General features: G+C 42.0%; 114 protein-coding genes and 1 other RNA gene (1 of these 115 running past the window's edge). 47 read left to right on the top strand and 68 right to left on the bottom strand.

From position 1 onward, the window contains the following. The 4 genes from P2W71_RS23965 to P2W71_RS23950 all read right to left on the bottom strand — a co-directional run. A protein-coding gene (locus P2W71_RS23965) for an ABC transporter permease (RefSeq protein ID WP_276373945.1) crosses the window boundary here: on the bottom strand, window positions 1-1,209 show its start. It extends 1,485 nt beyond the left edge of the window; only the first 1,209 of its 2,694 coding nucleotides appear in the window; the start codon lies at window positions 1,207-1,209; its stop codon lies beyond the left edge, outside the window. Next, window positions 1,209-1,541: a PadR family transcriptional regulator gene (locus P2W71_RS23960; RefSeq protein WP_276373944.1), complete on the bottom strand. Its 333-nt coding sequence runs from the start codon at window positions 1,539-1,541 to the stop codon at window positions 1,209-1,211. Before P2W71_RS23960 ends, P2W71_RS23965 begins: the two co-directional genes overlap by 1 nt. An 87-nt stretch (window positions 1,542-1,628) precedes the next feature. Next, window positions 1,629-1,838, bottom strand: coding sequence for a GtrA family protein (locus P2W71_RS23955; protein ID WP_276373943.1), 210 nt, complete (start codon window positions 1,836-1,838; stop codon window positions 1,629-1,631). Window positions 1,839-3,180: 1,342 nt separating this feature from the next. Next, window positions 3,181-3,420 carry a hypothetical protein gene (locus P2W71_RS23950; RefSeq protein ID WP_276373942.1) on the bottom strand — a complete coding sequence of 80 codons (240 nt, stop codon included), beginning with the start codon at window positions 3,418-3,420 and terminating at the stop codon, window positions 3,181-3,183. A gap of 575 nt (window positions 3,421-3,995) precedes the next feature. Here P2W71_RS23950 and P2W71_RS23945 point away from each other — a divergent pair. After that, window positions 3,996-4,520: a transposase gene (locus P2W71_RS23945; protein ID WP_276373941.1), complete on the top strand. Its 525-nt coding sequence runs from the start codon at window positions 3,996-3,998 to the stop codon at window positions 4,518-4,520. A gap of 149 nt (window positions 4,521-4,669) precedes the next feature. On the opposite strand, the gene P2W71_RS23940 is transcribed toward P2W71_RS23945, so the two are convergent. Further along, the gene (locus P2W71_RS23940) at window positions 4,670-5,218 is read right to left on the bottom strand and encodes a hypothetical protein (RefSeq protein ID WP_276373940.1); all 549 of its coding nucleotides are present in this window, start codon (window positions 5,216-5,218) and stop codon (window positions 4,670-4,672) included. Window positions 5,219-5,742: 524 nt separating this feature from the next. Here P2W71_RS23940 and P2W71_RS23935 point away from each other — a divergent pair. The 4 genes from P2W71_RS23935 (at window position 5,743) to P2W71_RS23920 (ending at window position 7,960) form a co-directional block, all read left to right on the top strand. Then, a complete protein-coding gene (locus tag P2W71_RS23935; protein ID WP_276373939.1) occupies window positions 5,743-6,324 on the top strand; it encodes a cyclic nucleotide-binding domain-containing protein in 582 nt (193 codons plus the stop codon). Window positions 6,325-6,405: 81 nt separating this feature from the next. Next, a complete protein-coding gene (locus P2W71_RS23930; protein ID WP_276373938.1) occupies window positions 6,406-7,032 on the top strand; it encodes a hypothetical protein in 627 nt (208 codons plus the stop codon). 10 nt (window positions 7,033-7,042) lie between these two features. Further along, window positions 7,043-7,489: a DUF6326 family protein gene (locus P2W71_RS23925; protein ID WP_276373937.1), complete on the top strand. Its 447-nt coding sequence runs from the start codon at window positions 7,043-7,045 to the stop codon at window positions 7,487-7,489. Window positions 7,490-7,570: 81 nt separating this feature from the next. Beyond that, a complete protein-coding gene (locus P2W71_RS23920; RefSeq protein ID WP_276373936.1) occupies window positions 7,571-7,960 on the top strand; it encodes a hypothetical protein in 390 nt (129 codons plus the stop codon). A gap of 702 nt (window positions 7,961-8,662) precedes the next feature. Here the strand turns inward: P2W71_RS23920 and P2W71_RS23915 are convergent. Then, window positions 8,663-9,682: a helix-turn-helix domain-containing protein gene (locus tag P2W71_RS23915; protein ID WP_276373935.1), complete on the bottom strand. Its 1,020-nt coding sequence runs from the start codon at window positions 9,680-9,682 to the stop codon at window positions 8,663-8,665. Between the two features lie 117 nt (window positions 9,683-9,799). Here P2W71_RS23915 and P2W71_RS23910 point away from each other — a divergent pair, with 117 nt between their 5' ends. Further along, a complete protein-coding gene (locus tag P2W71_RS23910) occupies window positions 9,800-10,312 on the top strand; it encodes a hypothetical protein (protein WP_276373934.1) in 513 nt (170 codons plus the stop codon). Window positions 10,313-11,017: 705 nt separating this feature from the next. On the opposite strand, the gene P2W71_RS23905 is transcribed toward P2W71_RS23910, so the two are convergent. Then, on the bottom strand, window positions 11,018-11,404 hold the full coding sequence (locus P2W71_RS23905) for a helix-turn-helix domain-containing protein (RefSeq protein ID WP_276373933.1): 387 nt from the start codon (window positions 11,402-11,404) through the stop codon (window positions 11,018-11,020). A gap of 158 nt (window positions 11,405-11,562) precedes the next feature. Between P2W71_RS23905 and P2W71_RS23900 the strand changes: the two genes are divergently transcribed. Beyond that, window positions 11,563-12,141: an NAD(P)H-dependent oxidoreductase gene (locus P2W71_RS23900; protein ID WP_276373932.1), complete on the top strand. Its 579-nt coding sequence runs from the start codon at window positions 11,563-11,565 to the stop codon at window positions 12,139-12,141. A 289-nt stretch (window positions 12,142-12,430) separates the two neighbouring features. Here P2W71_RS23900 and P2W71_RS23895 read toward each other — a convergent pair whose 3' ends face one another. The 5 genes from P2W71_RS23895 to P2W71_RS23875 all read right to left on the bottom strand — a co-directional run bounded on the left by P2W71_RS23895 (window position 12,431) and on the right by P2W71_RS23875 (window position 16,180). Next, window positions 12,431-13,759: an NAD(P)/FAD-dependent oxidoreductase gene (locus tag P2W71_RS23895; RefSeq protein WP_276373931.1), complete on the bottom strand. Its 1,329-nt coding sequence runs from the start codon at window positions 13,757-13,759 to the stop codon at window positions 12,431-12,433. Between the two features lie 68 nt (window positions 13,760-13,827). After that, entirely contained in the window at window positions 13,828-14,295 is a 468-nt protein-coding gene (locus P2W71_RS23890) for a carboxymuconolactone decarboxylase family protein (protein WP_276373930.1), read from the bottom strand. Window positions 14,296-14,405: 110 nt separating this feature from the next. Continuing rightward, the gene (locus P2W71_RS23885) at window positions 14,406-15,275 is read right to left on the bottom strand and encodes a sigma-70 family RNA polymerase sigma factor (RefSeq protein WP_276373929.1); all 870 of its coding nucleotides are present in this window, start codon (window positions 15,273-15,275) and stop codon (window positions 14,406-14,408) included. Window positions 15,276-15,393: 118 nt separating this feature from the next. Then, complete coding sequence (locus tag P2W71_RS23880) at window positions 15,394-15,636, bottom strand: hypothetical protein (RefSeq protein ID WP_276373928.1); 243 nt, start codon at window positions 15,634-15,636, stop codon at window positions 15,394-15,396. A 34-nt stretch (window positions 15,637-15,670) separates the two neighbouring features. After that, the gene (locus tag P2W71_RS23875) at window positions 15,671-16,180 is read right to left on the bottom strand and encodes a hypothetical protein (RefSeq protein WP_276373927.1); all 510 of its coding nucleotides are present in this window, start codon (window positions 16,178-16,180) and stop codon (window positions 15,671-15,673) included. Between the two features lie 282 nt (window positions 16,181-16,462). Between P2W71_RS23875 and P2W71_RS23870 the strand changes: the two genes are divergently transcribed. The 6 genes from P2W71_RS23870 (at window position 16,463) to P2W71_RS23845 (ending at window position 21,829) form a co-directional block, all read left to right on the top strand. Next, entirely contained in the window at window positions 16,463-16,843 is a 381-nt protein-coding gene (locus tag P2W71_RS23870; RefSeq protein ID WP_276373926.1) for a hypothetical protein, read from the top strand. 214 nt (window positions 16,844-17,057) lie between these two features. Continuing rightward, window positions 17,058-17,858, top strand: coding sequence for a helix-turn-helix transcriptional regulator (locus tag P2W71_RS23865; protein WP_276373925.1), 801 nt, complete (start codon window positions 17,058-17,060; stop codon window positions 17,856-17,858). A gap of 67 nt (window positions 17,859-17,925) precedes the next feature. Further along, window positions 17,926-18,318 (top strand): DoxX family protein, encoded by a 393-nt coding sequence (locus tag P2W71_RS23860; protein ID WP_276373924.1) that lies wholly within the window; start codon window positions 17,926-17,928, stop codon window positions 18,316-18,318. A 318-nt stretch (window positions 18,319-18,636) separates the two neighbouring features. Further along, window positions 18,637-19,485 carry an AraC family transcriptional regulator gene (locus P2W71_RS23855; RefSeq protein ID WP_276373923.1) on the top strand — a complete coding sequence of 283 codons (849 nt, stop codon included), beginning with the start codon at window positions 18,637-18,639 and terminating at the stop codon, window positions 19,483-19,485. Window positions 19,486-19,640: 155 nt separating this feature from the next. After that, entirely contained in the window at window positions 19,641-20,810 is a 1,170-nt protein-coding gene (locus P2W71_RS23850) for a hypothetical protein (protein ID WP_276373922.1), read from the top strand. 176 nt (window positions 20,811-20,986) lie between these two features. Beyond that, window positions 20,987-21,829: a class I SAM-dependent methyltransferase gene (locus P2W71_RS23845; RefSeq protein WP_276373921.1), complete on the top strand. Its 843-nt coding sequence runs from the start codon at window positions 20,987-20,989 to the stop codon at window positions 21,827-21,829. Between the two features lie 199 nt (window positions 21,830-22,028). Here the strand turns inward: P2W71_RS23845 and P2W71_RS23840 are convergent, their stop codons facing one another. From P2W71_RS23840 to P2W71_RS23745, 20 genes are all read right to left on the bottom strand, one after another. Continuing rightward, a complete protein-coding gene (locus P2W71_RS23840) occupies window positions 22,029-23,120 on the bottom strand; it encodes an SOS response-associated peptidase (protein ID WP_276373920.1) in 1,092 nt (363 codons plus the stop codon). Between the two features lie 150 nt (window positions 23,121-23,270). Then, the gene (locus P2W71_RS23835) at window positions 23,271-23,552 is read right to left on the bottom strand and encodes a hypothetical protein (protein ID WP_276373919.1); all 282 of its coding nucleotides are present in this window, start codon (window positions 23,550-23,552) and stop codon (window positions 23,271-23,273) included. Between the two features lie 3 nt (window positions 23,553-23,555). Then, window positions 23,556-23,924, bottom strand: coding sequence for a hypothetical protein (locus P2W71_RS23830; protein ID WP_276373918.1), 369 nt, complete (start codon window positions 23,922-23,924; stop codon window positions 23,556-23,558). A gap of 417 nt (window positions 23,925-24,341) precedes the next feature. After that, window positions 24,342-24,815, bottom strand: coding sequence for a PA2169 family four-helix-bundle protein (locus tag P2W71_RS23825; protein WP_276373917.1), 474 nt, complete (start codon window positions 24,813-24,815; stop codon window positions 24,342-24,344). 493 nt (window positions 24,816-25,308) lie between these two features. After that, the gene (locus P2W71_RS23820; protein ID WP_276373916.1) at window positions 25,309-25,923 is read right to left on the bottom strand and encodes a DUF998 domain-containing protein; all 615 of its coding nucleotides are present in this window, start codon (window positions 25,921-25,923) and stop codon (window positions 25,309-25,311) included. A 42-nt stretch (window positions 25,924-25,965) separates the two neighbouring features. Next, window positions 25,966-26,475 carry an SRPBCC domain-containing protein gene (locus tag P2W71_RS23815; RefSeq protein ID WP_276373915.1) on the bottom strand — a complete coding sequence of 170 codons (510 nt, stop codon included), beginning with the start codon at window positions 26,473-26,475 and terminating at the stop codon, window positions 25,966-25,968. Further along, complete coding sequence (locus P2W71_RS23810; RefSeq protein WP_276373914.1) at window positions 26,472-26,792, bottom strand: metalloregulator ArsR/SmtB family transcription factor; 321 nt, start codon at window positions 26,790-26,792, stop codon at window positions 26,472-26,474. Before P2W71_RS23810 ends, P2W71_RS23815 begins: the two co-directional genes overlap by 4 nt. Before the next feature lie 193 nt (window positions 26,793-26,985). After that, window positions 26,986-27,243 (bottom strand): hypothetical protein, encoded by a 258-nt coding sequence (locus P2W71_RS23805; protein WP_276373913.1) that lies wholly within the window; start codon window positions 27,241-27,243, stop codon window positions 26,986-26,988. A 149-nt stretch (window positions 27,244-27,392) separates the two neighbouring features. Beyond that, complete coding sequence (locus P2W71_RS23800; protein ID WP_276373912.1) at window positions 27,393-27,839, bottom strand: cupin domain-containing protein; 447 nt, start codon at window positions 27,837-27,839, stop codon at window positions 27,393-27,395. 103 nt (window positions 27,840-27,942) lie between these two features. After that, entirely contained in the window at window positions 27,943-29,388 is a 1,446-nt protein-coding gene (locus tag P2W71_RS23795) for a TolC family protein (protein WP_276373911.1), read from the bottom strand. Between the two features lie 10 nt (window positions 29,389-29,398). Further along, on the bottom strand, window positions 29,399-30,697 hold the full coding sequence (locus tag P2W71_RS23790; RefSeq protein ID WP_276373910.1) for an HlyD family efflux transporter periplasmic adaptor subunit: 1,299 nt from the start codon (window positions 30,695-30,697) through the stop codon (window positions 29,399-29,401). Between the two features lie 4 nt (window positions 30,698-30,701). Next, window positions 30,702-32,885: an ABC transporter ATP-binding protein gene (locus P2W71_RS23785; protein WP_276373909.1), complete on the bottom strand. Its 2,184-nt coding sequence runs from the start codon at window positions 32,883-32,885 to the stop codon at window positions 30,702-30,704. After that, window positions 32,882-33,562: a TetR/AcrR family transcriptional regulator gene (locus tag P2W71_RS23780; protein WP_276373908.1), complete on the bottom strand. Its 681-nt coding sequence runs from the start codon at window positions 33,560-33,562 to the stop codon at window positions 32,882-32,884. Before P2W71_RS23780 ends, P2W71_RS23785 begins: the two co-directional genes overlap by 4 nt. Before the next feature lie 796 nt (window positions 33,563-34,358). Continuing rightward, entirely contained in the window at window positions 34,359-34,646 is a 288-nt protein-coding gene (locus tag P2W71_RS23775; protein WP_276373907.1) for a hypothetical protein, read from the bottom strand. Next, window positions 34,633-35,328 (bottom strand): hypothetical protein, encoded by a 696-nt coding sequence (locus P2W71_RS23770; protein ID WP_276373906.1) that lies wholly within the window; start codon window positions 35,326-35,328, stop codon window positions 34,633-34,635. The genes P2W71_RS23775 and P2W71_RS23770 overlap by 14 nt, the downstream gene beginning before the upstream one ends. Window positions 35,329-35,396: 68 nt before the next feature. Beyond that, window positions 35,397-35,618, bottom strand: coding sequence for a hypothetical protein (locus P2W71_RS23765; RefSeq protein ID WP_276373905.1), 222 nt, complete (start codon window positions 35,616-35,618; stop codon window positions 35,397-35,399). 26 nt (window positions 35,619-35,644) lie between these two features. Next, window positions 35,645-36,427 (bottom strand): prohibitin family protein, encoded by a 783-nt coding sequence (locus tag P2W71_RS23760; RefSeq protein ID WP_276373904.1) that lies wholly within the window; start codon window positions 36,425-36,427, stop codon window positions 35,645-35,647. A gap of 231 nt (window positions 36,428-36,658) precedes the next feature. Beyond that, complete coding sequence (locus P2W71_RS23755; protein WP_276373903.1) at window positions 36,659-37,504, bottom strand: hypothetical protein; 846 nt, start codon at window positions 37,502-37,504, stop codon at window positions 36,659-36,661. Between the two features lie 280 nt (window positions 37,505-37,784). Further along, complete coding sequence (locus P2W71_RS23750; protein ID WP_276373902.1) at window positions 37,785-37,994, bottom strand: hypothetical protein; 210 nt, start codon at window positions 37,992-37,994, stop codon at window positions 37,785-37,787. A gap of 404 nt (window positions 37,995-38,398) precedes the next feature. Next, window positions 38,399-39,079 carry a TetR/AcrR family transcriptional regulator gene (locus tag P2W71_RS23745; RefSeq protein WP_276373901.1) on the bottom strand — a complete coding sequence of 227 codons (681 nt, stop codon included), beginning with the start codon at window positions 39,077-39,079 and terminating at the stop codon, window positions 38,399-38,401. 894 nt (window positions 39,080-39,973) lie between these two features. Between P2W71_RS23745 and P2W71_RS23740 the strand changes: the two genes are divergently transcribed. Further along, a complete protein-coding gene (locus P2W71_RS23740; protein ID WP_276373900.1) occupies window positions 39,974-41,782 on the top strand; it encodes a carboxypeptidase-like regulatory domain-containing protein in 1,809 nt (602 codons plus the stop codon). 489 nt (window positions 41,783-42,271) lie between these two features. On the opposite strand, the gene P2W71_RS23735 is transcribed toward P2W71_RS23740, so the two are convergent. The 9 genes from P2W71_RS23735 to P2W71_RS23695 form a co-directional block, all read right to left on the bottom strand. Then, a complete protein-coding gene (locus P2W71_RS23735; RefSeq protein ID WP_276373899.1) occupies window positions 42,272-42,571 on the bottom strand; it encodes a hypothetical protein in 300 nt (99 codons plus the stop codon). A gap of 3 nt (window positions 42,572-42,574) precedes the next feature. Then, a complete protein-coding gene (locus P2W71_RS23730; protein ID WP_276373898.1) occupies window positions 42,575-43,921 on the bottom strand; it encodes an acyclic terpene utilization AtuA family protein in 1,347 nt (448 codons plus the stop codon). Between the two features lie 92 nt (window positions 43,922-44,013). Beyond that, the gene (locus P2W71_RS23725; protein WP_276373897.1) at window positions 44,014-45,309 is read right to left on the bottom strand and encodes a citrate:proton symporter; all 1,296 of its coding nucleotides are present in this window, start codon (window positions 45,307-45,309) and stop codon (window positions 44,014-44,016) included. A gap of 13 nt (window positions 45,310-45,322) precedes the next feature. Beyond that, entirely contained in the window at window positions 45,323-46,351 is a 1,029-nt protein-coding gene (locus tag P2W71_RS23720) for an alpha/beta hydrolase-fold protein (protein ID WP_276373896.1), read from the bottom strand. A gap of 7 nt (window positions 46,352-46,358) precedes the next feature. Next, window positions 46,359-47,270 carry an alpha/beta hydrolase family protein gene (locus P2W71_RS23715; RefSeq protein ID WP_276373895.1) on the bottom strand — a complete coding sequence of 304 codons (912 nt, stop codon included), beginning with the start codon at window positions 47,268-47,270 and terminating at the stop codon, window positions 46,359-46,361. A 255-nt stretch (window positions 47,271-47,525) separates the two neighbouring features. Next, window positions 47,526-48,893, bottom strand: a complete 1,368-nt coding sequence (gene mnmE / locus P2W71_RS23710) for a tRNA uridine-5-carboxymethylaminomethyl(34) synthesis GTPase MnmE (RefSeq protein WP_276373894.1) — start codon at window positions 48,891-48,893, stop codon at window positions 47,526-47,528. A 41-nt stretch (window positions 48,894-48,934) separates the two neighbouring features. Continuing rightward, window positions 48,935-50,818, bottom strand: coding sequence for an Nramp family divalent metal transporter (locus P2W71_RS23705; protein WP_276373893.1), 1,884 nt, complete (start codon window positions 50,816-50,818; stop codon window positions 48,935-48,937). 11 nt (window positions 50,819-50,829) lie between these two features. Next, complete coding sequence (locus P2W71_RS23700; RefSeq protein WP_276373892.1) at window positions 50,830-51,492, bottom strand: metal-dependent transcriptional regulator; 663 nt, start codon at window positions 51,490-51,492, stop codon at window positions 50,830-50,832. 76 nt (window positions 51,493-51,568) lie between these two features. Then, window positions 51,569-52,687, bottom strand: coding sequence for a hypothetical protein (locus P2W71_RS23695; RefSeq protein ID WP_276373891.1), 1,119 nt, complete (start codon window positions 52,685-52,687; stop codon window positions 51,569-51,571). A gap of 17 nt (window positions 52,688-52,704) precedes the next feature. Here P2W71_RS23695 and P2W71_RS23690 point away from each other — a divergent pair, with 17 nt between their 5' ends. Both P2W71_RS23690 and P2W71_RS23685 read left to right on the top strand, forming a co-directional pair. Next, entirely contained in the window at window positions 52,705-53,517 is an 813-nt protein-coding gene (locus P2W71_RS23690) for a 2,3,4,5-tetrahydropyridine-2,6-dicarboxylate N-succinyltransferase (protein ID WP_276373890.1), read from the top strand. 87 nt (window positions 53,518-53,604) lie between these two features. Beyond that, the gene (locus tag P2W71_RS23685) at window positions 53,605-54,420 is read left to right on the top strand and encodes a DUF3108 domain-containing protein (RefSeq protein ID WP_276373889.1); all 816 of its coding nucleotides are present in this window, start codon (window positions 53,605-53,607) and stop codon (window positions 54,418-54,420) included. 51 nt (window positions 54,421-54,471) lie between these two features. On the opposite strand, the gene P2W71_RS23680 is transcribed toward P2W71_RS23685, so the two are convergent. After that, window positions 54,472-56,817: a PAS domain-containing protein gene (locus P2W71_RS23680; protein WP_276373888.1), complete on the bottom strand. Its 2,346-nt coding sequence runs from the start codon at window positions 56,815-56,817 to the stop codon at window positions 54,472-54,474. A gap of 143 nt (window positions 56,818-56,960) precedes the next feature. On the opposite strand from P2W71_RS23680, the gene mscL reads away from it, so the two are divergent. Then, window positions 56,961-57,398, top strand: coding sequence for a large conductance mechanosensitive channel protein MscL (mscL, locus tag P2W71_RS23675; protein ID WP_276373887.1), 438 nt, complete (start codon window positions 56,961-56,963; stop codon window positions 57,396-57,398). Between the two features lie 37 nt (window positions 57,399-57,435). Here mscL and P2W71_RS23670 read toward each other — a convergent pair whose 3' ends face one another. The 4 genes from P2W71_RS23670 to P2W71_RS23655 form a co-directional block, all read right to left on the bottom strand. Next, complete coding sequence (locus P2W71_RS23670; RefSeq protein ID WP_276373886.1) at window positions 57,436-58,326, bottom strand: 3-hydroxybutyryl-CoA dehydrogenase; 891 nt, start codon at window positions 58,324-58,326, stop codon at window positions 57,436-57,438. Between the two features lie 137 nt (window positions 58,327-58,463). Continuing rightward, window positions 58,464-58,865 (bottom strand): ArsC/Spx/MgsR family protein, encoded by a 402-nt coding sequence (locus P2W71_RS23665; protein ID WP_276373885.1) that lies wholly within the window; start codon window positions 58,863-58,865, stop codon window positions 58,464-58,466. Window positions 58,866-58,991: 126 nt separating this feature from the next. Next, window positions 58,992-59,453 carry a hypothetical protein gene (locus P2W71_RS23660; RefSeq protein WP_276373884.1) on the bottom strand — a complete coding sequence of 154 codons (462 nt, stop codon included), beginning with the start codon at window positions 59,451-59,453 and terminating at the stop codon, window positions 58,992-58,994. Beyond that, window positions 59,431-60,663 carry a sterol desaturase family protein gene (locus P2W71_RS23655; protein ID WP_276373883.1) on the bottom strand — a complete coding sequence of 411 codons (1,233 nt, stop codon included), beginning with the start codon at window positions 60,661-60,663 and terminating at the stop codon, window positions 59,431-59,433. The genes P2W71_RS23660 and P2W71_RS23655 overlap by 23 nt, the downstream gene beginning before the upstream one ends. A gap of 38 nt (window positions 60,664-60,701) precedes the next feature. Between P2W71_RS23655 and P2W71_RS23650 the strand changes: the two genes are divergently transcribed. The 4 genes from P2W71_RS23650 (at window position 60,702) to P2W71_RS23635 (ending at window position 67,034) form a co-directional block, all read left to right on the top strand. Beyond that, window positions 60,702-61,142, top strand: coding sequence for a hypothetical protein (locus P2W71_RS23650; protein ID WP_276373882.1), 441 nt, complete (start codon window positions 60,702-60,704; stop codon window positions 61,140-61,142). A 244-nt stretch (window positions 61,143-61,386) separates the two neighbouring features. Further along, window positions 61,387-63,279: a DNA topoisomerase IV subunit B gene (locus P2W71_RS23645; RefSeq protein ID WP_276373881.1), complete on the top strand. Its 1,893-nt coding sequence runs from the start codon at window positions 61,387-61,389 to the stop codon at window positions 63,277-63,279. Between the two features lie 110 nt (window positions 63,280-63,389). Continuing rightward, window positions 63,390-66,302, top strand: coding sequence for a DNA gyrase/topoisomerase IV subunit A (locus P2W71_RS23640; RefSeq protein WP_276373880.1), 2,913 nt, complete (start codon window positions 63,390-63,392; stop codon window positions 66,300-66,302). 63 nt (window positions 66,303-66,365) lie between these two features. Further along, window positions 66,366-67,034 (top strand): OmpA family protein, encoded by a 669-nt coding sequence (locus tag P2W71_RS23635; RefSeq protein ID WP_276373879.1) that lies wholly within the window; start codon window positions 66,366-66,368, stop codon window positions 67,032-67,034. Between the two features lie 41 nt (window positions 67,035-67,075). Here the strand turns inward: P2W71_RS23635 and P2W71_RS23630 are convergent, their stop codons facing one another. The 4 genes from P2W71_RS23630 to P2W71_RS23615 form a co-directional block, all read right to left on the bottom strand. Further along, entirely contained in the window at window positions 67,076-68,224 is a 1,149-nt protein-coding gene (locus P2W71_RS23630) for a lactonase family protein (RefSeq protein WP_276373878.1), read from the bottom strand. Window positions 68,225-68,303: 79 nt separating this feature from the next. After that, the gene (locus P2W71_RS23625; RefSeq protein WP_276373877.1) at window positions 68,304-69,509 is read right to left on the bottom strand and encodes a family 1 glycosylhydrolase; all 1,206 of its coding nucleotides are present in this window, start codon (window positions 69,507-69,509) and stop codon (window positions 68,304-68,306) included. Further along, complete coding sequence (locus P2W71_RS23620; RefSeq protein WP_276373876.1) at window positions 69,509-70,288, bottom strand: M15 family metallopeptidase; 780 nt, start codon at window positions 70,286-70,288, stop codon at window positions 69,509-69,511. Before P2W71_RS23620 ends, P2W71_RS23625 begins: the two co-directional genes overlap by 1 nt. A gap of 142 nt (window positions 70,289-70,430) precedes the next feature. Further along, the gene (locus P2W71_RS23615; RefSeq protein WP_276373875.1) at window positions 70,431-70,940 is read right to left on the bottom strand and encodes a hypothetical protein; all 510 of its coding nucleotides are present in this window, start codon (window positions 70,938-70,940) and stop codon (window positions 70,431-70,433) included. Window positions 70,941-71,135: 195 nt separating this feature from the next. On the opposite strand from P2W71_RS23615, the gene P2W71_RS23610 reads away from it, so the two are divergent. Continuing rightward, the gene (locus P2W71_RS23610) at window positions 71,136-72,395 is read left to right on the top strand and encodes an MFS transporter (protein WP_276373874.1); all 1,260 of its coding nucleotides are present in this window, start codon (window positions 71,136-71,138) and stop codon (window positions 72,393-72,395) included. Window positions 72,396-72,404: 9 nt separating this feature from the next. Beyond that, window positions 72,405-74,456: an oligopeptide transporter, OPT family gene (locus P2W71_RS23605; protein ID WP_276373873.1), complete on the top strand. Its 2,052-nt coding sequence runs from the start codon at window positions 72,405-72,407 to the stop codon at window positions 74,454-74,456. Window positions 74,457-74,461: 5 nt separating this feature from the next. Here the strand turns inward: P2W71_RS23605 and P2W71_RS23600 are convergent, their stop codons facing one another. The 4 genes from P2W71_RS23600 to groES form a co-directional block, all read right to left on the bottom strand. Beyond that, window positions 74,462-74,962, bottom strand: a complete 501-nt coding sequence (locus tag P2W71_RS23600) for a hypothetical protein (RefSeq protein ID WP_276373872.1) — start codon at window positions 74,960-74,962, stop codon at window positions 74,462-74,464. A 1-nt stretch (window position 74,963) separates the two neighbouring features. Next, on the bottom strand, window positions 74,964-75,338 hold the full coding sequence (locus P2W71_RS23595) for a TerB family tellurite resistance protein (RefSeq protein WP_276373871.1): 375 nt from the start codon (window positions 75,336-75,338) through the stop codon (window positions 74,964-74,966). 99 nt (window positions 75,339-75,437) lie between these two features. After that, a complete protein-coding gene (groL, locus tag P2W71_RS23590) occupies window positions 75,438-77,078 on the bottom strand; it encodes a chaperonin GroEL (protein ID WP_276373870.1) in 1,641 nt (546 codons plus the stop codon). Window positions 77,079-77,104: 26 nt separating this feature from the next. Further along, window positions 77,105-77,383, bottom strand: coding sequence for a co-chaperone GroES (gene groES / locus P2W71_RS23585; protein WP_276373869.1), 279 nt, complete (start codon window positions 77,381-77,383; stop codon window positions 77,105-77,107). A 311-nt stretch (window positions 77,384-77,694) separates the two neighbouring features. Here groES and P2W71_RS23580 point away from each other — a divergent pair, with 311 nt between their 5' ends. Next, window positions 77,695-78,411, top strand: coding sequence for a hypothetical protein (locus tag P2W71_RS23580; RefSeq protein ID WP_276373868.1), 717 nt, complete (start codon window positions 77,695-77,697; stop codon window positions 78,409-78,411). 14 nt (window positions 78,412-78,425) lie between these two features. Here P2W71_RS23580 and secG read toward each other — a convergent pair whose 3' ends face one another. Genes secG through miaB form a run of 5 tightly spaced genes read right to left on the bottom strand, consistent with a single transcriptional unit; the run spans window position 78,426 to window position 83,037 of the window. Next, a complete protein-coding gene (gene secG / locus P2W71_RS23575; protein ID WP_276373867.1) occupies window positions 78,426-78,770 on the bottom strand; it encodes a preprotein translocase subunit SecG in 345 nt (114 codons plus the stop codon). A gap of 3 nt (window positions 78,771-78,773) precedes the next feature. Beyond that, window positions 78,774-79,709: a tetratricopeptide repeat protein gene (locus P2W71_RS23570; protein WP_276373866.1), complete on the bottom strand. Its 936-nt coding sequence runs from the start codon at window positions 79,707-79,709 to the stop codon at window positions 78,774-78,776. Window positions 79,710-79,745: 36 nt separating this feature from the next. Continuing rightward, window positions 79,746-80,315: an LptE family protein gene (locus P2W71_RS23565; RefSeq protein WP_276373865.1), complete on the bottom strand. Its 570-nt coding sequence runs from the start codon at window positions 80,313-80,315 to the stop codon at window positions 79,746-79,748. Then, window positions 80,305-81,558 carry a sigma 54-interacting transcriptional regulator gene (locus tag P2W71_RS23560; protein ID WP_276373864.1) on the bottom strand — a complete coding sequence of 418 codons (1,254 nt, stop codon included), beginning with the start codon at window positions 81,556-81,558 and terminating at the stop codon, window positions 80,305-80,307. The genes P2W71_RS23565 and P2W71_RS23560 overlap by 11 nt, the downstream gene beginning before the upstream one ends. Window positions 81,559-81,576: 18 nt before the next feature. Next, the gene (gene miaB, locus P2W71_RS23555; RefSeq protein ID WP_276373863.1) at window positions 81,577-83,037 is read right to left on the bottom strand and encodes a tRNA (N6-isopentenyl adenosine(37)-C2)-methylthiotransferase MiaB; all 1,461 of its coding nucleotides are present in this window, start codon (window positions 83,035-83,037) and stop codon (window positions 81,577-81,579) included. Between the two features lie 86 nt (window positions 83,038-83,123). On the opposite strand from miaB, the gene P2W71_RS23550 reads away from it, so the two are divergent. From P2W71_RS23550 to P2W71_RS23495, 12 genes are all read left to right on the top strand, one after another. After that, window positions 83,124-83,639 (top strand): gamma carbonic anhydrase family protein, encoded by a 516-nt coding sequence (locus tag P2W71_RS23550; protein WP_276373862.1) that lies wholly within the window; start codon window positions 83,124-83,126, stop codon window positions 83,637-83,639. A gap of 71 nt (window positions 83,640-83,710) precedes the next feature. Then, complete coding sequence (locus P2W71_RS23545) at window positions 83,711-84,271, top strand: hypothetical protein (protein ID WP_276373861.1); 561 nt, start codon at window positions 83,711-83,713, stop codon at window positions 84,269-84,271. Between the two features lie 86 nt (window positions 84,272-84,357). Further along, window positions 84,358-84,993: an OmpH family outer membrane protein gene (locus P2W71_RS23540; protein WP_276373860.1), complete on the top strand. Its 636-nt coding sequence runs from the start codon at window positions 84,358-84,360 to the stop codon at window positions 84,991-84,993. Between the two features lie 69 nt (window positions 84,994-85,062). After that, a complete protein-coding gene (locus P2W71_RS23535) occupies window positions 85,063-88,221 on the top strand; it encodes a cyclic nucleotide-binding domain-containing protein (RefSeq protein WP_276373859.1) in 3,159 nt (1,052 codons plus the stop codon). A 1-nt stretch (window position 88,222) separates the two neighbouring features. Then, complete coding sequence (locus P2W71_RS23530) at window positions 88,223-88,420, top strand: hypothetical protein (RefSeq protein WP_276373858.1); 198 nt, start codon at window positions 88,223-88,225, stop codon at window positions 88,418-88,420. 442 nt (window positions 88,421-88,862) lie between these two features. Further along, window positions 88,863-89,222, top strand: coding sequence for a hypothetical protein (locus P2W71_RS23525; RefSeq protein WP_276373857.1), 360 nt, complete (start codon window positions 88,863-88,865; stop codon window positions 89,220-89,222). A 17-nt stretch (window positions 89,223-89,239) separates the two neighbouring features. Beyond that, window positions 89,240-89,785 (top strand): YceI family protein, encoded by a 546-nt coding sequence (locus P2W71_RS23520; RefSeq protein ID WP_276373856.1) that lies wholly within the window; start codon window positions 89,240-89,242, stop codon window positions 89,783-89,785. Between the two features lie 25 nt (window positions 89,786-89,810). Beyond that, complete coding sequence (locus P2W71_RS23515) at window positions 89,811-90,353, top strand: YceI family protein (protein ID WP_276373855.1); 543 nt, start codon at window positions 89,811-89,813, stop codon at window positions 90,351-90,353. Window positions 90,354-90,454: 101 nt separating this feature from the next. Beyond that, window positions 90,455-91,336, top strand: a complete 882-nt coding sequence (locus P2W71_RS23510) for a DUF5777 family beta-barrel protein (protein ID WP_276373854.1) — start codon at window positions 90,455-90,457, stop codon at window positions 91,334-91,336. 74 nt (window positions 91,337-91,410) lie between these two features. Next, window positions 91,411-92,796, top strand: coding sequence for a sodium:solute symporter family protein (locus tag P2W71_RS23505; RefSeq protein ID WP_276373853.1), 1,386 nt, complete (start codon window positions 91,411-91,413; stop codon window positions 92,794-92,796). Continuing rightward, window positions 92,793-93,209 carry an OsmC family protein gene (locus P2W71_RS23500; RefSeq protein WP_276373852.1) on the top strand — a complete coding sequence of 139 codons (417 nt, stop codon included), beginning with the start codon at window positions 92,793-92,795 and terminating at the stop codon, window positions 93,207-93,209. The genes P2W71_RS23505 and P2W71_RS23500 overlap by 4 nt, the downstream gene beginning before the upstream one ends. Window positions 93,210-93,251: 42 nt before the next feature. After that, window positions 93,252-94,436 carry an aminotransferase class I/II-fold pyridoxal phosphate-dependent enzyme gene (locus tag P2W71_RS23495; RefSeq protein ID WP_276373851.1) on the top strand — a complete coding sequence of 395 codons (1,185 nt, stop codon included), beginning with the start codon at window positions 93,252-93,254 and terminating at the stop codon, window positions 94,434-94,436. A 55-nt stretch (window positions 94,437-94,491) separates the two neighbouring features. On the opposite strand, the gene P2W71_RS23490 is transcribed toward P2W71_RS23495, so the two are convergent. From P2W71_RS23490 to msrB, 3 genes are all read right to left on the bottom strand, one after another. Next, on the bottom strand, window positions 94,492-94,809 hold the full coding sequence (locus tag P2W71_RS23490) for a rhodanese-like domain-containing protein (RefSeq protein WP_276373850.1): 318 nt from the start codon (window positions 94,807-94,809) through the stop codon (window positions 94,492-94,494). Between the two features lie 67 nt (window positions 94,810-94,876). After that, complete coding sequence (locus tag P2W71_RS23485; RefSeq protein ID WP_276373849.1) at window positions 94,877-95,731, bottom strand: class II glutamine amidotransferase; 855 nt, start codon at window positions 95,729-95,731, stop codon at window positions 94,877-94,879. 82 nt (window positions 95,732-95,813) lie between these two features. Further along, on the bottom strand, window positions 95,814-96,305 hold the full coding sequence (gene msrB / locus P2W71_RS23480; RefSeq protein WP_276373848.1) for a peptide-methionine (R)-S-oxide reductase MsrB: 492 nt from the start codon (window positions 96,303-96,305) through the stop codon (window positions 95,814-95,816). Between the two features lie 204 nt (window positions 96,306-96,509). On the opposite strand from msrB, the gene P2W71_RS23475 reads away from it, so the two are divergent. After that, entirely contained in the window at window positions 96,510-97,013 is a 504-nt protein-coding gene (locus P2W71_RS23475) for a YfiR family protein (RefSeq protein ID WP_276373847.1), read from the top strand. Window positions 97,014-97,015: 2 nt separating this feature from the next. Continuing rightward, complete coding sequence (locus tag P2W71_RS23470) at window positions 97,016-98,986, top strand: GAF domain-containing protein (protein ID WP_276373846.1); 1,971 nt, start codon at window positions 97,016-97,018, stop codon at window positions 98,984-98,986. Here P2W71_RS23470 and P2W71_RS23465 read toward each other — a convergent pair. The 4 genes from P2W71_RS23465 to P2W71_RS23450 form a co-directional block, all read right to left on the bottom strand. Next, the gene (locus tag P2W71_RS23465) at window positions 98,983-99,690 is read right to left on the bottom strand and encodes an ATP-binding cassette domain-containing protein (protein ID WP_276373845.1); all 708 of its coding nucleotides are present in this window, start codon (window positions 99,688-99,690) and stop codon (window positions 98,983-98,985) included. The two genes, P2W71_RS23470 and P2W71_RS23465, sit on opposite strands and share 4 nt — an antisense overlap. A 135-nt stretch (window positions 99,691-99,825) precedes the next feature. Next, on the bottom strand, window positions 99,826-100,482 hold the full coding sequence (gene fsa / locus P2W71_RS23460; RefSeq protein ID WP_276373844.1) for a fructose-6-phosphate aldolase: 657 nt from the start codon (window positions 100,480-100,482) through the stop codon (window positions 99,826-99,828). Between the two features lie 87 nt (window positions 100,483-100,569). After that, an RNA gene (gene ffs, locus P2W71_RS23455) (signal recognition particle sRNA small type) lies at window positions 100,570-100,670 on the bottom strand. 63 nt (window positions 100,671-100,733) lie between these two features. Beyond that, window positions 100,734-100,976: a hypothetical protein gene (locus P2W71_RS23450; protein WP_276373843.1), complete on the bottom strand. Its 243-nt coding sequence runs from the start codon at window positions 100,974-100,976 to the stop codon at window positions 100,734-100,736. Window positions 100,977-100,994: 18 nt separating this feature from the next. Between P2W71_RS23450 and P2W71_RS23445 the strand changes: the two genes are divergently transcribed. The 8 genes from P2W71_RS23445 (at window position 100,995) to P2W71_RS23410 (ending at window position 112,420) form a co-directional block, all read left to right on the top strand. Beyond that, on the top strand, window positions 100,995-101,561 hold the full coding sequence (locus P2W71_RS23445) for a GNAT family N-acetyltransferase (protein WP_276373842.1): 567 nt from the start codon (window positions 100,995-100,997) through the stop codon (window positions 101,559-101,561). A 180-nt stretch (window positions 101,562-101,741) separates the two neighbouring features. Next, window positions 101,742-102,374: a sigma-70 family RNA polymerase sigma factor gene (locus P2W71_RS23440; protein ID WP_276373841.1), complete on the top strand. Its 633-nt coding sequence runs from the start codon at window positions 101,742-101,744 to the stop codon at window positions 102,372-102,374. Window positions 102,375-102,459: 85 nt separating this feature from the next. Further along, a complete protein-coding gene (locus P2W71_RS23435) occupies window positions 102,460-103,455 on the top strand; it encodes a FecR domain-containing protein (RefSeq protein ID WP_276373840.1) in 996 nt (331 codons plus the stop codon). Window positions 103,456-103,503: 48 nt separating this feature from the next. Next, complete coding sequence (locus P2W71_RS23430; RefSeq protein ID WP_276373839.1) at window positions 103,504-107,055, top strand: SusC/RagA family TonB-linked outer membrane protein; 3,552 nt, start codon at window positions 103,504-103,506, stop codon at window positions 107,053-107,055. Window positions 107,056-107,070: 15 nt separating this feature from the next. Beyond that, window positions 107,071-108,636, top strand: a complete 1,566-nt coding sequence (locus tag P2W71_RS23425) for a SusD/RagB family nutrient-binding outer membrane lipoprotein (RefSeq protein WP_276373838.1) — start codon at window positions 107,071-107,073, stop codon at window positions 108,634-108,636. A 139-nt stretch (window positions 108,637-108,775) separates the two neighbouring features. After that, a complete protein-coding gene (locus tag P2W71_RS23420) occupies window positions 108,776-109,702 on the top strand; it encodes an RraA family protein (RefSeq protein ID WP_276373837.1) in 927 nt (308 codons plus the stop codon). Between the two features lie 29 nt (window positions 109,703-109,731). Continuing rightward, window positions 109,732-111,201 (top strand): mandelate racemase/muconate lactonizing enzyme family protein, encoded by a 1,470-nt coding sequence (locus tag P2W71_RS23415; protein ID WP_276373836.1) that lies wholly within the window; start codon window positions 109,732-109,734, stop codon window positions 111,199-111,201. Between the two features lie 103 nt (window positions 111,202-111,304). Beyond that, window positions 111,305-112,420, top strand: a complete 1,116-nt coding sequence (locus P2W71_RS23410; protein ID WP_276373835.1) for a bile acid:sodium symporter family protein — start codon at window positions 111,305-111,307, stop codon at window positions 112,418-112,420. Between the two features lie 22 nt (window positions 112,421-112,442). On the opposite strand, the gene P2W71_RS23405 is transcribed toward P2W71_RS23410, so the two are convergent. Continuing rightward, window positions 112,443-113,330, bottom strand: coding sequence for an outer membrane beta-barrel protein (locus P2W71_RS23405; RefSeq protein WP_276373834.1), 888 nt, complete (start codon window positions 113,328-113,330; stop codon window positions 112,443-112,445). Window positions 113,331-113,561: 231 nt separating this feature from the next. Continuing rightward, on the bottom strand, window positions 113,562-114,269 hold the full coding sequence (locus P2W71_RS23400; RefSeq protein ID WP_276373833.1) for a YebC/PmpR family DNA-binding transcriptional regulator: 708 nt from the start codon (window positions 114,267-114,269) through the stop codon (window positions 113,562-113,564). 315 nt (window positions 114,270-114,584) lie between these two features. Between P2W71_RS23400 and P2W71_RS23395 the strand changes: the two genes are divergently transcribed. After that, the coding region (locus P2W71_RS23395) for an Ig-like domain-containing protein (protein WP_276373832.1) at window positions 114,585-115,343 on the top strand (759 nt) is incomplete at its 3' end.

Raw genomic sequence — 115,343 nt, 5'->3', positions numbered from 1 at the left:
TCGTGCTGTCGACAAGTTCATAAAATTTATACAAGCGATTAATAAGATAAAACCCGCTATTGTCCCAAACAGATAGACGTACGTGATACTGCTGTTGGCACCCATTTCCCCCATGCGATCCGAGTGCAGGTGGATATCCGTTACTGGCCGAAGCGTAAATACCAGTTTGTTTCCCTGCGATTCGAATTTTTCGAAACTGAAGTCGGCGCCAAGGGCAGACTTCAATTGTGGTCCGGCATAGGTGAGTACCATCTTTGGAAACTTTGCCACGAGATCCTCCGCCTTTGCATCTTTCGCCAGCTTAATATAAGTGGTGAAGTTGTTGCCGAGCCATCCCGTGTCGCGATGGTAATCCACACTTACCAATGCTAGAATAAAATCGAAATAGAAGTGATTGTTAGATTCTATATTCTCATAAACCCCTGTGATTTTCCAGACCTGTCCATCATTGCTGATGAGTGTTTGCCCAAGTGCCTGCTCACCCGGAAAATATTTGTCGGCCGCCTTCTTGCTGATCGCCATTGTATTGGGCTCCTTTAATGCAGTGCGCGGATCGCCTGCAAGAAACGGGATGTCAAATATTCTGAAGACGGAACTGTCGGCGTAGACGGTATAATTTTCTTTGAAACTTTCTTCGGTACGGCGGAAGATCATCGATGCGTTGTTCCAAAATCTGGCTGCTACTTCTACTTCAGGAAAATCCTTTCGCAATGTCTCGGCCATCGGTGCAGGTGTATTTGCCATCAACAGGTGATTATCGCCGAACTTCATTTCTGTGTCCACCCGATAGATCCGGTCGTGGTCGGTATAACGCTTGTCGTAACTTAATTCGTTTGTTATATAGAGAAGGATGATCAGGCATGAAGCCACGCCTATCGCAAGTCCCGCAATATTGATGAGTGTATAAAACTTCTGCTTCTTCAGATTTCTAAAAGCAATGGTGAAATAGTTCTGGAGCATATCGATGAGTTTACTGTTTTCTGATTGTATTGTTTGATGTTGAATTTCCTGGAACCCTTCGGTTCCACCGAAAGTCGCGATGACGATATGGTATGAGTCTATAAATTTCCGCTTGGATGAAGACATGTCATCTTCCACTGCCGAACAAATGTGATCTATCAGCTCCTCTTGCAAACCATCAAGGAGCAGGCCTCTTTGATAGAGGTCCTTGATGATGTAGTCAATATTTTCCTTTGACAACTCCGGCATTAATTCATCTTCACTTGTAAGACGGAACGCATTGTACTGATGAAATCCACAAATTCCGTGACACGATCTTTAGCCAAAATTTTCCCCGGCGATGTAAGCAGATAATACTTGCGTATTCTCTTACCGATGTTCACAATTTCTGTTTTAACCAACCCTTCAGCCTCGAGCTTGTGCAACGATGGATAAAGCGCACCCTCCGTAAGTAAAATTCTACCATCAGAAAGCTCTTTTACACGCTGTGTGATCTCATAACCGTACATTCTGCCATGGTCCTTCAGGACTTTTAGCACAATTGTCTGCAGGGTACCTTTCAATAGTTCGGAAGAATGCATATGTCACGAATACATAAGATAATTATGTATAAGACGCGCAGGCATGCTTTCGGGTTGCATAGAACTTCGGTCTTCTGCCATTTATTCCTAGGAAAATGTGAAAATAAGATTGATTGCAAAATTCCAGAACATTACAACACCAATGGCAATAAGCTTTGCCAGATAGAAATTCCAATTCAATTGTTCGTGTATTAATTTCAAAATAGTGTAACTGAGCAATAGACCAACCGATGATACGCCAATAAATTTCATGTATTGAGCGGTGGCTTTGTGGTTAGAAAGACAGCATCGTGCCATAGAAATTCTGTTATCCACTTGCGTGCGGTTGTTGGTCGGCCGCGCACGATCTTACGCACAAGACCAACAACGGCGGGTGTTGGATGTCCCTTCACCGTTGTGAATAGGCAGAACGTAACAACGTCGCCGTTGTTGGTATTGCGTGAGAGCGTAGTGCGCGAGCTCTACCAACAACCGCACTCACTTGGATAACAGGTTTTGGTTGTGATAAATTAAAATCTTAAGCTACGGCCAGTTTGTTTTTCCATTTGGCTTTTTTGAATTACGGCAGCATCGTGCCATAGAAATTCTGTTATCCACTTGCGTGCGGTTGTTGGTCGGCCGCGCACGATCTTACGCACAAGACCAACAACGGCGGGTGTTGGATGTCCCTTCACGGTCGTGAATAGGAAGAACGTAACAACGTCGCCGTTGTTGGTATTGCGTGAGGGCGTAGTGCGCGAGCTCTACCAACAACCGCACTCACTTGGATAACAGGTTTTGGTGGTGATAAATTAAAATCTTAAGCTACGGCCTGTTTGTTCTTTCATTTGGTTTTTTTCATTTCTGCATTATTGTGCCATAGAAAGTCTGTTATCCACTTGCGTGCGGTTGTTGGTCGGCCGCGCACGATCTTACGCACAAGACCAACAACGGCGGGTGTTGATGTACTTCACGGTCGTGAATAGGAAAAACGTAAAAACGTCGCCGTTGTTGGTATTGCGTGAGGGCCTAGTGCGTGAGCTCTACCAACAACCGCACTCACTTGGATAACAGGTTTTGGTTGTGATAAATTAAAATCTCAAGCTACGGCCTGTTTGTTTTTCCATTTGGCTTTTTTCATTTCCGCATTATTGTGCCATAGAAAGTCTGTTATCCACTTGCGTGCGGTTGTTGGTCCGCCGCGCACGATCTTACGCACAAGACCAACAACGGCGGGTGTTGTATGTCCTTCACGGTCGTGAATAGGAAGAACGTAAAAACGTCGCCGTTGTTGGTATTGCGTGAGGGCGTAGTGCGTGAGCTCTACCAACAACCGCACTCACTTGGATGACAGGTTTTGGTTGTGATAAATTAAAATCTCACAGTACGGGCCCGTCTATTCTTCCATTTGTTTTTTTTCATTTCTGCATTATTGTGCCATAGAAAGTCTGTTATCAGCGTGCGTGCGGTTGTTGGTCAACCGCGCACGATCTTACGCACAAGACCAACAACGGCGGGTGTTGTATGTCCTTCACGGTCGTGAATAGGAAGAACGTAAAAACGTCGCCGTTGTTGGTATTGCGGGAGGGCTTAGTGCGTGAGCTCTACCAACAACCGCACTCACTTGGATAACAGGTTTCGGTTGTGATAAATTAAGATCTCAAGCTACGGCCTGTTTGTTTTTCCATTTGGCTTTTTTCATTTCTGCATTATTGTGCCATAGAAAGTCTGTTATCAGCGTGCGTGCGGTTGTTGGTCCGCCGCGCACGGTCTTACGCACAAGACCAACAACGGCGGGGTGCATATTCTTCGGAATCGAGAACACAAAGAACGTAAAAACGTCGCCGTTGTTGGTATTGCGTGTGGCCAGTGCGTAAGCTCTACCAACAACCGCACTCACTTGGATAACAGGTTTTGGTTGTGATAAATTAAAATCTCACAGTACGGCCCGTTTGTTCTTCCATTTGGTTTTTTCATTTCTGCATTATTGTGCCATAGAAAGTTTGTTATCAGCGTGCGTGCGGTTGTTGGTCGGCCGCGCAAGATCTTACGCACAAGACCAACAACGGCGGGTGTTGGATGTCCTTCACGGTCGTGAATAGGCAGAACGTAAAAACGTCGCCGTTGTTGGTATTGCGTGAGAGCGTAGTGCGTGAGCTCTACCAACAACCGCACTCACTTGGATAACAGGTTTTGGTTGTGATAAATTAAAATCTTAAGCTACGGCCAGTTTGTTTTTCCATTTGGCTTTTTTCAGTTCAGCATTATTGTGCCATAGAAATTCTGTTATCAGCGTGCGTGCGGTTGTTGGTCGGCCGCGCACGGTCTACCCACAAGACCAACAACGGCGGATGTGGGATGTCCTTCACGGTCGTGAATAGGAAGAACATGATTTTTTGTTGCAAAACTTTTATTTCAGGAAACCTATATCTTAGTGACATTCAAAAATCACGTTGTGTAAATAATTGTTATTATATGAATCATATCATCCAGGCCAAACAATACGCCGATTTTATTACCGTAACCTGTCTCGAATGGATTCCTTTGATTGAAGACAAGAGATTCAAAGAAATTATCATGAGAAGCTTGTCTTTTTTAAGTGCGAAACGGAAAGTGACTGTTTACAGTTTTGTAATAATGCCGAATCATTTTCATTTGATCTGGCAGATGTTAGGCAATCACACACGCGAAAAAATTCAACGCGATTTTTTAAAATATACTGCCCAGCAAATTTTAAAAATATTGATTAAGGAAAAATCGCCGCTATTAGAGAGAATTTTAGTTCAGGCAAAGGACCGAAAATATCAGATATGGGAACGTAATTCTTTGAGTGTCCCTTTGTGGAGTAGCGCAGTGATATGGCAGAAGGTCGAATATATTCATCAAAATCCAGTGCGTGCTCAACTTTGTAAATATCAGGAGGAATATAAATATTCAAGTGCAAGGTTTTATTATAACGGAAATCGTGATTGGGATTTTTTGGTTCATATTGATGGGTGATGACGGAGGTGATGCTGATTTTAATGCACGTCAGTGAAATATCCGTTCGTGAATTATTTTATACCCGATTCTCAGAGTCCCGGAAGCCGGTGACTCTGATGGGGTGTAAGTAATCCTAACAATACACGACGCATCTCATAATTTATTTACTAGCAACCACCTTTGCGAGGTGCACGTTTATAAATTATTTTACCATCGTGTTCTACATAGTCGCCCGATACAATTGGATATGAGTACTTGGGCGCGTGCGATACGCTATGGCTTTTTATAATTATTTTGTCGTTGACTTTTAGATTATGTAATTGCTGAAATTCATTGTCGTCAGACTTTTCGGGCCCAAAACTAAGTATATAATCTTCACCATTGATCCTGACCATCACTCCGAAACCTAATCTTGAGCCTGGCGGAAGAGAAAGAGAAGTTACAACTCCCTCCATGTTGGTATAATTCCTAATGGACTTCCTTATTTTAGCTTCACTGGCGAAGACTTTTTTACCTGCAGGAGACGCTTCCCAGTTTTTGTACATTATACCATCAGGGGTGGCCTCCCATTTTTTCAATGCAGCTTTTCTTTCAGCAGCGGAGAGGGGCTTTTGGATTGACTTTTTAGAAGTTTCATTTTTAATTTCCCGATTAGCAAATACTAGTCCGCTTACTACAACCATCAGTAAGATCAGCACATAAATGATTTTTTTCATATGTCTTGAAGGTTTAATTATCAACTCCGACAAAACTACAAGTCATTGTGCTGGCTTTAGTAAATGAATTGTTAAAAAATGTAAATGAAATGTAAAAGAAATGTAAAAATTGCTTGGATAGCATAATGTTATACACTGAATCTTTGTAAAGGATCGAATTGACGTTGTTGATCAGAGGGGCAAAACTTTTACACCCAATAGCTATCGGGTTAGCGTTTTACATTTTGCGGTTTGAAAAATATCCAATGTAAAATGTTCAATTTAAAATGTAAATTATTTTCAACGTCATAGTAGGCACGAGTGAGCCACCCACAAAGCCAAAACACAACACTTGCGAGTCAATCCGTTGTTGAAACCGCGGAAGGCTTGCGCTAGATGGATATCTGGTATACCAGCGCCATGCTTGGCGCACATTGTATATGCGCCATCGCCATTTGTTAGTTAATTTTAAAAGGTAAATTGCAACGGTATATTTACTGGCGTTGGTGTCAAGTGTAACAAACGACAGTAACAACAATAAACCAATGGAAAATATACTATTTGACTTTATATCAAAATACATTTCCCTGACAGAAGATGAGAAGAACGCAATCGTTTCGTTGGACCTATTTCGCTCGGTAAAGAAAGGAACGATTCTACTCAAAGAAGGACAAAAATCAAAAGACAGCTACTTTGTTCTGAAAGGCTGTATTCGGACGTATTATGTTGTCGATAGTGAAGAAAAAACTACTGGATTCTACACGGAAATGGAAGTGTTGACACCCCCGTGTGTAATAAACAAAACGCCGTCTGAATATTATATAAGTTGTGTTGAAGACTGTATTCTTACAGTTTCAAATTCTGATATGGAAGTAGAGATAAACAGTAAATTTCCAAAGTTTGAATTGATGTGTAGAATATTAGCTGAAGAACTTTTAGCGAAACAACGAATAGACTTTGACGAGTTTAAAACTTCTTCCCCTGAACAACGATATCTGAATTTAGTGAAATCACGACCAGACCTTATTCAACGTGTTCCGCAACACCAGTTAGCAAGTTATCTTGGTATGAAACCCCAATCATTAAGCAGGTTAAGAGCAAGGATTATGGAGAAAAACAAAGGGTAGGGGTTCATTTCTTAACTTAAGTGAACGCGTTATGGCATCTCGCCAATCTACTTTTGCAATATCGTTGGACAATAAAAAAACATGCAAAAGAAAATTTTATGGATTGGACTTGCCTTGGTGTTGGCAAGCAGTTTACAGGTGAATGCACAAGATGCCAAACAAAACAGTACTTATAAAAGGTATTTTATTGGGAGTACATTCTTGATGTTAGGAAATCTTGTTCCTGACGACCCAAATCCACCTAAGTTTATACAATTAAATGTTGGATATTGGATAACACCTAAAAATGTTGTTTTCTTAGAATTAAAAAGATCTCGGTTTGCCTGGCCATTAGGTATCCCCTGGGGAAAATCATTTGATGCACCGGGAGAAAACTATCCAGGATATGTCCGCCAAAATGTAATCGGATTAGCATACAATCGTTTTTGGTGGAAAGGCTTATATACAGGTGTTCATACAATGCATGCTTTACAAAAATATATAGATGAGGATAATAAAAAGATTGCCAATGGATACACATTATTTATGACCTACCGTTTGGGCTACCAGTTAAAATTTTTTAAAAACCGTTTCTTTTTTGAACCATCTATTGGATTAACGCATTGGCCTATAAAAACTAACACACCAGAATCTTTTAAACTAAAGGAAAGTAAATGGCCTTCATACTTTGGGTATGAACCCGGGCTTCATTTTGGGTATAATTTTTAGCTGGTAGTTTATGAATACACAAAATGGACTGGAAGATATCAAAGTCAGTTTGAAACTGAAGCTTGCTGCACTGTGGGCGAGTTTGATGTTTCTCTATATCTATGCAGACTATTTCCACTTATATATGCCGGGTAAGGTAGAAGATATTCAGGCAGGTAGGGTGTTTGAATTTGGTATTACGCAAGGATTTCTTTTGGCAGCACTCGCCTCAATGACAATTCCGGCACTGATGATTTTTCTTTCTGTTGCGCTGCCGGCTAAAGTAAATCGCTGGGTAAATATCATTATTGCCGGGGTGTTTATTCCCTATACCTTGTTTAATCTGGCAGGAGAGGCTTGGATGCACATGGTGTTTGGTGCTGTTGTAGAAGTCATTCTTCTTTGTCTGATTATACGTTATGTATGGAAATGGCCTCGTATCGAACATGAAAGACCTGTGAACGAAAAATTCTATTAATGCCGAAGGACATTGAAGCCCTAATAAAAAAAACGAAAAAGATAATTGTTAAGAGACACTTCAAACATACAAACCAGCCATATGAGTTCAGCTAAATACCTAAAAGTCATTTCTATCGTCATTTTTTCTTGGCTAGGAGTTTCCTGTAGTGAAGATGATTCATCTCCCGCAAAAAGTCGTGATATTAAATTTGAAGTCACGGGAGATTTTACAGGCGCTTTGAGTGCAACTTATGTGAATGCAACCGGGGGAGGGGCCAATGAAACCATACCGGCATTGCCTTGGAACAAGACACTCACTTACACGTCTACGGTTCCCAGCACAGCGCTTTCGGTTGGCGCAACGGGCGGGGTAGCCGGGCAAACGGTTACGGTTAAAGTCTTTGCTGGAGGAACTTTAATTTCCGATACCCCAGGAGTTGCAGATGCATCGGGCATGCTAGTGGTAGCTTCACCGACTTATATATTCTGACATAAGATTAATACCGCTACATGTATACTTCGAGGAACGATGGCCACTGTTCTTCTGTCGCAATATAAAAAATCAGAAAACGGTGATGAAAGTTTTGCTTTCGTACAAGGCGCTAAAGGCGCTGATTTCGTCTTAGGCTGAGTCGAACTGCGCGCACTACCCACTCCAATCGAGTCGTCATTCCGCGCTTGGACGATGAGTACAAAGAACAAAGCTAACTTGAGCGGAATCCCGTTGATAGCGAGTTGGCTATGAAACACTTTTCATAGTCGGTGTGTTGGCCACGGGAAACTTTTCTTCGAAGTCCATCGCCATCCAGTGTGCGTTGCTGCCAACAATTTAGTAAGGGAAATTACGTATATCTTATAGAAGGTAGGCGTAGGTCGTTTATTTTTCTTATAGTCAGATGCTAATTTCAACTTTCTGCCTGACTTTGAAAAACTTATGATTGCCGGTACCCTGTCCTAGGCGCACGGATTAACGTAACACCTTACTCTAAAATCGGTTGTCATAAGCATAGAGCCCGTTAAAATGCAGCTATGCCCAAAGCTGTCAAACCAATGCCGTGTACATTACTCAAGGAACCTTTCGATGATCCGAAGTTCTTATACGAAGTTAAGTGGGATAGGTACCGGATAATTGCTTACAAAAATGAGGGGACAGTTCGGTTGGAATCCCGCGCCAGGATGGTCGAATGTTATTTCATTTTGCAATCTTCATCCTGCTTCCCTTATTCAGACGAAATTGTGCGGGAGTAGTCTTATGGATTTTTTTGAACGCAACATAAAAGGCAGACAAAGTACTAAAACCACTCTCAAAGGCGACAGCTTCAATCGTATAGCTTTTACTATCAGGAGAAAGCAGCAATTCCTCAGCCCTGCCGATTCGATAGTTGATCAGCACTTCGGAAAAGGTTTGGTTGAAATAATGATTGATCGCTTTTGAAACAAGATATGGTGGCGATTTCAGTCGCGTAGCGAGTAGTGACACATTGAGATTTGAATCAATGTATAGCTGTTCTGTTTCTAGAACTTCTTTAACACGTTTACCGAGTTCGTCAAGGGCGTTTGTATTCTCACGTTTGCTCGGAGATTCCGGTAGAAATAATCTGGCTCTTGTCAGCGCCCAGAAGGAAATGCCGTAAAAGAGAACTGCGGCAGTGATAACATTAGTTGCATACACAATTGGATGATAGTTGGTGACTTGCAGCACGAAAGAACACCACAATAAACTAACACTAAGCAGGAGAAGTATTGCCCACTTCCATTTCAGGTCATCCGTTTTAAAAACTTCGCGATTACTGAGGATGAACCAGAAACCAATTGCTAGATATAGTAACACGTGACCTGTGATGATATAGTACAGAAGGCTGAGGACATTCCAATCCAATACAAAATACAGGAAGGGTAGAAGAAACGCTGGAAGGAGGTGGAGATAATCCGACTTCGTGGCGCGTGCTTTTGTGTCAAACAAACTGCGCAGAAGAAAATATAGTACCGGGCCAATAGCAGCCATAGCTGTCAGTCCGATGATGCTGACTAGGTAACTCATCTCTGGCTTGATGATCATTTGTATAACAGACTTGCCAATCCGGAGTGCGAGCAAAACCAGTAGGAGGGCCAGCAATCGATTGGACAATTTATGGCTCAGCGTCATGAGCGCGATCGCGGAAAAAAGGCTATGTCCAACGGCCAGTATGCAAACAATCAAAATGTAATTCATGCCTAAGTATAATTGCGTTTAAATAGAACGATTTTTCGGGATTCTGCAGTACTGATTTGCAAATCAGGAGCTCTTTTTTTGTCGTTTTAAAAAACTTGATCAAAAAATTAAAACAATATGATTTCAAACACTAAAAAACGCAGAGGCTTTTTAAAAGCAGGCATTCTGCTAGCGGGATCGTACATGTCGTTCCCTGCGGTTGGTGGTTCTGCAAACCCGACTAATCTGCTGCAGCACAAAGAACCTCTGAACCCTGAGCTTGTGAAGGAGTTCGTTGCCAAAGCGCACAAGGACTTAGACAGCGTCAAAATGCTGTTGGAAAAGGAACCCAACTTGTTGAACGTTGCCTGGGATTGGGGGCTTGGTGACTTTGAAACTGCAATTGCCGGTGCAGGGCACATGGGCCGGGTAGATATCGCTGAATTTTTATTGTCGAAGGGAGCAAGGATGGACGTATTTGTGGCTGCTATGCTAGGTAAGCTGGACATCGTGAAGTCGACACTTGAAGCGTTTCCGCAGCTTAAATATTCCAAAGGCCCTCATGGAATAATGCTTCTTCATCATGCTCGCCAGGGGAAGGAAAATGCAAAACCTGTACTCGACTATCTTATGGAAATCGGAGCTACATAGGCAGTCAGTCGAGATGAGAGGTCGCTGTTCAATAAAGCCAGCAACTAGTTTAACGAAATAATGTGATGTGTCTGAACTAATTGCCCTTTATTGAACGGTCCGACCCGTTCTAGTCCCAGTCTTCCTCGACCAAACTACAGCGTGCTGTTTCAAAACTTGAGCCATGGCTTTATGGGTGGAGAGTCTTGGACCCATCATGTTTTCAGTTTTCAAACTAACGAGGTTATCAATATATTTTGCTCATAACGTTAGCCTTTATTCCTATGAGCAGCATATTTAAAAATCCGTGGTCAGGAAGCTGTCCACTTTGTAACATTCACTACGATCCATTCGCTCGATCCGCTAAAGCGTGACACGTGTTTTTATTCGACCGGTATATCGAGATATTTTTCTGGAAAGCATTCGCTTCAAAAAAAACAAAGGACTGGAATATATGCAGACTGTATGATGAGCCGACCACATGCACATGATCGTTGCCAGGCATGGCAAGCAAAATTGGAAGCTGTCATCCGAGACATTAAAAAAATATTAGTCTCGCTTTAGCGGATCGACAAAATTAGCAGAAGCCATTCGCAACAATGATCAGGAAAACAGAAAGGAATTATTTCTTTGGCTCTTTGAAAGCGCTGTAAGAAGTAACCCTAACAATACACGCAATCGATCCCGATCGCTACACCAATAGTAACTGGCTGGAGACAACAGGGATTAATTTAAAACCTCACCATCAGTTATTTTGATTGCAGTAGGTGCGTCGCAGTTATACGACTCAATATATTTAGCGGCCCACGTTCTGATATTATTTAACACAGGATGGAAGTCAGCCCCCTTTTCGGTTAGCGAGTACTCAACCGTCGGCGGAACGGTAGCATACGCCTTACGATTAATGATCCCATGTGTTTCCAATACCTTTAGCTCTTTGACGAGCATTCGGGTATTGATTCCTTCGATAGAACGTTCTAATTCCTTAAATCGCTTTTTTCCATCGGTCAGCGCATAAATAATAGTAAATGCCCATTTCCCGCCCACTATTTCAAGGGCTCTTTGAACCGGGCACTCATTCACATTAATTTTTTTTGTTTTTTTTTCTTCCATAGCCATTGATTATCAGCAACGCTTTACTTCGAGTCATTAGTTTACATTGGTGTAACTACTTTCAAAAGTAAAGTATCGCCTCCAACTTTACCAATAGTTGGGAGCGTAATTGATTTTTCCCGCCCCCACAAACAAAACCACTGAACAAGTAGAAGACCATGACAGAAAAAACTGCATTAATTATCAACGGTGCCGAAATTCATAGACCTGCCGCTTCCGGCCGGCTTAATACACTTCTGTTTGAAACACTTCAGCAGGAACTCAAGCTTTCACATACTGTACTAACCACCGTTTTACAAGACGGATACGATGTCGCCATAGAACAACAAAAGTTTCACAAGGCTGATCTCATTATTTTTCAGACGCCCATATTCTGGTTCTCGTTGCCTTCAAGTTTTAAACGGTATATCGATGTAGTTTATAAATATGGAATATTTTTCGGCCCTTCCTCACAATACGGCCGCGGAGGCTTGCTAACTGGTAAAACTTATTTTTTGTCTTCCACCTGGAACGCGAAATCAACGGATTTTGAATTGGCATCCGGCTTTTTAGGAGAGCGTACTCCGGATGATTTACTAGTGAGCTTCCATCTCACCCAGCAATATGTTGGGCTGCAACAGCTTGTCAGTTTTTCGGAATATGATGTGGTAGCAAAACCCGATCCTGACGGTGCTGTAAAACGTCTAAAACAGCATCTTCAAAAGCACATCGTAGGCAGGCAAGCCATGCACCGATAAGCTGGTAGATTCGAATGCAGCGTTTTTGGTTATATCAGCATCGAAATCTCAAGTGATCGGCTGGAAGTTCCTGTGCAAGTATTGTAAGACATCCGGAAGATTATCTTTACAGCAGTGAAGGCAACGATGCAAAACTATCGGGAAATTTAATGGAGGTGATGTTGATTTTAAGCAATGCAGTCGGAAGACTGAAAACATAGTATGCACGCGTGAGACCTACGGCTAGCCGACACACAACGCTTGCGCCAGTCGCTGCGTTGACTAACGGTGTATTTGCTACATTCTACAACTACGCTGCCTCATCTACATCAACCGATTCCGCGTGAGGGTCAGTGGGTTTGGGTAGTGATGTTCGAAAGATCATCCTCAGTGGCTGGTCGTGGGTGATGTAAGCAACTGCCCATGTATAAAGTGTTTTGATAATGTTGTTGTAGTTTACCAATGAGATTACGTGAATAAACAACCAACTCAACAGCCCAAGGATTCCACCAAAATGGATTTTATGTTTGAAGAGATCAACCAGTGCGTGCTCACGTCCGATTATCGCCATTTCTCCGCGATCGAAGTATTTAAATGAGACAGGTGCTTTGCCTTTTGCGAGCCGGACAAAATTCTTAGCAAGAGATTTCCCCTGCTGAACGGCGGGCGGTGCCAGCTGCGGATGGCCATGCGGATAATCTGTTTCATGCATCTGGATACTAATGTCGCCAATCGCGAAAACGTTATGATATTCTTTTACACGATGGTATGCGTCGGTAATCATTCTATTTCCTTTTTCAAGACTGGATTTTTTAATTCCGTGAAATGTAGTGGCGGTAACGCCTGCTGCCCAGATCAATGTTTTTGTAATAATAGCCTCCCCGTTGGACAAGGTTACCTCATCATTCTCATATCGGGTTACCATTGTGTTCAATAATACCTTTATTCCCAGGGAAGCAAGAATCTGCTTGGCTTCGTCGTGGGTTCGTTCGCTCATGGGTGCGAGTAAAGATGGAGCACCATCTATAATGTACAACCTGATCTGGTCGACGCTGATTTCCGGATATTCCTTATGAAGGATATGCTTCTTTAATTCTGCCAGCATACCAGCGATTTCCACGCCTGTAGGTCCTCCGCCTGCAATGACGATCGTTAGCAGCTTTTGTTTCTCAAGGGGATCTGCTTCAACAGAAGCTTTTTCAAAAATACGGATCAACGAATTGCGCATAACCAATGCATCGTCAACTCCCTTCAAGACAAGCGCATTTCTGCGGACGCTTTCGTTTCCAAAAAAATTCGCTTGTGTGCCTGCAGCGAACACCAGGAAATCGTAATGGAGACAGGTTCCGTCGCTGAGATGAACGAGGTTGGCATCGGTTTCCACTCGGGTTACAGCAGCCATGTGGAACGAAACGTTTCTCCCCTGAAACAACTTTCTAAACGGGTAGCTGATACTTGATGGCTCAAGAAATCCGGTAGCGACCTGGTAAACCAAGGGTGTGAAGTAGTTGTAATTATTTTTATCTACAAGCGTGATGTGGTAGCGTTCGGTTGCCGACATATGTTGAATAAAGTTCAAGCCAGCAAAACCACCACCGATCACCACGATATGCTCTTTATTTAACGTAAGATTTTTCATTGTTTTAAATGTAAAATTGAATTATAGGAGAAGCTCATTGGACGCTTCTCCTTACTTCCCCCTGCTAGTCAGTTATGATAGCTGCCAGGGATGTTACCAAACGTAATGGATATCCTATTCCACGCATTGATCTGTGTGATTGCCAATACAATGTTTGCAATTTCTGTTTTGGAATAGAACTGACTTGTCCGTTCATAGGCTTCTTCAATTGCATGCGCAGATTGCTTCGAGATATGCGTTAGCGTATCTGTCAGATTCAAGACAGCTTTTTCTTTGTCTGTAAAGCACGGCGACTCTTCCCATGCGGGTAATAGGTACAGGCGCTGAAATGTTTCTCCTGCCTTGATCGCATCCTTGTGGTGCATATCAAGACAGTATCCGCACTTATTTATTTGTGAAGCCCTTACCTTGATTAACATGATAAGCGCGTGCGGTAGACCTGATTCCTTTAGGTACTTCTCGGTGTTTTGCATTGCAGCGTATAACCCCTTCGGTATGTCCGGGAAGGAAATTCTTACTTTTTCCATAGTTTCCATAGTATTGTTGTTTTTCCCCTATGACAGTTTCAGGAGCATTAGCGTGACAACATTTTAATGAAAATGTCTTTGAAAATATGATTATTTAAAAGAAGGCGAATGAAGGTATGTTACTTCGTTAGTCCGCGAAGTTTAGCGGGATTAACAATGATGTAAACGTTTTCTATTGCGCCGTTCACGACATCAAAGAGGATGCAGCGGTAAATTATATTTCCGAGTCGAAATACAAGTGCGGGTGTGTGGTTCAACTCTTGCAACGTTATGACAGTGCCGGCATGAAAATATTTTCCGTATAACGCTTTAAGAAATTTGGATACATTTTCAGCGCCTACAATAATATTTGGTGCAGCCTTCATGTCGCCACCGTCAGAATAGGACTGTACATGTGCGGCAAGCAGCGCTTTTACATTTTCAACATCAGCGCGAAGAATTGCCTCAGTCAATTTTTTAATCGTCGCATCGGCGGTTACTTTATCAGCGGAGGCTTTAAGACCCCCCGATTCAAGCTTTTGTCGCGCGCGTTTATACAGCTGTCTTGAGTTTTCAACGGATATCTGAAGAACTTCTGCAATCTCGCTGTGTTCAAAATCGAATGACTCTTTTAAAACAAACACCGCGCGCTCTTTGGGATTTAGTTTTTCCAGGAGCACCAGTAATGAATAGTCAAGAATGCGATGTCTGTCGATGTCTCTATAAATACTTTCATCCGTATGGATTGGAACCGGTAGCCATTGACCGATGTATTGCTTTTTCGTTACCTGGATACTTTTCTTTGCATTAATGGATCTGTTGATCACCGATCGCATCAGATATTTATCGGGTTCTTGAATATGGGCGCTATCATTTAGAAAATACGTATTAAGAATTTCCTGGACCACATCTTCAGCGGCCAGGGAATCGCCAATGATGTTATAGGCAAATGGGACCAGTTTTGTCTTGTATTTTTCGTACTGTGCCTCAAGAGATACTGACATCTTCATTTGTTAGCGATCATATCCATGACATTTCCCGAAAGAGAAACGTGACAGAAACCTAAAGAAAGTTAATAAAAAGTTTGTATGACGCATTCCTAAAAACTATGGGCTCCAAAATAACTGGTCACAACCGATGTTTGTAACAGGGCTTCATTGGTTCATCAGTAACATTCATTTCGCCGTTAACGCGATCGCTTATTCGCGCGTAAATGTTGTAATTAGTGTTCGCCGAAGGGGCGTTTCCTGCGTTGCTAAATAACATGACATCCGTAAATCGGAGCCGCTGATCGTCACGGTTTGTTGAGAATATCGGTATGGCTATGGCAAAACATACCCAGGCACATAAATAATATATGATGCGTTTCATTACTTGAATTCTTTTAGTTTTTTTGGGAAAGTTGTTAGTAAAATATTTCGGCTATATCAAAGCGGCCTTCGGTGATAGACACGCTTCCACTACATTCATTGCTGTAGGTTGTAAATTCAAAGGTACCGGAAATGATATTAATTGGGCGATCGAATCGGGATAGCGTGACGTTTCCGCTGATGATACTATCAGAATCACATGAAATGCCGTTCGACCAGTTCAGGTAGCTCGTATAGTATTGGTCTGTCGCTAAATCGTAAGGCTTATTAATTTGCAAATTCGGCACATCATAAATTGAAATGACAAAACCGCTTTCTCCCGCTGATGCATATATATTCACGACAACAGTATCTCCAGGAAACGTTAAGTCAACATGGGTACCACTTTGACCTGCTCTTCCTTGAGGCAGCCACAATTTTCCGTTTACTTTACAACCAAACGTATTTTTACCTTCCATAGTGATAGGCGGCAATTCGTCTTCATCTCGGCAAGTGCTAAGCGCAACGGGCAAAATGAAAAGGACAACGATATATAAGTATTTCATTGTTACCTGGTTTTAAAAGTCCAGTTCCCCCATCCAACACAAGTCTTCTTGACGCATGCACCCGGTTCAAGACTTGAGCCATGGCTTTGTGGGTGAGAGTACCCTTGGACCCATCATGTTTTCAGTTTTCAAACTGACGAGGTTATCAATATATTTGCTCATAACCTTAGACTTTATTCCTATGAGCCGAAAATTTAAAATCCGTGATAAGCAAGCTGTTCATTTTGCAACACTCACTACGAACCGGTATGCAGAAAGTGGTGCAATTGACTAAAATAATTTATGAAAAAATATAAAAAACCAGAAAACGGTTATGAAAGTTTTGCTTTCGTACAAGGATATACACGGGGGTTCTTTGAGTATGTTTTAAGCAATGATCAAACTACCGATAGCGAATTTATTACAAAATCGTTTGTAACCCTTTTCGATACGTTTCAAGGCCTTGAAGAATACGAGGAAGCATTTTTCTTTGTTTTCTTCACGATGGCATTGGAGCAGGAGGAATTGAAGGTGAAGCATTTGGATAAATTGATACTATCCATGAAAGAATATGCCATTATAGCGAATGATGAGAACCTGGAAGACCTGATTGAATATCTAACAGAACAGCTTCAGGTAGTTTATGATAACTACATGAAAAATAAAGGCAAGAAGAAATCATGACCTCAAGGCTGATTAACGAACGTCAGTCTGAAGACGAACCATCGTGGACACGAGTGAGCCCGCGGGCAAGTCGACCCACAACGCTTGCGCCAGTCACTGCGTTGTAAAGGGCGGAAGGCTTGCGCAAGATGGGTGTCTAGAAGAATGTGCAACGTCATGGAAACTTTACGCATCAAGTTGGAAGCGGAAATCAAGGTAATAAACAACTAGCCCCATGCAGTATCGCCAATATGCTCCAATTGATTCACTTAAACATCTCGTGCGATATTATTGGAGTCTTGATAGTCGCCAATATTCAATTTCACAACTGAGTATTCATAGTTTTGCGGACCGCTACCCGCGATTGATCTTTCAGGACATCGATTGCTTTGAGACGATCATAAGTGAAACAGGCGAAAAAATGCCGCTTTGTTACTTGAAAGGTGTGCGTACGCGACCGACTGAGGCCTTTACGCACGGTGCCTTTTCACACTTCGGGGTTAGCTTTTATCCACACGCACTTTCTGCGTTTTTTGGAATTGACTCAGACGAACTAACCAATACTGTACCCAACATCAACCTGGTTTGCAGATGCGATCTGGGCGAGCGCTTGCGATTCAAAACACAGGTGGAACGCGTCGCGATCTTAGATAGCTTCTTGCTCGAGAAAATGACAAAAATGCCTTTGGATTTTACGGTACAAAGCATCATTCACAAAAAGACAGGAGTTGGTGACATAGACAAGCTCGCATCCTCGCTCAGGATATCAGAACGGCAATTGCAGCGTAGATTTAAAAAACAGGTTGGCGTATCTTTAAAAAGGTATCAGCGCGTGTCGCGATTCGAGCTGGCGCTTAAACGACTCGCTACAGTCGACTATGGCGAACTGACTTCCATTGCCTTCGAACTAGACTACACAGATCAATCGCATTTCATTAGAGAGTTTCAGGAATTTGCGGGGATGCCACCTTACAATTTTGTGTCCAACAAAAGTGTAGGCGTAGAAAGCTCATCCTATCTATACATACCGATTTAGTAGCTGTCGTTTTTTTACAATTCTGGTAAATCAGGTTGCACTTAATTTGCATTAAACGTACAGCATCATGGATAGAATCATAACACCCACACTCGTTCTGCGCATTACCCTGGCCGCAGTTTTTTTTATGCATGGCATTCCCAGCATTTTCACGGGAGCCGTAAACAACTTTGGTAATAACTATCTTAACGAAGCGGGATTCGCTCCGATTGGTCTGCCGTTGGCGTGGATAATTAAGTTATCGCATGTGACATGCGCGGTACTCCTGATTTTAAATCGGTACATACGGGTCGCGGCACTCATCACCATTCCGATTTTGGTGGCAGGTATTATTATGATTCACGCGGCTGAGGGATGGTTTGTGGTAGGCGCTGGCAGAAATGGCGTGGAGTTCAATGTAGTATTGATAAGCGTCCTGGTATATCTGGCCATTATCGACAAAAAGGGCGTTGTTGCATAACTGAATTTTCATTGGAAAATTTAGCTTGTCCTTTAATCCTGATGGTTAATCAATTCTCATTAAATTCAACCGCGGATAGACTTTGTTTTTTGTTGACTGTAATTACGTTGCTCTTAGTATGAGTCATTTTTTTTCGAGGAGGCTTATTTTTGGTAGTATTTTGTGATTTACCCTGAGGCGCTGGAGCCAAAACGCCTGAAAACCGTTAGCAACAGAATGCTGGACAATTCGTATACTAATGAAACTGTCGTACGCCTCCAGCATTGAATTCGAAGAAAGTTGTATAGTTTTTAAGTAGTTATATACGATACATGTAAGATGTACACATTTGTCCACAATAATATTACTTATACCGTCCAGGCACCTGTTTATCCCGCTAATCTGATTGTGGATCATTATGTAATAATAAAGGGACAAGGGTTATCAATTCCCGACAGGCTGTTTCCAAATAATAGGACCGAGATTTTTTTTAATCTGGGTGATAAAGTGACAGGCATTAACGCCATCGACGCTTCAACATCTATTCTTGACGACAGCACAGTGAGCGGCGTAAGAAGCACCTTTTTTGATGTTATGGCTCCACAAAACTATTTCATGGTGGGATTGCGTTTTTCGCTTTTTGGGTTTGGCCAGTTATTTCAAATTCCCGCCACCAATTTTACCAACAAACATTTTTCCACACAGGAAGTTTGGGGCAGGGAGATATCATTTCTTCACGAACGCCTCTATGAAGCAAGCCAGAATAATGAGCAACTGATCAACGTGCTGAATGAATGGATCCTCGGCTGTCTCGCCAAACGCTCGATGACAGAAATTAACCAATGGAATAAATTAGAAAAAATCTTCTGTACCACTAGTCTACCCGTTACCGAGTTATTAAATCGTTATGTGGGATATACGCACAAACATGCGATACAGCTGATAAAAAATAACGCCGGTCTGGCACCTAAGCAAATTCAACAAGTAAATCGTTTTAACCGGGCTACCAGTATCATAAGTTCCTCTTCTTTTCAAAGCTGGGGCCAGGTAGCCTATGAAGCGGGATATGCTGATCAAAGCCACCTTATCCGTGAGTTCAGGCACTTTTCGGGCTATACACCTGAAGGGTATTTGCTATTGAAACCCATAGAATATCGTAATAAGGTTCTTCAGCACCAGGAACTCTAAGTGCTCTCCAGGTAAATTTTATTCTATACCCAGGCATTCCGCCGGTGTAATTTTATCCGTCGTCAGGCAATTGCACAATCGTATTTAAACACGTTGGTGTATGCGCAGATACCGTTTTGTCCAAACCGTTTTAGTATCTATTAAAATTTTATTTTATGAATTATACATGCTTAGCTTCAATTTGTTTTTTTGTCCTGTTGGGAAGTTTTCTGTTTTCCTGTGAGAAGACCGATCCGGCACCGGAAAATCCCGTAGAGGATAGTGGTTCGACGAACGCAGATACCATCGCCAACCACCTCCTCTTTTCGAACGCGACAAAAATAGCCGGGAAAATTCCCGTAGGCCCCGTTGGAAGTTCGTTGAAAATTTCCATTGAAGACACACTCTCTCTTGTCGATAAATTTCGCGTGCCTGTAAAATTTCTGCATGAGGACACAACCAAAAATGTAGCAGGCGTATATGTGCAGATACATGTCGGGGCGTCTGATGCAACATTTTACTATGATGTGCCAGAGGTATCGGATGTTGCCTCCAACGATACCGTATCTCTTATTCTTATAGGGATAGATCGGGAAGAACTTATCGAAGGCCGCGCGGCTCAAGCTTTAGGGAATTTTCCGAGCGATGTCCGATTTGAGCTGACGTTTATTCCCTACGATGTAAAAGGCCAAACGTTAGGCCAGGTTAAAGTACCCGTTTATATTTCGAACCCTGTGGGAGATATTTCCGGAGAATGCGGACTTGCCAACGGAATCGGGGAATACTGGGTATGGGGCATGTCTTACATATCTGATCCCGTTGACCCGACCAAGCTCACATTTTTTAACAGCCGCGAGAGAATATGGGGCCTGAAGAGTCAGTTGATTGAAGGGTGTTGTACGAATGGTGAATCCGCATACACTCCGAATTGTCGTGATGAGAATAAACACAAATTGGCGTTTCAAGCCTATTTTAATTGGCCGAATGAGCTTTATCAATTCTATGAGTGGGGCGAATATAACGGTATGTCCGAATTCCTTGCGGCCGATCCTGATCCGAACGCCAGCGATTTTTGCGGCTTCCGTGACGGCGTTGTTCGTGAACATTTGGACCGGCGTTTTTTGGAAGGCACCTGGAAGGTTACTTCGGATTCATTTCTGGAAACATTGGGAACTACAACACCACAAATAGGCAACCTCGCTGCGCGGCCTTTGGGTAAAATAGTACAATTGGACTGCAATTACCTTATAATAGAACAAACAGACCTCGAAGATCACAATCGGATCTTAGTGAAATTTTATGTGCGGTGGGATTCAGATGATTTTGATTGGTTCGCTTTGGATTGAAACTGACTAGCTATACAGTTAAGAAAGGTAAGTTTATCGGCTTCCTATACGCAGCAGTTAATGGCCTCATCGGAAGCTTTGCTTTAAGGCGCACTATAACAATTATTTCTTGATAGTGGGTAGATGGATATTATCCCCTTGAGGAATCATGTGAGAATTATTTTACGATACTCCAAATGTTAGATACTCATTTAAAACACACGGTTATCACAAATCCAATTTCAAAGACTGCCTATTACACCCTGGGAGTCAGGGCATGGGATGCGTCGCTACCTAATCCAGCATGCGGAGATACGCTGGCAAAACTTTTCATGAACGAAGACGCGCAAATGATCTGGCAAGAATTCAAGGACGATTTGAAGCCTAACGCAAGCAACGCATCACGGCATGCCATTATAGATCGCCAGCTTGCTGAAGCACTCAGTGATCATGCTGATGCGCAAGTTGTAATTATCGGCGTTGGCTTTGATACGCGCGCCTTTCGCATCAAAGGTGGAAGATGGATTGAAGTAGATGAACCTGCAATTATTGGTTACAAGGAGACAAAGCTTCCGGCATCCAAAGCTCCTAATCCGTTAACGCGGATACCAATTGAATTTGCAAGAGATTCTTTAAGCGATAGTCTGTCGTCATTTTCAACAAAGACAACAACACACATTATTCTTGAAGGCGTGTTAATGTATCTCAATCAGGCAGATCGCCTCCGTTTAATCGCCGCGTTGCAAGAAATATTTCCGCACCACATTGTGTATTGCGATCTTATGCGTCGTTCATTTTTTGAACGTTATAGTAAAAAAATACACGGAAAAATTCTTTCGCTGGGAGCGACCTTTGCTGATATATCAGAACATCCGGAAAATCTCTTTTTAGGTAACCAATACAAGCCCTTGTCATGCGTTTCGATTCCCCTGTCTGCTGCCGAACATGGGAATCTCGGTATTCCCATTTTTGTTGTACGGTATTTTTTCAAGACGTTAAGAGATGGTTACAGCAATTGGCGGTTTGAGTTTCGAAGGTAGCTTCAGCCTGCAAAGCTGCAACCTGTAAGAAATGCCACAACGGGAATCATTCAATACAATTTTTAGTAAATAATGTTGTTAAAGGCTCTATAACAAATCCGCACAATGCCACTCTTCTAAACTAACCCTACGATTAGATTAAGTCGGCGTACTTAATATAACCGCTACCAGCACCTTGCTAAAAGTTATTGATAGCATGCTAAGCCATCACCAATTCATCCTTCACGCCCTGCGCGGCAGCCAATTTCAATTGCTCATCTTCAACTTTGCTTATTTCTGCCGAAGCGTTCATTGACTCCTTAAACACTGTAATTGCTTTTTTTCTGTCGCCGCGTTGTAAAAATTCACTCGCTTGTTGGATGGAATCGTTGTAACTGAAGGGTGCTCGTATTTCCGGTACGTTAAGATTAATGCCTCGTGTGGTCAACATTTTCGAAATGGTATAAGCGCGCATAGAAGGATCTTGATACGGCTTGCACAAATCCATGATGTCATCTTTTTTCAGGTCACGATTCAGCCAGTCCTTTTCATTTTCCTTATCAATGAAAACAGGCATTCTTTTCTTAGCGTTGTGCACATATTCCATGATTGTATTCGCCGGGCAGGTGAGAATCGTATAGCTGTAATAGTACTCACCATTTTGCGGATTTTTCCAACGAGAATATAAGCCAGCCATGGACCGGACCTTCTGATCGCGAAAAGTTATATAGTACGGAATTTTGATCGTTCCCGCTTCATCAAGCCAGCGCCATTCGTAAAAACCTGTTACAGGAATCAAACATCGCTGACCGTTCTTAATGGCATCCCGGAGAGACGGCTTGTCCCACATTTCCTCATGAATGCAATTGACAGTGGTCAGTCGATCTTTCATCGCCTTCGCTTCGTCTTTTTGCCAGAATGGAACCAACCCCCAGCGAAACATCTTGAACTTGTCTGGCTCTCCGGCGGTTAGGGCATGCGTTGGAAAATAGTCGAAAGCATTTTCGTAGTATCTTTCATAGATGCCGTCGTTGTTGTAAGCGCTAAGGAAGCGTTGATACCATCGCATTTCTGTTAACGCTTCCTTTGTCAGATTTGCTGGCAGGTTATTCTTTTCATTGTACTTCAGCATTTGCGACCCAAGCTCAGTCGAATTTTGCAATCCGATTGCTTTGAGTGCATCATCTTTCTTAAGCATGATGCTGAACTTCTCTTTGATCAAATCAACTTCTTCAGTAATGGAAGCAAACGACGCGTTATAATGAGCAGCCAAGTCGTCATACGTGTGCTTCTCTGATTTAAAGTTACACATGGAAAATTTCTTTGTGTTGTTGAAAACAAAAAAGCGGATTTCCTTCTGCCTGAAGTACCCTCCGCTAATGATTTCTTTTTTCCACCGATCATGTGTTTTAGAAAAACACAGATGGGTTAAAAAGAAAGTTTCAAGATACAAAATTCATATTTATCTAAAGCGCCTGCGTGTCCGCCCTTTTGGTGGTGGCTTGTTCCATTCTCGACGCCACGCCTCCGTATCAGTTTTTGCTAAAGGACGGCACAATTCAATGAATTCATCATAGGTCGAAGCCTTTTGGCAACATTCTAAAATATGAGCTTCCGTAATATGCATATGCTCACGAAGCACACCCCTGACATGATGGGATACAATAAAATCATCACCGTAAGGGTAGGGCACTTTGCCGTTCTTGTGCTCTTTGATGTATTCTGACAATTCCCTGATCGACATAACTCACCTCGTTAGTTTAAGTTGAGTTGGATTCAAAACCTGATCGAGAACCGAATCGATTTCCCTGAAAAACTCCTGCGATGGAACGCGGAAGTTACTGTTCTTTTCAATCTCATGTACAATGTTGAGGTACCGGTCGAGACTTACTTTCGAGTTCGAAAGTTCGAACAACTTGTCCTTTAAAATTCTCTGCATCTCTATGTCCACCTTCGTATAGAACTTAAATTGAAGGTAAGTTGGCAAGTCGCTGAGGATACCCATAACTAATGTTGATCGGTGCTCAGACAAGATTTCCTGGATTCGAAAAAGGGTAACACGCTCATCTCCCTCTTCAATGTGTTTTACGGTGCTCGCTATTCTGACTGATTTCATAAAACTAAATATTTTAGTGTTTGACAAATGTAAATAACTAAAATTATTAGTTTTAGAGTATCGGCTTACTAAAACGTAAGTCGTTGTTAACCACAGCGAAAGGTTTTGAAATTAGGTTTTCTAAGGCGGCCCTGATTATCAATCGCCGGATATTGTTTATGCCGTTGATTTCGACGCAGGTGAAAAAATCGTCTTCAAAAAGAACAAATAGCGTCAAGCGTTACGGCATTGCAAAAAAATGTCTGCGGAACCGTTCTAATCCGGTTGCAAAACTAGACTTCGTGTTCTCTGCGAATTCCACTTAAGATGAGCAACATTCTTGCTGATTCGGAGCATGTGATGATCGAATGATTCAGCGAAAAGCAAAAAAACGCCGGGGAGGTATATCCCCGGCGTTAACCTTACATTTCACAAGATTTATTTTGCCGCATCACGCAGCGCTTTTATTTCGTCGTGAGATGCTCTCAATATTTGTTTTTGTTCTTCAAGCATGGTGCGAATATAAGCTGGAAGTTCATTGTCACTCAACGCATCTTCATACGCGCTTTGAGCCGCATCTTCGCCGCGTTCACAGTTTGCCAAAACAGCATGACGGTCGTGACCACTAAAAACAGCTTTGACATCCATCCACGCACGGTATAACTTTCCGCTGGCTGTGGTACCTCTGTCATACTCCCCACCAAGTGATTGTACTTCGTTGGCCAAAGCTAATCTTATCTTGCGGCTTTCATCGATCATCGATGTGAAAAGGCTCTTCAAATCTGAGTCTGATTCTTTCGCTTCTTCGATTGCCTTCTCATACCCAGCAATTCTGTCATTATTGATTGCTACCAGGTCATTGAGTACTTCTATCGTTTCTGGTGTTGTTGTTGTTTCAGTGTGCTTTTCCATGAGTTATGTTTTTTGTTGATATTATTTATCAACACCTATGACAATTAACATGCTAGTTCAAAAGCATCGAATCAAGTCTGTTTCTGACAAGAACTGTTACCAAACTTCTACAATGAGGCTTAAAAATTTCCCTAATGCATATGCTCATCCACCCGTTATAGTCCTCGTCTTGCGACCAAGCTACGGCGCTGTTTCAAAACTTGGGCGATGGTGTTGTGGCGAGAGTCGGACCCATTATATTTTAAGTTTTCAAACTGACGGGGTCATCAATATATTTACTCATAACGTTAGCCTTCATTCCTAGCGAGCAGCAAATTTAAAATTCGGATCCCGGAAGCTGCCCACTTTGCAACATGCGCTGCACGCGTCAATAGGAGGGAAGTACTATATACAAAAAACATAGCGGGACGGGTGAGCATTGGAATAAAAGTTACTCAAGACACAACTGTCCTTCCGTTAACGCACCCGCCCCTACTTTTATCAGTCGGCGTAATTACTTATACAGTACCCTTAGCATCAGATAGAAGTAAGCCATTATCATTATCCAAGTTATATTACAAATAACCAGCAACCGGTTAAAGTAGCCAGCAACTGCTACCACGCCAGGCGGAACGGTGTCAGGCGGTGTTGCTCCGGGACCCATTGGAACACCGGCATGCTTGAAGCCATTCATCATCACGGCCATAGAGATGCCCATCAGCACAAGGCTGATCCATATGGCATGGGCTGACAGCAGCGCTCCAGTCGAATATTGGCCCCAATCAGGTTGCTTCACAAGATGGTAGCTGACCAGCAGTGCGCCTACCATTATGGTTGGAACGCCAAGCGCGAATGCCGTGCCATGCAGGGGATGCTTCAGATCAAATAGACCACCCATCAGTGAACCAACACCCGAAAGGAAAATAAGTACAAGCCCGACCTTCGGCCATATGCCTGCAGTTTCATTCCAAAGCAATACTGGCAGCATCATCGTGCAAACTGCGGACAATACAAAAAATGCGGTCAGCAACGTCTTATATTTTCCCATCGCATACTCACTGATCATGCGCCAGCTCGGATCATACTCTGGACTAAGAAAATGCAACAACAGTAGACACAGCAGAGACATTGCTCCGGTGGCGAGAATCAGTTTCGCTAACAAAGGCATTAGCTATTTTTTGTTTTGATTTAACAATGTATCGAGTTGGTCCAGGCCCTGCGTAAAACCTTCTTTGAATCCCATCTGGATCATTTGTTCTATATGCTCCACTTTTTCGAATGATAGGGTGATGTCAACACGTGTATCATCGTTGTCGCGGCTGAACCGCGTTTCCCAATTGTTTGGGGGGAAGTCTGGATTAATTTCACCGGACTGATCCTTTGCAAATGCGTCTACACTGGTGAAGTATTTTTCAGGGACGATCGTCTTGTAATTCATAAGGCACCAATGTTTTTCATTTCCATCAGGACTTACCATCGCGTAAAACCACTGACCCCCTTCACGGAAATCCATGCGTTGCGTTTCGGCTTTCCATGGGTGCGGCGCCCACCACTGGTCCAGAACTTCTGCTGTTGTCCAAGCTTGCCACACCAGGGGTAGCGTTGCATGGAAGGACCTCTTTACTTTGATGGTCTTGTTTTCTTTATCGACAACGAAGTCGAACAAAATTTCCTTTTTCATGATTTTTTGTTTTTTAGTTTTGTGAGTACTGCATCCAGTTGATTAAAACGGTTTTCCCAGATCCCGCGGAACTGCTCGAGCCATTGATCGATTTCTTTCATTTTATCAATTTGAAGTTGGTAATGTATTTCCCGGCCGTCATGCTTTTGGGTAACAAGATCACATTCGATAAGGATTCGCAGGTGTTTTGAAACAGCCTGGCGTGACGTGTCGAAATGCTCAGCAATAGCATTCGGGGTCATTGAATTTACGGCGATGAGCAACATAATTGCTCTTCGGGAGGGGTCGGCAATGGCTTGAAAAATGTCGCGTCTCATTAGTGATCAGTATTATTTGAGAAACCGAACGGTTGCAAATATATAAGCAACTAATCAGTTGCGCAATATTTTTGACGTAAATATTTGTGAGTAATTTGTTTTTGCAACGATTTACATCACCTGTGTTTACACTTTTGCCGGTATCGACCTCTTAGTTGGCGTATTTATACTGCCATCGCTATGAACCGCAAATTTAGAATCCGCGATCAGGAAGCTGTCCACTTTTGTAACATGCACTACGATCAATTGGCTCGATCGCTAAAACGAGACACGTGCTTTTATTAAACCGGTATATCAAAATATTTTTCTGGAAGGCATTCCCTTCTGCCAAAGAAAACAATGGACTGGATTTGTATGCATACTGTATGATGAGCAGCCACGTACACATGATCGCTGGCAGACTGACAAAACTTGAAGCTCCATCTGAGACGTAAAAAATATACTTCGACATGCCGCCCGCAAGCTGACACACAACACCCGGCGCCAGTCACTGCGTTGTTGAGAGCCCCGGAAGACTTGCGCTAAATTGAGGGATACTGCCAACCAGGCAACGTTCACATCAAGCGTATCCATGCTCACACGGAACAATATCTTTGGAGATTAACGTTTCGTGTATTGGTCGTCCGATACTTTCTCCAACCAGTCAACAACTTTACCATTCAATTGCTCTTGAGTCGCCATGTGACTCATTGCTATGGTGGCTGATGCTCCGTGCCAGTGCTTTTCATTTGGGGCAAACCAAACAACATCTCCTGGGTAAATCTCTTCAACGGCTCCACCTTCTTTTTGTACCCAGCCAACTCCTGAAATCACAATCAACGTTTGCCCAAGAGGGTGCGTATGCCAGGCAGTTCTTGCCCCCGGCTCAAACGTTACGAGCGCTGCGGCAGCACGTCTGTGTTCGTTTGGTTGAAACAGTGGGTCGATGCGGACAGATCCGGTAAACCATTCGAATGGACCTTTTCCTGAGGGTTGAGAACCTATGCGCGTTATTTCCATAGTAAGCGTATCATTTTTTTGTAAAACACTGTTAAAAAAGTTCTGCATCTCTATTGCAAACTTGACACCATATACTTCGAACGTTGCTCTTGTTGCATTTCCATGATGACTCTTTCGTTATTGTCTAGTCGATATCGGTTGAGCGTTATGGTCAGTTCAAGCGTCGTACCCCAGCGGCCCAATACAAAAAGGCCTTCTGCTTTTCATAATCACCAAGTAATTTAATAAACTTCGATTGTGATTGTATTAGTTTTTCAATCTGAATGTTTATTTTAAAGAGATCGCTTTCGCCATTCTCCAAATTGATTAGTTCTGCCTCAAGCAGTCGGTTGTAGTTGTTTACCATTTCTGATTGCTGGCTTATAATAAGTCCATTGTTAACGAGGGTATTGTAGGACGTATTGATTTGGTTCAATACCTGGCGTTCGGTGATGGAGCGATCCAACATTGTATTTGTAATTTTCAGTCTGGTCTGAGCAAGTTTTGCCCTTTCTTTTCGTAGAAATATTGGAAAAGAAAAATCAACACCGAATTTGTAATTATCGCCAAATCCAAATGAGGAATTCCATTCAGGGTCAAACGGCTGATTTAAAAAGTAATAATTCAAGTCCAGCTTTGGTTTCAAATATTCGGCCGCAAGTCTCCGGTCTACGTCAAGCTGTTGAAGTTTAACATCCAACTTTTGGATGTCAGGGTGGTTTTCACGTGCAAGATTCGTCAGCTCTTCTAGTTGCGCAGCCGTTATTCCTATAATATCCCGGTTCATCACAGGTGCAAATTGTAATGATAGTTCCAGGGGATTGCTCAAACTATCCCATAGGTAATTTGAAAGCTGGATTCCGGAGTTCTGGAAGTCAAGAAGTGCTTCCTGTCTTTCAACAAGCCGTTGTTGCAATGTTATTTTTGCTTGGATCGTATCGATGGGCGCAGCTTCGCCTAGCTCATAATTTAACCTTACCCGTCTGAATATTTCTTCAGCAATTGCCACGTTTTGATTGTAAAGTCTGAAGTTGTAATAGCTTATGGACCATTGCCAATAATCCTTAGCAGCTTCAAGGAAGAGTTTATTTATGGCTTTTAGTTGCTCAGCCTCCATCATGTCGCCAAATAGTTCCGCTTGTCGCAGGGCCGCTCTTCTATCATCGGTAATCAGTCCCCGCAGTAATGGCAGAGAAACGCCTGCATAGAACTGGCGGAAGTCGAAATTTTCCGAAATGTATCGTTCCGGATTTAAATACTTGCCACTGTTTTGTTCAACACCGATAGATGGATCAAAGGGAAGTACCGATGGAAACTTTAAAGACGAATTAAATATTTTGTAGTAGTCAACATCACCGAAATTTTTTGCCAAGTATTGGGCTTCTAATTTTGGATCGAAGTTACCTCGCGCCAATCGCAGCTCTTGTTTTGCAAACTCGGTCAATAGGTCGGCCTGCTTAGCCACAGGGTGATTTTTTAAAACCTGCGCGTAAAAATTATCAATAGTTAAAGGTCTCACTGAATCTGGCAAGTAAAGCAACGAATCAGTCACCCCTTGGCCTGACGCAAAGTGCATTGCTAAAAGAAGTACCGTTGTTAAATAAATTCTGATGTTCATTTGTTGTCCTTTACTCCTCAGATGGCTGCTCTTGCTTCGTTGCTTTATTTTTTTCCAGTGTTGCATCTAATGGTTCATCATACAAGCTTGGAGGAAATCCATTGAGCTGTCGCCATAACTCGTACCATACGGGTACATCATCAAGCATTACCCAACCTTTTATCCCGGAGCCTATGCGCAGCTGCTGTGGCCATCTCTGCTCTGAAACGTCCGGGATCACAAGTACTCTGAACTCGCCAGGCTTCGTATTCACATAATCAATGACCTCGACCTTACCACCAAAGGTTCCAACGGATACGCTAGGCCATCCGGAAAATTGCAAAGCGGGCCATCCGTCAAACTCGATCCGAACATGACGACCTTTGCTTAGCAGAGGAACGTCCATGGCTTTCACATAAAGCTCCACTGCCATATCCGAGGCTTCAGGCATGACCGTACATACGACATCGCCTTCCTTGATTGTTTCACCGAGACCTGCCCTCATTGCCTTTACGACAAATCCATTCTGCGGAGCGAGTATCTGATATTGATCACTGCGAATGCGCATATTGGCAAACTCGTTTTTTAACTTTGCGACATCACCCTGACCATCGAATAACTCCGCTTGGGTATTGCTTAGCTCGGATTCGGCCTTGCTGATCTTATCCAGGTATTCTGCCCCGACTCGATCGAGTTCGATCTGTGCGTTTAGATAATCCGCCTGACTTCCCTGGTACTTATATTCTATATCCTGAAATTTTGTCAGCGGAATGTTTCCCGCATCAAAGAGTTTCTTATTCCGCTGAAACTGGTTTTCAGCATTTTGGAATCTTACTTTTTCTGCCTCAAGCTTGGCCTTTGATTGATCGATTTTGTTTTGCATAGCAGATCGTAGTGCCTTGATCTGTCTTTTTAAAGCCTCGGCTTTTTCTTCCTTTGACACAATACTCCCTTGCTTAGCGTCAATTTGTTCCTGCAACCGTACAAGAAGTTTTGGATCGAAGTATTTTTCTTTGACTTCACTAATGGTAATAATAGTATCACCTTTCTCAACATACTGCCCCTCCCACACGTGCCATTTTTGTATTTGACCTGCAATCACAGACTGAATATTTTGAGGACGGTTCATCGGGTTTAGCGCGGTGACTTTTCCCGTGCCACGAATATTTTGCTGCCATGGAAGAAATAAAATAACAATGAAAATGCAGATGATTCCGAAGAGCCACTTCGCTAAAATTCTACCAGCATGCGGAGTCTTTAACGCCCGAAGTGAATATAGCTTATCCTGGGTTATCATCTTGTCGATCCGCTGTCTTGAAAAATTGAGCATACCTTTATTGATCTAGATAATTAGAGATGATACCGCTGTTAAGCAATTCTTTGAACGTACCCTCGGTTTCGATTTTTCCATGGTGCATAACAATCACCCGATCGCAGGCAGCCATGACCAAGGGGTCGTTGGAAACTGCCAATAAGGTCCAGGGCTTTACTGGCGCAGTGACAGCATTAATCTGTTTTAGTTTATCTTGTTTTTTTAGCCCACTGAAGAAATCGTTTAAGATGATCAACTTCGGACGTTTCGCGAGGCAACGGGCCAGGATGAACTTGTTGATCATCGAACTTGAGAATCCTTTCCCACCGCTCAGTAAATGCGTATTGAGTCCGTCAGGTAATTTCGACACATCTTCGTCGGCGCCCACCTGTCGGAGCGCGTTCATCACGTCATCAACACTTTCCATGGATTTTCCAACAGTGATATTTTCAAGTATTGTCCCGTCAAAGATATCTTCACTGGATATATTCTTAGCGATTTTGTCACGCAGGTGGGTGAGATCAAGATCTCTTATAGAATAGTTATTGATAGATACAGCTCCTTCAAACTGTGAATGTAGTCCTGCGATAATATTTGTCAGGGTAGTTTTACCCGCTCCACCAGTACCTGCAATACAAATCTTTTCACCAGATTTTACGTCTAAGGAGACTCCATGAAGAATGAAATCGTTACCATCCGGGTATTTATACTTAAGGTCTTTTACTTTAAGGGAATATCCACGTTCAACATTGTTTTTCGGAAAGTCTATTCCTCCTGATTTTTCTAAAGGCAGGTCCGTTACATGCGATATTTTATCTACGGCAGTAAGTAAATCATAAACGATATCAATATACATGATTATCTTTTCAACCGCTCCAAGTATGAGTATGATGATCACTTCCGAGGCCACAAACTGCCCGAGGGTAATTTGACGGTCTACAACGAGTATAGTACCCACAATTAACAAACATCCCGTTACGGCAGCTTTGAAAACAACAATGAAAGAGAATTGAGTTACGAGTATCCCAAAGTGTTTTTTACGATACTTTAAATAATTATTTACGGTTTGATCTGTTTTCTTAGTCGGAAGATCGGTGTTTCCGGCGAGTTTGAAAGAGTTTAAAGCTCTTGCCAACTCTTCCAGCCATTGCACTACTTTATACTTATACTTCGATTCATTAATAGATGATTCAAGTCCTCCAGGGCCAGTCAAATAGAAAATCAAGATGAGAACAGCAACAAGTATAATGCTGAAGAAAACAAAGAACGGGTGGTATAAGGAGAGCAGGAGCAGACCGAAGAAAATCTGAATCGCCCCTGAAGAGAGATCGATAAGTAATTTCGGTAATCCTTTTTGTATCGTCAATACATCGAAGAAGCGATTTACCAATTCAGGAGCATAGTTGCCCAGAATCGACTCCATTTTTAACCTGGGAATGCGAAAAGCGAATTCAAAAGCTGCCTTAGTAAACACCCTTCTTTGCAAATGTTCAACCAGGCTGATTTGAACAATCTGTAGCGCTCCCCCAACCAGTACGCCGAGGATCACAATTCCGATGAGGACGTATACAGAGCTGAAGAAAACACCGCCGCTGATCAGTTCGACTGTCGTTTGAATTCCCAACGGCAGCACAAGACTTAGAAGACCAATGATCACAGAATAAAATAATATGTAGATGATGTCTTTCTTCTCCGTACTTAACAGCCTGAAAAATCTTTTGACCGGGCTCATCTTTTGGCCTTCAAAATTATCAGCGTATTCATATTCGCTTATCAGACTTTTGTAAGAAAAAATGACGAAGAAGACAACTTCCCCATTCGCGTTAGTAAATAAGGTCCGTGTATGAATGCTTTCTTGCTCGAGTATCAGGTTATCTTCATCGTTAACCCTTTCAACTATTGTTGATCGCTTTTCGCGATATTGAATAATGGGGAGGAGTAGGTCATCCTTACGCTCAAAAAACAAAAGAATGCTTTGTTCTTTTTTTAGCATTTCCACAAATGCAGTATGATCGAGGGAATATTCCATAAAGAGCATTCGCATTTTGCTACCCGCTTCAATCAGATCCCTTTTGAATTCATTAAACTCGGACAGTTCATACGAGCGCTTATTTGCATCAACAAATCTGAGCACGGAAGAATCGAAGTGGTGTTTCGCAGCGAGTGCACACTCGTTTAATATGCGAACGATAATATTATTGTTCATGCTGGAGATTTAATTGCATTAAGGACAAAATTTTCAAGAAAGCGGTATAACTTCTCATTCATGTTTTTTTTATCGTTTGTGATATCAGTCAGTATTGGAAGATGCATGGCAAAAAAGATTTGATGATTTGCAGCAGTCATCGCGGTGCTAATCAAGGAATGTGCAAAGGGGTATTTGGGGTTAATCTGTTTCACAATGCCAGCAATGAGACCACACACATCTTTGAAGGGATCTAATAACCCGTTCCTGTAATCGGAGTCAATTGAACGAGAGAGAAAAGCTTTATCACCTTCGGTTATCGCAATGCGTTGCAATGTCTTTAAGTCAATTGGTGACATATGCACGAAACTCTTTGTCCCGGCAAGGAGTTGCAGGCAAATCCTGAGTTTTTCTTCAGGGTTGCTAATGTTGTTCAATTGAAAGCCTATTTCGAAGCTCATTGATGCCCAATACCAGTCCACAAGGTATTGAAGTAGCCGGAATTTGTTTTCAAAGTATCTGTATATTGTAGCTTCGGTTGACGCCATCTCCTCTGCTATTTTCCGAAAGGTTAATTGTTCAAATCCAACCTCATTTACCAGCTGAATACTATGTGAAATAATGGCTTTACCAATTTCCGACTTTTGAGGGTCTTTTATGTAAAGCTTATCATTCAAATTAAATAGTATGTAACTCATGAATGGTAGTAATACTACAAAAAACGGAAGTGTTTATCAAATTGTTTCATTTTTTTTTAGAAAATCGCGTACAGCTTAAAAGGCTTAGTTGCCTGATACTATCCTCGTTGGATAGAGAATAAATTGAAGGAAATTGACTTCAATTGATTAAGAGAGAATCCTGTGGAGGAATTTAGTTCCAAATCGAGGGTAGGGAAGTATCTGATATTAGTTCGCACCCCCACCAATCTACACGTCTCGGACTGATGTCCCATCCAGCAATAATGGCCGCGGCCCAGAAGGTATAGGTCTTGTGTAAAGGGTACCAAGCCATAATAGTCGCCAAGAAATGGAAACTCGTCTTCACGCGGGCATCAATGGAACTGTATTTGCCTACGAACCGCTGCTCGAGTATAAACCGATGAGAAATATCTACGACTCCCTGCGTTTGTTGCCCTCAATGAAGTTATTCAACACTTCGTCGAGACGCTAGACTGCCCGCTGTTCTTTCGTCATGGACGCGCGAAACTACCTGGATGTTTTCCGTTCGAGCCACAGTTTTTTCTTCAGGCGTTTCGCCCCCGTTTTGATTTTTGCTGCACGAAGTACCGCTATAGTCGCAGCATCAGCGATGCAATTGTAATTTTACGTTTCATATGATTCCGTTTTAATTTTGTTTTGATTTATGCGTTCACTTTGAAACTCAAGTCGGTTTTAATAATCCTTTTAAAGTCCGATCCGTAGATGTTTAACTCCAACAGCTAAAATTACTTTGGGCAAACAACGGATATACTAGATTCGTTGGTGAGGTAGTTAATCAATTCTGTCGCTCGATCTTCCGGTATATTTTAATTAGTAAAGAGTCAATGCGCTTGGACTCATGGTTCACAAGGGAATCCAGTTTGTTTGCCTTTGATAGTTCGCCAGACATTGCCGAGTCAAGCAGTTTGATTTTTTTTGATTCTACATTAATGACGGAGTCTAAAGTCAAAGCCTTCTTCATCAGTATATCCAGATTTTTTTCGGCTTCTCGCCTTGTTTCTGTGCAAGCTATTATAGATGACGCGAAGAGTAATGCTGTAAAAAAAGATTTAATTGTGTTCATCAGCTGTAGGTTTAATTTTTTCGGAGGGATTTCCAAACTTCGGAAGCAGGAATGCATTCATCAGATATAAAGCTGCTCCAAAACAAATCAGTTCGCTTAGAATTGGTTGGTGAAACGCTTCAAGAACTAGTAAGAGTCCCGTTGAAAACAGAAGAAGTACTAGTCCCTTTGTTTGAATATGCAGGAGTTCAATTATTCGGCCCGATAGCCATGAAGATGCTACCATTGTCAACAGAATAATTACTGAAGCAATCAATTTGTTATTTACGTAGAATGAGGCTGTTCTAACCGCGTCTACAGAAAGCACTGCGCTTATGAAAACACTCTGTAGTAAAACAATCTTTAAATCTATTGACGATCTATTTGCGCTACGGTTAAAGAAAAGTAGCTCAGTTGATTTAAACATGATCCAAGTTCCTCCTGCAAGCAAAATGATATCCACCCAGTAAAAATTTATTCCGGGAATGCTTTTAATTGTGAAATGCGAATCAGCCACAAACGAATAGAAGACAAGCGCTAATATCCGGCCCAGCCATGCAAAACAAAGTCCAAGGGTCCTGGCTTTCTCTCGATTATATTGTGGTAACTTCTCACCTAAGAAAGTGGCAAACCAAACATTTGAGAGCCCAAGGATAAATTCAAGAAGAATTACCTCGAAAAGAATTATTGCTGCAAGTATCATAAATTATGTAATTGACCTTTTTGATGAAGTGCCCGCCAGGCTAACACCTGACGGACCAAACCTGACTTCTAGGATCGCATCGGAATTGAATAACTTTCACTGCGAAAGATCCTGATCATGTGAACTCCGAATTGATCACGCAACTGACGCGCTCTGGCTAAGGCCTCATCTCCGTCATCGTACACACTATGCGCGCGTGACTCAATTTGCACCTTCTTTGTTGTGTCTGTCAGAACAACTGCGATGTAATTATCTGGTTTCGGATTTTCTTCAAGAACTACCCATTTCATATAGCATGGCTTTAAGTTGAACATCATTACTGCTCACCTTCACCTATTAGCATCGATGCTTGCCCATTAGTCATAATAACCTTTGCATTTGGTGATTGCGAAAGCTGCTTAAAGGCTTCAATACTTTGCCATTTTATGATCTGGTCATTCAACCCTTCTGAAATGACTTTTTGTGCGTCACGTATACCTTGAGCCTCAATCATCTTGCGTTGAGCTTCTTTTTTCTCTCGATCCAATAGGAACTCCATCCTTTGAGCATCCTGCTCTGCTTCGAGCTTTTCCTCAACAGCACGTGCAAGTCCGGGAGGCAATTGAATGTTTTTCAGCAATACTGCTTGCACATCGAAGCCTCGAGGCGTAAGAAGTTTCGTCATTTGTTCAGTTATTGCCTTTTCGATTACTGATCTTTCAGATGAGTGCATGTCCTTTGCGAAGAAACGTGAACACACATCAGCAGCGGCGGATCGGAAAACACTTGTAATCACAATCTCTTCATAATTCACACCGATGTTCTCAAGAATCGCTGGAGCTTTTTCAGGCTGAATTCGATAGAGGATCGAAATAATTGCAGCTACATTAAGACCTTCTTTAGAAGGTAAATTTGATGTTATCTCTATGTTCTCGGTAGTGATTGGCATTTTAATAACCCGGGTAATAAAAGGATTTATCACAACAGGTCCTGGTTGTATAATGCTTTGGTTGAGTTTTCCAATCTTGCGTTTGACGCCTACTTCTCCCTGGCGCACAACAGTGCAACTCGATACAATCACGATGATTGTGGAGAGTAAAAGGGCGAGTTTAATTTTCATATTCTTTAGCGTTTAGTGATATGGATTTGTTGGGCTATTTAATTGTTTTGGGAAGTGCATATCGGTTGTAACCGTTGTTGACGCAACCAGCTTTTAAGTTCACTGGCTTCGTTTGTTGAAAGCCTGCCTAGGGCTTTCTTATACTCTTTTCGGAACAATTTTCTATCGAAACTCACCTTACACAATATGAGTTTGACGTATTGAAGCGTACTTGTTTTCATATCAATGGATTTAGAATTTAATGACTACACGGGGTGCAAGCACGTCGTCCATTGGAGCCCTATGGATATGTGGTATCCGATTATGGCGTATATCCAAGTACGGCAGGTTTTCCATCCCTTTAATTCCATCAGGTAGCGCGTTTAGCTCGTTATCATTGAGATACAGCGCTTGTAAAGTCTTAAGGCTTTTGATTCCACTTGGAATTTCGCGGAAGTGATCACCTTCTAAATGAAGTTCCCTGAGCTTAGGCAATTGACTCAGTAATGGAATATTCTGTCGCAGATCAAATTGCGTGTCACCATTCACTGACAGTACCTCAAGGTTTTGAAGCTTGACGAATTCCTGAGGCAGTACGGATATCTGATTATAGGATAGCTCTAAGTATTTCAGGCTAGTAAGCTTTCCGATCGAAGATGGCAGGTATGTGATGCTATCGCCTGCCAAGTCGAGAACATGGAGCGTAGGCAATTCAGAGAGTACTTCAAGATCAAATGCGAGGTTTTGGTGCCCATTGTAATCGATATAAAGATTTCGCAACTTCCGAAGGTTTGAGAAACTTGCTGGTAATTCTGATATTGAATTTCCTGAAAGATCTACATAAGTTAGTTGAGTCAAAGATCCAATGGACTCAGGCAGGTTTTGAATTTGATTTTGACTTACATCCAGATATTTCAAGTTCTTAAACTGAAGAATTTCATCTGGGAAATTTTTCAACCCCTGGTTCCTAAGTGTCAACCATTGCACGCTATCAGGTTTAGAAAGAGCCTCTTCTAAATCCTGAAAATTTTTAGATCTCTGTCCGAAGCTTATCAGGCATGGGACAAGGGTTAGATATATTAATAATTTCAGTTTCATAGGTGTATTTGTTATTTGTGTCCGTCCCCTGATAGTAGAGAAGTATAAGTACAATACGTCGACTTGACACGGGCATGCCGCTTCTGCTCGCTGTTGAGGAAATCTGCTTTTGTTAGATCTACTCCGTTGGTGTTATTACTTTTACCAACTGTTCGAGTACACGCAGATTGAACGAAATGCACTGCCAGTATCCAATGACGGGCTTATGTAAGGCGCACCCCGCACTGGCTCCTGGGGAATGAGTGCCCAAGATTTTAATGGTTGCCATAATCGTAACCGATTATTGTGCTAACACTGTTGAATTGCCTGGCTGATGCAGTTCAACATTGTCATGATGCATCTCAGCGCTCTCTTTTGTGCCTGAGGAATTGAACCATCGCGAATTGCGAATATTATCAAAGTTTACTGCCAGGAGCGTTAGTACAGCAAACACTGCCAAAACTACTGACCAGGCAAGAAGTTCTTGTTTTATTTTATTGATGGTTGTCATAAAGATTGATATTTAACTGTTCGTCTTTGAATAAGAATTCGAAGGGAACCGTTAACATCAGATCTGAATACGTCTTATGAAAACAATCAGGTCAGAATGGACCCTGTTGGAAAAGCGGACTAAAATTCCTTTAACCGGAATATACGTCGAAAGTTTTCTGTTTGATTTTTTCTTTTCACAAGCAATTTTTACGACTTCCGATTGAACTATTTCTGGGGCAACTACTTCCGTGTTCTCAGAACGTTCAGAAAGTTTTTCGCTACTTGCTTCAAGCCGTGGACCCGCAAGCAAGAATGCTAAAACAAATATGGTTATCCTCACCAACATAGAGTGTTACATTATGTATAGGTAGTATTACTTTCATTAACGACATTGTTACGCGATAAGTTGCTGAATTTCAAATTTTATTTTGCTGTAAGCGACGAGAGGATTAGGTGGCGCAGGAAATTTATGATTTCCTTTTCATCTTTTGCCTGGCCAAAGTCAGTCAACCTGGGAAGGTTATGCATGAAAAAATATTGATAATGTGCCATCTCAAGGACCGTGCTCGTCAATGATCTTCCATACTTATACTTAGGATTAATCTCCAGAAATATACCGGCAATGCGGGCGCACAGATCCTTGTAGGGCTTGAAAAGTTGTAGCTTATTGTCTTCGGCCACATGACTCGTTAAGTAGGATTTAGAAGCTTCTTTGATGACCAGTTGGTGAAGGATTTGCTTGTCCATGTCTGGGCCTCCCACAAGGTCAGCGTCAACTTTTAGCATGAGTATGTTGAGGATAACATCAATCTTTTTATTTGGGTCTTTAATATTGTTAATATGGACCACAACAAGGTATTCTATCCAACGCCAATACCAGTCAACTAAATAGACCAGCATGCGGTGTTTATTTTCAAAGTAGCGATAGATGCTTGATTCGTTAGTCTTAAGCTTTGTTGCGAGCTTTTTAAATGTAAACTCTTCTAGTCCCATTTTTTCAATCATTGCGGCACCTTGTTTTACAATGCTACGTCCAACGTCTGAAGAGGCCGGGTCACGCACAAAAAGCTTTTCGTTTAATTGAATTTGTATTTGCCAACTCATGTAAATTCTTAATTAAAGTTTCAATTTATAAAATTATAGCTTTGTTACAATCTGTGAAAGTAAACGTTTTATACGATTCTTTCCCCTTCACTTATTCATCCTTAGAAGAATGAAGTCATCACAGCTCATTTAGCGCTGGAGACTTTTACTTGTTGTCAGATGGAGATAGGGTTTTTCAACGGGATCCCGCCGGTAAAGGATTTAATACACGAGAGGGACTTATAATTTGTCCATAGGGAGCGCAAATATTCAGGACGCTTGGATTTAATATAAATTTCAGACACCAGGCATCGTACTTATGGCAGTCCACGCGTGCCATGGAAATGTCGAGCGTTACTCAACGCTGGATCTGCAAGTCACGGCCAGATTATTAGAAAATTCTTTGTTCTTAAAAAATGGTTGTACGAACGTTACAAACAAATATTTCTATTCGTTTATCGGAGGGCCATCTAATGGCGGATTTACTTTCCCTCTGCTACGTTCATTTTGTAACAGCTTTCCAGAACTGAGCTTAATAAATTTTGCTAACCTGTAATTGCTTCAATTACAAGTTGTGTCGTCATGAGAAAGTAAAATATTGGAACTTAAATACTATTAAGAAACCTGTAAGCCTATTGAAAAGCAAAGTACCCATACAAATTGAGTTTTACTCGCAAAATTAAATCAAACCAGTTTGGCGTGACAAAACGGAGTAGGGGAGTTACGAAAATACTTAGGAGCGTTACGAGGCCAAAGCTTAATAAGCCGGTTGCCGCTGAAGAAGTATAAGCTTGGACAAGCAACCTGTTGGTCGGAGACTGAACTAATTGAATCTTTTCACACCTTTTCGACAGAACTATGCTAAAGGACTATCAAGAATGTTGGTAGACGCTCCGCAAAAAGTTCGTGCTTTCCATGCAACCATTTGTTACGAATTTCAATCTTAAATCCATGCGACTTCCTTTTTTAATAGGATTTTTTTTGATCATAGCAACCTTTGAAACCCAGGCCTGCTTTATTCTGTTTGCGCGCGATGCCAACCGTATTCTTGTTGCAAATCATGAGGATTGGACTGCCCGCGATGGCGCCATGCGCATTATTCCTCCTACTGCTGGCAGATATGGTTCGATAATTTTTACTTTCGCCTCAGAAGGTTGGGCACAGGGAGGGATGAATGAAAAAGGATTGTTCTTCGATGCAGCTCGCACACCATTTCAGGAAATTTTCTTTGAGGGAAAAAGCAATCCAACTGGGTTTATCTGGCAAACGATTCTTGATCAGGCTGCTAATGTGAAGGAAGCAATCGCGATCCTGCAACAGCACAACTTACCGGAGCTTTCAGAAGTAACAGTAATGCTAGCGGATGCGTCGGGTAATGCTGTGCTCGTCGGAGCACATAACCATAGCGTTGGAATATGGCCAGTTGCAGGTGCCACGCTTCTTCAAACAAACTTTAATCAATGGCATCCAAATTTGAGCAACGAGCCTGCATGCTGGCGATATGATACGGCAACGCGTCACCTCGCACAATTTAAGGAGGTATCAGTCGAAAACATCCTTTCTATATTAAGGAAGACCCACCAGGATTCCATGACTGTCTATTCAAATATCTATGACCTCAAAAACAAAACGGTTTATATTTATAACAAGAGAAATTTCGATCACGCGCTTACTGTTCAACTTCCTGAATTTTTTCAAAATGGCGATTGTCTGCTGTCACTCGATTCCCTTGAAAAATACAATGACTATTCGAAGGTCTGCTTGGTAAAGAAGACGAACATAAAAACGATAAGAGGAAAAATAACGGATGAACACGGCGCACCCTTGCCGTATGTCAATATCGGCATACCAGGACAAAACGTTGGTACACTTTCCGATCCTGATGGGTCGTTTGAAATATCACTACCAGGCACGTTCTTAACGGACACACTCCGTTTTTCGTCCATTGGCTATAAGGAACACAAATTGTGTATCAATAAACTTTCGGACTCAGCTACTGTGGTCCTTCAATCAACTGCCACACTGTTGAACGAAGTGACGATCTTCAGCAAGAGACTTGATCGTAAAACCCTCCGTCTTGGGTGGATGGGTGGCAAAGATGGAGTTCTTCCCCTTGACACGCTACAAGGTGGAGGTGCAGTAGCGCTGCTGGTAGAGGCACCAGAGCGTCCGCTATTTGTGGATAGGCTTCAGGTTCGACTTATGTATAATTCAAAAGATACCGCCAGGCTCAGACTGCATTTTTTTGAGTATGATTCATTACAAGACAGGCCAGGGAAGGAGTTGCTATCCAAGGAAATCATTCTGGAAGAACGTAAAAGATTCGGATGGTTAAGGTTCGATCTTTCAGACAAAAACATCTTATTAGATAAGAAAAAATTCTTTGTTGGGTTTGAGTGGATTGATGATACACAGACTCGAAAACGGATGATCAGTGGATTGAAAAAATGGGAAGCGTGGAAGCGCGAACAGTTCCAGGCGGGCAATAAAAAAGTTGAGTACATCGTTGAGCCAGGAAACGATGCTTATCCGACTTATAAATATCATGGTAATATGATGGATTGGCCTGGCTTTAAGGATCTTCCTCCATTTACAGGATTAATGATAGAAAGCGGAAAAACGGATGACACAATTCGGCTAAGGACCTTTGAACGTAAAACGAGTTTCGGAGAATGGAAAGAAATCAATGCAACATTGAATGTAGTCGTGACTGTAATTTATTGACCAACCTGCATGTTCTCGTACTTATCTGTTTTGAGGGCGCGACACACGTGTACGTTGCATGAGCAAAGGTTGATAGGGTCTGATAGGTCGACAAGGAAAATAGAAAGTAAATCAAGTCACACAAACAGCGCCACGCGACTTCATTCTATAGAGCATGCGAGCGTAATATGGACTTTCAATTACGAAGCCTACAGAAATAATCCCTTGCAATGATGGGGCTCGCCTGACTGGAGAAAGACCCTTCTAAACTCAGATCCAATATCTTAAATAAATCCGCTTGATTATGAAATTATTTTATTACATCAAGGCAAACACTTCCATTGAGAACTAGGGTCGCACCATTAACAAAAACCTAACGATGCCAAAATAGATTTTTAGTTCGTTGCGTGGACATGTGGATAAAGTCGAGTAGGTCGACAAGAAAAACTTTTAGCTTCGAGGAGCGTAGTAAATCGACTTGATCTGAACGACTTCCAGAATTCATTTTCATTAGATATCCATCTCCAGCAATGCGTAGCTCAATGTTTTACCGTGTGTGTCAATAGCCAGCGATGTAGTTACGCCACCCAATAGCGCGTTGTGACAGACAAACAGGAGCGAGGCAATATGAGGTAACTCATAACGAATAATTTCTCCAGACACGACTTGCTGGAGGTGGTTTTTAACCCTGTCTACTGTCACTTTTTCACAAATCATATCATAATCGGACTCCAGGAAAGGAATAAGCGATAACGTAAGTGTATTACCTTTATCACCTGCCCGGCTATGCGCAATGTCGTAGAGTTTCATTCTTCAGGATTCAATGATTGTTATTTGCACTTCAATTTCAGTTCTCGCCATCAGTGTGGAGACGATGCCTACCACTTCATTCACGAGTTTTCGTACACCACCGCCAGCAGCGGGACCGTTGGTATAGAGCGCCTCTACTTCTTCCCCGATCAAAGCTGCGTCTTCCGGTGTTTGTGCCTTTCCAACTATTCTTAACCTGATCTCGTAAGGTGAAACTGGAGCCGTTTTAAAATCCGTTCGGTGAACAGAACTTATCCCAATATAATCAACACGGATGTCTGTAATCGGGTGATCAGAAATCACCAAACCTTCCGCGAATCTTTTTGATACGATTTCTCCCGCAAGCTTTGCGCGTTCAAACGCAGCATGCCCTGCATAAGAGATTTCACCTTCACCGAGACAAAAAGCCTTGTATCCTACACTGACCTTATATGTCTCCGGTTTCGGTTTTCCATGTCCACCAGTAACCTGCACCTGGTCATGACCGATTTCCTGTAATTTTACAGTGGTGAAATTAGCTATTACATCTGGCGTAAAATATTCAGAAGGATTAATTACCTCATACAACAATTGTTCTTTCACGGTCATAAGATTCACCACGCCTCCTGTGCCTTGTACTTTGCTGATAATGGCTGATCCATCTTTTTTAACATCAGCAAACGGGTGCCCAAGTTTATGCAGACCTTCCACTGGCTTTTTAACGGGATCAGCAAAATACCCACCGGTGATATGGCCTGCGCACTCGAGCAGATGTCCGATGACCGTACCCTTACCCAACAGATCATAATCGCTAGTCGACCAACCGAATTCAAAGATCATCGGTGCGAGGAACAATGAAGGGTCTGCTATCCGGCCTGTAATAATAACACTTGCGTTGGCATGCAGGGCTTCCAAAATTCCGTCTACGCCCAGATACGCATTTGCAGAGATCAATTCACCGGAATTACCAACCGGTTCATTTGTCTCAAGGGCTATTGACGAAGTCTCAAGTTTTTTGAAAACGTCATCACCCGTTACAGCTGCTATTCTGATTTTTAACTTCAGTTTACGCGCTATATCAGCAACTTTCTTCGCAGCTTCCATAGGATTGGCAGCGCCCATATTGGTTATGAGCGTGACTTTGTTTTTCGTCAGCGCGGGTAACAAAGATTCAATCCTTCTCTCCAGCAACGGATCATAACCCTTCGTCTGATCTTTTATTTTACGTTTCTGCGCCAGAGCGATTGTTCTCTCGGCGAGGCATTCCAATACCAAGTAGTCGAGGTTCCCTTGCTCAGCAAGGATAATAGCGGGATCTAATCGGTCACCCGAAAAGCCCGCACCACAACCAATCCGGATCTTGTCTTTCATCTGTAAGTTGGATTAGATTTAAGTGGAACAGGCTGACCGTCCCCTCCGTTTTCATTCCTTTCGGTGAATGCAGTGCAAGGATAGTCCATAAATCAAATATGTATCGAACCCGTAATAATTGCCACGATTGTCATCACGATAGTGGTACCAAACGCCCATTTAAAAATAAATCTCTGATGATCGCCCAGGTCCACTTCGCATAGACCAATGAGCAGAAAGGTGGACGCTGTTAATGGACTTAAAGGAAAGCCAACAGTCATCTGTCCTAACAACGCAGCACGGCCAATCTCTAGCGGATCAATGTTATAATGCTGCGCTGTCTGGCTCACCACCGGCACAACACCAAAATAATACGCATCGGGTGTAAAGAGCATACTGGATGGCATACTGGTCACCGCTGTCAGCAGTGGTAACAAATTGGCGTGCTGTTCCGGAATCAGCGAGACCAATGTCGATGCCATCGCTTCGATCATCTTCGAGCCCGTAAGAATTCCGGAAAAAATACCCGCGGCAAAGATCATACTGGACACTAAAAAAATATTCGATCCATGACTCCGCATAATTTTTTGCTGATCTTTTAATATAGGATAATTGATCAACAGGGCGACTACACTTGCGATCACAAACAGAACAGGTGCAGGCATCCAACCTTTGATTAAAATCACAATCAATAAAACCGTCACGGTGGCATTAAGCCAGATCAGCTTAGGCCTGCGAAACGATTTTTGTTCTTCGCTTAAGGATGCGTGATGCTGGTAGACAAAATCAACCACACCTAATCGTTTTCGTTCTCTTCTTCCAAGAATGTATGCAACAATTAATACCCACGCTATGCCCGCAACGATAGCGGGGAGGTTAGGATTAAAGAGTTTGTCAGCTGAGGTGTTTAATGTCGAAATTGCGCGTGCCGAGGTACCCGACCAAGGCACTAAATGCAGAGGACCAACGCTGAGCGCAACAATCCCGGCAAGCACCAAGCGACTCATGTTCAACTTATTATAAATCGGCAGAAAAGCGGACAGAACGATCATGAACGTAGCCGTGCCATCGCCATCTAAATGCACAATCATGGTAAGAATGGCAGTACCCATCACTACTTTCAAAGGATCACCTTTAACTGTTCTGACGATGAACGCTACCACAGGGTCAAACAGCCCGGCATCCAGCATAACGGCAAAATACAATACTGCAAATACAAGCATGATTCCGGTAGGAGCAACCTGTTTGATTCCTCCCAGCATCATTTCACCGAGTTCTTTTGGATGAAGGCCTGAGAGTAATCCGAATACCATCGGTACTAACACCAACGCGGTGATCACCGAAAGCCTTTTCGTTAAAATCAGGATCAAGAAAACTACAATTGTAGCGAACCCCAGGAGCGCAATCACGTGCTATTATTGGTTAATCAAATTTCAAATACTCATTGAAGAAAGGAAGCAAGTCATTCAAAACTCGTCCATCTGTGGTCCAGATTTTATTTCCGTGATTTCCGATGTATTCTTCAGCAAAGTGATCAATTCCTAAATTCTCCAACCGCTGACTGAACATACCACACTGAACAGGAAAGCGACTCGCGTCATTTCTCCCCCAGTCAAGCTTCAATGCCTTAAGTTTACGAAGGTTCGATGCATATTTATCCACCATGTACACAGGCATGTTTTGACTCCATTTCTCCATGACTTTGTCGTTTATAATTAAACTGTCTCCCTGGTAGGTAAACGGAACATCACAATAGAAAGGAGGCTTCGCAGGGTTAGGTGACCACGCCCGGGCCACCGCTACGAGTACTTTCGGATAATATGTCTTCTTTAATTCTTCGTGCGTTTTAATCTTGCCCAGTTCTTTGAACGAATCACTGTTAGGCCCAAACTCCTTTACGAATGCCAATAGACCAGGGCTCAATGCATACACGCTGCTAAACACCTCCGGAAACAGCATACCGATTTTTATTGCTCCGTATCCTCCCATGGAATGGCCAGCTATTCCACGGCCTTCGCGCGTAGCTAGCGTTTTGAAATTCCTATCAATATATTCTACTATTTCTCTCGCCTGGAAATCAGTCCAATTACCAGTAAGGGACGAGTTGCTGTAGAAACTTCCTTCGTATAATGTATAATGACTGGCAATAACTAAAATGAATGGACGGATCTTTTTTTGGGCAATTCCTTTGTCGAGGATCATCTTCATTGATGAAGATATACTGTCGGTTCCCATAAAGCCGTGCAGATAATAAATTACCGGAAAACGCTTGTTCCCGTTTTCGTAACCCGGAGGGAGATAAACAGATACGTTGCGATTTGGATTTTCCCCGCCATCATTTCGCAAGGTCTCCGCCTTGATCTTAAAGCTTGTCAGTTTTCCCGAAGTGATCTGGCTGAAGGATTTCAGCGTGATCAGCAACACAAATAGAACTGCATAATATTTATTCATGAGTGATTCAGTTGACTGTTGCCTTATTTGTCTTCAGAACTTCATGGAAGAATAGAATGTGATGAGGCAAGGAATTTTGCCAATAATCCCAGGAGTGGCCACCTGGCCGTTCAGTATAATCGTGTGGGGTTTGATTGAACAGGAGCCTTCGATGCAATTCACGGTTAGGCTCAATTAAGAAATCATCTACGCCACAGTCGATAATTAATTTCGTACCGTTCTTTTTGATCAGATCCGCCATGTTGATGATCGAATATATGGAATAATCCACCGATTCGATAGGCCCCATGATCGCACTAAATGCCTTTTTAATATTGGATGCCATGTCAGGAGGAAGTTTCCACCCCATCATGTCGGGGTTGAGGGCTCCACTCATGCTGCCTGCAGTACCGAACACATCCGGGTGTCGTGCTGACAAATACAAAGCACCATATCCACCCATAGATAAACCGGATATAGCCCTTGCTTTATTGCTGCGATTGGTACGATAGGTTTTATCAATTGCAGGAACAACGTCTTTAATGACATACGACTCGAATTGACTTTTCCTGTCAACGGGACTATCGATATAGTAGCTGAAAATTTCACCTTCCGGCAGAACGATGATCAGGTCATACGAATCAGCTAAACGATGTAACAGTTGAGTGTCCGGAGTTTTGTCAAGCCAGTCCCTGTAATGTCCGAAGCCACCATGCAGCAAATAAAATACAGGATAAACGGATTTACTTTTTGCGTAGGAAGCCGGAAGCACGATAGCTGACTTATACGTCTTGCCCATAGCTGTGCTCGGTATGTCCAACGAGTCGATTCTTGCAGCCTCGGTGACTTGGCAATGGAACAGTAGAATCAAACAATAAACACCAATTATTTTTTTAAGGTCACAGTAATCTACGGAACACAGTAGAGAAGATAATTTCATTAATGTGTTGTTTATACACAATAATAGTTAATCCGGATCATTATTGTAATAGTTTCCAAACTAAAATCGCTAGCACAATGAAGGATTTCAACTCGTGGGCGTGCTGGCTACAAGCGCAAAACACAAGATTTATCAATCACTTCCAACCTTGAGAAATCGTAAGAGCGTTTGCCATCCCAATAAGCATCGAGGTGGAGTGAGTAACCACCATTTTTGATTCGGCTTTGACGAACACGAACTGGCCTCTTTCAGAATTCACTTCCCGATACAAAACTTCGAAAAAATATTATCCAATAGATCATCCGTTGTAATGGTGCCCGTGATCTCTCCCAGATAATGCAGGGATTGCCGTATGTCCATGGCGAGAAAATCTCCGGTCACTCCGGAATCAAGTCCGGTTAAAACAAGGTCGAGGGATTCATTTGTCTGAAGCAGGTTTTGATAGTGTCTTAGGTTCGTAACCATCACGTCGCCTTTCTTTACTTCCTTTATCTGTACTTTTTCTAAGATCTTTTCTTTGAGCAATGAAAGGTTTGTTTTGTTAGATGCAGAGATAAAGATAAAAGGTTGGCTTTCTAATTTTTTCAATAGCGTGTTGTCGGCCTGATCCATTTTATTCCCGATCATGAGATAGGGGATGGCCAGTGCCTTCAACTCATGAACCTGTTCCTCAATTTCATTTTCTGTCGCATTGGAGAGGTCAACCAGGTAAAGTATTAATGAGGCTTTCTTCATTCGTTCACGAGTTCGCTCCACGCCGATGGCTTCTATGACGTCTTTTGTTTCACGTAAACCTGCGGTATCAATAAATCGAAAATTTATCCCACCCAGAATTATTTCATCTTCGATGGCATCGCGTGTAGTCCCAGGGATATCAGAAACGATAGCACGTTCTTCATTTAGCAATGCATTCAATAAAGTTGACTTACCTGCATTTGGCTTTCCTGCAATCACAGTAGGTACACCGTTTTTTATTACGTTGCCCTGATCGAAGGAGTCAATCAAAGCCCGTAAATAAGATTGAATTTTCTGAATAAGCTCTCTTAAATCATCGCGTTTAGCAAATTCAACATCTTCTTCCCCAAAATCGAGTTCAAGTTCGATCAATGACGCAAAGTGAATTAATTCGTCACGCAAATGATTGATCTCTTTCGAAAAGCCGCCGCGCATTTGGTTAAGCGCAGCTTGTCGTGCATTATCTGTTTCTGCATTGATCAGGTCGGCCACGGCTTCAGCCTGTGCAAGGTCAAACCGACCATGAAGAAAGGCGCGTTTGGTAAATTCTCCCGGCTGTGCGAGTCGTGCTCCCTGTCGTAGCAATGCCTTTATAATTTCCTTGATGATGAACGGCGATCCATGACATGAAATTTCCACTGCGTTTTCCATGGTAAACGAATTCGGCGCTTTGAAAATGGAAACAAGGACTTCATCAATAATCTTTCCTTCGTGATGAAGATTTCCGAAATGAATCGTGTGTGATGGCTGTTCTTCGAGGTTCTTTCCTTTAAAACATTTTTGAGTGATCTTTATAGCCTCTGGTCCGGAAAGGCGGATCACCGCAATTGCAGAAATTCCCTGCGCAGTTGCTAAGGCGACGATGGTATCTTCGATGGTTGTTGACATAATATATCTTGCAAGGTACGAAGCTGTCAGCGACAAGTAACCTATTTTTCCTTCACCACCAGAACGGGTATATCCACCCTATGCCTTACGGTGTCCACGGTTGCTCCAAAAATAATATCCTTGAAAAACTTATGACCATGAGCACCCATCACCAACAGGTCCGCTTGAAATTCTTTTACCATTTCCGGTATGGTGCTTCGTGGGTTTCCGAAACCGATTTTAATCTCCACGTCGTAACCTTTGTCAACCAACTGATTTTTGTAATTCTCCAAGGCAAGTGTATCTTCGGCTGATTCCTGATCTTCGATATCACTGCCATACACCATGGCACCCGCAGTTTCCACCACGTGCAGCAATAAATAACGCGCATTAATACCGCCCTGAGCAATGGCACTTCGTATGGTTTCATTGTCCATTTTACCAAAGTCTATCGTCACCGCTATACGATGATAAGAAAGCTTGTACGACACATCTAATTTAACTGCGGTGCCATGTGGAATCTTAGTGTCCCGTTCCGCGAATTTTTCAATGAACGGTTTAAACGTGATGTAGAGCAACAACACACCTGCCGCGATACAAACAGGTACCGCCGTTACCCAAACAATCCAGGCGTCGCCGCCGGCAGCAGTGAGCCATACCGTTATTTCCTGTATTACTAATTTTACATTAAGTGTTACAATAATTGCTGCAATCAGCCAGGCAGCAATTTTCATCCAGGGTTTAATTACATATTCACCCATTTTTTCTTTGTCGCTGTTAAAGTGAATCAATGGAATGACGGCAAATCCTAATTGCAAGCTAAGTATCACCTGACTAAAAATCAGCAACGCCCCAGTTTCGGATTCTCCATAGACGAGAATGACAATAAATGCGGGGATGATAGCGATCAGTCGCGTGATTAATCGCCTTAGCCAGGGTGCAATGCGAAGATTCAAATAACCTTCCATTACAATTTGTCCTGCCAGTGTTCCTGTAATCGTTGAACTTTGTCCTGCCGCGACCAGTGCAATACCAAAAAGAATCGATGCCCATTGCGTGCCAAGCATGGGACTAAGAAATTTGTAAGCATCCTGAATATCTTCTACTTCGTACAATCCAGCCTTGAAAAATGTGGATGCGGCAAGTACGAGAATGGCGGCATTGACAAAGAACGCCGCATTCAATGCAATGGCAGAATCGATGAAATTATATTTGATCGATGTCCAGATTCCCTTCGCGTTGCGACTGATCCTCCTGGTTTGTACCAAGGATGAATGTAAGTAAAGGTTGTGGGGCATTACGGTTGCGCCAATAATTCCTATGGCGATATACAGTGCCTGATCATTTGGAATAGATGGAATGAAGCCTTTGGCCAGCTCAGGAAAGTTTGGTTTCGCCAGGAACATCTCAATTAAAAATGCACCCCCGATGATGGCTACCAAGGCAATGATAAATGCTTCAATTTTTCTAATGCCATAACTTTGAAGGAAAAGAAGCAACAGCGTATCTAATACAGTTAAGCTTACTCCCCAGATGAGCGGCAATCCAAATAACAATTGCAATCCGATGGCCATTCCTAAAACTTCGGCCAGGTCGCAGGCGGCGATGGCAATTTCTGCCAGTATCCAGAGAAAAAAATTAACGACTGGATTATATGACCTCCTTGACGCCTGAGCCAGATCTAACTGCCTGACTATACCTAGCCGGGCACTTAAGCTTTGCAGCAGCAGTGCCATTAAATTCGACATCAGCAAAACCCAAATCAAGGCATATCCAAACCTGGCTCCTCCGGCAATATCAGTTGCCCAATTACCGGGGTCCATATACCCAACGCTTACCAGGTAAGCCGGTCCTAAGAATGCAAGCAGTTTCCGCCACCCTTTTCCCTGTGTAGTATCAACCGAAGAGTTTACTTCACTTAAAGATTTTCGTATTGTATTCCCCATTTCCATAATGCTTATCGGGTTGTCAGTGAAACTAAAATGTTTTGTGCGACGGGTTTTGATAAACTCAGTTTCTTATTTTCAACAAGCACTTCAAGACTTTCATCGTATGCCTCCTTGTTCAGCAATTCAATTTTTTTCCCAGGTGTTGCGCCGATTTTATTTAGATACTTCAGCAGTGTGGCATCAGAATCTTTTACCGCTACTATGCATCCCTTATAACCTAACGTTTGCTCATGCAAACAACCGTGTGCCTGTACCTGTACCTTACCGTTACGATCGGGGATAGGCTCCCCGTGGGGATCCGCTTTGGGATAGTTGAGGAATGCATCTAATTTTTCAATCAGCAACGGTGATTGAATGTGCTCGAGTTGTTCCGCGATGTCATGCACTTCATCCCAATTAAACTGCAGCTTTTGCACAAGAAATGTTTCCCACAAACGATGCTTTCGAATAATGCTAAGTGCTTCGGATTTTCCTTGCCTGGTCATCTTCACACCATAGTATTTTTCGTATGAGATGAAGTTTTTGCCGGAAAGCTTTTTGATCATGTCTGTTACTGAAGCTGCTTTTGTATTCAGCATTTCAGCAATCTCATTGGTTAGTACGGCCTTCGTACCTCCCTGGGCAAGATGGTAGATGGCCTTGAGATAATTTTCTTCCGTGTAGCTTAACATGGTATTCTTGTGTTTCTATCAACGGTATCACAAAAATAAAAGTTTAGACTGGTCTAAAAAAATATTTCGGAATAATTTATGTCAATTGGTTGTTAACCGCCGCTAACAGCTTGATTTCTTCAACTTCCCAAAACACATCTTGAGGTATCTGGTCGTAAAAAGTATTGGTTTTTAAGTCCCGAAGAATCTTCTCGGCATGAATGTTTTTTAAATTGAAAGGAATGGCAGCATGATAAGGTTGGCAAATAGCTACCCAAGGCGCATGGTCGATCAGAAGAATAGGCAATTGATAGCCCAGATACTCATACAGCTTCGTTGGGATAGTGTTTTCGGTTGATGGGTTGGAAGGATAAGCGATAATCCCCACATCTGATTGTTGTATCGCTTTAAGGATCTCAAGGTGAGGAATGGGTTCATGCCTTACGGTGAAATGGATGAAGTTCTTCGCGCTGACCAGGTTATTGATTTCATGTTGAACGGTGAGCAATGGACTAAACCCAATAATATGTAATCTGACTTTTGGATCAACCGCATGAAGTCTGCTGGCAAGATCAATGGCGATAAAGACGCCGGTCGTCTCGCCCAGTGTACCGCTAAAAACGAAATGAATACATTGATCTTTGCTGCTCCATTTTCTACCAACTGGTAGCGCCATTTTTTTGACTTTATTTTCAATGATGATTTTATTTTCTCCAATGAACTTGAGTTCCTTTTCGTATCCAGCTTCGGCGAGAAAAAAAATATTTATGTAGGGTGCGGTAATCCATTCCTTAATTCTTACGTACAAGGCTATTAAAACCCGGAGAATAGGAGGGAAAGCATTCGTGTAGAGGATGTTGCGGAAATAGTTTTCACGAACGTCGTAAATGACTTTGCATCGCAGCAGCAGTTTTGCAATCAGACTTACCCATAAGAGTTCATGGGTACCTATAATGATCAGGTGGGGTTTGATGCTTAAGAGCTTTTTTAAAATTCTCAACGGTGACAGTATCCGGTCAATTCCAAGTCGGGTATAGTGTGCTAATGGGTGAAAGAAAATTGATGCATTGCTGTTGTCAACGGTGGCAGTGGTACCAATGATATGAACTTCGTGGTGGCGGGACAAACTCTGCCCTATTTTCTCAAACATGCGCGGATCGTTGACGGGTTTCAGTACCGAAGCGAGGACTATTCTTCTTTTTTTTATTTCTTGCATGCTGAAACTCTAATATAATGGAATTGAAACAACGCATTGAAAAAATTTGGGAAGATCGTTCGCTCCTTCAAAACACTGAAAGTCAGGAGCTCATTCGTAGTGTAGTCGAAAAACTTGACAAAGGCGAGCTGCGTGTAGCCGAGCCTGTAGCGTCTGGATGGCAGGTTAACGAATGGGTTAAAAAAGCAGTGATCATGTATTTCCCTATTCAGCAGATGGAGACGATCGAAGTTGGCCCTTTTGAATTCCACGATAAGATCAAATTAAAACGTAACTATAAAGCGCTTGGGGTACGCGTTGTTCCACATGCCATTGCCCGGTACGGTTCATATGTAAGCAAAGGGGTGATCATGATGCCGTCTTACGTAAACATTGGTGCTTATGTGGATGAAGGAACGATGGTGGATACTTGGGCAACCGTTGGAAGTTGTGCTCAAATTGGAAAAAACGTCCACTTGAGTGGGGGCGTAGGAGTTGGCGGGGTTTTGGAACCAGTTCAGGCATCTCCTGTTATTGTAGAGGATGGCGCGTTTATTGGATCCAGATGTATTCTGGTGGAAGGTGTCAGAGTAGGGAGGGAGGCCGTGCTCGGTGCAAATGTTGTATTGACAGCGAGCTCCAAAATCATTGATGTTACCGGTTCAACGCCTGTCGAAACGAAAGGCTATGTTCCGGAGCGGTCGGTGGTTATTCCAGGTTCTTATGCGAAGAAGTTCCCGGCGGGTGACTTCCACGTTCCCTGTGCATTAATTATCGGGAAGCGAAAGGAAAGCACGGATAAAAAAACTTCGCTGAACGATGCTTTGCGGGAGAATAATGTTTCCGTTTAAACGACTATGAGTATTGGCATATCGTTTGAATTTCTTACACCGGTTACATTGGAGTAACGTGCTTTGTGTAAATTTAATGGTTTAACGATGAGAAGACTTACCCTCAGTTTTGTTCTAATAAGTTTGCTAACAGGTTTCGTCACCTATAGAAATGACGTCTACCCGCGGGTCAAAAACGAAAGTTTTACCCGAGGGGAGGTGATCAATTTCAAAATGACTTATGGAATTTTTACAGTAGGGAAAGGTAGTGTAAAGGTCCATCCCAATTATTTTAAGCTTAACAACCGCGACTGTTTTAAAATTGATGTACATGGAAGAACGGTAGGCTTTGTGGATTGGGTAGCCGATGTTGATGACCAATGGGGCGCTTATATTGATACTGCCGCTATTCTTCCACACCAGTTTTACCGAAGAATTCGGGAGGGGAGATATAAAAAAGATGAATGGACTTTCTTTGATCACATAAACAAGAAGATCGAGGTGAAAACCATGGACAATGCCACGGGCAAGTTTAAGGAATCCAAATTTTATGATGCACCTCCCCAGGTAAGAGATATGATCGCAGGGTTCTTATACCTGCGTAACATGGATCTTAGCAAAATTAAACAAGGGGATACGGTGGTGGTCACCGGTTTTTTCGAAGACGAGTTTTATAAAATGAAGATCGTTTATCATGGAAAGCAGACCATCAAAGTAAAAGCCGGCAAAATCAGGACGTTGGTGTTTAAACCGGTAATGCCTCCAAATAAAGTTTTTGAGGGCGAGAATTCCGTCACGGCTTTTTTCTCTGATGATAAAAATCGTATCCCAGTAAAAATCGACGCAGAAATGTTTATCGGAAGTGCTGGCGTTGAGCTAACCAGCTATGAAGGACTAAGGAATCCTTTGAATATTTCCGATTAGGAATTGGAAGGTTAGCCAGGCACCACTTGCAATGCTTTGATTGCTCTTTAGCTATTCCTCTTCCATCTGGTGTTTATTGAAATTGATGGTGAGTGTGGTACCCACATTTTCCTGACTCTTGATCGTTATTTCTCCACCCATTGTTTCGATTTGATTTTTGATCATGAATAATCCGATGCCTCGGCTTTCGGGGTGCTTATGAAAAGTTTTTTGGAGTTTGAAAACCTGGTGACCATGCCGGTCCATGTTTATTCCTAGTCCGTTATCTTTGATTTCTAAAATAATATCGTTTTTGTCATAGTACGTTTTAACATGAATAACAGGTTTTTGATTGGGTTTGCTGTATTTGAGTGCGTTTGTTAGAAGGTTGAGAAAAATACTCTCCAGGTAAATATGTGGATAACGGATAGAAGGCGCACGCGAAAAATCACTGTGGATTTCAGCTGATGTCTCAGCAATCTTCGCACTGATCATCGTTTTTACTTGCCCGAAAACTTTGTCAAACTCAAGGGTTTGCTTCTCGATGTTTTTATTCTGTTTGACTTTGAGAACTTCGTTAAGCTCATCGAGTGTGGTCATAGCGTTAGCTGCTGACTCTTTCAAAAATTTGATAAATTGTGCTTTGTCTTCCTCGGACGAGGAGTTTTCCATAAAGGTTAATAACGACGTAATATTGCCCATTGGCGAACGCAAGTTGTGAGAGACGATTTGTGTGAATTCTTCCAATTGCTCATTCTTTCTTTGGAGGTCTGCTGTGATGGATTGCAGGCGGGCATTTTGTTCAAGGATCTTTTGCTCAATTAATTTCCTTTCGGTGATATCTCTCAATTCAGTTACTCGAATATTTCGTCCTTTATAGGGAACAACCTTACCACTTATCTCGAGCGCATACCTTGTTCCGTCTTTATGAATTCCCTCTACGTCATAGGGCTTTTCGTAGCCAGATAAAATGTTTTGCAGTACGGTCTCACGATATTCAGGAGCAATTAATAACCTTACACCATCTTTACCGATCAGCTCCTCCTGAGAATATCCGGATATTACGCTGAGACCTTTATTGCAATCAATAATTATTCCTTTGTCATGTAATCCGATTCCGCCGAAGGAGGCCTCCTGAAGTGTTCTAAATCTTTGCTCACTTTCCTTTAACGCTTCCTCTATCTTTTTGCGTTCCGTGATGTCCTGCGCTACGCCAATGATTTGTGTTACATTTCCTTTTTCATCCTTCTGAAAAACGGTGTCCCGGCTATGAAACCATCGCCACTCGCCAGATTTTGTTCTCAACCTGTATTCTGCGTCTTTAACGGTTCGGCTACGCTCATTCGACCATTGCGTTAAATTCTCTACGTCGTCAGGGTGAACTAATTGAAATATGAGGTTCTTACCCATTGCTTCAATTTCCTCCCATGTCCAGCCCAGCGTTGTTGTGATATTGTGGTTCACATAAATGTTTTCCTGTTCTATGAGATTGTAAACATACAGCATTCCTGGCATCGCATTCTCCATGCTTTCTTTGAACTTATTGCTCTCCAGTAAATCTTTTTCAATGCGAACTTTTTCGGAAATGTCCTGCATGGTACCCAGCATCCGGTAAGGCTGACCTGTCTCATCAAGGAGAAAGATTCCTTTGTCGTGAATGTCTACATATGATTTTGACTTGGACTTAAATCGATAATGTATGTCGTACAGCTTCAGGCCTTGTCTTGCGATTTCAAGCTGGTTAAGTGCTTTTTTCCGGTCGTTACGATGGATGAGGTTTGTCCAGGATTTAAAATTGCCCAACTCATCTTTTTTGTATCCTAACACTTCCTGAAGTGCACCTTCCCACTCAATATTTCCTGTTAGTAAATCATAATCATAAATGATGAGATTGGATGCTGTAACAATTACTTTATATCGAGCTTCCCATTCCTTTCTTTCAATTTCACCAAGTTTAATGTTGGTGATGTCATAAAAAGAACCAATCATGCGCTCGGGATTCCCTTTACGATCGCGGTGAACTTTGCCAATTGCTTCAATCCATCTTGGAATTTCATGAGCTTTGGAAATTCTATATTGAACAAAATACTCTTTATCACTTTGAAGACATTTTTTTATTTCCGCTGAGACCAGTTCCCGATGGTCGTCCTTCAGCAGCTTCATAAGAGATTCATATGATCCTCTGAATTTCTTTTTTGATGTTCCAAAAATCTTATGTGCGTTGTCGGATAGCCAAATTTGATTTTTGAGAATATTCCATTCCCAAAGACATGTTGTAATATTTGAAAGTTGATTGAGGGGCTGTTGATCTCGCGTGGAGACTTTTATTTTTTTGGGGAAAGTTTTTTTTGCTGCTTTCGATAGGCCGGATTTGATGGATCCTTTTACCTTGAGGGATTTTCTTTTTCCGGCCGCCATAGACAACAATGATTTCTTCGTAAAAGTTAACCAATAAATTCTGGAAAACCTGCGAGAGGACGCATCAAAGAGGAACTATGTTATTCTTTGTTGTTTAAAGAATTAGCGCTAATTTGAAAACAGCAAACCTAACCCTCTCTGCCATGCTAAAAGAATTTAAAGAATTTGCTCTCCGTGGTAACGTCATGGATCTCGCCGTTGGTGTAATTATCGGTGCTGCCTTCGGAACAATAGTAAATTCAGTAGTGAATGATTTAATCATGCCTTTGGTAGGCATTGCTTTTAAAGCTGATTTTTCAAATCTCTATTGGCCGTTATCTGAAAAAGTATCAGCTGCTTTGGCTACGGATCCGAATTTGCCATTGGATAAAGCAAAAGAACTCGGGCCTGTTTTTGCCTGGGGAAATTTTATTACAGTAGTTCTTAATTTTATCATTCTTGCGTTTATCATTTTCCTCTTGGTAAAAGGAATGAATAAATTGAAGAAGAAAGAAGAAGCTAAACCTGCTGCGCCAGCCGAACTTCCTCCGGATGTTAAACTGCTCGCGGAAATCAGGGATCTGTTGAAAACCAGAGCGTGACGTTCTGCATATATATGTTAACGTTAGTGGGTCAAATTTAGCGGCGAAACCTGTCGGCTATCAGTAGCTCCTTATTACTTGTTTGATAATTGTAAAACCCGCGTTTACTTTTTACACCGAGCTCACCTGCTTGTACCATTGTTACCAGTAATGGGCATGGTGCATATTTTGCACTTCCAAATCCTTCATGGAGCACATTTATAATGGACAAGCATACATCCAGCCCGATGAAGTCGGCTAATTGAAGTGGTCCCATTGGATGTGACATTCCTAATTTCATCACAGTATCTATTTCTTCCACACCTGAAACGCCCTCGTACAAAACATATATTGCTTCGTTAATCATAGGCATCAGAATTCTATTGGCTACAAAACCCGGAGCATCGTTCACTTCAACGGGGATCTTGCCGAGTTTTCTTGAGATGTCCATCACCCGCTTCGTCACTTCGTCGCTGGTACCTTTGCCTCGAATAACCTCGACCAGCTTCATCACTGGTACTGGATTCATAAAATGCATACCGATAACTTGCTCTGGATGTTGTGTTGCAGCGGCAATTTGGGTGATAGATATAGACGATGTATTTGACGCAAGGATCGCTGATGGTGGCACTACTGAATCGAGATCACTGAAAATCTTTAATTTTAATGAGAGATTTTCTGTCGCGGCCTCTACAATTAATTCAGCAGATGCTACGCCCTTTTTCAGATCCGTATTGATTACAATGTTTTGTAACGACTGATTTTTTATTTCTTCTGTGATAATTTCTTTTTCTACCTGTCTGGTTAAATTTTTTTGAATTGTATTCAATGCCTTTTTGAGCGCATCTTCCGAAATATCAATTAAAGAAACCTTGCACCCGTGTTGCGCAAAAACATGGGCAATGCCATTCCCCATTGTTCCGGATCCAATAACAGCAACGTTCATCATACTTTTTTTTGAGCAAGATAAGAACGTTAGGCGTTAACCTTTATTCTATCAAAGGAAAATTGGCTCCGGCATATGTCAACAGTCGCCTAAGCGATAGACAAGCTTGAATTAGCTGATTGGCTGTTAAGGTTTAGGTGCTACTTTCTTAAATGTGGTAGAGCCTTCTCACTTTTATCGCGCATGCTTAGTTTAAAGAGATCGGTAGGCGTACAGCACAACACAGCCTTGCCATTATAAATTGCAATGGGAGCCTTTAGTAACTGAGGGTTATGCATGACAACGTCTAACCATCCATTCATGGTAAAGGTATTGTTAGCAACTTTTTGTTTGTATTCAGGATGGGATTCATCCAATAAGTCCTGAGGAGCCATGCCTAAAAGATTCATCACTTCTTTCCAATAGGTCGGTCCAAGTTTTTCGTGCAACGTATCAACTTCGTTGATGTGGCTATTGATGCTGCATGCGATAGCCTTCGTCTGTTTACCCGTGTTGCTTTTTGGATTATAAAGCAAGAAAAGCTCATTAGGATGGAATTGCATAAATGAAAGGGTTTAGTGTTAGACAAAATGAAGTTACCTAAAACTAAGTGAATTTCAAACGATTGCCCTGCGGATTCAATTGTTGAAGGGTGCGGGCTCTCTTATGAAAGGCTTTAAAATACCATTTTATTCAACAGCGATTTCTTTTGCCAAACCCATTGCATTAAACCGTATGACCAGTTTTTTGGGCTCGGTAGTTACCGTATCGGAGCAGGATTTGGAAGGCTGAAGGAAATAGTAAAAGAATTTTTGATTCCGTTTGTAAAGTTCGTTTGCGTCAGGCTTTCCCAGCAGTTCGACAATTTCCTGCTGGCTGAGTGCCAGCAATTTGTCTGCTTGTGAGTTCATGGCATCCACCATTGATGCACGTTTGCCACTACACGCAAATTTATCCTCTTTCCAAATGGCGAGATCGACTTGTTCTAACGCCGGTAATTCCTTGTGACCGCAAGCAGCAACAAACAAAACGAGGACGATAAAATACTTGTTGAATTGTATTTCTCTTGCTCCCGAATTTGAATCTCCCCATACCAACACTTTGCACCATAACACTTCAACATGCTTCTTAAACCATCTGTATATAAACATTTCTTTTTTGTATAGCGTAAAACCAGGTGACTGAAATAATTAAATAAACTCCGGCTAAAAAGTAAAGAGCAATCGGCCACCCGTTAAGAAATGTAAGAATAACAAGCAAGGTCGGATAAACAATGATGCGGATCCACTCAGAATATTTTGCCCAGCTTCGCTGTTCGAAAAGCACACCGCTGTTGATTACCACGATGGAGATTAAAATGGAAATAATAATTTTCTCTATTAAATTAAACTCACCTGCTTTGCCTAGAAACAATGCTGTGGCAACCAAACACAAAATGTATTGAAAGAGAACATATAGGTTCAATGCCATTGGAGCAGGCGTGTCATATTTTTTATAAGAAAGCTTGTCCACTTCCGGAGCAGGTCGGTATCCTCCCAGATATTCGGGCAGCCATCCGGGTTTTTTAAAAAGGTATTTCACTTTGTCTGTCCAGTACGGAATTCGCTTAAGATCTTTTCCCATTTCAATATAGTGGCTGACATTTGCATACGCCGCATTCCAACTGTTAATAGGTTTAGTAATTCCATACGTCGGCTTTTCTTCTTCTGCCTGAAAAGTGCCGAACATCTTATCCCAAATGATCAGTGAACCTGCGTGGTTTTTATCAATGTACTTGGGATCACGGCCATGGTGAACCCGGTGATGGGAGGGAGTATTAAAAATATATTCGAACCACCCCAGCCTACCGATGGTCTCCGTGTGAATCCAAAACTGATAAAGTGTATTGAGGGCGGAAATTAATGCGAAGTCCAGGGTTTGAAATCCAAGTAAAGCGATGGGTAGATTAAAGGCGAACGTCCAGACCACCTGCAATGAACTTTGTCGTAAAGCCACTGACAGGTTGTAATCTTCACTTTGATGATGCACGACATGACCACCCCAGAATAAATTGATCTCATGGCTCATGCGGTGCGCCCAGTAATATGCAAAATCTACCAACAGAAACAGCAGTACCCAATACCACCACGTTTTGTTGTCAAGTGTAAAAAACGCAAAGTTGTCATAGAGCACTTCATAAATTCCGATCCCGAAGATTCTCAAAAATAAGCCTGATATCTGTGATGTGATGCCACAACTCATGTTGGCAATTGCGTCAGGCAAACGGTATAACTCCTTATGGGTAAATCGTTCAATGAGCAACTCCACTCCAATAAGGATAAAAAAAATTGGAATCGATAAAACGATGGGATTAAGGTTCAAGCAATTTATCGTTTAACTTGCAACCAAATTTACGAAACATGGCTTTAAAAATTAGTAAGGGTGTATGGTTTCTTTCAATGGTGGTGGCACTATTGTCGCTGCTGTATGTTTATGCCAGTCTGCCCCAGGAAGTGGTGGTTCAGGATGATGCCGGGGCAAGAGTTTCACTGAGCAATGAAGTGTTTTTTTACATTGCGATGACCTTGATCGCTGTTATGAATGTGATGGTTTTCATTATTGCCAAGGTCTTTAAAACTAATGAGGAGTTGAGGACATGGTTTAATGGACTGGTTACCACGTTGAATCTCTTTCTGATTATTGGAATGAGTTTTATTTCTCTTTATAACAGCAACGAAAGATTCGATTTTGAAAGAATAGCGTTTATCATTTACGGAAGCCTGGGCTTAACCGTTCTGTGGGCAGCGGCCTGGCCAATTTTCCATTTTTTTAAGCGCTTCAATACTAAACTGATGGTGTAGCATAATTGATACTAGCTTCTGGTAAACAGATCATTAACGCATTGTATTTAATAAATTTTTGTAGTTAAAAATTAAGGAAAGGATGTTGTTGTGATTTCAAAAATTCTTTTATTAGGAGCGAATTGACTTTTTCTGAGTCCGGGAGGGTTTTCTACAGGCCCTCCCGGGCTTAACAAAAACTTTTTTGACTTATATAATTTGGATTTTTTAGCCTTTCATCTCTTTAATTATTCCGAAAACGTGTATGGGGAAATCTGAAAAGCCTGCGGCTATGTTTGAGTATGATGAATCGAGTATTAAATCGCTCGACTGGCGTGAGCACATTCGCTTGCGACCTGGAATGTACATCGGTAAACTGGGTGATGGCTCATCCAAAGATGACGGGATTTATGTGCTTGTGAAAGAGGTAATCGACAACTGTATTGACGAGCACATGATGGGCTACGGCCGTACCATTGATGTTACCATTACTGAATCGAAAGTCACGGTAAGAGATTATGGACGAGGCATCCCGTTAGGGAAAGTCGTAGATGTGGTCTCCAAAATAAATACTGGCGCTAAATATGATTCGGGTGCATTCCAAAAATCGGTAGGCTTGAATGGCGTGGGTACCAAGGCTGTGAACGCGCTTTCGAATTACTTTAAGGTGCAGGCGTTTAGAGAAGGGCAGACTAAAGTTGCCGAATTCAAAAAGGGGATAATCGTCGCCGATCCCAAGATTGGTAAGACCTCTGAAAAGAATGGTACACTCGTTGAGTTTGAGCCAGATAACACCATGTTTAAGAACTATCACTTCATTCCTGAATACCTGGATGATCTGATGTGGAATTATGCATTTCTAAATGCCGGCCTTAGCATCAACTGCAACGGAAAAAAATTCTATTCGAAAGACGGATTGTTGGATCTCCTCAGGCAAAAAGTATCTGCTGATGAGATGCGGTATCCCATTATCCAATTTAAAGGTAAGGACATAGAAGTAGCATTCACCCATGGTAATCAATATGGTGAGGAGTACTACTCTTTTGTTAACGGTCAGAATACAACGCAAGGTGGCACACACTTGGCCGCCTTCCGCGATGGTCTGGTGAAGGGTGCCCGCGATTTTTATAAAACTGATTTTGACGCAGCCGATATTCGTGCATCCATCATCGGTGCAGTGGCGGTTCGTATTCAGGAACCGGTGTTTGAATCTCAAACAAAAACCAAGTTGGGTTCCATCACCATGGCGCCCGATGGAGCACCAGTTAAGAATTACGTCAGTGACTTTGTCGCGAAAGAGTTGGAGATTTTTCTAAATCAGAATAAGGAAACCGCTGAAGCATTAAAGAGACGGATTCAGCAATCTGAACGGGAACGAAAAGAAATTGCCGGTATCAAAAAGCTGGCAAACGAGCGTGCAAAAAAAGCAAATCTCCACAATCGTAAACTTCGCGATTGCCGCTTCCATTTTGACGATGAGAAGAGTACGCGAGGTCTCGATACCGTAATTTTCATCACCGAAGGTGACTCCGCCAGTGGGTCCATCACCAAATCGCGTGATGTAGAAACTCAGGCAGTATTTAGTCTTCGGGGTAAGCCATTGAATTGTTTTGGGTTGACTAAAAAGGTTGTGTATGAAAACGAAGAGTTCAATCTGCTTCAACATGCCTTAAATATCGAAGACGGGCTGGAGGGCCTTCGATATAATAAAGTCATTATTGCCACCGATGCTGATGTCGATGGCATGCACATTCGTTTACTCCTGATGACTTTCTTTCTTCAGTTTTTTCACGAGCTGGTAAAAGCTGGTCATGTTTTTATTCTTGAGACTCCACTATTTAGAGTACGCAATAAAAAAGAAACGATCTATTGCTACAGTGATGAAGAGAAGCAGGCTGCAATGATAAAACTTGGTGGAAAACCCGAGATAACCCGTTTCAAAGGCTTGGGAGAAATCTCACCCGAAGAATTTGGAGCATTTATAGGTGATAATATCAGGCTGCAGCCAGTCATCATTCATAAAGACGATCATCCGCAAAAGATCCTGGAATTTTATATGGGAAAGAATACACCAACGCGTCAGGAATTTATCATTGATAACCTGCGAATTGAACTGGATGTGGTGGAAAACAAGGAAGAGGAAGTGGTCAGTGAGTAAGTGACCTTCTTAGCATTACGGATAAGGAAACTGAATCTTACTTCTTCATGTCAGGAAGAGAATAAAAGTAATACGATAGTAGAAATTTGAAAGCCCTGCTTTAACAAATCATGAGCAAAAAAAAATTTGTACCAAGACCAAATGAAGAATCACCGAAGTCTAATGGCAACGGTAAGGGTGGTGAAGGCGACGTTATTCATACCATAGACATTGACGGTCTTTATCAAAATTGGTTTCTTGACTATGCTTCTTATGTAATTCTTGAGCGCGCCGTACCACGTATTGAAGATGGGTTTAAACCTGTTCAGCGCCGCATCATGCATTCTCTTAAGGAGATGGACGACGGCCGCTTTAATAAGGTAGCTAACGTCATCGGAAACACCATGCAGTACCATCCCCACGGGGATGCAGCCATAGGCGAAGCGATGGTTAATCTCGGACAAAAAGATCTGCTCATCGAAACACAGGGTAACTGGGGTGACGTTAGAACAGGAGATAGTGCTGCAGCCCCACGTTATATTGAAGCCCGTCTTTCTAAGTTTGCACTAGATGTAGTTTATAACGCGCAGACTACTGAATGGCAACTCACGTACGATGGTCGTAAAAAAGAGCCTGTTACGCTGCCGGTGAAATTTCCATTACTGCTTGCGCAGGGTGTTGAAGGTATCGCAGTAGGATTGTCAACGAAGATACTTCCTCACAACTTTTGCGAATTGATTAAAGCGTCGATTGACGTACTCAAAGAGAAGAAGCCCAAGATCTATCCCGACTTCCCGACAGGCGGTACAGCTGATTTCTCGGAATACAATCAAGGCCTCCGCGGTGGTAAAATAAAGGTTAGAGCCAAGATTGATATACTGGATAAGAAGACACTCATAATCAAGGAAATACCCTTCTCCACCACGACTACTTCTTTAATGGAATCCATTGTTAAAGCAAGCGAAAAGGGCCAGATCAAAGTCAAGCAGGTGATTGACAACACAGCAAAGGATGTGGAGATCCAGATCCTATTGCAATCGGGGCAGTCGCCCGAAATCGCCATGGATGCATTGTTTGCTTTTACCGATTGTGAAATCAGCATTTCGCCTAATTCATGTGTGATCGTTGAAGACAAGCCTCATTTTCTTCCCGTTAATGAAATCCTTAAATACAACACGCAACAGACAGTGGCGCTGTTGAAGAGCGAACTTGAAATCCGCAAAGGGGAGTTGAAGGAGAAAATTCTATTCTCGTCATTGGAAAAGATATTTATTGAAAACAGAATCTACCGGGAGATTGAGGAAGCCGAAAGTTGGGAAGAGGTCATCAGTAGAATCGATAAGGGATTAAAACCGCATAAGAAGAAATTTTACAGGGAGATTACGGAAGATGATATCGTAAGACTAACCGAAATCAAGATCAAGCGAATTTCGAAGTTCGATTCCTTCAAGGCTGACGAACAGCTTAGAGACCTTGAGAAAGAACTGAAAGAGACAGAATATAATTTAAAACATCTCACAGATTATGCCATCGCTTATTACCAGAAGCTGTTGGAAAAGTATGGCAAAGGCAGAGAGCGTAAGACGGAAATTAAAAGTTTCCAATCCGTTACGGCTACCGAAGTTATTGCCAATAACCAGAAGTTATATGTAAACCGTGACGACGGCTTTATTGGTTATGGCTTGAAAAAAGATGAATACATCTGCGATTGCTCGGAACTGGATGACGTAATCGCTATTCGGAAAGATGGTAAGGCCTACGTTGCGCGCATCCAGGAAAAAGTATTTGTTGGGAAGGACATCCTTTACGTGGGCATTTGGAAAAAAGGAGACGATCGAAAAGTTTATAACGTGGTTTATACCGATAGTAAATCAGGTAAAGGGTTTGCCAAACGCTTTACCATGCCAGGTGTCATCCGCGATAAAGAATATGATCTTACGCAGGGACATCCGAACTCAAAAATTCACTATGTCAGCGGAAATCCTAACGGTGAGGCTGAAGTTGTGGAAGTCACGCTCTCTCAATCCAGTACAGCACGCAAGAAAGTTTTCGAGTTTGATTTTGCCGAGCTGGAGATAAAAGGAAGAGGAGCGCGCGGAAATACGATAACGAAATATCCCATTCGTAAAGTAAAATTATTAAAAGCCGGCACTTCTACATTAAGCAAGCTCGACCTTTGGTATGACTCGGACTCAGGGCGCCTGAATAAAGATAAGCGAGGAAAATATTTAGGGAAGTTTGATGCAGACGATCAACTCATCGCCTTTACACGAAACGGCGCTTATAAGATCACTAACTATGATCTGACGAATCGTTATGAACCGGAGAAAACCTTGCTGGTTGAAAAATTCAATCCCCTGAAGCCCGTGTCTGCCATTTATGTAGATGGGGAAAGTAAGCAATACATGGTTAAACGTTTTCTGATTGAGACCATCACCCAGGACAAAGAATTTGGATTCATATCGGAAACAATCGGCTCACGCCTCGTACTGGCAACAACGTCAGAAACACCGGAGGTTGAACTTGAAGTTGTTAAAGGCAAAGACAAAGGGAAAAGCATAGAGATTGTTAATCTTGAAGATCTGATTGATATAAAAGGTTGGAAAGCCCTGGGCAATAAGCTCTCGCAATTTAAAATTACGAAAGCCACCCTTGTTCAGGAGGAAGAAACCGGCCCAGAAGTAGCAGAAAGTGACAGCGATGAAGAGACGTCTGAAACCGAAAAGGAATCTCAGGCGTCAAAAAAAAAAGAGCATCCAAGTCAGCCGCAGGAAAGCCAATGGCACGAAAAAGGGGAGCAAGCAAGCCTCTTCGGGGAAATCCCAAGGCCGCAGCAAGCAACCCAGCAAAAACCAAGTCAGGCAAAACCAAAAGTCAAGCAGCAAAGCCTCTTCGGGGAAAGCCCGCAAAGCGAAAAAAGTGAAGAAGCGGTAGCTAATGATCGTAAAAATGTCTCTGAAGGTGTTAAGCCTTTAGATAAGACAGATAAAAAAGAAGACGGCAAGGAATTTGGTGTTGGTTCCACTATAGAATTGGAAATTTGATTTCCTTAAACCTTTCGCGGAAGTTTAACTCCGGAGAGTTTATCAGGAATAAACATAATTAACATGAAGAAAATATCAGTTTTCCTTTTCGTATCCAGTTTCGCTTTAAGTTTTTGTAATGCGCAGGACGAGATTCTTGCAGAAGGAAAAATTACGGACTCGCGTACGAACAAAGGCATTAAAGCGAACGTAAGGTATAGCAGCATTCCCACAGGAAGTATTTTTGGACGATTTAGTGACAGCACTTTTTCATTTCCAATTTTCGGGACAGCAAAGTATCAGATCACGGCTGAGGCGAAAGGTTATAATCCCCGAACAGTTATTGTGGATCCCAAAGACATCGGAACGAACAACAGGGTACAGCGTGATATAATTTTAACTCCTTCGGGGGAAACGATACGCCTCAGCAACTTGATATTTCCGCAAGGGAAAGCGGTCATCGATCCTAAATCATTTAATGAGCTAGATGAAGTAGCACAAATGATGAAGGAGAACTCGAAAATGGTCATTCAGCTTGAAGGCCATACAGACAACCAAGGGAGTGCTAAAGCAAATTTGAAATTATCAGAAGACAGGGTGGAGGCAGTGAAAAAGTATTTGGTGTCTAAAGGCATCGGCAAAGATCGTGTGAAGACAAAAGCTCTTGGAGGAAGTCAGCCACTGTCGAACGAGATGACACAAGAAGCCCGCGCAAAAAATCGCCGTGTGGAGATGCGGATTCTTAAGGATTAAGCCGGATCATGTTCAGTTAAAAATACAAATCTTATATCTTATTAATTCAAGGTGAGCAACTTAAGACAAACAGGTGAAGGAACACTTACGGGTTTGCCGACGGGTGTTAGCTTACCCGTTTTTTGGTTAATTCTAAAAATATTGATGGTATCCGAATCCTGATTAGCCACAAATAGATATTCGCCTTTGGGATCTACTAAAAAATTCCTTGGAACTTTGCCACCAGTATTTTGATGGCCGACTAAGGTAATCTTTCCATCTTCACCAATTGAAAAAATGCTGATCACGTTGGCGCCGCGATTGGAGACGTACAAAAATTTTCCTGTCGGATCAGTATGAATGTCAGCGCTCGTATTTTTTTCGGTATAGTTTTCCGGCAATGAGATTACTGAATCTTGTAGAATGGTTAGGGCACCAGTTGCCTTATCTACTGAAAACACACCTACGGTCGAAGTCAATTCTTCAGCCACGTAAGCAAAATTTCCCGAAGGGTGTAAGGTGAAATGGCGGGGACCTGCTCCCGGCACAACATTTACCTCCGGTACGGTAGCGGCACGAAGCGTTCCATCAGCAGCATTGAATTCATAGATGTAGATTTTGTCCGTTCCCAGATCGATGACGTAGACAAATTTATTGTCGGGTGTCACAGTAGTTGAATGAATATGAGGACTCTGTTGCCTTTCGGCGTTGATACTGTTGCCGGTAAACTTTTTAGAATCGGAAACGCTTCCGATTTGTCCATCCTTAAATAAAGAAAGTACGGTGATATTACCTTCGCCATAATGTGATACAAAAACATATTTTCCGGTTTTATCAACTTCGACATAGCAAGGCCCTTCGCCATATGACGATTTATGATTTAGCCCGCTCAGCCTTCCCGTTGACGGATCGATCCCATATGCACTTACGGAACCACCTTGATCGGCGATATCTGCTTTGCCCCGGTTAACCGAGTATAAGAATTTTTTTGATGGGTGTACAGTAACAAATGATGGGCTCTCGAGGCTAGGAACTTCCTGAATTAAAGTCAGTGAGTTTTTCAGTCTGTTAAATGTGTAGGCGTAAATACCTTTGCTACCTCTGACAGAATAGGTGCCCACATATAGAATTTCTTTGGATGGTTTTTTCGTCTGCGCTGCGGTGGGATACCAAAAAAGAAGTGTAAAAAATATCAGCAAAACGTTTTTCATAATGGAGCGGTTAAACTTTGTGAGTTGACGTATTGAATTTAACTCAGGGAATGTGCATTTGCAACCAAACTCTCAACCACTACGCAAGTGGTTGTTTTTTCGGTTTGACGATCGTAATTTTTTTAGTGTGCGCAAGCGAGGCATACAACTCCGCGCTTGGCCTTCGCATTCGTTTCATCGTCGTAAAATCACACGCATATAATCCGAAACGCATGGAAGGGCCTAAATGCCATTCATAATTGTCCCATGTACTCCAGAAATAATACCCTCGGATATCTATACCGTCTTGAATCGCTTGGTGCACAATGTATGCATAGTCTTGAATGGCCTGTATCCGAAGTAAATCTGTTTCATCGCTAACGCCGCTTTCTGTAATAATAATAGGTTTTTTATACTTCAGCCAGTATCTATTTATACAAGCACGCATTCCTTCCGGATGATATTCCCAAATATCATCGTGAGGTCGGCCCAATGCTTTTATCTTATCCGGATTTTCCAAATAAGTAATTGGCCATGGGTCATGCGGTATTCTCCCGTAATAACTCATTCCAAAAAAGTCCACTTTTTCAAAATGACCAGGCACGTAGTCCATAAACCACCAGTCCGATAACCTTGCAGGAAACCATCCTAAAACGTTCTCAGCAGAAAAAACAGTTGTGTTGTGTGAAATCCCAACGGGGTGAGCCGGGTGTACTGATTTAATATAATCATAAACCTGGTTGTGCGCCAAGCCCATATTCTTAACAACCTTACCCGCCAGAAACGGGTTGGTTTTAAAAGGCGGAAAGAAGCCAGTGATCCAGCCGAAACTTGCATAAACATTTGGTTCATTGAATGTATTCCAATACGAAACATAATGCCCGAATTCATCAACAACCTTTTTTGCGAAGTCGACCCACATTGGAATGTTCTCGGATTTTTCCCAGCCCCCCAATTTCGCAAACCACAATGGATTTGTAAAATGGTGAAGCACCATCATGATGCTGACCCCTTTTGATAAAAGATCTTGCAGGAAATGATGATATTCCAATGTGCTTTGAGAATCAAATTGTGCGTAGGGGAGGCGTTGTAATTTGCTCCACATGAAGCTCATTCGATAACTGGGAGCAACGGACGCAATTAATGCCGCGTCTTCTTTAAATTTTTTCTCGTGATCAGTGGTCCTGTCGAATGCTACACCACTTCTGGTGGGCACGCCTTGCCAATCGTGATCAAAGGCGGTTTCTATTTGTGCAGCGGAAGTACTTGTCCCGAAGATAAAGTTATCGGGAAACGTTAGCCTCATCACTTACGGGTCATCACGCTTTGGGTCGTCTCCCATTCTTTCCAATAGTCTTTCAGCATGAGAATGTCTTCTTCAAGACAAGGATATCGCTCTGCGAAAATCGGCAATTCCGGAAATTTACCCGACCCCAGGTGGGAAGAAGTTAATCCACCGGTCCATTCGAAGTGGCCGGGATCATACGGTTTTCTCCAACGTCCGCCCCAGCGGAGTCCAAGCTTTTCACCGATTACGCCAACCTTACGCCATAGCAACACATTATCCCAGACAGCAATGCCATTTACAACCGGTACTACATCCACTGCGAGGCCATATTGATGTTTAGATCGGCCAGCGCCCGAGCTGGTATATTTCTTTCCCATCGTTTTATATTCATGCTGTTTGGCATGTGTACGATATGCTTCGACCACAGTTAACTCAATTCCTTTTGCTTTACAACGTTTAATAAGTTCAATCACCTGATCTCTAAAATATGGATGAAGTGAGTTTAAATCAGTAATCATCGGGAGGTCTCCGCGATTTTTTCCGAATGCATAGTTTTCAACAAAGCTCCAGTTTTTCCAACTGTTACTTGTGTCAGAGGATGCCATGTAAGCGAGTTCATCTGTGTTGACTGACAACGAATCTTTAGACGATTCCTGGTCTGTTACAGCACGCAGTAAATGATATGAAATTTTGAAGTCGACGGGAGCAAACAGTGAGTTTACATTAAACTGTGCATTTGCGGGTTTTATAAGGAGCGAGGAAATAAGAAAGAGACCTACCTTGAGAAAAAGACGCATTTAGGAACTTAATTAAGGAGGCAAATATATAATATTTCAGGAATTGAGCCTAACGCTAAAATGTGTGTGTATGAAATTTAATGATTATTTAATTTAATGAAGTGTATAAAAAAAGGGTCACGACCGCGACCCTTTTTCAATTCTAGTTTCCGCCATCGGATCCAAGTTTATTCATTTGTTCCTGGTAGCGCTTTTGTACTTCAGGATCTGCATCCAAGGCCTTTTTTATCTTGTTGTACGAACTGGCACCAACGTAATCCTGGGCCATCGACTTAAAAGCCTCCTGAATTTTCATGGTACCCTCTTCTTTCTTAGCTGCAACATCTTTAATAAAAGCTATTTCTTCAGGCGTAGCTTTTGCTTTCGTAAGCTGAGCTTCATCATCAATGATTTTTGAAAGTTCATTGTAACGCGCGTTCGTCATTTTTTCGTTCGACTTAACCATGTTTGTTATTTCCTGCAAAAGCGTTTGCTTCATGTCGTTAACAGAATCCATGGTGACGGCATATTTTTCAAGCTCAGCATCTGTAATTTCAGCGCTTTCGCTCTGCACGTTTTCACTGGGAGCACTTTCGTTTTGAGTGCTGTCACTTTGCGCTTGTATGGTTTGCACACTAAAAAACAATGCAAACAGAATGACTAAATTTTTCATAACTCCAATTTTGTTTAGTTAGATAATAGCTGTTAAAGTTTTATAAATAAACCGCCATCATCTGAAAATGTTTTGATAAAATTTTTTCAGGGACTGAATGCGTCTACAAACGTTTGGCAATAACAACTTGTAAAGAGTGGGTTTGCGAAAATGAATTTATAGGACTACTTTACCTCTTACCTATATCAGACCGACATGGCATTCAGCAAAAAGCTTGAAGAAATCAAGTCAGGATTTACAGCAGATTTTTGGATTGCCAATACACTGGAGCTCTTTGAGCGTTTTGCTTTCTATGGTTCTAAAGCAGTGTTGACTGTTTTTCTTGCGAATAAGGTGGGGCTGGTAAATGAAGCCGGCACTTTAGCAGGTCTTTTCTCAGGTGTAATTTTTTTGCTTCCAATCGTCGCGGGTGTATTGGTTGATCGTTACGGTTTTAAAAAAACATTGATGGCCTGTTTCGCGATTTTTACAGTTGGGTATTTCCTGATTGGATTAGCCGGAATGTCGTATGGTCAGGAGATTATGGATAGCATTGGACGGAAGACTTATATTATTACCGTACTCATGTTGACCGCAGTTGGGGGATCACTCATCAAACCCTGTATCGTTGGTACCGTAGCACAAACTTCAAAGCCTAACGTAAGAGGGCTTGGCTTTTCTATTTATTATACGCTTGGAAATATCGGTGGGGCTATTGGCCCAATACTAGCGCTGCAGATACGTGAGGATTGGGGCATTGAATATGTTTTGATCATGTCTTCGGTAACCACTTTTTTTCTTTTGATCGGTGCCTGGATTTTTTTCAATGAGCCGCCACAGCAAACACAAGCTTCACAAAGAACTTTTGGCAAAGTTTTCAAGGACATGCTGCTTGTATTTGGCAACATCCGTTTTATTACTTTTCTAATAATTTTTTCAGGATTTTGGATTATGTTCTGGCAGATCTATTACCTGGTTCCCTTTTATTCAACAGAAGTTCTTCATTACGATAATTTCGAAGTGTTAGAAACAGTAGATGCAATCAGTATTATATTTCTCACCATACCTATGGCTGCCCTTGTAAAAACCTGGAGACCTATTACAGCAATGACATTAGGTTTCGTGTTTGCAACGTTGTCGTGGATCATCATTGCTACTATACCAACAGTGACCGCTACGATCATAGGGATTGCTATCTTTGCCCTGGGAGAATCAACCCAGTCACCAAGATTTTATGAGTACGTAAGTACACTGGCTCCTAGAAATCAACTTGGAACATTCATGGGTTTTTCATTTCTGCCTGTTGCCCTGGGATCTTTTGCTGCAGGACCGGTGGCAGACTGGCTTAGAAACTCTTATCTTACAACAAACCCTTCACTCATGTGGTTTATTGTAGCCATGATTGGAGTAGTTTCTACAATACTCATGATACTGTATAATGTTTTTGTCGCCCCGAAAACCGCCGACTCAAATTAACTTAAACGTATGCGCATAGAAGAGAATAAATCTTTTAAACCGTATGTACCTGCCGACCAAAAGATGGCGGAATTCACGGTAAAATCCATCCTTTTTGGTTCGCTCTTTGGAATTCTGTTTGGCGCTTCGACGGTATATCTGGCACTCAAAGCCGGCCTTACAGTTACAGCATCCATTCCAATTGCAGTAATAGCCATTACGTTGGGGAGGAAGTTTCTGAAGACTACCATTCTCGAAAATAACATTATTCAAACTACAGGTTCTGCGGGGGAATCAATTGCCGCTGGTGTGGTGTTTACGTTACCCGGCTTTCTTTTTCTTTCTCCTGATTCTAACGGCGTGAGCATTGGTGAAAGCTATTTTGACTATCTCACCATTTTAATACTGGCTGCGTTCGGGGGTATGTTAGGCACGCTAATGATGATCCCGCTCAGGCGCTCATTGATTGTCAAAGAGCATGGGGTACTTCCATATCCGGAAGGCACTGCTTGCGCCTCGGTACTTCAGGCGGGAGAGAAAGGTGGCGTGTTTGCTCAAACAGCGTTCGTTGGTATGGGCGTGGCGATGGGATATGCAATTTTGCAGAAGGTGCTTCATGTTATTGCCGAGATTCCGGCATTTGTAACGGCGTATACCAATAAGTATTGGCCAGCTGGTGCCATTCGTGGTGAAATCACACCAGAGTATCTGGGTGTAGGTTATATCATTGGGCCCCGTATTTCCGGTGTATTGGTGGCTGGTTCTGTGCTAGCCTGGTGGGCATTAATTCCACTGTTAACAACGCTTGTTGATCCCGACACAATTGCACTTCAATTGGTCAAACAAGGTTATCTAGCAGATATCAATACTTCGGGAGGTCCGGGTGCCTGGGATGCACAATCACATTCATTCGGTAGTTTTGCTGATGCAATATATCGTTCATACATCAGGCAGATAGGAGCCGGCGCAGTGGCCGCCGGTGGATTTATTACCTTGATCAAAACTATTCCAACAATCATTTCCTCGTTTAAGGAGAGCATCGCGTCGATGAAGGAAGAAAAAGTCGAGAGCGTATTGCGTACTGACCGTGATCTTTCTATTAAAGTTGTAGCGATTGGAAGTATTGCTTTGGTTCTATTGGTAGCACTCCTCCCCAGCAGTATTATTCCTGGGGATAGTTTTTTTCAAAAGTTATTAATTGGCGTCCTCATTGTGGTTTTTGGTTTTTTCTTCGTAACAGTATCCAGCCGTATCGTTGGCCTTGTAGGCAACAGCAATAATCCCATTTCAGGTATGACGATAGCAACGTTAATGGGTACGTGTTTGATTTTTACCAGCATAGGATGGTCAGGTAAATTTTATGAGCCGCTGGCTCTGGTTGTCGGGGGTATGATCTGCATCGCAGCCGCGAATGCTGGTGCAACCTCACAAGATCTCAAAAGCGGTTACATCGTGGGGGCTACTCCAAAATATCAGCAACTTGCACTTTTCATTGGGGCCATCGTTTCGTCCGTAGCCATCGGTGTGGTCGTAAATGTTCTGGATACCCCAACGCCAGATATGGTGGCACAAGGATTAACGCATGCCATCGGAAGCGACCGTTATCCCGCTCCTCAGGCCACACTGATGGCGACACTGGCAAAAGGAATTCTTTCTTTTAACCTGGATTGGCAATTCGTAATTGTCGGAGTCTTTATTGCAGTAACCCTTGAGTTGTGCGGCATTAAGGCACTAGCTTTTGCAATCGGGTTATATCTGCCCCTCTCAACTACGCTACCAATATTTGCGGGCGGTGCTATAAAAGGTTACATGGACTGGAGAGCCGTCCAAAGGAATGAAAGCATTGAGGATAATGAACTTGGAAGGGGAAGCTTGTTTGCCACCGGCCTTATTGCGGGGGGAGCCTTAACCGGCGTTATTGTAGCGATCCTAGCGGTCTTCCTACCTGATATGATGGAGTCTGTTAACCTTGAGCATGCACTTGTTGATGGGTTAGGAACAGGCGGCTACCACATTCTTGGAACGATGTTCTTTCTCGCAATGATGCTTATGCTGTACAGGCTGGCTGTGAAAAAGAATTAATTTCATTAAGAGTTTCCAAGAAACTCAATTCTGTGAAATACTTGGTTCGAATTAGTAATTTGAACAAGGTGTCGGAATGGAGGTTTAATGCATTCGTATACCTCGACATTGTGGCGATCAATTTTCCAAAAAGGATATTCCGTTTCGTAAGTGGGAATGCTTTTGTAAAACATCTTCATTTCGTGGAAGGAGACAGAACCACATCTTGTATCAGCCATAGCGGCGTTAAGGGAGAAGGGTAATTCGGAAAGTGTTTTAAGCAGCAGGTTTTTATCGGCGTGATATTCAAAATAACTTGTATACAAACCTGTATGATATTTGACTTTCACTCCAGTCAGACCATTTAACTTTAGCACACTTACAGCCGTTCCAGGGAGCGAATCATGAATGGATGCTGTTAATTCAAGCGGTGGAATGGATTGATGTGCCACCTCCATTATAGGTTTTTTACAAGCGCCAAAAGCAAACAGCGCAAAAAGCAAGTACAACGGTAAACTGTTTTTCATTTCAAATTTTTTCAGAATGCGATTCGATGATTTCTTTCAATGCACGTAACGCTTTAGTTTCTGCGTCTTGTACCTTGCCATCAGCAAGTATGATTTCGTTCAGGTCGTTATAAAAATTGCTTTTTAAAACAGTTTCATTGTTGCTAAAGTGTTTGAAGCTGTCGTTGAACAGGACCGTTAATTTTGTTTTGTCGAAAGAATTGTACTCCCGTATTGCGATATACAGTTTCTTCTCTATATCGGCATCTTTCCCCACTAAGCCCTCAATCTTCTTCTTGATCGTTTGCATTTCATCTGGATCATAATTTTCATCTGCGCGTGAGATGTGTACGTAAAGAAAAAGAATGAAGTCCTTAAAATCGTTGTGAATAATCATAAGCGATGGAAACTTTGAACGAGATACTGGATCTAAAATAATAAAAAAAGGCCTCATCTTTCGATGAAGCCTTTCCAATATACTTACGTTCTTTTGGAATTACATCATTCCGCCCATTCCTCCACCGCCGTGTGGCATGGCAGGAGCAGGATGTTCTTCAGGAATTTCAGAAACCACTGCTTCAGTAGTTAATAGAAGTCCTGCGATAGAAGCTGCATTTTCCAATGCGAGGCGGGTCACCTTCGTAGGATCGATGATACCTGCATCAAAGAAGTTTTCAAATTTGTTATCGCGGGCATTGTAACCGTAGTCTTTTTTACCATCGCGAACTTTGTTTACAATGACAGAGCCTTCCTGACCTGCGTTTTCAGCAATGGTTCTCAAAGGTGACTCAAGTGCCAGGCGAACGATGTTCACACCGGTAGCTTGATCTTCATTTGATACACCGAGATCCTGAACGTTCTTTAACGCTTCGATAGCGCGGATGTAAGCTACTCCACCACCTGGAACGATACCTTCCTGAACAGCGGCACGTGTAGCGTGCAATGCATCGTCAACGCGATCTTTCTTTTCTTTCATTTCAACTTCAGTAGCTGCTCCTACATAAAGGATAGCAACACCGCCTGAAAGTTTAGCAAGACGTTCTTGCAATTTTTCTTTATCGTAATCAGAAGTTGTTGTGTCGATCTGAGCTTTGATTTGAGCTACGCGGCCCTGGATGTCATTTTTCTTTCCAGCACCATTAACGATCGTTGTATTGTCTTTGTCGATGTTAATCTTTTCAGCGCGGCCAAGCATATCAAGCGTAGCATTTTCCAGTTTAAAGCCTTGCTCTTCAGAAATCACTTTACCTCCAGTGAGGATAGCGATATCTTCCAACATAGCTTTTCTTCTATCGCCAAAGCCAGGAGCTTTTACAGCAGCTACTCTTAAAGCACCACGGATTTTATTAACTACCAGGGTAGCCAATGCTTCACCTTCCACTTCCTCAGCAATGATTACCAGAGGTTTTCCGGTCTGCGCAGATTGTTCCAACACAGGAAGTAATTCCTTCATGCTGCTGATCTTTTTGTCATAGATCAGAACAAAAGGTTGATCAAGATCCACTTCCATTTTCTCTGTGTTAGTCACAAAGTAAGGAGAGAGATAACCTCTGTCAAACTGCATACCTTCTACAGTTTTTACTTCGGTTTCAGTTCCTTTTGCTTCTTCAACAGTGATAACACCATCTTTTCCAACTTTGTCCATCGCATCGGCGATCATCTTTCCGATAGTTTCGTCGCTATTAGAAGAGATAGTAGCTATCTGCGCTATTTCGTTGGAGTCCTTAATTTTCTTGGATTGTTTTCTGAGATTTTCTACAACCGCATCAACGGCTTTGTCAATACCGCGTTTCAAATCCATTGGGTTGGCGCCAGCAGCAACGTTCTTAATACCGTGTGCATAGATGGATTGTGCTAAAACAGTAGCGGTGGTTGTACCATCACCAGCTGCATCAGCGGTTTTAGAAGCTACTTCCTTCACGAGTTGGGCACCCATGTTTTCAATAGGGTCCTTCAATTCAATTTCTTTAGCAACTGACACACCGTCTTTAGTCACGGTAGGAGCGCCGAATTTTTTATCAAGAATTACGTTACGGCCTTTTGGACCCAGGGTAACTTTAACTGCATCCGCCAGTTTGTCGACACCTTTTTTTATTTTATCCCGTGCGCTAGACTCAAAGGTTATTTCTTTAGCCATAAGTTTGTTTAGTTTTTAGTGGTTGATTAAATGATTCCGAAGATGTCAGAGTTTCTCATGATGAGGTACTCTTTTCCGTCGATGTTGATCTCAGTACCAGAATACTTTCCGTACAGTACATTGTCACCAACTTTTACGGTAACAGGCTTGTCTTTTACGCCTTCACCTACAGCAATGATTTTGCCTTTTTGGGGTTTTTCTTTAGCAGTATCTGGAATGATGATACCAGATGCAGTTTTTGTTTCAGCTTCAGCGGGTTCAACTAATACCCGATCCTCATTTGGTTTGAAGTTGATTTTGGCCATATTTCTAATGGTTTAAAAGGTTAACAAATTTGACAGAATCCCGCTCAACAGCTTTTGTGCCAAGCGAAAAGTGACGCGAATTAAGGTGAAATTTTTTACATAGTGTCAGATTTTCGGCGGTATTTCACTTTTCTGCCGTCATCCTTTTCAGTTTCTTAAAGCCATGATGGCAGAGTTGGCAGAGTTCTTGGGCTTACAAATACTGAAAGTATGTACTTGTACATTACGTGCAGAATCATGCCAGGCTTAAGTGACATATTGCGCAAGCCATGAGAATCTGCTAAATTAGTTACACTAGAAAATTTGTTAACATGGAAAAATTATCAAAAGACTGGCTTACTCAAGGGTTAATTGATTTCGAGTATAAGAAATATGTATTGATGGCATATTTGCAGCGGGTGAAATCCTCCTTTGACAGGGTTGAATTATATCCGTTTATGGCAGACTTGGTTTTTCATTACAGAAATCTGCTGACAGTAAAAGAAAACAAGGCTTTAATAAGGGAATCTTTTCCAAAAGAATTGTCACTGGAGGATTTTAAAAAACTAGAGTTGACTTATCGCCAAATGATTGAGGACGATGGTGTGATGAGTGAGCTAGAATCGATCATTGATTTTGCGCTTCCAAAAATCAAGGATTCCTTGCAGGAAGGTTCAGTGATTTATGAGTTCGTGGAATCGAAGTGTGAGATCTCTCCAGTAGGACTTACTCCCTTATATGCAAAAGAGGGATATTTATTTGTGACACAACCGCCGGAGAAAGAAACAAACATTTACCGCTATCAAGTCAGCATTTTTGAAGGCAGCCAGGAACAATTAAGAAGTCTTAACACGGAATTTATCGAGTGTGTGGAAAAGACTACCATGAATACTTACGAGAACCTTAAGTTAGCGCTGATAAGGAAATTCAAAGATATGCCTAACCCTGCAGCATACCTTATTCTTGCGCGCATGAAATTTCCATTCACAGAAACTCTCATGCCTGTCGCGAAAAGGCTTTTTGTGAAACACATTTCACAAGCGGCCTGAAAACAAAGGGATTATTATTGTTCCGCTGAATCAGCAGGTGCTGCTTCTGGGTCCAGGTTTAAGCTTGGAGGTGTTGCTGCCGGTGCCTGCTCCCCAGCTCTTTCAAGAACATCATTGGTTGAGCCACCCTGATTTGAAGAAATAAAATTAGTGGTTAAGCATAAGGCCATGATAGCGATGATAAACCCCCATGTCAATTTTTCTAACAAGTCGCCAGTTTTCTTTACACCGATAATATTGCTGGCGGAAGATCCACCAAATTGGCTGGTAAGTCCACCACCTTTTGAATTTTGCGCCAGAATAACTAACACAAGTAAAACAGCGAACAGAATTATCAAAACAATAACAAGGGTATACATAGCTTACTTCTTCAAGTCTTCAATTTGTGCCGCAAAGTAACTCTTTTTTTGTGGAAACTTCCAAATCAGCTTTTTAAGAACCTCAATAGCTTTGTCTTTTTTTCCTTGTTTAAGCAGCAGTTCCACTAAAGTTTCGGAAACAATATTTTCACCGAATTCACCAGTTTTGATAGTTGAAAGATCACCTTCCTTTATATGAGGCGGTTTATCTTTAGCACTCGAAATCGAGGGCTGAACTTTTATAAAGTGGTCGATGATTTCCAGTTGTTCCTTTTGTTTTTCGCTCTCGGGCACAATTTCTCCTCTGCTATGGACAATTTCGTCCATAATGTCCTTTCGCTCCTCTCTCTTCTTTTTCGTTGCCTTATGTTCTTCACCTTCGGTCATTGGCTGCGCGTTCAGGGCTTTACTTAATTCAATAATTCTTTCCCTTTTGGACTTTACATGATCATCGCCAGAGCTTGGTATTTTATTCAATGGTGCATCCGGATTCTCCGTAAACATCATTTCAAAATTGTGCCGGGTTTTATAAAGCGCTTTGACATCCTTGATCACCCGATCCGCGAGATTATCGGAATCTCCTTCATTTTGAGTTTCTGGCGTCTCACTGTTCTTCTCGTCGGAAACCTCTAACTCAGCGGCTATCGGGGGCGATTGACTAGCAATGGCGGATGTGATAGGAGTAATTACCGATCCACTTATTAACGGATTATTCCCCATCATATTTTTCAGAATGCCCCGATCCGCTGAATAGACAGCTGCTAACTGAAGGTCATTTTGCTGGTCAGTAAGTCCGTGATCTTTGCTGGCTCGCGCTGCGAGTACCCGCAACAGTTGGCTGTAAGGATAGATCTTACTTAAAGAATGGAGTTCTTCTGCTTCATCAATTGAGCTTGATGGGTAATTCTGAACGACTTTCCTGAATTGATCTATTTCCACAAGGAGGATATTTGCCTAAGGTAAAAATAGTAAAATTTACCAATTGGCAATCGAGGCATTGAAGATGTCGTTGACAATACGCTCAAATATCTGCCGAGTGTATTGTTCTTCGACATCAGTGAAGTTTTGATCGTTGGGGAAATCCTTATAAAATGAGAAACTTCTGTCTTTAAACGACATAGTTTCATCCAGTGTATTCACATAAGTAGCACGTACGGTAATGGTCATGCGTGTGCTGGAGGCACTATTGATCTGTGTGGGATCGTTGGTACCGGTCGGAGCGATCGGCGTTAGCGTGAAACTCGTGATTTCACCCTCCATTTGTAATTCACCATCATCCGCAACTACCGCTAAATTGCTGTTTTGGATAAAGTAATTCTTTAGTTGATTCGTGAAAGTTTGCCCTAAATTGGCCTGGCCTAGGTCAGTGTTATTGTAAAACTCAGCAATAGAAATGGTTTTAGCAGTGGTGGAAGATCCGGTCATGGAATAATTAATACCCACGCCGCAACCAGTTAATGCCAGCAATAACAGCAGAAAACAATGCACAAGAAGTTTCTTAACAACACTGGCATGTGCTCGCATCTGCGATGTGCTAGTCTTCAAGATCGTATTGTTTTATTTTTCTATAAAGCGTTCTTTCAGAAATACCCAAATCACGTGCCGCATATTTCCTTTTATTATTGTTCTTGCGAAGTGCGCGGATGATCAACTCCTTTTCCTTTTTTTCGATTGATAAGGATTCATCTTCCGTTTCGTGCGAAATGTCATGCACATCTTCCATATGTTGTGCAGCGTCTTCCGATGGAAGGTTTAATACCACATGGTCCGGAGATACGTGATGTTGTTCGGTTTCTATGCCATCAAATAATTCAGGATGGTCCTTTACCAGTTGCGATACCTTGGCCTGGTTGGGCACGGTTTCTAATACCAGTTTTTTAAGATCGTTAAAGTCTTTTTTCATGTCAAAAAGAACTTTATACAATATATCTCTTTCCGAGAGGCCATCTTTTTCGGTTAGCGCATTTCTGTATAAGGCTGGCAATGTAGATTGCTTAGGCAAATAACGTTGAAGAACCTCTGCATCAATTTCTTTGTGGTCGGATGACAATACAGAGATCTGTTCAACAAGATTTTTTAATTGACGGATATTGCCAGGGAACCGATACGCAAGTAAAATTTCCTTCGCATCTTCTGTTAACGTTATCGGTTTAACCTTGTATTTATCCGCGAAGTCACTGGCAAACTTGCGAAATAACAGCTCGATGTCCTTTCCCCGTTCGCGAAGCGGCGGAACATAAATTGGTACTGTGCTTAAGCGATAATATAAATCCTCTCTGAATTTCCCTTCCTCCACATTTTTCATGAGGTTTATATTGGTGGCCGCAACAACTCTCACGTCGGTTTTTAAAACTTTTGAGGAGCCTACTTTAATGAATTCCCCATTCTCGAGAACGCGTAGTAAGCGGGCCTGGGTATTGAGCGGCATCTCACCGATTTCATCTAAAAAAATTGTACCACCATTAGTCACTTCGAAATATCCTTTTCGGGCTTCATGGGCGCCGGTGAACGATCCCTTTTCGTGCCCAAATAATTCAGAATCAATAGTTCCTTCAGGAATTGAACCGCAGTTGATAGCGATAAATTGCCCATGCTTACGTGAACTTAAATGATGAATAATTTTAGAAAAGGATTCTTTACCACTTCCACTTTCACCTGTAATAAGCACAGACATGTCCGTCGGGGCGACCTGGATGGCGACACTCACGGCATTGTTTAGCAACGGAGAATTGCCGATGATGCTAAACCGTTGTTTTACTGTTTGTATTTCTGCGTCTGTTACTGCCATTTTCCTACCAATTCAAAATCAATACCTGCTAACTACTTTGCCAACCAACGTACCCCCTGTACACGCTTCTATGAGTACATTTACATATTCACCTTTTTGAAAACCTTCCTGGGGAAACACGATCACTTTGTTATGGCTATTTCTGCCTTGCAAATATGTTTCCGAACGTTTAGAAATGCCTTCGACTAAAACTTCAAAGATTTTTCCGACATCCTGCTTATTACGCAGCAACGAATGCTCACGTTGCTTGCTGATAATTTGATCAAGTCGATATTTTTTAATATCAAGTGAGATATCATCTTTCCATTTTTTTGCGGCCAAGGTTCCCGGACGCTCTGAGTAAAAAAACATATAAGCGAAATCAAATTGCACTACATCCATCAGTGTAAGTGTATCTTGATGTTCTTCTTCCGTTTCTGTACAAAATCCAGTAATCATATCAGATGAAATGCTGCAGTCGTTGCCCAGGACCTCTCTGATTTTCCTTACTTTTTCCAAATACCATTCACGCGTATATCCGCGATTCATTAACTCAAGTATTCTTGAATTTCCGCTTTGCACTGGAAGATGAATGGACTTGCAGATGTTGGCGTATTTCGCCATGGTATGCAGTACCTCATCAGTAATATCCTTCGGATGAGAGGTCGAAAAACGAACGCGCAAATTTGGCGATACCTGCGCCACCATTTCTAGCAGTTGCGCAAAATTGATGACCTCAGCGACTTGTGATTTTTCAATCCATGCTTTGTTATTTTCCTCCGCAGACCATTTGTACGAATCTACATTTTGGCCCAACAATGTCACTTCCCGGTAACCATTGTTATAAAGTTCGCGCGCTTCGTTGACGATCGAATGAGGATCGCGACTGCGTTCCCGGCCTCTGGTAAAAGGCACAACGCAAAACGTACACATGTTGTCACAGCCCCGCATAATGGAAATGAAAGCAGTGACCCCATTTGAATTCAATCTTACTGGACTGATATCCGCATAAGTCTCTTCTCTTGATAAAAAAGTGTTCACGGCCTTTGCACCATCATCGACCTGTGAAATTAAATTGGGGAGATCGCGGTATGCATCGGGTCCTGCAACTAAATCGACGATCTTTTCTTCTTCCAGGAGCTTTGATTTCAGACGTTCGGCCATGCAACCCAAAACGCCTACCAGCAGCTCCGGCTTATGCTTTTTTAAGCTATTAAGATAGTTTAAACGACTTCTTACCGTTTGTTCAGCCTTTTCGCGTATTGAACAAGTGTTTAATAAAATCACGTCTGCCTGTAAAACATCAGAAGTTGTGTCGAAGCCATCTTTCTTTAAAATCGATGCCACAATTTCACTGTCTGAGAAATTCATTTGACATCCGTAACTTTCAATATAAAGTTTCCGCGCATTGCCTGTATGCACATCTTTTGAAACGTGAACAACCTCGCACGCTTCATCTTTTTTGTCTAAAATCTCCAGGTCACTGATCAAATTCTCCATGATTTCGATTTCCAAAGCGCAAAAATAATAACTTTAATGTTCAATGACATCTTGTCAGTTGAATTTAAGTTTCATTAAAAAAAGATATGGCGCTCATAAAATCAGTAAGGGGGTTTACTCCAAAATTTGGGAAGAACTGTTTTTTGGCTGATAATGCTACCATTATCGGTGAAGTTGAAATGGGTGAAAATTGTACAGTGTGGTTTAATGCTGTGGTAAGAGGAGATGTTCATTCTATTTTCATTGGTGACGATACCAACATTCAAGATGGCGCAGTGATACATGGTACGTATCAGAAGTCAAACACCGTAATCGGAAGTAAGGTGTCGATTGCGCATAATGCAGTTGTCCATGGCTGCAGGGTAGAGGATAGTGTTTTAATTGGCATGGGCGCGATCGTAATGGATGGGGCAGTTATTGGATCGAATGCTGTAATTGCTGCTGGCGCAGTGGTGCTGCCCGGAACAATTGTTGAGCCTAATAGCATCTATGCAGGCATGCCGGCTAAAAAAGTAAAAGACATCTCGCCGGAAATGAAAGAAGTTATTCAGCGTACAGCAAGGAATTATCCAATGTATGCGTCATGGTTTATGGAAGATTAATTTTTGTATCATTTAAAAAAATTTAGAACCTTTTGCGGTTTTTTTGTTAACTTAAAAAACAACCTACTCTTATGACGCTTGATGAAAACAAAGGATTTGATCCAGAAGTAATAAGAGAATACTCTCTTAAGATGAAAGCTTTGGGCCTCGACTATTTGTTGGATGAGGAGGATGAAAACACGGACGAATATGCCCATTTTTATTTTATAGGAAAGTTTGAAGGTAAGGATGTTATCTATGATACGGCTGTCTATACCCTACGCCTTCACCATGAAAGTGAGTTGTATGAAATCGCTGAACATAGGGCCGCACAGCATTTTCCGGAATTCAAAAAGATTACTTACGAAGAGGATGAAAATGGAAATTTGCAGGTATTGGATCCGTTAGAAGAAGAGATTGGATTGTACATGGCCGAAGTAATTATGTCGTTGGAAGAGGAGGAGGCTGTCAAGGTTAAAGAACATGTTGACATGGACGCAAATGCGGACTTTGGCATTAGCCTAGATGTGGGTTTACACGTCGAAAAAATAACGCCAAAAGTAATTGAGAAATTTGTAAAGGATTTCAATGAGGACAGCCTCAAATTAGACGATACCTTATATTCTTTTCAGACACAGGATCAGGAAGCTTAAGTCCAGCTTACTAGTTTTTCTTTGTTTGGGGTGCAATCAATTCTTAAATTCTAACCATATTTGCGCCCTATAATATAAACCTTGGAATGAAGAATTTGTCCCTTATCTTAAATGCCGTACTGCTGGTAGCTGTCGGCGTGTTGTTTTACTTACATTTTGCTGGTAATAAAACCTCCTCCGGAGGACCATCTACATCTGGCTCGTCAGTGCCCAGCGATGTGAAAATAGCCTATATCAGTTCCGATTCAGTACTGAAGCATTATGAGTTTTTGAAAGCCAATCAGGTTCAAATGGAGGCTAAGGCCAGGAAGATCGAGCAAGAATACCGGAATCGCGCGCAAGGCTTGCAGAACGAAATTACCGCTTATCAACGGAATGTAACAAGCATGACCTTGGGTCAGGTGAAAGCCGTAGAAGAAGACCTTGGGAAGAAACAACAAAACCTGCAGATGTATCAACAAAGCCTCAGTCAGCAGATGATGGAGGAAGAGTCTAAACTTCAAAAGGAATTATACGACCGTATCACTGCTTATTTGAAAAAATATGCTGCCGACAAGAACCTCCAGGTCGTATTAAAATTTGACCCAACAAGTGACGTATTGTATGTAGGAGACGCCCTTGATGTTTCTAACGATGTGATCAAAGGCTTGAACGAGGAATACAAGCAAGAAAAAGCCGGAGCTGCTCCAGTTAAGAAGGACAGCACCGCTACAAAAAAGTAATGGTGTACCATTATCATAGAAAAACCGGTCTTTAGGCCGGTTTTTTATTTTTATATTTGATTTTGCCTTATGCTAAAGCGATTTTTTGGGGCATTTCATCTTCAGAATCAAGAGCAGAAACAGATTGTTTTGATGCTCGGTACTGGATTCTTCATGGGAGTTTTCCTGGCAACTTATCAGGTAACTGCGGATTCATTGTTTCTGAATAGAATGGGGGAAAAGCTTGACCAAGCTTTTCTTATTGCAGGGGTTCTCGGGATTATTACGACGGGACTATTTTCAACTTTTCAGAATTGGCTGAAGTTCACCAGCCTGGCGTTAGGGTCGGTCGGTCTGATTTTTCTTTTTACACTCAGTGCTTACTGGCTCATCCATTTCGGAAGCCCGGTCTACCAGGACCAATTCATTTTCGCGTTGTACTGTATGACGGGACCAATTACGGCAGTCCTTTTGCTCAGCTTTTGGGGACTTTTCGGAAGGCTTTTCAATTTCAGGCAATCAAAAAGAATTATCGGATGGATTGATACCGGTCAACTGATAGCGGCTATTCTTGCTACCCTTATTGTTATTCCGTTTACGACAGAAATAATTCAAGACACCTCGAATTATTTGCTGATTTGCGCGATCAGCATTGCTATTGTATGTGTGTTGCTTTTCAGCATCGCTTCTGCCTTTACATTATCGAAGAACGATCCGCGAGAATTTGGAGAAACCGTTCGGCAAGAAACTAAACTGACGAAAATATTCAGTGATCGTTACATTGTACTGCTCTCCGTTTTCTTACTTGTTTCCATGGTTATGTTCGTGCTCAGCCAATATTCTTTTCAGAAACTGGTAAAGGAACAATACCCTGATGAACGAGACCTTACAAACTTTAATTCGTTTTTTATCGGCGCCGTATATGGTATCAGTTTGATCATGCAGACCTTTGTCAATCCACGCATCATCAGCAACTACGGCCTCCGTGTTTCCTTATTTATATTACCACTGGTGATGATCGTTTTTTCAATAGCGTCTATCACAACCGGTAGTTTTTTAGGATTTGATAAAAGCCTGGCTCCCGCAGGATTCATTTACTTTTTCTTATTTGTCTCATTGAGCCGCTTATTTAATTGGACACTTCGAGATTCTCTTGAAAATCCTGTCTTTAAACTTTTTTTCATCCCCTTGGATAATAGATTGCGATTCAATATTCAATCAAAAGTAGAGGGATTGGTAAATGAAAGTGCACGATTTCTTGCCGGTCTTTTGATTTTCGCATTCGCGTTTTTGCCATTTTTTAAAGTCATTCACATTTCTATTTTCCTGGTCATTCTTGCGGGATTATATTTTTTGGTCGTGACGAAACTTTACAACGGTTATAGAAATAAACTCCGGATGAAACTCGAAGGAGGCGACGCACAACAGGAAAAACTCGAGAAGGGCTATACGCAAATCACCAGCCGTCTTGAATCGATGCTGGCGATACCTTCACCAGGCAAAGCAATTTTTTCATTTAAGCTGTTGGAAAAAATAAATGCTGCAAATGCTCCGGGTTGGATTAATGTTCTGATGAAGAATGATGATGAGTCAGCTCGTAATTATGCGCAGGAAAAGTTAAATGAACTCAAAGGTCTTTCAGTGTCGGATCAGTTCGTAATTCGAATGGATACTGCCAGAGTAGAAGGCGCAGGAAAAAATATTCTTAGCAAATTTGATTTGCAATCTATACTGGATGGTGACGGCGATATTACTAAAACGCGAATCCAAAAATTAACGCGTTCTACAAATCCTAACGATCGACACTATGCCGCCGAATTATTACTTCATACTTCCAGAGATGAATGCACCTCATTCCTGATGGAGCTTCTTAACGATTCTGAAATCAAAGTACGGAATGCGGCAATTAAAACATCTATCAAAAAGTACAACACGGAAGTAATTAATGCCATAATTGAAAATCTTGGAAATCCTGTATATAGCAACCAAGCCATGAATGCGTTGCTGCTGATGGGAGCGGATACCCTTCCGGCGCTGGATTGGGCGTTCTACAGAAGCGGGCAGAGCACGCAGATAATGTTAAGAATTGTGCAGGTGATAGGACGGATAGGTGGTGTAAAAGCTCGCGAAATTCTTTGGTCTAAGATCGATTATCCTAACAAGATTGTCGTGTCGCAGGTACTGTTGTCCCTCGGGGAGTGTGGATTTAAGGCTGGTATTTCTCAAATTACGCGCATTAAATATGCGATCGAATCGGATATTGCCGATATCAGTTGGAATCTCAGTGCACTCCAGGAAGTGGGTGATGAGGGCTTCAGTGCACAGATCAAGGCATCTCTCCGTTGGGAAATTCAAAATGACATTGAGCACATCTACATGTTGCTTACGATGTTATATGATACCCGCTCGATTCAGCTTGTGAAAGAAAATATTGATAGCGGTACAGCGGAAGGTATTACTTATGCGATCGAGCTTTTAGATGTCTTTTTATCAGAGCAACTTAAGAAACGTGTTATCCCGATATTAGATGACTTAACGGATGCTGAAAGAACCAGCCGACTAGAAGATTTTTATCCCCGGGTAAAGCTTGATTCAGCATTGGTTCTAAAATTTATGATCAACCGGGATTTTGCACAGTCAAATAGATGGACAAAGGCGTGCGTATTATTTCAAATAGGAATTTTAGGAATTGACGATTTTAAACTTGATTTAATAGCACAATTGTTTAATCCAGATTGGCTGTTGCGCGAGGTTTCTGCATGGGCACTTTATAAAATCCATCCGGACTCGTATGATCAAAATGCGAGAAGGTTAGGAGAAGATGTGAAACGGGAATTAGATGCATTGATCATTCAGTCGAAGCGAATGACTCGGTTTGAAAAAGTTCTATATTTCCAGAAATTGTCTCTCCTCCAAAATGTCCCTGGTATTACACTTTCCTATTTAGCTGATATAAGTGAAGAAATTCATTTGAAGCAACAAGATTCGCTTACACTGGATGAGAAACTCAATAACAATTTCTACATACTTGTTTCTGGTGTGGTAGAATTTTATCAAAAAGGAAACTTCATTTCGGAATTTCGCGAGGGCCAATTCATAGGGGAGATGCTTGGATTGCCGAGTTTTGTAAATACCAACATGGTGTTAGCGAAATCGGAAGCTGTGGTATTGAAGTTTAACAAAGACCAGTTTTATGAATTAGTATCAGACAATGTGAAATTGGCGGATAAAGTTTTGGAGTTTATTTGATATGTCACGAGCAAAAAAAATCTTTCTGATGTTTGTCGGGGTTTTTGTTTTAGTACTGGGTTATGCAATTTATGATATTGGTAAACGCACAACTTTTCCAGGTTCGAAGCCCCAATTAAGAGAAAGGTTAAGAGAAAAATATAGCTCGCCAGACTCAGCATTGACAGACTCGATAGGCGTAAAAGAGAATAAAAATTAACTTTTTCTTCATTTTTATTTCGCAAACGGTTGTTTTGACAATGATTTCTGTTTATCTTTCGAACAGATTAAAGCCAACTATAGACATGACAATCCCCCTTAGTCGAGAACTTCGGGGGATTTTCATTTTATAAGGACCGCCAACTCTTGGCAATTCGTCGCCTATATCGCCACATTCATCTGTAAATTATTTAAGTGATCGATTTACGATATCCGAATTTATTGAGGGCTGTTACATTAGTACTCGAAAGCCAACTATAGACAATGATTATCCCCGGAAGTCAAGGACCTCTGGGGATTTTCATTTTATAACCGTCCCATTCTTTCCTGACTTTCTTTTTAGCACATCCTTTGTTACCTAATTTGTTACGAATGATGGTTTAGAAGTTCCTTTTGTCAACCACATCTTTGCATATAAATTCATTTTAACACTACACTTCACTATGAAGATTAAAATGTTGGCTTGCGCGGTTTGTTTAGGTACTATCGCATTTCAATCTTGTGTAGAACACGATCTGCCAGAACCTGAAATCGAGACTTGCTCTGTAACCATTAGCTTTACCAGTCAGGTAAAGCCGATTATCAATACAAATTGCGCCGTGTCTGGCTGCCACAACGGAGATCTAGGAGCCGACAAAAACTGGACAGTTTTTAGCACGCTTCAAGGCAAAATAGCAAACGTCAAAGATAGGATCAATCGCCCACCAGGTACTCCGGGCCATATGCCAGCTTTTGGTTCCTTAACTCAGGATGAAATTACTACCATTTCTTGTTGGGTCGATCAGGGCGGCCAAAACAACTAGCATTTTAACCCACATATATGATGTACAATAAATTAATAGTCCTTGTCCTAGGATTCGGATGTTTAAATCTTACTGCGAACGCACAAAAGTTTACCACTGAAAAAACTTTTGTTTCATTTTTTTCACACGCTGCTATTGAAGATATTAAAGCGGAGAATACAAAGACTGCTGGTGTGTTCAATTCTGCAACTGGCGACATCGCCTTTTCAGTGCCTATTAAAGAATATGAATTCGAAAAGTCGCTTATGAAAGAGCACTTTAATGAGAAGTATATGGAAACGGAGAAATATCCAAAATCAACTTTTCAGGGTAAAGTGTCAGGATACGATGCAAACGCCACAGGAACACAAAATGTAACGTCAAAAGGCAAACTTACTATTCATGGTGTAACACAAGAGGTAGAAATACCGGGCACCATTGAAAAAGAAGGAGACAAGCTTCTTATGAAATCGAAATTTATTGTAAAGCTGGCTGATTATAAAATTGCAATACCTCAATTATTATGGCAGAACATCGCTGAGCAAGTTGAAGTAACTGCAGATTTTACTTTCAAACCTCAATAGTGTAGGCGGATAAACCATTAATCGGATGATAAGAATATTAATTCTCTGGATAATTCTTCTTCCCCTTGATGGTTTTTCTCAAAAACGTTATACCGCTGAAAAGGCTTTCATTTCTTTTTTTTCTGAAGGTGTTTTAGAAGAAATAAAAGGCACTAACACCAAGGTAAGTAGCATACTTGACCTCATGAATGGGGAAGTCGCCTATCTTTTAAATCCTAAAGATTTTCAGTTTGAAAAGAAATTGATGCAAGTGCATTTTAATGAAAAGTACATGGAATCTGAAAAATATCCACGCTCATCCTTTCAAGGTAAGGTTATGGGTTATGATCCCACCAACATGCATTTGCAACATGTTAAAGCCGTAGGCAAATTGACGATCCATGGCGTAACCAAAGAAGTTGATGTGCCGGGTACACTGCATATTGAGGGAAACACAGTTACACTGCGGTCAAAATTTGTAGTTAAACTTGAAGATTATAATATTAAAATACCACAAATTGTTTGGCAAAATATCGCACAACAAGTGGAAGTTACGGTACACTTTTTATACAGGCCGGTGAGCAACTGATTTATTGTCATGACGTAGATTGAAACTAGTGTTACGTGGTATTTAATTAAATGATGCATAGTGAACAGGTAAAGTTCGGTACGATTAAACTCTTATCTCAAATGAAAAAATTATTACTTCTTTTATTACTCGCCCCTTGTTTGGTTTACGCGCAAGACGACCTTCTTGCAGAATTGGAAAAGGAAACAGGAAAGGAAACTGAATATACATTTGCCACTTTTAAAGGAACGCGGTTAGCTAACGGGCATTCAATCGAAACAAAAAATGCTGGTTCGCTGGAATTTATTTTTGCACATCGTTTTGGCGCAATCAATGGCGGTGCATATGAGATGTTTGGTTTGGATGAAGCGCTTGTCCGGTTGGGGCTTGATTATGGAATTACGGATTGGTTATCGGTTAGCATCGGTCGTAACTCTTTCGACAAAACGATGGATGGTTATTTTAAAATGAAAGTACTTCGACAGAGTTCCGGCGCTAGAAATTTTCCATTTTCTGCTACGGCATTACTAGGTGGCGCTTATAAATTTTCGCCCAAAAAGAATGCTGATGTTTCTCCTGATTTCGAAAACATTGATCGTCTTTCGGGCACCATTCAATTATTACTGGCCCGTAAGTTCTCACCCAACTTTTCATTTCAAATTATGCCAACATTGGTACACAAGAATGCCGTCGTGCAATCTATAGAAGAAAATACCCAAGTGGCATTGGGATTGGGCGGGCGTATAAAGCTGACTAAAAGCGTTGCGATATCAACAGAGTACTACTACAACTTAAGTGAAAAAGAAAACTCTCCATATTATAATCCCCTTGCTTTTGGTATCGATATTGAAACAGGCGGACACGTGTTCCAACTTGTTCTCACCAATGCTGTCGGCCTGACTGAACGTGCTTTTGTGACAGAAACACGCGACGACTTTTTCGATGGAGATATTCATTTGGGTTTTAACGTGACGAGAACATTCCAACTCAAGAAAAACAAATAGACCACTTCAATATCTATTGCAAAAAACAGCCAGTTGTTTAGTTTTAGACTTTTATTCGTCTAAGCGGTTAAACATTGTTACTGTTCTCTATTGTCATCTATCTTTTTCTTACTGTATTGGTAGGATTTTGGGCTTCTCGTAAAGTCAAAAATTCAGGTGACTTCATGCTGGCTGGAAGAAGTTTGCCTTTGATGCTTAGTTCTGCTGCTTTATTTGCAACATGGTTCGGCTCTGAAACCGTTTTCGGTGCTTCTTCTGAATTTTTAAAAGGGGGACTGTATAGTGTAATAGAAGATCCATTTGGCGCTTCCCTTTGCTTGTTTCTCTTCGGATTATTCTTCGTAAGAAAGTTATACAACATGCAGCTTCTGACGCTCGGAGATTTTTTCAAAATCCGGTATGGAAAAAAGACAGAACTTGTAGCGAGTATTTTTTTAGCACCGCCTTATATTGGATACATCGCAGCGCAACTGGTAGCAATGGGATTGATACTAAATGTTGTTGTAGGTATTGACGTTTGGCAAGGTGTAGTGATCAGTGCTTGCATTGTTACGTTGTATACTTACGTTGGTGGTATGTGGGCCATTTCGATCACAGATTTTATTCAAAGCATTATCATTATAATCGGAATGCTTGTATTGGCGATGGTACTGGCGAATAAAGCGGGTGGACCCACTGTTGTGTTAAGTAGTGTACCCCAAGAAAATTTTCAATTCTTACCTCGATTTGAGGCGAAAGAAGTGGTAGGATACGTTGCAGCCTGGAGTGTTCTAGGCCTGGGATCAATTCCTTCCCAAGATGTGTTTCAGCGCGCCATGTCTTCGCGCAACGTTAATACGGCTGTATGGTCGTGTCATATTGCAGCGATTCTTTATCTCACTATCGCGATGCTTCCGCTTTTTATTAGTCTTTGTATTAAGCATTTATACCCTGAGCAATTGCAGGACGATACACAGCTTGTACTTCCGTCTATGGTGATGATGCATACAGCGATGCCGATACAAATCTTGTTTTTCGGATCGTTACTTTCAGCAATCATGAGTACAACCAGTTCGGCAATTTTAGCACCCGCGGCTATTTGTGCGGAAAATATTTTCAAGCCGCTTTCGAGACATCGTTACTCTGATAAGCACTTGCTTTGGGTTACGCGTATTTCCGTTTTGATTTTTAGCGCATTAGCTACCATCATGGCGTGCATGCGTTCGAATATTTACGAATTAGTAAGCGAATCGTCTATCCTTAGCCTGGTTTCTCTCTTCGTGCCACTAACAATGGGTTTATATTGGCGACGATCCAGTAGTGCAGGAGCTTTGCTTTCTATGGTGATAGGTATTATTACTTGGATTATCTTTGAAGTTTATGAAACAGGTTGGCCGAGCTTAATACCTGCAACGATTGCAAGCTTTATCGCGATGTTGATGGGAAGTCTGATTTGGCCAGAGAAACTAAAAAGTGCATGAAAATTGAATTAAATCGATTGAATGATGGGTATCATCTTGAGGCCATCAATGAGCAGGGCAGAACTATTCACATGGATGCCTCACCAGATATTGGAGGTACGAATCAAGGTATGCGTCCTATGCAGCTCTTGCTTGCTGCCATGGGAGGATGCAGTACTATCGACATCATAAGCATTTTGAAAAAACAAAAGCAGCCTTTGCGGGATATTAAAATAACCGTTACCGGTGAACGGGAGAAAGAGGCAGTTCCCTCACTATTTGTCGAAGTGCATGTGCATTTCCGCCTATATGGTGACTTAGATTCCGATAAAGTAAAACGTGCGGTAACGTTAAGCGTTGAAAAGTATTGTTCCGTGGCAAAGACCCTTGAACACAAAGCAAAGATTACGCACAGCTTTGAAATCCTTCCATAACCATCAACACACAATTTTTAAGAATATAATTGGATTATCAGAATGAATACTGAAGAGAGGAATTTTGCAACGGATGCCATACGCGAACAATATGCACGAACTGAATATCGTGAGCACTCCGTGCCGTTATATCTGACATCGAGTTTTGTTTTTGACGATGCCGAGCAGGCACGCGCCATGTTTGCAGATGAAATTTCGGGAAACATTTATAGTCGTTATTCAAATCCCAATACGAGTGAATTCATTGCGAAAATGTGTTTGCTGGAAGGAACAGAAGATGGCGTACCTACAGCTTCCGGCATGGCTGCGATGTTCAGCTCGATGATAGCATTGTTAAAAATGGGAGACCATGTCCTCGCTTGTCGTTCAGTTTTTGGTTCTACACATCAGATTCTAAACACTATATTTCCGAAGTTCGGAATTTCACATACCTACGCCGATATTAGCGAACCCGAGACGTGGGAAAGTAAGATTCAGCCTAATACAAAAATGATTTTTGTTGAAACTCCTTCCAATCCGGCGCTGGATATTATCGATTTGGAATGGCTCGGGAAATTGGCGAATAAGCATAAGTTGATTTTAAATGTGGACAATTGCTTCGCCACACCTTACTTGCAAAATCCGGCAAAGTATGGCGCTCATATCGTTACGCACTCGGCTACTAAATTTATTGATGGCCAGGGACGCGTGATAGGAGGGGTCATACTCGGCACTAAAGAACTAATTAAGGAGATTCGATTTTTCACGCGACATACGGGTCCAACGATGTCACCTTTTAATGCTTGGGTGCTCTCCAAAAGTCTGGAGACCCTGGCAGTGCGGATGGATAGACATTGTGAAAACGCCATGAAGCTTGCAACTTATCTCGAAACTAATCCGGACGTTGCCAGGGTGAAATATCCTTTTCTTCCATCTCATCCTCAGCATGCATTGGCAAAAAAACAAATGCGTCTGGGCGGGGGGTTAGTTACGTTTGAAATTAAAGGCGGGCTGGACCAGGGTAGAAAATTTCTAAATTCCCTTAAGATGATCTCGCATACACCGAACCTTGGAGATACCCGGACTATTGCCATACATCCGGCATCGACGACGCATTCCAAACTCAGCGATGACGAACGCGCTCAGGTCGGAATTATGCCCGGGCTGATCCGGATAGCCGTGGGGTTAGAAGATGTGAAAGATATCATCAAAGACATTGAACAGGCTATCGAGTCGAGCCGGAACTAACGAAAATCTGTCCACTATTAACCTTGATGCATGACTGGCTGGTCACTTTAACCGGTTAGTACGTTGGCATGCTGGGATCAATTTCACGGGCCCATGCAAGGATACCGCCTTTAAGATTGTACAGATTTTCAAATTTATGATTCTTTTCAAGCCATTGTATCATATTGCCGCTGCGCGCACCACTGCGGCAATGAACCACCACTTTTTTGTTGCGATCAATTTTATCGACACTAGAAGGTACATCTCCTTGTGGAATAAGCTCTCCATTCAGATTACAGATATCATATTCGTGCGGTTCTCGAACATCAATCAATTGAAAATCTTCACCGCTATCCTGCAGTTTTTTTAATTCTTGAACTGTTATCTCTTTCATGCTATTTTATTTTTTGGCCTTCAAATATTTATTTTTCTGGCCAGATATGCTATTAAAATATACGATATCAACTCCCACTACGTATCGGCCTTATCGCTACGTTTAAACCTTGGTCTACGATTACAAAATGGTTGGACGGTACCAGCGTCCAATCTTTTTCGTCCGAAAGTTTTTCAGACACCACCAGAATTGCCTTTTCACCTCCGACAGCTGACATCTGGCTTACGCCATTTTCTACTGCATAATGCGTAGCCTCTGAGTGGTAAAGTGTCAGGGGATTTTCTCTCGCGTCGGAAACATATCGTGAACCCACGACAAACAGTCCGTTGGTCACCACCATATTCAGATATGCAGGTTCATGAATACCGTATTGCTTCATCAACTTATTTAAATGATCAAAAGTTTTTTCAAAAGCAAAAATGACGGCGTCAGGCGATATGGAGGTCTCCTTAGAAAGATAATGCAGCAAAAGGGCAAAAATATGTTCTGAGTCGGTTTGTCCTTTTATCCAATTGTACAACTCATCGCTTAGCGGCTCTCGTATTTGACGTTTGATCAATGCGAAATTTTCAACGCCGCCGTTATGCATCATTAAGAGATTCTTGTATTGAAACGGATGGCAGTTTGATTCTGAGACTTCGCCGACACTTGCCGCCCGCACGTGGGCTATAAAACATTCCGTTCTGATTTTCGGCGCCAGATTTCTTAAATTCCTGTTGCTCCAAGCCGGATTGATAGATACAAATGTCACTGGTTCGTAGTTAACATCAGCAACATACCACCCGATACCAAAGCCATCACCGTTGAGCGGCTCCTCAATCTCTCGTGCATTAATACTTTGATTGATAAGCGAATTTTTAGGTTGATATAATAACTTATCAATAATAATGGGAGCACCCATGTAGGCCATTAACCGACACATAGCATTTCATTTTGATCCATATAAAAGGTAATAGCCTTTCATGGATTTAAAAAGAAGGGCGATTTGACGGCGTTGTAAGATGTTACTTCTTCTGTTCAAATTTCAGCGCTGCAGAATTCATGCAGTAACGTAAACCTGTTGGTTTGGGGCCGTCGTCAAAGACATGGCCTAAGTGCCCACCACATTGGCTGCAAATTATTTCGTCCCGCACCATGCCGTGACTGTCGTCTCCGACTTTTAAAACAGCATTCTCACTAATTGGCTTATAAAAGCTGGGCCATCCCGTGCCTGACTCAAATTTTGTCTGAGAGTCGAAAAGTGGCAACTGGCATGCCGCGCAGACATAAGTACCCTTTTTGTGATTATCCCAGTATTCTCCGGAAAATGCAATTTCAGTACCTTTTTCCCTCAGTACCTTATATTGTATCGGCGTAAGCTGCTTTTTCCATTCGTCGTCGGACTTTACAACCTTAAACGTAGGGTTTGCGATCGTTTTCCCGCTTCTCTCAGTTTGTGAACACGCCGGCAAGAAAAGGCCCAGGGCTAGAATAAACATCAATGTATTTCTTTGCATAAACTTATCTTTTGATAGTCAGATGATTCTAATGACGCAATTTAGCGCCAGTTGGTTCACGCAAACAGTCATCGGGTTGACAAAAGTGATAAGTTGGCCAAAATATCACGCAATGTCAGAAATGACTAACTTTTTAATCATTTCATGAAGCCCATGGGCATATTTTTGTAAATGCTGTTCAACAACAGTAATCAAAACATGCTCATGAAAAGGTACTTACTTGTAGTTATTCTTTTGGTCGTTAATTCAGTTGGTGGATTAGCCCAAGCCTATAAGATGCACACCGTTTTCATCTTTAGTTTTACCCGCTATATCCAATGGCCGGATAATTACAATGGTGGAGATTTTGAAATCCTTGTGCTCGGCGATTCTCCAATTGTTGACGAATTAAAATCCATGGCTCAGGTAAAAAAAGTCGGAGACAGAAACATTAAGGTCACAAGAATTAATGCACCATCGGAAATCCGGAAATGTAACATCTTGTATATACCCGCATCGAAATCGGCAGAAATAGCCGACGTATTGGGAAAAGTTATGGCACAATCAATCCTGGTCGTAACTGAAGAGCCCGGCCTCGGAGCAAAAGGTAGCAATGTCAATTTTATTACGAAAGATGGCAAATTGGCTTTTGAGTTAAATCAAAGTGCAGCCCTGAAACAGGGTCTTAAAATTAGCAATGAATTATCCCGTCTAGCGATATTAATTTAATTATGGAAGAAGAAGTTAATAAGAAAAAATCAGGGCTACGTTTAACCATTGGGAATAAAATTCTCGGTGGTTTTCTAATTTTGATTGCGCTGTTTATTATTAATGGTGTTATCATTTTCTGGAAAGGAAATGTGATCGACAATGTTGTAAACAGTTCAAGCCAGGTGTATCGCCCGTCGCAGGATGCCATTAAGGATTTCATTCTAATGGTAACGCGTTCTAAAATGTTGGTAACAAACTGGGTTTACCTACAAACCAACCAGGAGGACAAGAACGCCCTGAAATTGTTGCAGGATAATGAGTATCCGGCGTTGCAGGAGAAAATTACCAAACTGATGACGACTTGGGAAACTGACAGCCAGCGCCGCCAGATGGACACAGTTTTTTTAAAGTTTGATACGCTCCTGAATGTCCAGAAGGAATCGATCATGGCTAATCTTCAGTCCTTCGAGCATTACGAAGACCCATTGACCAAACTATTAGCGGAAGATGCGATTGAGAGCCAGGTGATTCCCAGAACCACCGATCTTATCTCCAGACTAAACCGTGTTGCCGTTACACAAAACGAGGTTACGTCACGATCGGATAGTGACGTGATTGATTCCATTCGAAGTCTTCGGAATTATACTATTATTCTCGGATCCGGTATCATCGTAATTGGATTATTGAGTGCCTTCTTTTTAATGCGCACGATCACTAAGCCTGTAAACTTCTTGAAAAATATCGTTGTGAAATTAGGTAGAGGTGAATTGGTAGAGGAGAAGCAAGGGAACTTTAGTAATGATGAAATCGGAGAGATGGCAGTAGCTATGGATAAACTTGTTGCCGGATTGAAGGGTACAAGCCTTTTTGCCGAAAATATTGGTAACGGTAATTACAATACTCAATTCAAACCACTTAGTGAGCATGATGTTTTAGGGAACGCCCTCATCAATATGCGCGATAACCTTTCTAAAGTTGCTGAGGACGATAAAAAGAGAAATTGGGCAACAGAAGGAATGGCTAAGTTCGGTGAGATTTTACGAACAAATACAAATGATCTGACGAAGCTTTCAGACGAGATCATCAGTAACCTTGTGAAATATCTAAAAGCAAACCAAGGCGCGATCTATATTATTGATGAAGTCAACGAAGGTGAAGAAGCGACGATGACTTTAAAAGCTTGCTATGCATGGGACAAAAAGAAATTTTTAAATCATAAGATTTACAAGGGTGAAGGTTTAGCGGGACAAGCCTGGCAAGAAGGTGATATTGTTTACCTGACCGAAATACCTCAAAATTACATCAGGATAGTTTCCGGACTTGGTGATGCTAATCCGACAAGCGTTTTGATTGTTCCCCTAAAGGTGAATGATCAGATCTTCGGTGTAGTAGAGATCGCATCGTTTAATGAATTCCAGGATTTCGAAAAGGAATTTGTACAAAAAATAGCTGAAACAATTGCGTCCACTATCTCTACCGTTAAGATCAATGCGCGCACGCAACGATTGCTCGAAGAGTCGCAGGAAATGACTGAGCAGATGAGAGCCCAGGAAGAAGAGATGCGTCAAAACATGGAAGAACTCCAGGCAACACAAGAGGAAATGCAAAGAAGTCAGGCAGAAACAGATAATACGTTATCTGCAATCCATGCTTCTCAATCTGTTGCGGAATACAATGTTGATGGTACCCTTACGAAAGTCAATAGCAACTACCTGGAACTATTTGGATATACGCAGGATGAAGTGCTAGGTGAGCACCATCGGATATTTACAACAAAAGAAGATAAGAGTAGTGAAGAATACAGACAGTTCTGGAAAGACCTTGCCAGCGGCTATCCTAAGAAAGGCGTCTATAAACGAATCAATCGCAAAGGAGAAGTAATATTGGTACGTTCAAGTTTTTCAACTATTAAGAATCTTTCAGGGGATGTGATTAAGATTATGGAAATCACTCATAGCCTGTCAGACGCAGCTGTACCACAGCTAGCTTAATATTCTGTAGTGAGTTCAAAGGGAGATTGGGCAGAGTCAAACACTTTGCCCTCTTCGCATTTTAGAACTCTTGCCGGGAATTTTTTAATAAGTCCGTAGCTGTGTGTAGCCATGAGCACAGCTGTACCAGTCTTATTTATTTGTTGAAAAATTTTCATGATCCCATGAGAAACCTCGGGATCAAGATTTCCGGTTGGCTCATCAGCAATAAGAATTTGTGGCTCGTTGATAAGTGCCCTGGCAATAACAATTCGTTGTTGTTCGCCACCAGAAAGTTGATAAGGTAATTTCTTTTCGACTGATCCTAGTCCTACCTGCATTAAAACTTCAGATAGTCTTGCTCTCATTTTCGCGTTATCGTTCCAGCCGGTGGCTTTCATCACGAACATGAGATTTTCCCCGACAGACCGGTCATTGAAAAGCTGAAAGTCTTGAAAGATGATTCCCAGTTTACGACGCAATAAAGGTATTTGTGATGGCTTAATGGTTCGAAGATCAAACCCAACAACAGTCATTTCGCCTAAGCGGAGGGGGAAGTCTGCATACAATGTTTTTAGTAGCGAGGATTTCCCGGAGCCCGTCCTGCCCACCATGAAAACGAACTCGCCCTTTTGAATATCAAAAGAGACGTCACCCAGAATAGTGTTATGATCGTGAAAAATACTCACGCCTTTTACATGTACAACCGGATCAGTAGAAAACATTTTAAGCCTTATTAAAATTTGAACGTCCTAATTTGCAAATTATTTTTCACACCGGTCAGCGGGTGCCTCGCCTTGCTATTAAAAACAAAAAAGCCACAACATTTGCTGTGGCTTTGATTGAAATGTGATGATGAATTAGCCGTTGACTTTTTTGTAGTCAGCGAGAAATTTCTCTAAGCCACTATCGGTCAATGGATGCTTCAATAAACCGATAATTACATTCAAGGGACAAGTTGCCACATCGGCCCCAAGCTCTGCGCATTGAATTAAGTGCATGGTATGTCTTACAGAAGCCGCAAGTACTTCGGTTGCATAGCCATAATTATTATAGATGTTTACAATCTGTGCAATGAGTTCTAAACCATCCGTTCCAACATCGTCAAGGCGACCGATAAACGGAGACACATAACTTGCACCTGCTTTCGCCGCTAAGATCGCCTGACCAGCAGAAAAAACAAGTGTACAGTTCGTACGGATATTTTCACTAGAAAACTTTTTGATGGCTTTAACCCCATCCTTTATCATAGGCACTTTAACGACAATCTTGTCATCAATTTTAGCCAGCTCGCGCCCTTCTTTAATAATTGTTTCAAAGTCTGTGGAAATCACCTCAGCACTTACATTATTATCGACAATGTTACAAATCGCTTTATAGTGAGCTCTAATATTATCGGCACCTTTTATTCCTTCTTTCGCCATTAAAGATGGATTGGTAGTCACACCATCTAAGACCCCGAGGTCATGGGCTTCTTTGATTTCATTAAGATTAGCTGTGTCAATGAAGAATTTCATGTGATCGTTTCAGTTTTGGGTTGTTATTTTGTAAGTTAAAATGACGCGGAATTGAGGGACGTTGGCTGCGACGGAGTTTAAGAATATAAAAATGGCAAATCGAACATCGCACCGCTACAACCGCCTACCCTTGCTACCTTCCGATCCTGGGGGAGTTCAGCAGGAGCTGGTCGTGCCGATTTGCCGCCGCAAAGATACACTTGAAGACGGAGAAAAGGTAATAAGAATGCAAAATTCGTTAGAAATTAAGCCTACTGTACTAGCCCAGAGTAATATAGATTAAATTCCAGGGCACTCCCTTCTTCAAAACCATCAGCATTTAGATCATCCCATATTGCTTCATCGAAAGCTAACTCACGCTGCTCGATGGTGCCATTTGGTAAGATGGTTATTTCAACTCCCTTAAAAACAACTGGGTTTACTTTCACCATAATGATGGCGTGTTCAAATTTTTTTTTAAAATATCGATGGACGATATTGCTGTCTTTGGCCATGAAAGATTATTTAAAATTATGGTAAAGCTTGATTTGCCTTTACAAATTACTACCGACAGATTGATTTTAGAGAAACTAAGGTATGAAGAAGCAGAAGAAATCTTCTACACCTATGCTAGCAAGCCCGAAGCAACGCGTTTTATGTCTTGGCCAACCCACCAATCAATCGACGATACTCATTCGTTTTTACAGTATGCTGCTGAAGGCTGGGCGGCTGGCACAGATTATTCTTATTCGGTCAGACTGCGCGATAATTCGCGTTTGATAGGTAGTTTTGGTATTATCAATGAATACGGGAAGGTTCAATTCGGATATATATTCAGTCCTACGCAGTGGGGTAAGGGATATGCCACAGAAGTATGTAAAAGAATGATGGATATATTGAAATCGCAACCCGCGGTCTACAGGATTCAGACTTTTACCGACGTCGATAACACGGCGTCCGCAAATGTTTTAAAAAAAAGCGGCTTGATTGAAGAGATGAGAAGCGCCGATTATTTTCAGTTCGTCAATCAAAATAATATCATTAAAGATTGCATTCATTTTTCCTTACCCTGCACCACGGAAAATACGGAGGGCAAATGACGATCGTTACCCATACCGTTGGTTTTCAAGCCTCCCATAAAGCATTTCCTTAAAACGATCCTTTCAAATTTTGCGGTTTTTAGCCCAAAAAGTCAAAATCACGCTTTTTTAATACTCAATTCAATCGATTTCGGTAAAAAATACTAATTTTAATTTTCGCAATCACCACGGAAATGGGTTATGCTAGCTAAACCGCTCAAAAATCATAGCCGAAATTATAAAGACCAATCACTGGATGACAGCACCCTGTGGTTAAGTTTTAAGAAGGGCAATGACCTTGCGTTCTCTGTTCTGTATAATAAGTATGTGCATCGGCTCTATAATTATGGTATGCATACATGCAGAAATAAAGAATTGGTGTTGGATTGTATTCAGGAGTTGTTTGCGCTTTTGTGGGACCGAAGAGAAAAATTGAGTGAAGTAACGTGTGTCAATTATTATCTTTTCAAATCCTTTAGACGCCTACTGATGAATCGCTTAACAGTAGGCAGAAAATTTTTGATATCGTTGAGCGATCGGGATGGACATGGGTTTGACTTTGCACCCTCTAAAGAAGATGTACTTATTGAAGAGGAGTGGGAGGTAGAGAGAAATAAAAAAATCAGGAATAGCCTCCATACATTGACCAAACGACAAAGGGAAGCAATTTTTTTGAAATTCTTTAATCAGCTTTCTTATCACGAGGTGGCAGCCATAATGGACTTGCATGTAGATTCCGTCTACAATTTAATCTCTAAGGCAATCGATATTTTGCGCAAAAAACTCAAAGCCGATGCCGTTTTTTTAATCCTGTTCTCTTTACTGGGATTGTGATCACTATTTAAGTGTAAAATTTTTTTTGGGAAGAATGATGAGAAACCAGGCTTACCGCCTTCTTATACAATAACGAGCTATCAGTGTGAAAGATTACAGCCAATTTTCGGTTAAAGATTTTATAATGGATGAGCATTTTCAATCATGGGTTTTTGCCATGGATGAAAACACGGAGTCTTTCTGGCACACTTGGCTTGAAGAAAACCCTGAAAGGCGAGGCGATGTGGAAGAAGCGCGCTCGACCCTTCTTCGACTAAATTTTTATAACTATGATCTTCCTGCAAATGAGGTATCAGCGGTTTGGAATCAAATTCGGAACACTGACTTACAATCTGTTGACAAGCCACGGCTAAGTAAGTCGAGGCTGATCCTCTGGTATAGTTCTGTTGCTGCGGCAGCATTACTCATCGGCATTAGTTCTTTTTTTTGGCCACGAACGCCAACAATGGTAGAATATAGAACGGCATTTGGCGAAACGAAATCCATTACATTACCCGATAGCTCAACCGTTATGCTTAATTCTAACTCCCTCCTGAAATTGCATTCGCAATGGGAAGCGTCTGCCGTACGTGAGGTTTGGCTGGATGGTGAGGCATTCTTTTCAGTGGTACACAAGAAGAACAATCAACCCTTTTTAGTAAAAACAAGTGAGGATGTAAATATAGAAGTGCTTGGAACAACCTTTAATGTTTATCATAGAGATGAAACTAAAATCATGTTGAATTCAGGACAAATTCAACTCAGTCTGCCAACTGTGCAGGAAGACGAAAAAATATTGATGAGCCCGGGAGAATTGGTGGAATACAATGAGAAAAAGTATGTAAAAAGAAAGGTAGATCCTAAACTTTATACAGCTTGGACGGAGCACAATCTGATTCTGAACAGAACGAGTTTACGAGAAATGCTTCATATGATTAAGAACAATTATGGTATTGAAGTGGACGTAAAGGAAAGCCTTCTGGAACAAACCATATCAGGCTCCATGCCTGTAACAGATGCCGAGAGTTTGTTGCAGCAGATTGCCAAAGCATTCCAACTGAAAGTGATCAAAGAGGAAAATCGGATATATCTAAAAGAGTAAAGAGCAATTAAAATCTTAAAACAGTAACCTATAATTAAACCATATCCTATGAAATGTCAGTACTTACTAATCGGCATATTCCTGCTGATATCTTACGAAGCGCTGCCGCAGCACGATGAGGTGTATGCCGCAGCATCGCCCAGGGCGGTCCGTTTGGAATCCTACTCCCTAAAGCAAGGGCTAAAGGAAGTTGAAAAATCGTTCAATGTATCCATTGCTTACAAAGATGAATGGGTGGAGAACAAATTAATTCAGCCGTCCAAAAGTTCTTTTAAAAGTGCAGAAGAGGCCTTAGACATGATGTTAAGGCAAACTACGCTCTATTATGAAAAAGGTGGGGACAGATTTTATGTTATCTACCAAAAGAAAAGCGTAAGGAAACCTATCGCTGCTGAACCTACGGCTTCTATTTCAACGACGCCGTTGCTTTTCAGTTTCCCTTCGGCTTCCACTGGTGATTATCTGGCGGAACGCCTCGCAACACGTCAGCAAAAAAATGAAGTCGCCATTACAATTTCCGGAAAAGTGACCGACGAAAACGGTGCAGATTTTCCGGGGGTAAACGTGTTGGTAAAGGGTACCTCTGTAGGAACATCTACGGATATTAATGGTAGATATTCCGTAGAAGTGCCAGATGAAAACGCTGTACTTGTATTCTCTTTTATAGGATACGCTACGCAAGAAATTACGGTAGGTTCAAGAACCACCATAGACCTGAGACTTGATCCTGATGTAAAGTCACTCGAAGAAGTTGTTGTGACTGCGTTGGGTATTGAAAAGTCGAGTAAAAGTCTGGGTTACGCAACAAGCACTGTGAACGCTGACCAGCTTACGATTAATCGCACTCCCAACATCATGAACTCGCTCCAGGGAAAAATTGCTGGAGTTAACATTTCTGGTCTTGGAACAGGTCCTGGTGGAACATCTAAGATTCGTATTAGGGGTCAGTCTTCTTTTACTGGCCAAAATAACCCGCTTATCGTTGTCAATGGTGTACCTATAGATAATACAAATTTCGGAACAAACCCTACCTCATCTGGTTCGGTTGGAGGAGACAATGCAATTGCTACAAGAGGTGGTGGTGTTACTTCGGATGGTGGAGATGGTTTGCAAAGTATAAATCCTGATGATGTTGAAAGCATGACAGTTTTAAAAGGTGCTACAGCTGCTGCATTATATGGTTACCGTGCGAAAGACGGTGTTATTATGATCACTACAAAGACAAAGGGAGATGGACGTGGTCTCGGGTTGACCTATAACTTAAATTACACCAACGATCAGCCTTTAGATTTTACTGATTACCAATACGAATACGGTCAAGGTGAAAATGGCGTTCGCCCAACAAATCCTAATCCAACATCAGGACAATGGTCTTTTGGGGAAAAATTTCAACCTGGAATGACACAAGTTCTTTTTGATGGCGTCACTGTTCCATATGAGCCTCAGAGAAATCATATCAAGGACTTCTTCAGAAACGGCCAGACGATGACGAATACTTTAAGCATGTCTTCAGGAGGAGAAAAAGGCGGTTTCAATTTGTCATTGGCGAATATGGACAGCAAAGGGATTGTGCCTAACAACTCATTCACGAGAAGAAGCATTAACCTTGGCTTCAACTATTCATTGTCAGAAAAACTCAGCGTAAAAGGAAGCATTAATTATTCAAATGAATATAACAAAAATGCTCCTAACGTAGGAAACCAGGATAACACGATACCGGTGGCATTGTATGCAATGGCTAACTCCATGCCATTATGGTTGTTGAATGAAAAGAAATACAATGCGCAGGGCAATGAATTTGTGTACTCCAGATTTATGAATCGAACAAATCCATATTTCACATTAGCGGAGCAATTCCATAACACAAGACGTGACAGAGTTTTTGGCAACATTTCACTTAGATACGATCTCACGGATTGGTTATATGTGCAAGGTCGTATTGGTCAAGATTATTGGTCACGGACTGAGGATTACAACAATTTCCCAACTGGCCAGGCATCGCGAGCAGCAGCTCCTGCGGGATTTGTAAATGGTATGTATACACAAGACGCGCGTAATTTCCGTGAGCTAAATGCCGATTGGCTTATTGGGTCAAATAAATCATTCGGCGATTTCGCTTTAAGTGTGAATGTAGGCGGTAACCAAATGTATCGCCGTTCCGAACTGAATAGCGTCCAGGTTACCGATTTCGTAGTGCGCGATCTATATACTGTTCAAAATGGACGTGTAAAGGATCCGTTGTACACACTGGGTGAGGAGAAGGTAAATTCACTTTACGGATCTGCCGAAGTTTCTTATAAAGACTTTCTTTTCCTAAGTGCAACAGGGCGGAATGATTGGTTCTCTGTATTATCCAAAGGCAACAGAAGTACATTTTATCCATCCATTTCATTGGGATATGTCTTCCTAGAGAATACATCCGGTTTCCTGAATTTTGGTAAACTCCGCGTGGCTTACGCTGAAGTGGGAAGCAACTCCGATGTTGCGCCTTATTCTACACTTCTTTATTATGGAATTAACAACAATTTCCTGGCGAATCCTTCAGGAGCGCCTCAACCGTTGGGCGGACCAACGTCAACTACCCTTCCTAATCGGAGTTTAAGGCCAATGACTGTTACTGAAACTGAAGTCGGTCTTGAATTGAAGATGTTAAAGAATCGGTTAAACATAGATGTAGCAGCTTACCAGAAAATTACTACAGATCAGATTGTTCAGGCTCAGGTTTCTGATGCTTCAGGGTATGTAGATACTCGCATTAACAGCGGTGAAAGTAGAAATCGGGGAGTGGAGCTGATGTTAAACATTGTTCCTATAGAAACCAGTGATTTTGTGTGGGATTTTACATTCAATGGATCCTATAATATTACAAAAGTACTTAAGATCACTACAGATACCCCGGGTGAGCGTATCACTGTTGGCACGCACGTATTTAATGGCGAACTCAGGCATATCGTGGGCGAGGAATTAGGACAAATCGCCGGATTCGGATATCAACGGAACAATGGTCAGATTATCTATGGTGCCAATGGAATTCCTTTAGCAACATCAACTTTCTTAAACTTTGGAAGTGCGTTACCTAAGTGGGTTGGAGGGTTTACAAACTCCTTGACTTATAAAGGCATCAGCTTTTCTTTCTTGATTGATTTTAAATTAGGAAACAAAATGCTTTCTGGAACAAACTTTAATGCCTACCGCCATGGATTGCATAAAGAAACGTTAGCAGGAAGAGAATCAGGTGTTGTAGGACAAGGTGTAAACGAAGCTGGTGAACCAAACACTGTAGCTGTATTCCCTGTACAACCGTTCTACGAAGTTGTTAGGTCAAAAGGACTTATCGAACCGGTAATTTACAACGGTGGCTATTGGAAGCTTCGTCAAATCACGCTTGGATATGACTTCACTAAATTCTTGCCGGAAAATTTCCCTGTAAAAGGTGTAAGACTTAGCCTCGTCGCAAATAACGTACTGATGTTGAAAAAATGGATTCCAAATATCGATCCAGAGTCTTTCGGCTACAGTTCCGACAATCTTATTGGTATGGAATCCACTGGACTTCCCACCACAAGGAATATGGGCTTCAACTTAAATGTTAAATTCTAATTGGGTAGCATAACTATGAAAAAGCTATTAAACTATAGTCTGTTAGTGAGTTTGCTTCTGGTGATCGCTTCGTGCGAGAACGGATTCGATGAACTCAACACGAGTAAAACGGGAGCTGCTGAAATTGATCCCGTATATATACTTAACAATGGTATTGTTAACGTATCCAGCAGCGGTGGCGCTGGTGGTGGTAGTTCACTAATTTACGATGTCGGCGTTGTGCAGCACATCATTTCTCCAAACTCTGGAGTTCTTACGGGTGCAAACTACAATCAGGACAACCGCCAGGCAACGCAAAGCCTATGGCAAGGGTATTATCGGAATGTGATCCGGTATACGGCTGATGTGATTCACGCTACGCAAGACGATGCCACCAGAAGTAATTTGTACCAAATGGCACGAATCCTTCAGACCTATGCGCTTATGGTTTTAACTGACGCATATGGCGATATACCTTATTTTGAGGCGGGCAAAGGGTACCTCGAGGGTATTACACTCCCTCAGTATGACGCTCAAGAGGATATTTATCCAGCAATCATTCAGGATTTGAAATCTGCAGTTGCTGGACTTAGTGCTTCAGGTAAAATTGAAACCGCGGATGTATTGTATGGGGGAGACGTTGCGAAGTGGACAAAATTCGCTAATTCTCTTATACTTCGTGCTGGCATGAGGTTAAGCACTGTGGATCCAACTTTAGCAGCACAAACAGTTGCAAGCGTAGAAGGTGCTGAGTTGATTTTGACGAATGCTGATAACGCTGTTGTCAGACATGATAATAATTATCAAAATGCCCTAGGCGTAACGTTGAATGGTACGGAAGGTGCAAATTTTTATCTGACGGCACCATTCGTTGATCATTTAAAGAATACTAATGACCCCAGGTTAACTTCTATCGCGGTTCGTTACAAAGGCGCAAAAAGTGGCCCTGAGCAAGCTAACACTGCCAATGGCAATCCTCCAGCTACTGTAACATTAACAAAAGCACCTGCTGATCAAATCGGTATGCCTATGGGCCACGATAACAGTACGATTGGTGCTGTTGCTACGGGATTAGGGCTTGCTAGCTTCTATGATTTTAGCCAAGTAGACCGTAAACGCATGGCAAAGCTAACCGCTCCCATGTATCTTGTGTCGGCCGCCCAAACTCATCTGTTACTCGCAGAAGCAACTGAAAGAGGCTGGATTAGTACAGGCCAAACTGCTGCTGAGCATTTTGAAGCCGGTATTCGTGCCCATATGGAACAGTTAGCAGCATTCGATGCAGGTTCTGCCGTACCTCCTGCAGATATTAATACATATGTGAGTGCAAATCCGTATGATGCAGCTAACTATCTGGAGCAAATCAATACACAATATTGGATAGCTTCTTTCTTAAATGGACCGGAAGCTTTTGCGAATTACAGACGAAGTGGTTTCCCCGCGTTAGCTCCAAATCCATATCCTGGAAAAGAGGTCACCAATATCTACAGACTAACATATCCAACATCTGAGATTTCGGTAAACTCAGCTAATGTCAATGTAGCCATCGACAGAATGGGTGGCGACAAGCTTGACACGCGAGTGTGGTGGGACAATGAATAGATCATTTTTAATAAGGGCAACTGAGTAAGTTGCCCTTATCCTTTTCACCAATTCCTTCACCGGCAATATAGCTACGTAGAAGGGTGACCAAATGGTTTTAAACTTCTTTAGTTTGATACTTTATTTAGATATCATAACCATGAAGCGAATTTTTTTTCTTGCATTTTTACTGACAGCCTCGGGTTTAAGTTTGCAGGCGCAGCACGTAACACTAACGAAGGACCAAATTATTTCACTTACACCGGAATGGAAGGGCGAAAGACTTCCTGATGGTCGTCCTAATGTCTCTGATAAACTTCTAGCGAGATTAAAAAATATTTCTTTGGAAGAGGCGTGGGGCATATTAAGAAACGCTGGATACAACAATCAGTTTGAGGGAGATTGGATGGTTTTGAAACAAGACCAGGTGTTAGTTGGTCGTGCATTGACCGTTCAATATCTGCCTAAGCGTACCGATTATGATAATATCGTTCGTGCGAAAGGCAAGGAAGAAGGCCGTAAGGGAAATTTTAACTCGTGGCCTATTGACATGTTAAAACCCGGTGATGTTTATGTGGCTGATGGTTATGGTAAGATCGTGGATGGTACACTGATCGGCGACAATTTGGGTAATGCCATTTATACCAATTCCAAAAATGGTGTGATATTTTATGGCTCGGTACGTGATGCTGAAGGATTGGAGAAAATCGAAGGTTTCAATGCATGGATAAAAGGATACGATCCATCCTATATACAAGAGATGATGCTTGGTGGCATAAACGTTCCCATTCGCATCGGTAGGGCTACTGTTCTTCCGGGGGATGCCGTACTGGCAAAGAAAGGTGGGATAGTTTTTATTCCTGCGCATCTTGTGGCAGACCTTGTTATCAACGCAGAATTTATAGCCCTTCGCGACCAGTTCGGGCATCAACGCTTGCGCGAGGGAAAGTATACGCCAGGCGAAATCGATCAACAATGGACGGATGCTATAAAAAAAGATTTTTTAAGTTGGCTGGATCAAAATCCTGGAAAATTACCTATGTCTCGTCAGGAACTTGATGAGTATATGAAAAAAAGAACGTGGTAGATGACTTTATTATTGACTAAACAACGCTTATGAAAACACCATCACAAAAACTTCTGGAGAAATTCGGAGCGAAAGAACCCGAGCCGCAACCTGAGTCTCCAATAGAGAAAATTGAAAAAGAAAACCCACGCCGCAGCTTCCTTAAAAAATCTGCGATGGGAGGGATGATGCTTGGAGGTTTTATGTTCAGCTCTCTTGAAGACACCTTGGCTCAGTCAACGTCGAAAGTAAATCGTAATTCAGCTCCTTCCGACCTTAAGATCACTGACATGCGTTATGCCGTGGTTATGAACGGCCACGCAAGATGCCCGGTCATCCGTATCGACACCAACCAGGGAATATACGGTTTGGGAGAGGTGCGTGATGGAGCGTCATACCGATATGCCATGTTCTTGAAGAGCCGTATTTTAGGCATGAATCCTTGTAGCGTTGAAATGATTTTTCGCCGCATCAAGCAATTTGGTTTTCATGGTCGGCAGGCAGGTGGCGTGTGTGCAGTTGAAATGGCCTTGTGGGATCTTGCGGGGAAAGCCTACAATGTTCCTGCATACCAGCTTTTAGGAGGAAAGTACAGGGATAGAGTTCGTCTTTATGCCGATACTCCGCAAGGAGACAATGAAGCAGAGTTCGTAGCGAGAGTTCAAAAAAGATTGAATGAACAAGGCTTCACGTTTATGAAAATGGATTTCGGTATAGAGTTGTTAAAGGGTGTTAAGGACACTGCTTCCAATAGCAATTTCTGGGACATAGGAAGGCAATGGACTAATGAGCCAATGACTTATGGAAGCACAGAGCATCAATTAACGCAGATACAACTTACTGATAAAGGTCTTGAGATTCTGGCAAATCGTGTAGCACTGGTTCGTGAGAAAATGGGATACGATATTCCACTAGCTTCCGATCACTACGGACATTTTGACCACAACAATGCGATACGACTAGGAAAAGCTGTTGAGAAATATAGGTTGGCTTGGCTGGAAGATATGATTCCTTGGAAATTTACCGAGCAATGGAAAACTATTTCTGATGCCATTGAAACTCCGACTACAACCGGAGAGGATATATTTTTAAAAGAGGAATTTATAAAATTGATAGACGCCAGGGCTGTCGATATTGTGCATCCTGACCTTGCCTCATCGGGTGGGCTACTGGAAACAAAGAAGATTGGTGACTATGCGGAGGAAAAAGGTGTCGCTATGGCCATGCATTTTGCTGGAACCCCCGTTTCGTTTATGGCAAATGTTCATTGTGCTGCAGCAACACATAACTTTATGGCGTTAGAGCATCACTCCGTCGATGTAGATTATTGGATGAACCTTGTCAAAACCCAAAAACCGATGGTTGAGAAGGGATTTGCAATCGTTCCAGATTCACCCGGACTCGGCATTGAGTTGAATGAGGAAGTTGTCAAGAAACATCTTGATCCTGAGAACTCATCATATTTCGCTCCTTCACCAGAGTGGGATAAAGATCGGTCGTGGGATAGACTGTGGAGTTAATGACATTAATAAATCAAGTACAATATGTGAAGCAATCCCATAAAAGTATGGGGTTGCTTCATTTTTCGTATTAACCCGAGAACACTAAATTTTTAAAAGGCAAATGCAAAAAACAACCACGAAGTTCGCACTTATTTTTTCTATTATTTTCTTTTTAACATTTCTGGTGTTGACCGTTCAAGATCTGCACGCGTACGCTGGATGGTTTTTGGTGTTGTTTTTTGCCTCCCTGGCGATGTTTTTTCGTGGCTTCGAACTGCTGAAAGGGTACGCATTTACGATTATGATTTTTGCGGCAGTGGCAGCCGCCATGTACTTTCCGCAGTATTTTATTCAAGTCGGAGATTTTAAGCTTTCAAAACTTATTATCCCGCTCATGCAAATTATCATGTTTGGTATGGGCACTACGTTATCACTGAAAGACTTCGGCCGAGTGATGCAAATGCCTAAGGGCGTAATTATCGGAGTTGTTGCCCAATATTCAATCATGCCATTGACAGGCTGGGCCATTACAAAGATTTTTTCTTTTCCTCCTGAAATTGCAGCTGGTATTATTCTCATTGGCAGTTGCCCAAGTGGCTTAGCTTCAAACGTCATGTCTTATCTGGCCCGTGCGAACGTTGCTTTGTCTGTAACGCTGACAGCCTTGGCTACGCTGCTTGCGCCCCTTATGACGCCGCTATTAATGGAGTTACTGGCAGGTCAGTATGTGGCTATAAACTTTTGGGATATGGTAGTAGATATTACAAAAATTATCATTGTACCAGTAGGCGGGGGGTTAATATTTAATCATTTTCTTCATGGGAAATTTAAATTCCTCGATGACATAATGCCGGTGATTTCTATGGCGGGAATAGGATTGATTATTGTTGTGATTACTTCGGCGGGAAGAAATGATTTACTCGTCGTTGGACCCCTCTTGATATTAGCGTGTTTGATTCATAACGTTACGGGATACACACTAGGTTTTTGGGCTAGCAAAGCATTAAATATGCCGGAAAAGGATTGCCGGACCGTGGCACTTGAAGTGGGGTTACAAAATGCAGGCCTGGGGTCAGCACTGGCACTGGCTATGGGTAAGCTTTCAACCGTAGGACTTGCTCCGGCAATATTTTCTCCTATCATGAATAGCAGCGGGTCAACCCTCGCGCTGTGGTGGCGGGCCCGCACAAAGGAAGAGGTAGAGCCTGATGATAAAATCGCTTATGAAAAAGCATAACATGGTTTAATAAAACCGCATACTAATCTTTCGGTCTAGATTGTCGTGTACGTTGACCAGGATATTGTGTTGGTCGATATTTCTTCGTCGTACCTTTTAGTTTCTTCTTTCGCTCTTTTTCGCTCTTTTCAAATTCGATATAGCGGGAAATACCAACAGTAAACTGTGCAAAAAATTCTCTCCGTTGGCCATGAATTTGGTATAGCGATAACTTTGACTCCTGATCTTTTGTATATTGTTCCGTTCGCGGATCAAAAAGCCCATAATTGACTCTCAGATCTACTGATATTCTCCAAAAGTTAGAAGGGTCCCAATCAGATCTGAATCCTGCGCCAGCAAAAAGTTGTATTGGTCTAAAATCTTTTTTTTCTGCAATATTCAAGTTGCTCATTTCTGGTGCGAGCACGCCGTCATACTCAATAGTGTAATTAGGAGGTAAAATAGGATAGACCTCTTGCGGAAAGTCTAGTTTCGTTGCTTGGTGACCTATTGATTCTTTTCCCTGAAGTAAAAAACTGGGACTTATGGATGCCAACGCACTCAATTTAAAAGTAACGAAATGAATGAGATGGATCCGAAAGGATAGGGGTACCGTTAGATATTTCAAATCTATTTTCCTCATACCATCTTGGCCTCCTTGCGTATTCACGACATAAAAATTTTGCCCAATGTTGATCAACCCCGGACTCAGCATGATGCCAAATGTTTCATAGTCCAGTCCAATATTGACGCCAACGGGTGCAAATTTGGCCTCAAACCGTCCTTCATATCGGGGATCCTTTTTGATTCCGTCATCAGAAGTGAATGAGGCGGTCAGGCCAGTATAAATTCCAAACGAAACAGAAGAATGTTGTGCATGAGATTTCAGGCCAATGAATACCAACAATACGAAAAAAGAGGTACGGCTCATGATTACAAAGTTATTCCCTGGTGTTTTAAGAGAACAGCTGTAATCGCTTGGTGGTTATTACATTAGTCAAATACCTGAATTTTACTTTAATGGATGATTTTTGGATGCCTAATCCGCCGGGTTCTAGCTGGATTGAAACAGGGTTCGTCGTTTGGTTCATCGGCATGACCAGCGCAACAAATCATAGCGAAACAAACTTAGATTTAACGGTTACCGGCAGATTGCTTGTATCTACGCCAAATTGTGGTAAACGTTTTGGACGTCATCATCCGCTTCTAAAACCTCCACCAACTTCAGGACTTCATCTTGTTGATTCTCGTCAAGTTCCTTGGTGGTTGTCGGGATGTATTGCAGATCCGAACTTCTGGCCTCGATTCCCTTGGATTCAAGAAATTTCAGCATATGACCAAACTCTGTAAATTTAGTGTATACAATAATTTCTTCATCCCCTTTTTCGATATCCTCCGCGCCCGCATCAATAAGATCAAGCTCAAGCTCATCCAGGTCAAGTTTTGTTGGATCAAATTTAAAAACACCCTTCCGTTCAAAAAGAAAAGCTACCGACCCCGAGTTTCCCATTGTCCCACCATTTTTTGAGAAATGAAGCCGGATGTTGGCTACCGTCCTGGTCGGATTATCAGTAGCACACTCGACAACAATAGGCACTCCGTGAGGAGCATAGCCTTCATAAACTACTTCCTGAAAGTCTTTTTCTTCTTTCGAGGAGGCACGTTTAATGGCAGCTTCAACGCGATCCTTCGGCATATTCACACCACGGGCGTTCTGAATACACATCCTCAGCTTCGGGTTGTTCTCAGGCAATGGGCCACCTTGTTTTACGGCAATGGCAATATCCTTTCCTATCCGTGAAAATGCCTTGGCCATTCGATCAAAGCGAGCGAACATTTTGTGCTTTCGTTTTTCAAATACTCTTCCCATGGAGATTTAATTCTGAGGCTCAAAATTAGAGGAGATAAGGAATTAATCAAGACGAAAAGCGGGGGCAAAGGACTAAAAAGAAAATCCTTGATATCCCCCTGAAAGTTGGGGGGAATGTATAAATTAATGAAAACATTCATGTATTTTCATACATGCATGGGGCGGAAAGAGCAGAATTCGAATCAAAAGACGCCCTGGTTAGGTGAAATCCGCTGTTTTCTAAGAAAAGTCCCTGAACTCTGGGTGTTACATTTAGGAAACTGGAAGCATATAGTTCAGAAAATTAATTATTTTTGACACGTCTATAGTTCAAATATGCTTTTTTTCCGTCAAACATTACTTTCTGTTTGCCTGATACTGCCTTGTGCATTTGCATATGCGCAGCCTACGGCTGGTGATGATGCTCCGCCTGCTGCTATAAACGAAGGAGATGTTGTCGTCATTGATATCATCGCCAATGATTCTCCTGGTTCAGGATTCGTTCTGGATCTAACGTCGGTTGATCTGGATGCATCCACATTAGGAAATAATCACTCTGTAACAACCTCCGACGGGACTTTTGTATATGATGGGGGAGGAAATGTAACGTTTACGCCATTGCCTGATTTTTTTGGTACTGCTACTATTCAGTACACGATTCAGGACACAGAGCCTCAAATATCAGCCCCAGCTTCAATAACAATTCTTGTTAATAACTTTAATGACCCGCCCACGATAACAGGTCCTAGCCCATCGACACATACAATAAATGAAGGGGGTTCGACGGGTGCATTAACTTTTACAGTAGGAGATATTGACAATGCGGTCAACACCTTGAACGTAACGGCCAGTTCAAGCGATGAAACACTAATACCGCTTACAGGAATATTGATTAGTGGCACAGGAGCCAGCCGCACAGTTACAGTTACACCCGCTGCAAATCTGAGTGGTGGTCCAGTCACAATCACGTTAGAAGTAAGTGATGGTGCGGATAGCAACACAGCAAGCTTTACGGTAACTGTTAACGCGATAAATGACGCGCCCACGATAACAGGTCCTAGCCCATCGACACAGACAATAAATGAAGGGGGTTCT

The organism is Chryseolinea sp. H1M3-3 (genome assembly GCF_029360725.1).
Taxonomy (GTDB): Bacteria; Bacteroidota; Bacteroidia; order Cytophagales; family Cyclobacteriaceae; genus Chryseolinea.
The sequence above is the reverse complement of the archived record's forward strand: the minus strand, read 5'-3'. Positions and strand labels throughout refer to the sequence as shown.

Bases quoted from the DNA above. Each gene is read 5' to 3' on its own strand.
- P2W71_RS23870 (WP_276373926.1), top strand. From the start codon at position 16,463: ATGAAAAAATATAAAAAACCAGAAAACGGTTATGAAAGTTTTGCTTTC.
- P2W71_RS23705 (WP_276373893.1), bottom strand. From the start codon at position 50,818: ATGGGGAATACAATACGAAAATCTTTAAGTGAAGTAAACTCTTCGGTT.
- P2W71_RS23415 (WP_276373836.1), top strand. From the start codon at position 109,732: ATGAAAACACCATCACAAAAACTTCTGGAGAAATTCGGAGCGAAAGAA.
- P2W71_RS23610 (WP_276373874.1), top strand. From the start codon at position 71,136: ATGGCATTCAGCAAAAAGCTTGAAGAAATCAAGTCAGGATTTACAGCA.
- P2W71_RS23540 (WP_276373860.1), top strand. From the start codon at position 84,358: ATGAAGAATTTGTCCCTTATCTTAAATGCCGTACTGCTGGTAGCTGTC.
- P2W71_RS23465 (WP_276373845.1), bottom strand. From the start codon at position 99,690: ATGTTTTCTACTGATCCGGTTGTACATGTAAAAGGCGTGAGTATTTTT.
- P2W71_RS23940 (WP_276373940.1), bottom strand. From the start codon at position 5,218: ATGAAAAAAATCATTTATGTGCTGATCTTACTGATGGTTGTAGTAAGC.
- P2W71_RS23620 (WP_276373876.1), bottom strand. From the start codon at position 70,288: ATGCGTCTTTTTCTCAAGGTAGGTCTCTTTCTTATTTCCTCGCTCCTT.
- P2W71_RS23440 (WP_276373841.1), top strand. From the start codon at position 101,742: ATGCTAGCTAAACCGCTCAAAAATCATAGCCGAAATTATAAAGACCAA.
- P2W71_RS23765 (WP_276373905.1), bottom strand. From the start codon at position 35,618: ATGAAATGGGTAGTTCTTGAAGAAAATCCGAAACCAGATAATTACATC.
- P2W71_RS23580 (WP_276373868.1), top strand. From the start codon at position 77,695: ATGGAAAAATTATCAAAAGACTGGCTTACTCAAGGGTTAATTGATTTC.
- P2W71_RS23855 (WP_276373923.1), top strand. From the start codon at position 18,637: ATGTACACATTTGTCCACAATAATATTACTTATACCGTCCAGGCACCT.
- P2W71_RS23750 (WP_276373902.1), bottom strand. From the start codon at position 37,994: ATGACAACCATCAATAAAATAAAACAAGAACTTCTTGCCTGGTCAGTA.
- P2W71_RS23490 (WP_276373850.1), bottom strand. From the start codon at position 94,809: ATGAAAGAGATAACAGTTCAAGAATTAAAAAAACTGCAGGATAGCGGT.
- P2W71_RS23880 (WP_276373928.1), bottom strand. From the start codon at position 15,636: ATGAAACGCATCATATATTATTTATGTGCCTGGGTATGTTTTGCCATA.
- P2W71_RS23895 (WP_276373931.1), bottom strand. From the start codon at position 13,759: ATGAAAAATCTTACGTTAAATAAAGAGCATATCGTGGTGATCGGTGGT.
- P2W71_RS23910 (WP_276373934.1), top strand. From the start codon at position 9,800: ATGATTTCAAACACTAAAAAACGCAGAGGCTTTTTAAAAGCAGGCATT.
- P2W71_RS23695 (WP_276373891.1), bottom strand. From the start codon at position 52,687: ATGCAAGAAATAAAAAAAAGAAGAATAGTCCTCGCTTCGGTACTGAAA.
- P2W71_RS23495 (WP_276373851.1), top strand. From the start codon at position 93,252: ATGAATACTGAAGAGAGGAATTTTGCAACGGATGCCATACGCGAACAA.
- P2W71_RS23515 (WP_276373855.1), top strand. From the start codon at position 89,811: ATGATAAGAATATTAATTCTCTGGATAATTCTTCTTCCCCTTGATGGT.
- P2W71_RS23900 (WP_276373932.1), top strand. From the start codon at position 11,563: ATGACAGAAAAAACTGCATTAATTATCAACGGTGCCGAAATTCATAGA.
- P2W71_RS23755 (WP_276373903.1), bottom strand. From the start codon at position 37,504: ATGAAACTGAAATTATTAATATATCTAACCCTTGTCCCATGCCTGATA.
- P2W71_RS23525 (WP_276373857.1), top strand. From the start codon at position 88,863: ATGAAGATTAAAATGTTGGCTTGCGCGGTTTGTTTAGGTACTATCGCA.
- P2W71_RS23500 (WP_276373852.1), top strand. From the start codon at position 92,793: ATGAAAATTGAATTAAATCGATTGAATGATGGGTATCATCTTGAGGCC.
- groL (WP_276373870.1), bottom strand. From the start codon at position 77,078: ATGGCTAAAGAAATAACCTTTGAGTCTAGCGCACGGGATAAAATAAAA.
- P2W71_RS23875 (WP_276373927.1), bottom strand. From the start codon at position 16,180: ATGAAATACTTATATATCGTTGTCCTTTTCATTTTGCCCGTTGCGCTT.
- P2W71_RS23795 (WP_276373911.1), bottom strand. From the start codon at position 29,388: ATGAACATCAGAATTTATTTAACAACGGTACTTCTTTTAGCAATGCAC.
- P2W71_RS23730 (WP_276373898.1), bottom strand. From the start codon at position 43,921: ATGAAAGACAAGATCCGGATTGGTTGTGGTGCGGGCTTTTCGGGTGAC.
- P2W71_RS23425 (WP_276373838.1), top strand. From the start codon at position 107,071: ATGAAAAAGCTATTAAACTATAGTCTGTTAGTGAGTTTGCTTCTGGTG.
- P2W71_RS23690 (WP_276373890.1), top strand. From the start codon at position 52,705: ATGGAATTGAAACAACGCATTGAAAAAATTTGGGAAGATCGTTCGCTC.
- P2W71_RS23760 (WP_276373904.1), bottom strand. From the start codon at position 36,427: ATGAAAATTAAACTCGCCCTTTTACTCTCCACAATCATCGTGATTGTA.
- P2W71_RS23685 (WP_276373889.1), top strand. From the start codon at position 53,605: ATGAGAAGACTTACCCTCAGTTTTGTTCTAATAAGTTTGCTAACAGGT.
- P2W71_RS23615 (WP_276373875.1), bottom strand. From the start codon at position 70,940: ATGAAAAATTTAGTCATTCTGTTTGCATTGTTTTTTAGTGTGCAAACC.
- P2W71_RS23550 (WP_276373862.1), top strand. From the start codon at position 83,124: ATGGCGCTCATAAAATCAGTAAGGGGGTTTACTCCAAAATTTGGGAAG.
- P2W71_RS23775 (WP_276373907.1), bottom strand. From the start codon at position 34,646: ATGAACACAATTAAATCTTTTTTTACAGCATTACTCTTCGCGTCATCT.
- P2W71_RS23905 (WP_276373933.1), bottom strand. From the start codon at position 11,404: ATGGAAGAAAAAAAAACAAAAAAAATTAATGTGAATGAGTGCCCGGTT.
- P2W71_RS23400 (WP_276373833.1), bottom strand. From the start codon at position 114,269: ATGGGAAGAGTATTTGAAAAACGAAAGCACAAAATGTTCGCTCGCTTT.
- P2W71_RS23545 (WP_276373861.1), top strand. From the start codon at position 83,711: ATGACGCTTGATGAAAACAAAGGATTTGATCCAGAAGTAATAAGAGAA.
- P2W71_RS23405 (WP_276373834.1), bottom strand. From the start codon at position 113,330: ATGAGCCGTACCTCTTTTTTCGTATTGTTGGTATTCATTGGCCTGAAA.
- P2W71_RS23605 (WP_276373873.1), top strand. From the start codon at position 72,405: ATGCGCATAGAAGAGAATAAATCTTTTAAACCGTATGTACCTGCCGAC.
- P2W71_RS23560 (WP_276373864.1), bottom strand. From the start codon at position 81,558: ATGGCAGTAACAGACGCAGAAATACAAACAGTAAAACAACGGTTTAGC.
- P2W71_RS23530 (WP_276373858.1), top strand. From the start codon at position 88,223: ATGTCACGAGCAAAAAAAATCTTTCTGATGTTTGTCGGGGTTTTTGTT.
- P2W71_RS23865 (WP_276373925.1), top strand. From the start codon at position 17,058: ATGCAGTATCGCCAATATGCTCCAATTGATTCACTTAAACATCTCGTG.
- P2W71_RS23470 (WP_276373846.1), top strand. From the start codon at position 97,016: ATGGAAGAAGAAGTTAATAAGAAAAAATCAGGGCTACGTTTAACCATT.
- P2W71_RS23600 (WP_276373872.1), bottom strand. From the start codon at position 74,962: ATGAAAAACAGTTTACCGTTGTACTTGCTTTTTGCGCTGTTTGCTTTT.
- P2W71_RS23650 (WP_276373882.1), top strand. From the start codon at position 60,702: ATGGCTTTAAAAATTAGTAAGGGTGTATGGTTTCTTTCAATGGTGGTG.
- P2W71_RS23930 (WP_276373938.1), top strand. From the start codon at position 6,406: ATGCAAAAGAAAATTTTATGGATTGGACTTGCCTTGGTGTTGGCAAGC.
- miaB (WP_276373863.1), bottom strand. From the start codon at position 83,037: ATGGAGAATTTGATCAGTGACCTGGAGATTTTAGACAAAAAAGATGAA.
- mscL (WP_276373887.1), top strand. From the start codon at position 56,961: ATGCTAAAAGAATTTAAAGAATTTGCTCTCCGTGGTAACGTCATGGAT.
- P2W71_RS23670 (WP_276373886.1), bottom strand. From the start codon at position 58,326: ATGATGAACGTTGCTGTTATTGGATCCGGAACAATGGGGAATGGCATT.
- secG (WP_276373867.1), bottom strand. From the start codon at position 78,770: ATGTATACCCTTGTTATTGTTTTGATAATTCTGTTCGCTGTTTTACTT.
- groES (WP_276373869.1), bottom strand. From the start codon at position 77,383: ATGGCCAAAATCAACTTCAAACCAAATGAGGATCGGGTATTAGTTGAA.
- P2W71_RS23920 (WP_276373936.1), top strand. From the start codon at position 7,571: ATGAGTTCAGCTAAATACCTAAAAGTCATTTCTATCGTCATTTTTTCT.
- P2W71_RS23960 (WP_276373944.1), bottom strand. From the start codon at position 1,541: ATGCATTCTTCCGAACTATTGAAAGGTACCCTGCAGACAATTGTGCTA.
- P2W71_RS23925 (WP_276373937.1), top strand. From the start codon at position 7,043: ATGAATACACAAAATGGACTGGAAGATATCAAAGTCAGTTTGAAACTG.
- P2W71_RS23845 (WP_276373921.1), top strand. From the start codon at position 20,987: ATGTTAGATACTCATTTAAAACACACGGTTATCACAAATCCAATTTCA.
- fsa (WP_276373844.1), bottom strand. From the start codon at position 100,482: ATGAAATTCTTCATTGACACAGCTAATCTTAATGAAATCAAAGAAGCC.
- P2W71_RS23840 (WP_276373920.1), bottom strand. From the start codon at position 23,120: ATGTGTAACTTTAAATCAGAGAAGCACACGTATGACGACTTGGCTGCT.
- P2W71_RS23660 (WP_276373884.1), bottom strand. From the start codon at position 59,453: ATGTTTATATACAGATGGTTTAAGAAGCATGTTGAAGTGTTATGGTGC.
- P2W71_RS23535 (WP_276373859.1), top strand. From the start codon at position 85,063: ATGCTAAAGCGATTTTTTGGGGCATTTCATCTTCAGAATCAAGAGCAG.
- P2W71_RS23830 (WP_276373918.1), bottom strand. From the start codon at position 23,924: ATGAAATCAGTCAGAATAGCGAGCACCGTAAAACACATTGAAGAGGGA.
- P2W71_RS23680 (WP_276373888.1), bottom strand. From the start codon at position 56,817: ATGGCGGCCGGAAAAAGAAAATCCCTCAAGGTAAAAGGATCCATCAAA.
- P2W71_RS23445 (WP_276373842.1), top strand. From the start codon at position 100,995: ATGGTAAAGCTTGATTTGCCTTTACAAATTACTACCGACAGATTGATT.
- P2W71_RS23700 (WP_276373892.1), bottom strand. From the start codon at position 51,492: ATGTTAAGCTACACGGAAGAAAATTATCTCAAGGCCATCTACCATCTT.
- mnmE (WP_276373894.1), bottom strand. From the start codon at position 48,893: ATGTCAACAACCATCGAAGATACCATCGTCGCCTTAGCAACTGCGCAG.
- P2W71_RS23800 (WP_276373912.1), bottom strand. From the start codon at position 27,839: ATGCAGAACTTTTTTAACAGTGTTTTACAAAAAAATGATACGCTTACT.
- P2W71_RS23945 (WP_276373941.1), top strand. From the start codon at position 3,996: ATGAATCATATCATCCAGGCCAAACAATACGCCGATTTTATTACCGTA.
- P2W71_RS23430 (WP_276373839.1), top strand. From the start codon at position 103,504: ATGAAATGTCAGTACTTACTAATCGGCATATTCCTGCTGATATCTTAC.
- P2W71_RS23735 (WP_276373899.1), bottom strand. From the start codon at position 42,571: ATGAAACTCTACGACATTGCGCATAGCCGGGCAGGTGATAAAGGTAAT.
- P2W71_RS23665 (WP_276373885.1), bottom strand. From the start codon at position 58,865: ATGCAATTCCATCCTAATGAGCTTTTCTTGCTTTATAATCCAAAAAGC.
- P2W71_RS23850 (WP_276373922.1), top strand. From the start codon at position 19,641: ATGAATTATACATGCTTAGCTTCAATTTGTTTTTTTGTCCTGTTGGGA.
- P2W71_RS23625 (WP_276373877.1), bottom strand. From the start codon at position 69,509: ATGAGGCTAACGTTTCCCGATAACTTTATCTTCGGGACAAGTACTTCC.
- P2W71_RS23935 (WP_276373939.1), top strand. From the start codon at position 5,743: ATGGAAAATATACTATTTGACTTTATATCAAAATACATTTCCCTGACA.
- P2W71_RS23890 (WP_276373930.1), bottom strand. From the start codon at position 14,295: ATGGAAACTATGGAAAAAGTAAGAATTTCCTTCCCGGACATACCGAAG.
- P2W71_RS23885 (WP_276373929.1), bottom strand. From the start codon at position 15,275: ATGAAGATGTCAGTATCTCTTGAGGCACAGTACGAAAAATACAAGACA.
- P2W71_RS23520 (WP_276373856.1), top strand. From the start codon at position 89,240: ATGATGTACAATAAATTAATAGTCCTTGTCCTAGGATTCGGATGTTTA.
- P2W71_RS23640 (WP_276373880.1), top strand. From the start codon at position 63,390: ATGAGCAAAAAAAAATTTGTACCAAGACCAAATGAAGAATCACCGAAG.
- P2W71_RS23635 (WP_276373879.1), top strand. From the start codon at position 66,366: ATGAAGAAAATATCAGTTTTCCTTTTCGTATCCAGTTTCGCTTTAAGT.
- P2W71_RS23475 (WP_276373847.1), top strand. From the start codon at position 96,510: ATGAAAAGGTACTTACTTGTAGTTATTCTTTTGGTCGTTAATTCAGTT.
- P2W71_RS23915 (WP_276373935.1), bottom strand. From the start codon at position 9,682: ATGAATTACATTTTGATTGTTTGCATACTGGCCGTTGGACATAGCCTT.
- P2W71_RS23720 (WP_276373896.1), bottom strand. From the start codon at position 46,351: ATGAATAAATATTATGCAGTTCTATTTGTGTTGCTGATCACGCTGAAA.
- P2W71_RS23770 (WP_276373906.1), bottom strand. From the start codon at position 35,328: ATGATACTTGCAGCAATAATTCTTTTCGAGGTAATTCTTCTTGAATTT.
- P2W71_RS23785 (WP_276373909.1), bottom strand. From the start codon at position 32,885: ATGAACAATAATATTATCGTTCGCATATTAAACGAGTGTGCACTCGCT.
- P2W71_RS23780 (WP_276373908.1), bottom strand. From the start codon at position 33,562: ATGAGTTACATACTATTTAATTTGAATGATAAGCTTTACATAAAAGAC.
- P2W71_RS23860 (WP_276373924.1), top strand. From the start codon at position 17,926: ATGGATAGAATCATAACACCCACACTCGTTCTGCGCATTACCCTGGCC.
- P2W71_RS23510 (WP_276373854.1), top strand. From the start codon at position 90,455: ATGAAAAAATTATTACTTCTTTTATTACTCGCCCCTTGTTTGGTTTAC.
- P2W71_RS23595 (WP_276373871.1), bottom strand. From the start codon at position 75,338: ATGATTATTCACAACGATTTTAAGGACTTCATTCTTTTTCTTTACGTA.
- P2W71_RS23410 (WP_276373835.1), top strand. From the start codon at position 111,305: ATGCAAAAAACAACCACGAAGTTCGCACTTATTTTTTCTATTATTTTC.
- P2W71_RS23805 (WP_276373913.1), bottom strand. From the start codon at position 27,243: ATGTCGAAGTATATTTTTTACGTCTCAGATGGAGCTTCAAGTTTTGTC.
- P2W71_RS23485 (WP_276373849.1), bottom strand. From the start codon at position 95,731: ATGTGTCGGTTAATGGCCTACATGGGTGCTCCCATTATTATTGATAAG.
- P2W71_RS23810 (WP_276373914.1), bottom strand. From the start codon at position 26,792: ATGAGACGCGACATTTTTCAAGCCATTGCCGACCCCTCCCGAAGAGCA.
- P2W71_RS23745 (WP_276373901.1), bottom strand. From the start codon at position 39,079: ATGAGTTGGCAAATACAAATTCAATTAAACGAAAAGCTTTTTGTGCGT.
- P2W71_RS23820 (WP_276373916.1), bottom strand. From the start codon at position 25,923: ATGTCTCTGCTGTGTCTACTGTTGTTGCATTTTCTTAGTCCAGAGTAT.
- P2W71_RS23955 (WP_276373943.1), bottom strand. From the start codon at position 1,838: ATGGCACGATGCTGTCTTTCTAACCACAAAGCCACCGCTCAATACATG.
- P2W71_RS23790 (WP_276373910.1), bottom strand. From the start codon at position 30,697: ATGCTCAATTTTTCAAGACAGCGGATCGACAAGATGATAACCCAGGAT.
- P2W71_RS23825 (WP_276373917.1), bottom strand. From the start codon at position 24,815: ATGGAAAAGCACACTGAAACAACAACAACACCAGAAACGATAGAAGTA.
- P2W71_RS23630 (WP_276373878.1), bottom strand. From the start codon at position 68,224: ATGAAAAACGTTTTGCTGATATTTTTTACACTTCTTTTTTGGTATCCC.
- P2W71_RS23420 (WP_276373837.1), top strand. From the start codon at position 108,776: ATGAAGCGAATTTTTTTTCTTGCATTTTTACTGACAGCCTCGGGTTTA.
- msrB (WP_276373848.1), bottom strand. From the start codon at position 96,305: ATGCAAAGAAATACATTGATGTTTATTCTAGCCCTGGGCCTTTTCTTG.
- P2W71_RS23835 (WP_276373919.1), bottom strand. From the start codon at position 23,552: ATGTCGATCAGGGAATTGTCAGAATACATCAAAGAGCACAAGAACGGC.
- P2W71_RS23740 (WP_276373900.1), top strand. From the start codon at position 39,974: ATGCAACCATTTGTTACGAATTTCAATCTTAAATCCATGCGACTTCCT.
- P2W71_RS23815 (WP_276373915.1), bottom strand. From the start codon at position 26,475: ATGAAAAAGGAAATTTTGTTCGACTTCGTTGTCGATAAAGAAAACAAG.
- P2W71_RS23450 (WP_276373843.1), bottom strand. From the start codon at position 100,976: ATGGCCAAAGACAGCAATATCGTCCATCGATATTTTAAAAAAAAATTT.
- P2W71_RS23645 (WP_276373881.1), top strand. From the start codon at position 61,387: ATGGGGAAATCTGAAAAGCCTGCGGCTATGTTTGAGTATGATGAATCG.
- P2W71_RS23715 (WP_276373895.1), bottom strand. From the start codon at position 47,270: ATGAAATTATCTTCTCTACTGTGTTCCGTAGATTACTGTGACCTTAAA.